The sequence below is a fragment of the Pseudomonas sp. TE3895 genome, assembly GCF_056278855.1.
On the sequence record NZ_JBWBQE010000001.1, the window covers coordinates 1,623,673 to 1,735,404 of the forward strand.

Consider the following 111,732-nt stretch of genomic DNA (forward strand, 5'->3'; position numbering starts at 1 on the left):
CTCACTTTGCTCTTGGCTCTCCCCGTCAGCTTCATCTTGAGTGCGTACCCAACTCCCGGAGAACATCGCAGAAACGCCGCAATACTCGCTTGGCATGGACGACGTAATTTCTGCTATTGACCTTTTAAACACGACATCAAAAGTTTCATCAGTGACTTTTTTATTTTCATCTACCACTCGCATCGTTGTGGATACCTCACCATTGGATTCGATTCTGGCTACAGTATTTTCCATAGCCCATACATCACATTCATGATGAGTGCTCGTATCTACGGTCTGAATGTGGACTGCGATGGGTTGTACTGGGGTGCCATGTGCAAATTCGTTTGCAACAAGCATTCTCCCGGCGTATCCACCTTCTTGGTATGAGAAGTAGGTGAACGGCTCGGAAAATGCCAGCGTAGAAAAACTTGAAATTGCCGCGATGGTAAGACATTTAAATAGTTTCACAGAGGTTCCTTTTTATAGATGCTGTATAGGTCGAATTTAAATTACTATAGGGATTTAAATGTCATTTTATGGCTTAGGTCAAAAATCAGTGGGTCAATGACTATGTTTCTTGTATTAGGGTCGCCGATGACTTGCCCTTTAGCTATAAAGTAAATGCCTTCTACCTTCACCCTTTTTCCATTCAGTGCTTTGAATGTTTCGGCCTCGTCACCGTCAACGCCAGCGACTTGTGCTATTCCGATGCCGTACTGTTCGCCTCGTCGTGCTTCCCATTCAAAATACAACCAGTCTTTCCAAGGTCCGACACCTATCTTTACTTGACCTATAAACCTTCCGTTCTCTCGTCGGTATTCCTCTGTGCCCGGTATCAAATATCCCGGGGTTGCGTTTATTACATAGTCAAAATTAGTTATTGGAAAATCTATGGCAACATCTTTCGCATACGCTATTGTTCTTTCTGAAACAGCATTGGCTTTGATGAATGCATCAGCGATAGCAGCATTCTTCAGGCCGTCAGCATATACAGTGAGATTTAGTTTTTGCGAGAATAAGATATTTGGCTTGCCCGCACTCCCACCAGATGGACCTCCGGATTTGAAATACGCATATAGAGTTTCGTCCAAACTATAGCCGGCTTTTGCGAAAGCTTTGTTCATATATTTAGCGTAAACATATGACTGTTCCGGTGTCGGGAATACGGATTGTGCTACTTTAGACATATCACGTTTAAAGTCTTCCTCATAATGAGCTCTGAATATGTTTGCCACTTCTTGCGCCCCAGAAATTGTCAAGGGAGCGGCTGGCAAAGCGGCATGGGTCAATGAACATAGCAGCGTGAAACAGAGCGTCAAACAGAGTCTGAGCATATCTAATTTCCTTATCAGTATTCAGTTAATGGTTTTTATAAGTGGTATTTTATTGCGAGTAAGTTCATGTTTGAATCGCCCCTGGTTTTCTAGGCACTCTCCAAGCTCAGAAAATGGCGTTTCTCCTACTCTGCTGGCGACAGCTGCATAGCGCTGCTGTGTCGGCGTTCAGGATTATAAAACATCTCGATGGAATCGAAAATATCACTACGGACTTCGGCACGTGTTGCGTAGATCTTTCGTCGGATCCGCTCCCGCTTCAAAAGCTGGAAAAGCTCTCGGCTACGGCACTATTATGGCAGTTTCCTCGGTGGCTCATGCTGCTGATCACATTGTTGGCCTTCAGGAAGCTTTGCCAATCTGAGTTACTGAGGTGTCTAGGAAACCAGGGGCGATTCATGAGTCGTTACGTGAAGTGTTAGGTCTGAATGCTAAAGCTCAGCAATCCGCTGACTTCCGGACTTGAGACCAGAAATAAGTGTGCTGATTAAAACTTATACGACTAAAGTTTAGTACAGCGAGCAGGCAAAAGGTCATTTTCTGGTCTATATGAGAGGACCCCATCATAGGAGCTTCATCATGAGCAAACCTCAAGACCGCACCATTTCCCAGCGCCCAGATGGAAAGTGGGAGAACAAGCGGAACGATTCTGACCGCGCTTCAAGCGTCCACGATACACAGGCCGAGGCTCAGCAGGCCGCACGAGAAATGCTACAAAACCAGGGTGGTGGTGAGATGACGACTAAAGGGCGCGACGGACAATTCCGAGCCAAGGACACCATCAAGCCGGGTAATGATCCACGTAATATCAAAGGCTGAGGTATTGGCCCCTAAGAGGTGGAGAGTCCAGCTACGTTGAAGTCGAAACCACGGCTGCTCTGGCAGATTAGCGAATAATCCTTAGCAGATTGCTATAGGCGCAGAAGTCGCTGGTTTTTACGGGTTGTCATCCAATTCGGCGCGATTCATACGTCATTCGTAGACGTTTCCTACAAGTTATCCTATTGCCCGACCAACCAATGTGAGGCTAAATCTCTCCGTCACGGTAAATCCCGTGACCGGGCGTAGGAACCCGTTGGTAAACTTGGCGCACGCACTAGGCGCCCCTGCACCACAGCTGGCGCTTTTTTTGCGTCTGCCGTGCTGTGTCATGGCGGCTGTGTGTGGGCAGGCTTCGGCCTGGCCGGGTTTCCAAGTTTCCCGGTATTCCTACCCCGCACACAGCTGCCACCCAATCCCGTAGGAAGGATCGTGGCAGCTCCAACTAAAACTTGGAGCCTCATGCATGCTTATCTCAAGTCCAAGCAGGATCCTCGCATCCGTTCTCCCCCGCCGTTCCGCTACGGCCCTCAGCTGCTTCACCCTCAACCAACTCCGCTTCGTCTCCACCCAACCGGAGGCCCGCCATGTCTGACCAAGAACGCCTCTCCACCATCCAAAGCTACGCCTGGACCCTAGAACTGCTAGGCGAGGCCCTGGTCCAGCACGACGAAGTGCTCGAGTGCGAACACAACCCGCGGCTGAGCTTTCGCAACACGGCCGGTATCCATCAGGCGATCCGGATCATCAGCCGGTTGGCCAGTGAGCAGTGTGGGAAGGTAATGGAACGAAGCGAGCAGGATCTGCAGCGTTAGGCCAGATCGTTGCTCGAGGGTGGGGCCAGATTGGGGCTGCTGCGCAGCCCCCGTTGACTCGAGTTCAACCTATGGTGATGGCCGCATTCAACATCAACACCACCATCAGCCCGACCACCGCCACAATGGATTGCACCACCGAGATGGTCTTGGTGGCTTCGCCCATGGTCATGCCAAAGGATTCTTTCACCATCCAGAAGCCTGCATGGTTCGCATAGTTGAAGAACAGCGAACCGCAGCCGATGGACAGGGCCAGCAAAGGCAGGTTGAGGCTGGGGTCTGCACCTGCCAGCGGTGCCAGCAAGCCGGCAGCCCCTACAATACCGACCGTGGCGGAACCGGTAGACACCGAGAGCAACATCGCGATCAGCCACCCCAGAATCAGGGGAGGGAAGGCAGATTGCTGGGTCAGGTGCACAATGGCATCGCCAACCTTGGCGCTGGTCAGCATTTCCTGAAAGGCACCGCCACCGGCAATGATCATGATGATCGAGGCAATCGGCTTGAGGCTTTTGCCCAGTGCATCGCGCAGCTGTTCGGCGTCGCCGCCGCGCGCAAGCACCAGGCTGGCGCCGGCGAACAGCACGCCCAGCAGCATGGCGATCAGCGGGTTGCCCAGGAAGCTGGCCATCTCCAGCAGCGTATTGCCTTTGGGCAGCAGCATCTCGGCGACGGCATGCACCAGCATCAGGATGGCCGGCAGCAATGCGGCCAGCATGCCGACCATTACCCCGGGGCGGGGTTGGCCATCGGCTTTTTCAGCCAGTGTGAACTGGTCCAGCAAGGCCTGATCGGGCCGCGTGGTCATGCGCGGTGAAATGAACATGCCGTACAGCGGGCCGCCCAGGATCATTGCCGGAATGGCGGCAAGGAAGCCATAGAGCATGGTGGGCCCGACCGAGGTCTTGAGCACGGCAATGGCGGTCAGGGGGCCTGGGTGCGGCGGTACCATGCCGTGCATGGCGGCAAGCGCCGAAATGACCGGCACACCTACATACACATACGCCGAGCCTTTGAAGCGCGCCTTGCTTTCCAGTTTGCGCGCCACGCTGAATATCAGCGGCAGCATGATCACCAGGCCGACTTCGAAAAACATGGGGATGCCAATGACGAAGGCAACCAGCATCATGGCCCAAGGGATCATGCGGTCGGAGGTGCGCTTGAGGATGACATCCGCGACCTGCTCCGTGACGCCTGCGTCTGCCAGGATCTTGCCGAGCATTGCACCCAGCGCAATCACCACCCCCACTGCGCCCAGTGTCTTGCCGGCACCGGTGAGCAGGTGAGCGACGATGCTGCCTGGCGCCATATGCGTCGCGAAGCCCACGCCAATGGACACCACCAGCAAGGCCAGCAGCGGGTGCATCTTCAGGCGCGAAACGATGAGCGCCACCAGCACCAGAACACTGGCCAATGCCGTCAGTAATAGCTGTATATCTAAGGGAGTCATTCAAGGAGTCTCGGTTGGGCTGGCGCTCGGCTGCACTCAGGGTTTGAAGGCGTGACGGGCGTTTCCACGGGGCATGCAGGTGGCTGCCGTTGGGGCTGCTGCTACGGTTTCGAGGAAGGGAACGCGGCTTTGCGCTAGCTGCCGCTCACAGGCGGCCGCCTGGTAACGGAAGACGGGCAGCAGGGGGGCGTGGCGCTAAGGCCGGTGGGCGGCGGTATGGCGACGGGGCACATGGGCAGCATGTTCATCGATTGATTCACCTTGTTGTATGGTCATCTATATGAATCTGGCCAAAGTATTTGCGCTGCCGTGGAATACTGTCAAGTGAAGGTCGTCGCATCATCTTGGGTGGCCATTTAGCCCCGGCAGGCAATACTTCTCTCTATACGCAGGCGTGTTCCTGGTGGCGCGCGCCGCTGGGAGGTGTCTGGTGAACAAATTAACGATTGTGGGTGCCGGCCTGGTCGGCGAGGCGGCGGCGCAGATCATCGCCCGGGATGAGTTGTGCCGTGAGCTGGTGTTGATGGACGTGCAGGGTGAACTGGCGCAGGGCAAGGCGCTGGACGTTTGGCAGGCGGCTGTGGATTCAGGTTCCGATACCCATGTTCACGGCGGGGCCAAGGCCGAGATGCTGGAGGGTTCCGAGCTGGTGGTGATCACGGCGGGCGTGCCGCGCAAGCCCGGCCAGTCGCGCCAGGATGTATTGAGTACCAACCTGCCAATCCTCGACAGCATCATGGCGGATATCAAGCACCACGCGCCGACAGCGACCGTGCTGGTGGTGTCCAACCCGGTCGATGTGCTCACCTATCGCGCCTGGAGCGTCAGCGGGCAGGGGCGCGACAAGGTGTTTGGGCAGGCGGGGGTGCTGGATACCGCGCGCATGAAGTGTTTTATCGCTGAGCAAACCGGGTTTTCTGCACGGGATATCACGGCGCTGGTGCTGGGCGGGCATGGCGACAGCATGGTGCCGCTGATGCGCTACTGCCAGATCGGCTCGGTGCCGCTGTCGCACTTCCTGTCCAGCGAGCAGATCGAACAGATTGTCGAGCGCACCCGTAAGGGCGGCGGCGAGATTCTGGGGCTCAAGAAGATGGGGAGCGCCTGCGATGCACCGGGCGTGGCCATTGCGCAGATGGTCGATGCGATCGCCAATGGGCGGAACCGTATTTTGCCGGCGGTGGCGATTCTCGAGGGCGAGTATGGGCGAACGGATATCGCCATGGGTGTGCCCTGCGTACTGGCAGAGAAGGGGCTTGCGCGGATTATCGAGTTGCCGCTGGATGCGCAGGAACAGGCGATGTTCGACCACTCTGCAGATCAGGTGGCGCGGGATATTGCAGAGATGAAGGCGTTGTAGGGCTTGAAGCGTCATGCATCGGGTGTGGCGGCTCGGGCAGTGGGGAACACTTTGCCTCCGTACCTGTCACACCCGTTCATTGGGGTTCAGACCCACCATTACCAAGGAGAGGTAGGCATGGCTTTCGACGCTTTCATCCAAATCGACGACATCGCTGGCGAAGCGCTGGATGAGCAGTACACCAATTGGATCGAGATCAATGGCCACAACTTCGGCGTCAATCAAAGCATGTCGGCAACCGCAAGCTCTTTCGGCGGTGCAACATAGGGACGTACCACCTTGACTAACTTCTCCTTCACCAAGTTTATCGACAGCGCGAGTTGCAAGCGGCTGGAAGCCAGCTGCTCGGACCCGCATCTCAATGAAGTATCGGAATGAATGAAGTTGAGCCTGGGCTAATTGCGATTTTGATTCTTGCCCCCATGATGCTGGCGATGGTCGTACAGTGTTTCATCGCACATAAATACACTGAGTACTACGAGTCGTTGCTAACGCGCTGTAGCTTCGTGACCGGCAATAAAATCACGTTTCAACATGCAGGCCTTCTGGGCAAGGTTATGCGTACGGGTTTGATCTCCATGGTGCTGGCTATACCGAGCCTCTTCGTGCGCAGGGGGTTGATTGACTTCGATGAAGTCAAACGTTTCCCCTCAAGCATGAGACGACTGCTGGTGAGCCTGTTGGTCATTCACATCCTGCTGGCCACCGCGCTGATTATTTTCACTTACGCGTAGCCTGGCCGCTCCTGCATGGGGCGCGGTCAGGCCTGTCGGTTTTGCACGAGCCGTGCAGCCCTCAGCGCTGATAAGCCTTGCCAAAATGCCGTTCCAGGCGTGCCTGCAGCAGTTCCAGCAGTATCGACAGCACCCAGTAGATCACGGCGGCGGTGGTCAGCATTTCCAGGTAGCGATAGCTCGAACGCCCATACGACTGCGCCAGAAACATCACCTCCCAAACCCCCATCACGGAAATCAGCGACGAGTCCTTGAGCATCGAAATGAACTGGTTGGCGGTGGGCGGAATGATCACCCGCATGGCCTGGGGCAGGATGATGTGGCAGAAGATCTGCGGCGTGCGCATGCCCAGCGCCAATGCTGCTTCACGTTGCCCACGGGCGACGCCGAGGATGCCGGCGCGGAAGATCTCGCTCAGGTAGGCACCGTAGTTCAGCGACAAGGCAATGATGCCGGCGCTGATGGCGCCGGGTACCAGGCCCACCTGCGGCAGCCCCAGGTAGATCAGCAGAATCTGGATCAGCAGCGGCGTGCCACGGAAGAACGAGGTGTAGAAGCTGGCCACACCCACCAACACCGCGCTGTTGGATAACCGTGCCAGCGCGGCGGCAAAGCCGAGCAGCACGGATACCACCATCGAGCACAGGCACAGGAACAGGGTCAGTGCGGCGCCTTGCAGAAAACCATTGGGCCCCAGCTTGAAACCGGCCAGGTTGGGAAACTTCTCCAGAATGATGGCGAACTTCAGGTCAAAGCTGAGGAAGAAGGCTACAAACAGCCCGAACAGCGCCAGCCAGGTCAGCAGTAACCGGGTGCGAAAGCCGAACAGGCCGGCGCCCGCAGGCTTAGCCACGGGCTTGGGGGAGGGAGGGAAGGTGCTCATTTGCTGATGTCGGCGCCAATCCATTTCTGCGACAGCTTGGCCAGGGTGCCATCAGCCTTCAGCTCGGCGAACACCTGGCGTACCTTGGCATCCCACTCGGGGTCGCCTTTTTCGATGGCCACCGCGTTGGGCTCTTCATACAGCGGCGCACCGGCCAGCTTGAAGCGCTTGTCTTGCTGCAGGCGCGGCTGCGCGGTCACCAGGTTGGTAATGATGGCGTCCAGGCGCACGCCAGTGCCCAGGCCCAGGTCCTGGAAGGCGACGTTTTCAGTGTCGTAGGGCGCAGCCTGCACGAAGTCGAACGGGTAATCGATCTTCTGGTCTTCCTTGCCTTCAATGACCAGGTTCTTGTTCAGGTAGCTTTCGTAGCTCGATGCACTGATCGAACCCACCTTGCGGCCTTCCAGGTCTTTGGCGCCATGGATGCGCTCATCCGAGGCATTGACCACGATCACGGCGGGCGATGCGTAGTACTCCACGGGGAAGTCGAACACTTCGGCGCGCGCCTTGCTCGGGGTCATCGAGCAAATGCAGATGTCGTAGCGCCCGCTCCAGCGGCCAGCGGCAATCACGTCCCAGGACGGTGTTTCCAGGCGCAGTTTGACGCCGAGCTTGTCGGCCACTGCCTTGGCCACGTCCACATCGTAACCGTCGAGCTGGTTGTGGTCATTGAGGAAGGAAAACGGCGGGTAGCTTTCCATCAGCACGTTGACCATTTCCTTGCGCGATTCAACCCGCTCCAACGTGGCGCCAGCAAAGGCTTGGGTGGCAGTTGCGAGCAGTACAAGGCCCGCACCCAGCAGAGAAGAAAATCGCATGTACATACCTGATATGTTGGGCAAATGGGTGATAGGGTATTTAATAGTTATAACCCTAATCCCCATAATGAATTTTATTCATAAGAACCTTCAGAGAAGTTATATGGCAGAGCGAACGATGGTAATTCTGGACGGTGGCATGGGCCGAGAGCTGCAGCGCAGCGGTGCACCGTTTCGCCAGCCCGAGTGGTCGGCGCTGGCGCTGAGCGAGGCGCCGGAGGCGGTCGTGGGCGTGCATGCAGCCTTCATCGATGCGGGTGCGCAGGTCATCACCAGCAACAGCTATGCAGTAGTGCCGTTCCACATCGGTGAAGAACGCTTTGCCGCCGAAGGGCGACAGCTGGCCCATATCGCAGGCCAGCTTGCGCGGCACGCGGCAGATAGCGGCGCGCACCCGGTCAGGGTGGCCGGTTCGCTACCGCCGCTGTTCGGGTCCTACCGCCCCGACCTGTTCCAGCCCGAGCGTGTGGCAGAGGTGCTGACCCCGTTGCTCCAGGGCCTGGCCCCGCATGTTGACCTGTGGCTGGCCGAAACCCAGAGTTCCGTGGCCGAAGTGCGGGCCATTCATAGCCATTTGCCGGCAGACGGCAGGCCGTTCTGGGTGTCCTTCACCCTGCAGGACGAGGACGTCGACGACGTTCCGCGCCTGCGCTCCGGTGAACCGGTGGCCGACGCCATCGAAGCCGCAGTCAGCCTGGGGGTGGCTGCGGTGTTGTTCAACTGTAGCCAGCCTGAGGTGATCGGCGCCGCCATTGATGTCGCGCGCTCGGTCATCGAGCGACACAACGCCGAGATTGCCATCGGTGCCTATGCCAACGCCTTCCCACCGCAGCCCAAAGAAGCCACTGCCAACGATGGCCTGGACGAACTGCGCGAAGACCTCGATCCGCCGGGTTACCTGGCATGGGCCAAGGACTGGCGTGCGCGGGGTGCCAGCATGGTCGGCGGTTGCTGTGGCATCGGCCCGGAGCATATCGCCGAGCTGAAGCGCAACCTGGCCTAAGCGCCCACGCGGCCGGGCGGCTTTTGCAGCGCCCGGCCCGCAGCCATTAAAAAAAACGCCAGTCAGACCCGGATTCCATCGTTTTTCAGGCCCCCGCCATCTCCCTATAGTCCGCTGAAGGCCGATGCTGCATCGGTGTACACAACTCAGCTGGGCGGGAACCGGATATGAACAACAACGAAAAATTCGAGGGCAATGCTGCGGCCGGTGTGGGGACGCGGGTCGTGTGGAGCGGGGAGCAGGTGCAGCACCCGTACAACGCCACGCAGACCCCGATCGTGGTCAGCGCCGCTTATGGCTACAACGATATCGATGCCTGGTACGACGTGGCGCAGGGCAAGCAGCCGGGCTTCATCTACAGCCGCATGAGCAACCCCACGGTCGCCACGCTGGAAGCAAAACTGGCCGAACTGGAGCAAGCCGAGTCGGCAGTCGCGTTCAGCAGCGGCATGGCGGCCATCAGTGCTGTGCTGCACACCTTCCTGTCCAACGGCAAACGCGTGGTGTCGACCCGCGACAGCTATGGCGGCACCAACAAGATCTTCGAAGAGTTCCTGCCGCGCATGGGCGTGCAAGTGTGCCTGTGCGATACCTTGGACACTGAAGCGCTGGAGCGCGAGATTGCCACCGGTTGCGACCTGCTTTACCTGGAAACCCCCACCAACCCGACGCTGAAGGTGCTGGACATTCGTCGGCTGAGCGCCGCTGCGCACAAGGTGGGGGCGCTGGTGGTGGCCGACAACACCTTTGCCACGCCACTGAACCAGAACCCGCTGGCGCTGGGCGTTGATGTGGTGGTGCACAGCGCAACCAAGTTTCTGTCCGGGCATGGTGACGTGCTGGGTGGGGTGGTGTGTGGCGCGGAGGCGTTGATGGCCCAGGTGCGGCACTACCGGGAAATCAACGGTGCGGCGCTGGACCCGTTCTCGGCCTACCTGATCATCCGCGGTATCAAGACCCTGGCAGTGCGCCTGCGCCAGCAGCAAGCCAGTGCCATGGCGTTGGCCCTTTACCTAAGCACTGAGCCGTTGGTTGAAGCGGTGAACTACCCAGGTTTGCCGGCGCATGCCGGGCATGCCATTGCCAAGGCGCAAATGCGCGGGTTTGGCGCCATTGTCAGCTTCGTGCTGAAGGGCGGCATGCCGACCGTGGCCCGTTTGCTGCCGCGGCTGAAGTATGCCCACCGGGCCGGCAACCTTGGCGCGGTAGAAACCATCTATGGCCCGGCGCGCACCACCAGCCATGTCGAGAACACTTTGGAAGAGCGCCTGGCGCTGGGCATTTCCGAAGGGCTGGTGCGCATTTCAGTGGGCATCGAGGAAACCGATGACCTGCTGGCGGACCTGGCACAGGCCTGTGCATCGGTGCGTGAGGAACTGGCCGTCGCAAAGGAATTGCACGCTGACGCAGACGCCTGCCAGCGCCCGGTGCAGGCCTGAGGCTGGCGCGTAGCACTCACCCGTGCGGTGGGTGCCACTTCATGAAGTCGAACAAAAACAATATGCAAGGCAACTCGATTCGCTCTGCCAAGACGAGGTCGTTGCTACGTCCTTGCCCGCCAACTTTCATGAGTAACCCACAATGTCCGTGCAGACAACCACAACTAGAAATGCCTCGGCGCATACCTTCAAGCAGGATATGCAAACCCGCCACATCGTCATGCTGGCACTGGGCGGTGTGATAGGCACCGGCCTGTTTCTCACGTCAGGCTACACCGTTAACCAGGCCGGCCCGTTGGGCGCGGTCATCGCCTACATACTCGGCGCAATCATGGTGTACCTGGTCATGATGTGCCTGGGCGAGCTGGCGGTACACATGCCGGAAGTCGGCTCGTTCAGCAGTTACGCCACGCGTTACCTCGGCCCGGGCACCGGTTACATGGTGGCCTGGATGTACTGGCTGACCTGGACGGTGGCCATCGGCTCCGAATTCACCGCCGCGGGCATCCTGATGGTGCGCTGGTTCCCCGACACGCCGGTATGGATGTGGAGTGCGCTGTTCGGCGCTGCGGTGTTCATCAGCAATATCATTTCGGTGCGATCGTTCGCCGAAACCGAATTCTGGTTGTCACTGGTCAAGGTGTTGGCCGTCATCGCCTTTCTGGTGGTGGGCGGCGGGGCCATTCTGGGTGGCTTCGAGATCCAGCAGGCGCACAGTGCAGGGCTGGGCAATTTCACCCGTGAAGGGTTGTTCCCCACCGGTTTCTGGTCAATTGCCATGACCCTGCTGGCAGTGGCCTTCGCGTTCTCGGGTACCGAGCTGATCGGCATCGCTGCCGGTGAAACCAAAGACCCGGAAAAGAACGTGCCCAAGGCCATTCGCACCACGGTCCTGCGCCTGGCGCTGTTCTTCATCGGCACCATCTTTGTACTGGCCACCTTGCTGCCGCGTGAACAGGCCGGGGTTATTGAAAGCCCGTTCGTGATGGTCTTTGCGATGATTGGTATCCCGTATGCGGCCGATATCATGAACTTCGTCATCATCACCGCGCTGCTGTCTGCCGCCAACTCAGGCCTCTACGCCGCTTCGCGCATGCTCTGGACCCTCAGCGATCAAGGCAACATGCCCCGCCGTTACGCCACGCTGTCGCGCCGCGGCACACCCTTCAATGCAATCGTGCTGAGCATGGCTGGCGGCATGGCTTCGCTGTTGAGCAGTGTGTTCGCCCCCGACACCATCTACCTGGCGCTGGTGTCGATTTCAGGGTTGGCCGTGGTAGTGGTGTGGATCAGCATCGCAGCCAGCCAAATGGCATTCCGCCGTCATTACATCGCCAGCGGCGGCAAGCTCGAGGACCTCAAGTTCCGGGTGCGTGGCTACCCGTTCGTACCACTGGGGGCCATTTTCTGCTGCGTACTGGCCTGCGTCGGCATTGCCTTCGACCCTGCTCAGCGTGTTGCCTTGTACTTCGGCTTGCCCTTCATTGCCTGGTGTTACCTGGCCTATTGGCTGACGTGCAAATACCGCAGCCGCCGTACGGCCCCGCTGGAAATCGTCGCCCCAGGTTCCGAGGCCGCCTGAGCAGGTGATACTAGGCCACCGGAACCTAGCCACGAGAAGCCGCCGATGACTCAGAAAACCCTGCCCCCCCTGAACTGGCTGAGAGCCTTCGAAGTGTCGGCGCGTTACTTGAACTTCACCCATGCGGCAGAAGAGCTGCACCTTACCCAAGGGGCCGTGAGCCAACAGATTCGTCACCTGGAAAGCCAATTGGGTGTGGCGCTGTTCAAGCGCCTGCCGCGCGGGCTGGGGCTGACCGAAGAAGGGCAGTCCTATCTGCCGGTGGTGCAGGACGCCATCAGCCGCCTTGCGGTCGGCACCAATGAAATCTTCGGGCAACGCCAACGTCGGCCCCTGAAAGTTCGGGGCAGCCTGTCGTTCCTGCACTTCTGGCTGGCCCCGCGGCTGGCCGACTTTCGGCGTTCGCACCCGCAGGTGGACATCCGCTACATCAGCAACCTGTGGGTCAAGGAGCTGGATGCCGAAGATGATCTGGAAATCCGCTGGGGCAGCGGGCAGTGGGCCGGGGTAGAGGCGCAGCGCCTGACCCGCGACATGCTGGTGCCGGTGTGCGCACCCGCGCTGCTGGCCGGTTGCCCGCTGCGCGACCCGCGCGACCTGGCCCGTGTGCCGTTGCTGCATGTGCTGGGTTACGAGGAGGGGTGGGGCTACTGGCTGGAGCGGGTCGGCGCCGATCAGGTCGACTCTTCCAGTGGCCTGCAGTTCGACACGCTGGTGTCGACCCTGCGCATGGCGGAGCTGGGGCTCGGGGTGGCGCTGGCACGCTCGTCGCTGGTCGAGGACCTGCTGCAGGAGGGGCGGCTGGTCGCTCCCTTTGCCCAGCGTATCGAGGCAAGCGAGTCGTTTTTCCTGGTACGCGGCCTGGGTGAAGCGTTGTCCCCCGATGCCCAGGCGTTCAGCCATTGGCTGGTGGCCATGGCGCATCGTTAATTTACGTAGCTATCTGGAGCACCGATGCAGTACACATCCACGCGCGGCAACGAGACACGGGTCGATTTCCGCACGGCATTGCTTTCCGGCCTGGCCGACGATGGCGGGCTTTATGTGCCCACCTCGGTGCCGGTGTTCAGCCCACAGGAAATTGCCAGCTGGTCGTGGTTGCCCTTCGACGAACTGGCCTGGCGGGGGTGATGGCACCGTTTGTCGGCGATACCCTCGACGAGCCTACCCTCAGGGCGCTGGTCAGCGACAGCTATCGCGGGTTCCGCCACCGCGGCATTGCGCCGTTGCAGCAGCTTGGCCATAACGAATGGATCCTGCAGCTTTTCCATGGGCCTACCCGGTCCTCCAAGGACTTTGCCGCGCAGTTGCAGGCGCGTTTTGTCCGGCACTTTCTGGGGGCGGAGTGCGAGCGGGTCATGCTGGTCGGTGCCAGCAACGGCGATACCGCAGTAGCGGCTATCGAAGCGTTGCGGCATTGCCCTGCAGCAGGCTTGCTGGCGCTATACCCCAGCGCAGGCACGCCCGCCGACCGCGCGGCAGTGATGCGCAGCGCCGCGTCCGACAGCGTGAGCTGCGTGGCCGTGGATGGCAGCTTTGACGATTGCCAGTCGCTGGTGTCGGCGCTGCTGCGTGACTGGCCATGCCCCGGGCTGATTCCGGTCAGCTTCAACTCCACCAACTGGGTCGGTGTGCTGGCGCAGATCGTGTTCTATTTCCATGCGGCGCTGCAGCTCGGTGGCGGGATACGCCCGGTCGGGTTCAGCATCCCCACGGCCAGTTTTGCCGAGATCTACGCGGGGTTCATTGCCCAGAAAATGGGCCTGCCGATCAACCAGATCATCGTCTCCACCAACCGCAACGATGCCCTGCACCGGTTCATCCACTGCAACCGCTACAGCCGTGGCTCAACCAGCCAGACCTTGTCACCGGTCATGGACTTTTCGCTGTTCTCCAACCTGGAGCGCTTCGTCTGGGAACTGTATGACCGCGATGGCGGGGCGACCCGGGCACTGATGGAGCACTTCGAGGCGTGTGGTGAGCTGAGCATCGGCAACCGCCAGTGGTTGCATGCGCGCATGCTGTTCGACTCCTATGCCGTGGACGACGCGCTGATTCGCGAAGAAATTGTCACGCTGTTCCACGAAACGGGCAGCGCAGTAGACCCTCATGCCGCGACAGGGGTATTCGCCGGGCGCCTGCACCGGCGCAACATCGGTGCGCCCATCGTCACGCTGGGGCAGTTTGCCCCCGAAAAGTCTGCCGGGCTGCTGGCGGAGCTGGGGGCCTGGCACGGTGAGGTGCCGGCTGGCGCGGTCGGCACAGCGGGTGATGGGCCGCTGTTGGCACCTGACGACCTGGCCGGTGTTCATGCCTTGTTAACCCGGTTGCAGGCTGGGCGATGAAGCGCATCCTCGACCCTCTGGACGAGCGCATTCTCGCCGAGCTCACCGCCAATGCGCGTATCGCCCACGCCGAATTGGGGTTGAAGGTGAACCTGTCGCGCAATGCGGTACGCCAGCGCATCGAGCGCCTGGAGCGCGACGGCGCCATTCAGGGTTATACCCTGCGCATCGGTGAGGGCAGACGGCCGGCGTCGTTGATCAATGCGGTGATCTTCGTCTACCGCTATGACCGCATGCGCGGTGAGGCGGTACTCGATGCGCTGCGCCAGATCCCCGAGGTAATCCAGTGTGAAGTGCTCAGCGGCGAGTTCGACCTGATGTTGCGCGTCGAGGCCTCCAGCCCGGAGCGGGTGCACCATGTGTGGAAGGAAATCGCTGCCATGCCCGGGGTGGAGAACACGGTGACTTCGTTCGTCCTGGCCGCGGTGGTCTGAAGCGCGTCTTTGCATTGGCTAGCACAACGCCGCCTGGGTTCGCGCCCAGGCGGCGTTGTGCGTTTTGCCCTGGCGCAGGTGCGCGCTTTGCACTGGCCAGATTGGCCAATAAATACAGCGGATTGCCATATTCAACTGGCAGTGCACGGCTCTTACGCTAGTCCTCATCGACCCACTGCCTGGACAGGACAGCAAACCATGACCGAATACAAAATTGCACTCGTTGGCTTTGGTGGCGTTAACCGCGCGCTTGCCCAACTGATCGCCGAACGCAATGCGCGCTGGCAGCACGAGTTGGGCTTTGGCCTGAAAATCGTTGGTGTCACCGACTTGTTCCTGGGGTCGGTGATCGACCGCGACGGCCTGGATGCCGCCATGCTGGCCGCGCTGCCGGCCCAGAAGGGTGCGCTGGCGCAAATCCCTCAAGGTTCGGCCGAGGCGTTCAATGAGGCGGTGATCAAGCAATCAGGCGCCGACATCATCGCCGAGGCCACATTCACCAACCCCAAGGACGGTGAGCCGGCAGCAACCTTCTGCCGCTGGGCGCTGGAGGCGGGCAAGCACGTGGTCACCACCAACAAGGGGCCGATTGCCTTGCATGCCCAGGCGCTCAAGGCCTTGGCCAAGGCCAACAATGTGTCGTTCGAATACGAAGGCGCCGTCATGAGCGGCACACCGGTGCTGCGCATGGCGCGCCAGACCCTGGCGGGCGCGGGCCTGGTAGGTTTCGAGGGCATTCTCAACGGTACCTCTAACTATGTGCTCACGCGCATGGAGGAAGGGCTTGGCTTCGACGAGGCGGTGGCCCAGGCACAAGCGCTGGGCTTTGCCGAGGCTGACCCGACCGCCGATGTGGAAGGCCATGACGTACGCCTGAAGGTGGTGATCCTCGCCAATGAGTTGCTCGGCGCCTGTCTGCAGGTGGGTGATGTGGCCTGCAGCGGTATCAGTGCCATCGACAGCGCAGCTATCGAGCGGGCACAGGCGGCGGGCGAGCGCTGGAAGCTGATCGGCAGTGCCCGCCGTGAAGCCGATGGTTCGGTGCGAGCCAGCGTCGAAGCGAAGCTGCTGCCTGGCCATCACCCCTTGGCAGGTATTTCAGGCGCCACCAATGCGCTGGCGTTCGACACCGAGTTGCTGGGGGCTGTAACCGTGTCCGGCCCGGGGGCGGGGCGCATTGAAACGGCTTTTGCCCTGCTGTCGGACATTGTCGCCATTCACACCGCCGGCCATTCGGCCTGAGGAGCAACGTTCATGAGCCTGACTTCCGTATCGCGGGCGCTTGTTCAGCAACCCGCCTTGATCGATGTGTACAACCCCTTCGATGGCAGCCTGGTTGGCAGCGTCGACAACCTCGGCGCAGAAGCGGTGCCTGCCTTGCTCGCCCGTGCCCATCAGGGGGTGCGTGAAAGTGCGGCGCTGCCCCGGCACCGCCGGGCCGCTATTCTGGAGCACGCCGCTCAGCTCATTGAACGGGATGCGGCAGACTTTGCCGGCCTGATCGTCGATGAAGCGGGCAAGACCCTGCGCCAGGCCGAAAAAGAGGTCAAACGCTGCATCAACACGCTCAAGCTGTCTGCCGAAGAGGCGCGGCGCAACGCCGGTGAGGTGGTGCCTTTCGATGCCTATGAAGGCTCCGAATCGCGTCAGGGCTGGTTCACCCGCGAGCCGTTGGGGTTGATCCTGGCCATTACCCCGTACAACGACCCGCTCAACCTGGTGGCGCACAAGCTGGGGCCAGCAGTTGCAGGGGGCAATGCGGTCATACTAAAACCGTCGGAGTTGGCCCCTCTTTCTGCCCTGAAACTGGTGCAGTACCTGGTGGAGGCAGGGTTGCCGGAGGCCGTCGTCACCGTAGCCACAGGGGGCGCCGAACTGGGCAAGGCGCTGGTGGCTGTGCGTGAGGTGCGCATGGTTTCCTTTACGGGCGGTTTCGCGACGGGCGAAAAGATTGCGCACGGGGCTGGCTTGAAAAAACTTGCCATGGACCTTGGCGGCAACGCCCCGGTGCTGGTGCTCAAGGACTGCGACCTTGAAGCCACTGTCGAGTCGTGTGTGTCGGGCGCGTTTTGGGCGGCCGGGCAGAACTGCATCGGCACCCAGCGCATTCTCGTGGATGCCTCGATCTACGAGGCGTTTCGTGAGCGCTTCGTGACATTGACCCAGGCGATGGTCTGGGGCGATCCGGGCCGGCGCGAAACCGATATGGGGCCGATGATCACCGAAGCGGCTGCACGGCAGATCGAAGCACGCGTCAACCAGGCGCTTGAGGGCGGTGCCCGCCTGCTCTGCGGCCACCAGCGTCAGGGGGCGGTCTATGCGCCGACAGTGCTCGAAAGCGTTGACCCCGTCAGCCGGCTGTGGCTTGAGGAGGTTTTTGCACCGGTGGTGATGCTGGCGCCCTTCGAGACTGTCGAGCAGGCGATAGCGCTGGCCAATGCCCCGGAGTACAGCTTGCATGCCGGTGTGTTTACCCGCGACCTGTCGCTGGCGTTGAGCCTGGCCCGGCGTATCGAGGCCGGCGGTGTAATGATCAACGACTCTTCCGACTACCGCTTCGATGCCATGCCATTTGGTGGTGCCAAGTATGGGAGTCTTGGGCGTGAGGGGGTGCGGTTCGCCTACGAGGACATGACCCAACCCAAAGTCGTCTGCTTCAACCAGATGGGTTGAGGGGGAGGGCACCTCAATGATCACTCGCTACGGATCAAGCGCGCGGATGTCACTGGCGGTCAGTTACAGGGGCCTGTTTGAAACGGCAGGCATCGTGGCGGATGACCTGCAACAGGATGTGCAGGGGCAGTTGCGTCAGGCGCTGAGCGTGATCGACGGCCTGATGGTGCAAGCCAACGTCGGCAAGGCGCAGCTGACGCGGGTTCAGATGTGGCTTGCCGACTACCGCCACTTCGACCTGGTCAACGAAGTGTACGACGCCTGGTTGCAAGGCTGTGCAAAACCGGTGCGGGCCTGCGTGGGCGCCGCCCTGGGGGATGGCTACCTGGTAGAGGTGCAGGTGTTCGCTGTGTGCCCTGGGTGCCCGGATTCACGGTGACCGCCAGGCTGAAAGCGCAGACCAGTTGCTTGATATGGGCAGGCCTCGACCTGATCGCAAAAACATCCCAGCCATGACCAAACCGGGCAGCGTTGCTTATCGCAATTGCCCGGCGTCATTCATCCACGCTACCATTGTGAATAATTCCTATTAGCATAATGGCCTGCCCCATGAATGCCTCTCCCAGTGCTCCAGCCCCTGGTTTCGACCTGGAGGAACTCTACCGTTCCCACCATGGCTGGATTCGCCACTGGCTCCAGCGCAAGCTCGGCAATGCCCATGATGCGGCGGAACTGGCCCAGGATGTGTTCGTGCGGCTGTTGTCCAAACCCCGTGTGTTCAATGACCACGAGCATGCCCGTGCGTATCTGGGACGTATGTCGCGCAATGCGTGTGTGGACTTCTGGCGACGGCGGCGGGTGGAGCAGGCTTATCTGGAAGTGCTGGCCGCCCAGCCCGAGCAACTTGCGCCTTCGCTGGAACATCAGGCCGTTATCCTCGAAACCCTCGAGCAACTGCAGGCAATGTTCGAGCGTATGCCCCAGCGCGTGGCCGAGGCATTTTCCATGGCGCAGTTGCAGGGCATGAAGCAACGCGAGATCGCCGAGCAGTTGGGCGTGAGCGAGCGCAGTGTGAACAGTTACCTGGCTCAGGCTATGTACCAATGCCTGCTGCTGGAAGCCGAACTGGATGGCTCGCTGGCATGAGCAGGGCGCCACTCGACCATGCCGTACTGCAAGCGGCTGCCGGTTGGTTCGCACGGCTGCACGCGGCGCACAATGACGCTGCGATCCAGGCGCAGTGGCATGCCTGGCTGAACGAGGATGCGCGGCATCGCCTGGCCTGGTCGTACGTAGAGAACATCAATCAGCGCTTTGGCGGCCTCAGCGGCCAGGCAGAACAGGCTCGGCAAGTGTTCGACAGCGTGCGCCGTGACCGGCATTCGCGCAGGGCCGTGCTCGGTAGCCTCTGTGTGGCGGGTGTGGCAGGTGTGTTGGGTTGGGGCGGATGGCAGCGCGGTTGGGTCGACTCGCCACGTGCCTGGTTCGCCACTTACCGCACCGGCCTGGGTGAGGTGCGGCCGGTCACCCTGGCCGATGGCAGCCAGCTGTGGCTGAACGGCGGGACGGCGCTGGATGTGCAGTTCGATGAGGGCTCAAGGCAATTGCGCCTGTATCGCGGAGAAATCCTGATCGAGTCCGGCAAGGACCCACGTCCACTTTCCGTGGTGACGAGGGCTGGGCGGGTGCAACCGCTCGGCACGCGCTTCAGTGTCCGGGACCAGGGGTTGCAGACCACCTTGAGCGTATTTGCCGGCGCCGTGCAGGCAACTTGCTCCGGCAGCGGCAGACAAACCACGTTGCAAGCCGGGCAAATGATGGTGTTCGACGCGCAGCAAGTCGGCGCCCCATCAACTGCACAACGCTTGCGCGAGGATTGGAGCCGCGGTGTGTTGGTGGCGGAGGACATGCCGCTGGTTCAGATGATCGACATTCTGCGCGATTACCGCCATGGCCACTTGGGCATCGACCCGGCGATTGGCAGCCTGCGTGCGGTCGGTACCTTCCCGTTGCTCGATACCGACCGTGCGTTGGCCATGCTCGAGCGTGCGTTGCCCATCCGGGTTGTGCGTACCTTGCCTTGGTGGGTCTCCATCGAGGCGGTCTGAAGTTTTTTCAAAATTCTTTTTCCGGTTTTGCGACGCTCATTCGCTTGGTGGGATGACGCTACTTCATCCTCTTTGCGAAAGGATTCTTCCATGCTGCTTCGCGACTCTGCTTCCGCGCACCGTCATCCGTTGGCCCTGGCCATTTTCCTAGCCCTTGGCGGCCACGTTGCCGTCGCCGAGGCCGACAGCAGTGCTGCAGCCCAACGCGTGGTATTCGACATTCCAGCCGGGCCATTGGCGCGCCAACTGAACCTGTTGGCCAGCCAGGCCGGGCTGTTGATCGGCGGTGATGCGGCGCTGACGGTCAACAAGCAGAGCCAGGCGGTGCACGCCTTGAGCGTAGAGGTGGCGCTGGCGCAGATGCTGGCCGGCACCGGTGTGGCGGCCGTGCGCACGGGTGAGCGGGAGTTCCAGCTGGTGAGCCAGGCCGAAGATGCGGCAGGCGCGGTGACCTTGGGCGCCACCACCGTCTCGGGCCAGGGCCTGGGTGCTGTGACGGAGGCTACAGGGGCTTATGCGACGGGCCGTTCGTCCACTGCCACCAAGCTGCCGATGAGCCTGCGTGAAACGCCCCAGTCGGTCACGGTGGTCACCCGTCAGCGTATGGACGACCAGAATATGAAGAACCTTGACGACGTAATGCGTAACGCCACCGGCGTCACCATCATCAAGAACGGCAGCGAGCGCTCGCTGTACCAGGCTCGCGGGCAGACGGTCGACAACCTGCAGATTGATGGCGTGCCGACCAACATTGGCAACCCGTATTCGATGGATACCATTTCCAAGCCCAACACCGACATCTACGACCGCGTGGAAGTGGTGCGGGGCGCCACCGGCCTGATGGAAGGCGCGGGTAATCCGTCGGCCTCCATCAACCTGGTCCGCAAGCGGCCCACGGCCGAGCGCCAGGCGTTGATCGAAACATCGGTCGGCTCCTGGGACGACTACAAGACCATGGTCGACCTGTCTGCGCCGCTGAACGAAGCAGGCACCCTGCGCGGCCGCTCGGTCATTACGTACAACAATGCCAACAGCTACCTGGACACTGCCCAGAAAGAGAACCAACTGTTCTATGGCATCATCGAGGCCGACCTGGCTGAGTCAACCCTGGCCACCTTCGGGTTTACCTACCAGAAGGAACGCAACTCCGGTTATGACTGGTCGGGCCTCCCCAGCAAGGAGAGCGGCGCGTTCTACCCGGTTTCGCGCTCTACCTCGCTGACCGGCGACTGGAACCACCTGGACAAGCGCAATACCACCGTGTTCGCCGACATCCAGCATACCTTTGCCAACGGCTGGAAGGGCGTGGTGGCCGTGAACCAGATGTGGGCCAAGTCGGACTTTCTCGGTAACTACACCTACCCGGGTGGCGGCCCCGACCTGTTCACCCTCAACCCGCGCCACTTTCACTTCGATGACACCCAGACCAGCATCGACGGCTATTTCACCGGCCCGTTCCAGCTGCTGGGCCGCCAGCATGAGCTGATCGTGGGTGGCAACTGGAACAAGGACGATTTCGACTATCACGGGGGGCGCGATGCCACCTACCGCTACATCGTCGACATGAACAACCTGGCAGCGTTCGATCCGCCCAAGCCGACAGCCCTCAACGTCAACCAGTGGCAATACAACCGCACTCAGGAGCAAAAGGGCGTGTACGTGGCCAGCCGGTTCAGCCTTACCGACAGCACCACGTTCATTCTGGGCAGCCGCCTGAGCTGGTACAGCCACGATTCGCTGGATGACACCAATGGCGTGCGTGAGCCCACAGACCATAAGCATTTTTCCAAGAGTGGCGAAGTCACACCTTATGCGGGCCTTGTGCAGGACCTGAACGAGAACTGGTCGGCATACGCCAGCTACACCGAAATCTTCAAGCCGCAGAGCGCGCAAGATGCGGAGGGCACCACGCTCCAGCCGATGACCGGCAGCAACTACGAAATCGGTTTGAAGGGTGAGTTTCTGGACAAGCGCTTGCAAACCGCCATCGCGCTGTTCCAGGCCGACCAGACCGGCCGGGCCGAGCGGGTGACCTGTGCGCAGACTTGGGCTTGCTATCGTGCCTCCGACAAGGTGCGCAACAAAGGTATCGAGCTGGAGCTGACCGGTGAGGTGCTGGCGAACTGGAATGTATCGGCGGGGTACACCTACACCCAGTCCAAGTACATCGGTGGCGAGCAGAAAGGTGAAGACTTCAACGGCGCCTCGCCGCGCCACCTGTTCAAGGTTGCGACCGACTACCGCCTGCCAGGCGTGCTCAACCAGCTGCGTGTGGGTGGCAGCTTCTATGCGCAGAGCAAGATGACCCAGACCGAGGTTGGCGAAGACTACAAGATCCAGCAGGACGCATACCACCTGACGAACCTGCATGCGATCTACGAGATCAACAAGCGTCTTGAAGTGCAGTACAACCTGGACAACGTGTTTGACAAAAAGTACTACCAGACCTTGGGTAACCCCAATTACTGGAACTTCTATGGCGAGCCGCGCAATTTCAACGTGGCGTTGCGGGCCAGGTTCTAGGGGCTGTATTAAGCCTTGAGACGAAGGTCAGGCTGTTTTCAACGCAGCATCACCGAACCTCAAGGCTTTTCATACAGAGCCTGACCGTCTGTCGCGATACCGGGCCCCTACAACTTATGCATGTGCTGATCGATCAGCGTACGAGGCGTGGAACTGCCCGTACATAGATCAGTTCACTCACCAGCTCTACCAAGGTTTGTGTGATCACCGCCGCTGCCGCCAACCCGCGCATCTCTTCTGGCAACGCCAGCGCCAGCGGCAGCACCACCAGTGAGTTGCGCGTGGCTGCGCTGAAGGTCACCGAGCGTGCCTCGCTGGCCGGCAGGCGCAGCAGGCGCGCACAGATGAAACCGAGCACCGGCGCCAGCAGCATGAAGCCGATGTATACCGGAACCACCGGCAGCAAACGGTCGAAATCACGCAGTACCACGGCAATCTGCGAAGCGATCACCACCATCAGCACCAAGGCCATCGCCGGCACCGGCAACCACGCCCAGGCGTCGTTCCAGGTCGCGACTGCGCGCGAGCGCCGGGCACCGGCGCTGGTGAGCACCGCGAGGGCCATCGGCAACACGATCAACAGCACGAAGGCTTCCACGAACGGGGTGATGGAGATTGCCACCTGGCTGCTGCCACCTAGCATCAGGGCCAGGTACACCGGCAGCAGCACCAGTTGCGCCAGCAATAACAGGGGGGTTGCGGCCAGGGTCAGGCGTGAGTCGCCTTTGCCAATGTGGGTGAACACCACCACGTAGTCGATGCAGGGCGTGAGCAGCACCAGCAAGGCCCCGACGAGGATCGCCGGGTGTTCCACCAGCCCGCGGGTGATGGCCCAGACAAGCAGCGGAACGAGAATGAAATTGGCCAGTAGCAGGGCCGTGATGAAGCGGCGGTTACCCAGGCCCTGGCGCAGGTCGAGGAAGGGTATTTGCAGGAACATCGCGTACATCAGCACGGCGATGGCGGGGGTGACCAGGGCTTCCAGATGCCGTGCGCTGTGGCTGGCCATCAAGCCGAAGGCAACGGCTGCGAGCACGGCAGCGAAGTAGATCGGGATCTGGTGGGTCTCGAGTTGTTCTCTGGTCAAGGTGTGGCCTGTGCGGTGATGAACTGGGAACGCGGTCTTTGTGGGAGCGGCCTTGCGTCGCGATAGGGCCGCAAAGCGGCCCCTGCAATCTATGCATGATGCCGCGATCCTGGGGCCGCTGCGCGGCCCTATCGCGACGCAAGGCCGCTCCCACAGGGATCGCGCCAGCTTTTACAAATTGAGCAAGACAGTTGCTCCTCCAAAGAGCAGCAGTGCGTGTGAAACAAACGAAATCAAACGAAAAAGCCCGGCACTGGGCCGGGCTTTTTCACTTCAGGCAAGCGCCAATCAGTTGCCGTAAACCGGCAGCTTCTTGCAGATGGCCTTGACCTTCTCACGGACGGCGTCGATCACCGCTTCGTTGTTCAGGTCGGCCAGGATGTCGCAGATCCAGCCGGCCAGTTCCTTGCACTCGGCTTCCTTGAAACCACGGGTGGTAACGGCTGGGGTGCCGAAACGCAGGCCCGAAGTGACGAACGGCGAACGCGGGTCGTTCGGTACCGAGTTCTTGTTGACGGTGATGAAGGCTTTGCCCAGTGCGGCGTCAGCGTCCTTACCGGAGATTTCCTGCTTGATCAGCGACAGCAGGAATAGGTGGTTCTGGGTGCCACCGGAAACCACGTCGAAACCGCGCTCGATGAACACGCTGGCCATGGCCTGGGCGTTCTTCACGACCTGCTGCTGGTAAGCCTTGAACTCTGGCTGCAGGGCTTCCTTGAAGCAGATGGCCTTGGCCGCGATGACGTGCTCCAGCGGGCCGCCCTGGGCGCCCGGGAAGACGGCGGAGTTCAGCTTCTTCTCGATGTCGGCGTTGGCACGGGCCAGGATCAGGCCGCCGCGCGGGCCGCGCAGGGTCTTGTGGGTGGTGGTGGTGACCACGTCGGCGAACGGAACAGGGTTCGGGTACACACCAGCGGCAACCAGGCCGGCAACGTGGGCCATGTCGACGAACAGGTAGGCACCGACCTTGTCGGCGATGGCGCGGAAGCGGGCGAAGTCCAGAACCTGCGAGTAGGCCGAGAAGCCGGCAACGATCATCTTGGGCTTGTGCTCGACAGCCAGGCGCTCGACTTCGTCGTAGTCGATCAGGCCATTGCCGTCGATGCCGTACTGGATGGCGTTGTACAGCTTGCCCGAGGAGCTTACCGAAGCACCGTGGGTCAGGTGGCCACCGTGGGCCAGGCTCATGCCCAGGATGGTGTCACCGGCCGACAGCAGGGCCAGGTAGACGGCAGCGTTGGCCTGGGAGCCAGCGTGCGGCTGTACGTTGGCGTAGTCGGCGCCGAACAGCTCCTTGGCACGGTCGATGGCCAGTTGCTCGACGACGTCGACGTACTCGCAACCGCCGTAGTAGCGCTTGCCTGGGTAGCCTTCGGCGTACTTGTTGGTCAGGACCGAGCCCTGGGCTTCCATGACTGCCGGGCTGGTGTAGTTTTCCGAAGCGATCAGCTCGATATGCTCTTCCTGGCGCAGAGCTTCTTGCTGCATGGCTTCGAAGAGCTCGGCGTCGTACTTGGCAATGGTCAAATCACGGCTGAACATGGCGGTCCTCAAGGATCGGGGTAATTTGGGTGTGCATTCTAACCGATTGATTCGCGGCTGGCATATGAAGTGGCGTCAAGTCGCAGACCAATGGGCTTCATCTTGCATCCCGCGCCGTTTCTGGGCTGGGCGGGGGCAGGAGTTGACCTGGAAGTCCGCTTTTTATGCAGGATTGTGTCGCGACACCGTACGTGTAGGAGCGGGTTTACCCGCGAAGAAGCCGGCGCGGTACATGGCAGCGGCTTCGCCGGTGTTCGCGGGTAAACCCGGTCCTACCGGGACCTTGTGAACAGGCAGCGTGCGGGTCAATGGAACATGAACAAGGTCTCGTTGGAGAATTGCGCCTCGAACTGATGCGCCGGCATCGGTCGCCCGAACAGATAGCCCTGCACCTCGTCGCAACCATGCTCGCGCAGGAACTCCAGCTGTTCGTGGGTTTCCACGCCCTCGGCGATGACTGCCAGGTTGAGGCTGTGGGCCATGGCGATGATCGCCCGGGCAATCTGGGCGTCCTGCTCGCCTTCGGGCAGGCCGTCGACGAAGGTCCGGTCGATCTTCAGGACGTCGATAGGGAACTGCTTGAGGTAGTTGAGCGACGAGTAGCCGGTGCCGAAGTCGTCTACCGCAATGCTCAGGCCGAGGTTCTTCAGGCCGGCAAGAATCTGCAGCGCCTCGTTCACCTCACGCATCAGGATACTTTCGGTCAACTCCAGTTCCAGGCACGCCGGCGGCAGGCCGCTTTCTTCCAGGATGTTGGCAATCCGCGTGCCCAGTTGGCCGTCGGAGAACTGCCGCGCCGAAATATTCACCGACACTTTCGGCACCCGCACCTTGGCCTTGTGCCAGGCCTTGAGCTGGCGGCTGGCCTCGCGCAGCACCCAGTCGCCCACGTCAACCACCAGGCCCAGTTCTTCGATCACCGGGATGAAGTCACCCGGCGGCACCAGGCCACGGGTCGGGTGACGCCAGCGCAGCAGCGCTTCGGCGCCCGTCAGGCGCTTGCCGTCGCCGCTGAACTGCGGCTGGTAGTAGAGGATGAACTCGTTCTGCTCCATGGCATGGCGCAGGTCGCTTTCCAGCTCCAGGCGCTCCAGGGCGCTGGCGTTCATTTCGGCCTGGTAGAACTGGAAGTTGTTCTTGCCGCGCTCCTTGGCGTGGTACATGGCGGTGTCGGCGTTCTTCATCAACTGGCTCAGCTCACTGCCATCCTGCGGGCTGAGGGCGATGCCGATGCTGGCGGTGACGAAGAACTCGCGGTTTTCCAGCACGAACGGCCGCACCAGGCTGCCGAGGATGTTCTCGGCCACGTGGATGGCGCGGTTCAGGGCCATTTCGCGGGTGGGGCGCGGTTGCAGCAGCAGGGTGAACTCGTCGCCGCCCATGCGTGCCACCGTGTCGTCGTCATCCACGCAGGCCAGCAGGCGCAGGGCCATGTCCTTGAGCATGCGGTCGCCGGCCGCATGGCCGAGGGAGTCGTTGATCGGTTTGAAGCGGTCGAGGTCGAGGAACATCAGCACCACCCAGGCCTTCTGCCGCTCGGCCTGCTGCAGGGCGTTGTACAAACGGTCCTGGAACAGTGTGCGGTTGGGCAGGTGGGTAAGGGCGTCGTAGTAGGCCAGGCGGTGGATGCGCTGTTCGCTGGCCTTGCGTTCGCTGATGTCGGTGAAGAAGCACACGTAGCTGGCCAGGTCGCCTTCGTCGTCCAGTACCGCGGTGATGCCGACCCAGGCCGGGTAGTGGTCGCCGTCACGGCGCTTGAGCCACACCTCACCTTCCCAGCTGCCGCGCTGGTGCAGTTGCTTGACCACATAGCGCAGGTGGCCTTCCTGCTGTTCGTCGACAGTGAGCATGCCCGGCAATTGGTCGAGCACTTCACTGACGGCGTAACCGCTGACGCGGCTGAACGCCTCGTTGGCCTGAACGATATAGCCGGCCGGGTCGGTGATGAGGATCGCCGACGTGGAATGTTCGAATACGGTCGCGGCCATGCGCAGGTCTTTTTCGGCACGACGTTGCTGGCTGATGTCGCGGCCCACCCCGAGTACGCCTTCGAAGCGCTGGTCATCGTCCCACACCAGCACCAGGCGCAGCTCGATCGGGATCTTGCGGCCATCGGCACGCAGGCAGTCGAACAGGAACAGCTGGGTGGGTAACTGGCTGCACAGTTGCGCCATCTGCGCCGGATCGCCCATGGCCTTGCTGACACGCTCCATCAGGCTGTAGATGCCAGTGAGCTGGGCCGGGTTGGCGACGATCGACTGCCAGCCGTTGGCGAAGATCCAGTCGGCCTGGTAGCCCAGCACGCTCTGTACCGAGGGGCTGACATAGTTGAGCTTGAGCTGGTTGTCGGTGGAAAAGATCACGTCGCTGATGCTTTCGGCGAGCATGCGGTAGCGTTGCTCGCTGTCACGTAGCGACTGGCTGGCCTCGATCTGAACGGTCACATCCTTGCCCACACCGATGATGCGCGTCACCAGGCCTTCGGCGTTGCGGGTCAGCACCTGCTCGCGGATGTCGTAGCAGCGCCAGCTTCCGTCGCGGTGGCGGAAGCGCAGCTGGCAGTGCAGCGGTTGGTCATGACCGCTGTCGCGCTGTTGCTGGCGCAGTGCCTGGTAGTGTGCGGCGTCCTCGGGGTGCAGCAGCAGCTCCCAGAAGCGGTCGCCCATCTGTGCCAGCTCGGTGCGGTCGTAGCCCAGGGTCTGGCCGAGGTGGCGGTTGCTGAAGATCATCCGCTGGCTCGGCACATCCTGCACATACAACTGGTCGGGTACGGTGCGTACCACGTCCGACCAGAAGCTTTCGCGTTCCAGTAGCGACAGCTCCACCTGTTTGCGGCTGGTGATATCGCTGATGCTGAGGATCACCGCCTGGTGATCACGACGCTGCAGCGGCAGGCGGGCCATCAGCCAAAGGTGCAGCTCGTCGCCCTGCGGTGTCGGCAAGCGCACTTCCAGCTCCAGCAGCGGGCGTTGTTCGATCAGTGCGTCGATCAGTTGCATGCCGACGCTGTCTCGGCTGTCGCCAGTGCCATTGATCAGCCGCTGCCAGGCACCTTCGTGGCAGTCGATGTTCAGCAGCTGGCGCGCCACTTGGTTGACCTCGGTGATCTTCAGCTCCAGCAGCAGCGAGCGGCGCAGGTTCGGGTCCAGCGCCAGGCTGTGCTTGAGTGCGGCCCGGTTACGCAGGTGGTAGCGATCGAGCTGGCCAGGCAGGCTGGACAGGTCGAGCACGCACAGGGCAACGCCGGTGCCTTCAAAAATTTCCTGATAACGCCGACGGTCTTCCTGCAGCGCCCGCTGGCGGCGACGCATGTTGATCAGCGCCAGCACCGGCAGCAGGGCGCAGAACAGCACCAGCAGGCACTTGCCTAACAGCGCCGGCAATAATTTTTGCTGGGCCAGTTTGGCGTCGAACAGACCGCGTAGCTGCCAGGTGCTGTTTTCGATAAAGGCCAGCATCACGCTTTGCAGCGGCTCGTCGCTGGTGTCGGTTGCGGTATGGCGCTGCAGCACCTCGCCGCTGCGGCTGTTTTCCAGCAGCCACTGCGGGTGGCCACTGCCCTCGAGGTGGAGGGTAAGCTCGCGGTAATAGTCCGGTGACAGGCGCAGTAGCCAGTAGCCGCTACCCTGTGAGGCATCCTGGCGCAGCAACAGGTACAGGATGTGGTTGTCGGCCGAATTGGTGAAGAAGTACGGGCGTCCCTGGCTCAGCACGAGCAACTCGTCAAGCGACTGGCGGTCGGGGCTGCCGGCCAGGCTGTCGGCGCGTAGCTGCCCTGTGTTGTTCAGCCAGGCCATGCTCTGCAGGGCGGGGAGGCGCTCGCGCAGGGTACCGAGCAGGCTGGGCAGGGCGGCAGGTGTTGGTGCATCAAGGTAGGGTTGCACCACGTTCACGGCCTGTTGCGCCTTGAGCGCCATGTTCAGGCTCAGGTGGTCGGCCAGTTCCGCGGAGGCGTCCAGGCTCTGTTTGCGCAATTCGGCCTGGGTATGATTGAACTGGGCGAACAGCTGCCACAGCAGCAGGCCCAGCAGGATCAGGGCCAGCAGCGCCAGCGCACCCTTGATCGACCCGCGCAGGATAGTTGCGGGTGCTTGTGGGGCGGAACGCAATGACGACGGATGAGTAAGGTTGGTCAAGCGTTGATCCTGCGATTGGGCTGGCGATGGCAGGGAATGATCGTGCACGGAGCGTGCCGGCGCCGGGCTTGCGCACCGCGGTGGCGCACTATAAGGCCGGACACCCGAAACCGGCTAGCATGCCTCGGATTATGGCGAAGTGCCAGCCATGTTGACCGGTGGTGGCTGCCCGGTGGTTCGGCAAGCCCCTGTAACCTGTGCGAGAATAGCGCCCGCTATACATGACAACGCATCGGAGATGTTCGGTTTTGGTTACTCACTTTTCCTCCAATGGCCTCGATTCCGCCTGCGGGCGCAGCAGTCAGACCCTTGTCAGCACTGCCGTGACCGAGGACGTATCCTGCAAGTCTTGCCAGCGTTCGCTGGGCAAACCCGAGGCGGCCGCTGCCGCCAAAAGCAAGGCCCCATCGCTGGCTGAACTGCGCAAGACCGCCAAGGTGGCAGCAGAGCCGGCTGTTGCAGTGGCGGCGGCCAAGCCGGCAGTCAAGGTGGTCAGTACTGCGCCTGCACCGGCCAAACCGGCCAAGGCGGCCGAGCCGCAACCTGCCCGCAGCGGCGGCTTCAGCGTGAAGTCCGCCTGGGCCGCGCGCCTGGCCGAGCAGGGCGACCGTTGCCGCCTGCCGCGGGGCAAGGCCAAACAGCGTCACGTCTGAGCCTCTTCGGCTGCTGTGCTGGCCCTTTCGCGGCTAAAGCCGCTCCTACAGGTACTGCATTGCCCTTGAAGGCAGTCAGATCCCTGTAGGAGCGGCTTTAGCCGCGAAGAGGCCGGTACAGGCAATAGATTCCCCCCAGGGATCACCCCGATCACACCCCACTATCGGCCCCTCCTATGCAACGCCGCGCGTTGGCGTAGAATGGTCGACTTTGTTCAATGACACCCCGTAAACACATCCCACTGGCCACCGCGTGCCGGGGCGATCGGCGATGTCTTTACCTATCTGATTAGAGGGCTTGGTTTTGGCTCAATACGTCTACACCATGCATCGGCTGAGCAAGGTCGTGCCGCCGAAGCGGGAAATTCTCAAGAACATTTCCCTGTCGTTCTTCCCAGGCGCCAAGATTGGCGTACTTGGCCTGAACGGCGCCGGTAAATCGACCCTGCTGCGGATCATGGCGGGCGTCGACAAGGAATTCGACGGCGAAGCCCGTCCGATGCCCGACATCAACGTGGGTTACCTGCCACAGGAACCGCAACTGGACCCAACCAAGACCGTGCGTGAAGTGGTCGAGGAAGCGGTCAGCGTAATCAAGGACGCCCAGGCCCGCCTGGACGAGGTCTACGCGGCCTACGCCGAGCCGGATGCCGACTTCGACAAGCTGGCCGCCGAGCAGGCCAAGCTGGAAGCCATCCTGCAGGCCGCCGATGGCCACAACCTGGAGCGCCAGCTGGACGTCGCTGCCGACGCCCTGCGCCTGCCGGCCTGGGATGCGCGCATCGAACACCTGTCCGGTGGTGAGAAACGCCGTGTGGCCCTGTGCCGCCTGCTGCTGTCGGCCCCCGACATGCTGCTGCTCGACGAACCCACCAACCACCTGGACGCCGACTCGGTGGCCTGGCTGGAGCGCTTCCTGCACGACTTCCCGGGTACCGTGGTAGCCATTACCCACGACCGTTACTTCCTCGACAACGTCGCCGGCTGGATCCTGGAGTTGGACCGCGGCGCCGGCATCCCGTACGAAGGCAACTACTCGGGCTGGCTGGAAGCCAAGTCGGAGCGTCTGGCGCAGGAATCCAAGCAGCAGAGCGCCCACGAGAAGGCCATGAAAGAGGAACTGGAGTGGGTGCGCAAAGGCGCCAAAGCGCGCCAGTCCAAATCCAAGGCCCGTCTGCAGCGCTTTGAAGAAATGCAGTCGCAGGAATTCCAGAAGCGCAGCGAAACCAACGAAATCTACATCCCGGCCGGCCCGCGCCTGGGTGACAAGGTTATCGAGTTCAAGAACGTCACCAAGGGCTACGGTGACCGTGTGCTGATCGACAACCTGTCGTTCGCCATGCCCAAAGGTGCCATCGTGGGCGTTATCGGTGGTAACGGTGCCGGTAAGTCGACCCTGTTCCGCATGTTGATGGGCAAGGAGCAGCCGGACTCGGGCAGCATCGAGATCGGTGAAACCGTGCAGTTGGCCTGTGTGGACCAGAGCCGCGAGGACCTGGACGGCGCCAAGACCGTGTTCCAGCAGATCTCCGACGGTTCCGACCAGATCCGCATCGGCAACTACGAGATCCCTTCGCGTACCTACGTTGGCCGCTTCAACTTCAAAGGTGGCGATCAGCAGAAGTTCGTCAAGGACCTGTCCGGTGGTGAGCGTGGCCGCCTGCACCTGGCCCTGACCCTGAAGGAAGGCGGTAACGTTCTGCTGCTCGACGAACCGTCCAACGACCTCGACGTCGAAACCTTGCGTTCGCTGGAAGAAGCCCTGCTGGACTTCCCGGGCGCCGCGATCGTGATTTCCCACGACCGTTGGTTCCTGGACCGTGTGGCTACTCACATCCTGGCGTACGAAGACGACTCGAATGTGGTGTTCTTCGAAGGTAACTACACCGAGTACGAAGCCGACCGCAAGAAGCGTCTGGGTGATGCTGCAGCCCAGCCGCACCGTGTACGGCACAAGAAACTGGCCCAGTAAGCCGGTTTTCTGATGCACAAGAATGGGGCCCCAAGTGGCCCCATTTTTGTGCCTGGCGGACCGCTATAAAGGGCGAGGCGAAGGTGTATTTTGTATACACTTACATAAAACGCACCAAATAATTTCAAAAAAACGACATTTCGCCCTATTCCGGTGCGATTGCTTCTTGGTACATTTCTGAAAAAAACCAATAAGTCCAATCCTCTTGGTGAGATGTCTACCATGATCGAATCTGTCGACAATTTCCTTGCACGCCTAAAGCAGCGTGACCCAGGCCAGCCGGAATTCCACCAGGCGGTGGAAGAGGTGCTGCGCACCCTGTGGCCATTCCTTGAAGCCAACCCCCACTACCTGCAGTCCGGCATCCTCGAGCGCATGGTCGAGCCCGAGCGCGCCGTACTGTTCCGCGTCTCCTGGGTCGACGACCAGGGCAAGGTGCAGGTCAACCGCGGTTACCGCATTCAGATGAGCAGTGCCATTGGCCCGTACAAGGGCGGGCTGCGCTTCCACCCGTCGGTGAACCTCAGCGTGCTGAAGTTCCTGGCGTTCGAACAGGTGTTCAAGAACTCGCTGACCTCGCTGCCCATGGGTGGCGGCAAGGGCGGCTCGGACTTTGACCCGAAAGGCAAGAGCGACGCCGAAGTGATGCGCTTCTGCCAGGCGTTCATGAGCGAGCTGTATCGACACATTGGCGCTGACTGCGACGTACCGGCCGGTGACATCGGCGTGGGTGCCCGCGAAATCGGCTTCATGTTCGGCCAGTACAAGCGCCTGGCCAACCAGTTCACCTCGGTGTTGACCGGCAAGGGCATGACCTATGGCGGCAGCCTGATCCGCCCGGAAGCCACCGGCTATGGCTGCGTTTACTTCGCCGAAGAAATGCTCAAGCGTCAGGACAAGCGTATCGACGGCCGCCGCGTGGCGGTGTCTGGTTCGGGCAACGTCGCCCAGTATGCTGCGCGTAAGGTCATGGACCTGGGCGGCAAGGTGATCTCGCTGTCTGACTCTGAAGGTACCTTGTATGCAGAAGCCGGGCTGACCGACGCCCAGTGGGACGCCTTGATGGAGCTGAAAAACGTCAAGCGTGGACGTATCAGCGAGCTGGCCGGGCAATTCGGCCTGGAGTTCCGCAAGGGCCAGACCCCGTGGAGCCTGCCGTGCGACATCGCCCTGCCATGCGCCACGCAGAACGAGCTGGGCGCCGAAGATGCCCGCACCTTGCTGCGTAACGGCTGTATCTGTGTGGCCGAAGGCGCCAACATGCCGACTACCCTCGAGGCTGTGGATATCTTCCTGGACGCCGGCATTCTGTACGCCCCGGGCAAGGCCTCCAATGCGGGCGGCGTAGCCGTGTCGGGCCTGGAAATGTCGCAGAACGCCATGCGCCTGCTGTGGACGGCCGGTGAAGTGGACAGCAAGCTGCACAACATCATGCAGTCGATTCACCATGCATGCGTGCACTACGGTGAAGAGGCTGATGGCCGTATCAACTACGTCAAGGGGGCGAACATCGCGGGCTTCGTGAAAGTGGCCGATGCGATGCTGGCTCAGGGCGTGGTCTGATCTGAGACCGTAGGGGGCCGCTTTGCGGCCCATCGCGACGCAAGGCCGCTCCCACAGGCTGGGCTGCCCCCCAAGAAGTTGGAAACCAATCCACCCCTTGGGGGCAGTCAAGGCCCTGTGGGAGCGGCCTTGCGTCGCGATGGGCTGCAAAGCAGCCCCAGGTTCCTCAACCCTCACCCAGAATCTCAACCACCTCTATCACCTGTTCCCCCACCGGCCGCCGCCAGACCACCTCATCCCCCGGCCCAGCCCCGAGCAAAGCCCGCCCCAATGGCGAACCCCAGTTGATCAAGCCACGCCCGGCATCCGCCTCATCCTCGCCCACCAGCTGCACCACCTGCTCCTGGTCCTGCGCGTCGACAAATCGCACCCGGCTACCAATCTGTACCTTGCTATGCGAAGTCGCCGCGGGTACCACCTGGGCGCTTTGCACCCGCGCGCTGAAGTAGCGCAGATCCCGCTCGGTATCGGCCAGCCGTTGCTTGTCACCCCGTTCGCCCTGCGTCTGCAGTTCGCTGCGCAAGGCATTCAGCTCGGCCACCCGCGTCTGCAGCTGGCGCAGGCCGCTGGCCGTCACATAGTTGGGCTGTTCGCTGATGCGCCGCTCGACCGGCTGGTCGGCCTGGTCGGCGGCTTGGTCTTCGTTGACGAATGCTCGGCTCATGTAGGGCCTCCTTGTGCATGAGACCATCATGGCAGGCCGCCGGTTTAAAGGAATGTCCGTTTGCGACTCAATTGTGGCGATAGGCCTTGGCAGCGCCGCGGTCCTTTTCCTGCTCCCACTCGCGGTCGCGCTGGTCCCAGAAGCGCTCGTGGTATTGGCGCTGTTCTTCGCTGTTCTGCATGGCGTGACACTGGCGGAAGCCATCGTCCCAGCCGGTTTCGTACTGACGCTCGTGCAGGTAGCGCGGTACGTTTTTGCGAAAGTTGCCCACCATCAGCCCGGCCGCCTGGCGGCCACTGCTGCAGCCGTCCTGGAAGCCATCCGCATAGGCGGGCGGGTAACCGTGGTTGACCATCTGCTCGTGGGTGGTTTCGCAACCTGACAGCAACACCGCAATGCACACGCCGAACCAGTACCGCGACATAGCCACAAAGCCCTCCAGTTGATGATGGGAAGTCTAGGTGGCGGTTTGTCGGGTAGGTGTCAAAACAGTGTCAAAGAGTCGGATGGCTCCCACAATTCACGTCAGTAGTGATACCACTTCAGCTCGAGCATCACCTCGTTCTGTGCCGTGGCCAGGTGGCTGAACTCACGCGAGGCGCTCAACCGAAGACCAAGGTTCTGGCTGATTTCCCACTGCTGGTTCAGGCTTACACTGCGCCGCACTTCGCCGTTGGTGAAGTAATCGCCCTTGGCCTCCAGCGTCATGTTGCCCAGCCCGTTGCGCCACAGCAGCCCGCCATTGAAGCCAGCTGCCGGGGCAATGAACTGAGCGAAGTCGTTGTGATGCTCGACCCGCACCGTGCCCAAGGCAAACCCCAGCAAACCGTCGGCCAGCTGCCAGGTGCCGCCAGCGCCGCCATTCACATGGCTCACCAGCACTTCGTCATCATGCTTGCCCGGCACCCGCTCCAGCCCGCCAGCCACTTGCCATGACCAAGGCTTGAGCAGCTCGTTACGGGGTGTCAATGAACGGATGGTGGCCAGGTCCAGGCGCTGCACCTGCCAATCGTTGCCTTCGTACTGGCGCAGCTTCAATTGCAGGATTTCGATCTGTGCACCCAGCGGGAAGCCATAGGCGTTGTCATTCAGGTCGTGGTAGGCCATGCGCAAGCCATATTCGGCGTAGGCGCGGTCTTCACGGGTGCCCACGCCCAGTTGCCAGGTGCGCGAGTCATGGCCATCTTCGGGCAGGCCGGGGCGCTCGATCTGCAGGGGCGGCGGCGGGTTGCTGTTGATCGCGCGCAGCAACTCGAAGCTGCGTTTGGCCTGCCCTGGGTCGCGTTCCTGGCCGTTGGCCCGATACCGCTCAAGGCGATACGCGGCATCTTGCACCAACGCTTGGCGTTCGCGAGGCAGGGCCTGGAATTCTGGGCTTTGCAATTGCGCAGTGTCGGCGCTTACAGCCAGCACCTGGCGCTTTTCGTTGTGGTCGAGTGGCTCTGCCCTGGCCAGCAATTCACGTTCGCGAGAGGGGCGGTAGGTTTCGCTGGCGACCAGGCCGGACTGCTTCACGGCTTTCACCGTGTCGGTGGGAATGGCGGTCAGCGGGAACTGAGACGTCAGGTCCAGGCTCGGCCGGGCCACTTGCAGCAGCTCCAGCAGGCGATACGAGCAGTTTTCGTCGAAGAAGAAGTAGTCGAACTGGATCTGCTTCAGCTCCCACACATGCTCGACCATACGTCCGGTTTCTTCGGGGGTCAGGTCCAGCTGGTATTCCCACAGGTCGCGGTTTTCCAGGCTGCGGTATTCGGACAGTTTTTCCTGGTAGGGCATCAGCGCGAACAGCCCCGGGTAGCCACCCATCAGGCCTTTCCAGGCGTACAGGATGCTGTTGTCGCTGCCTTCGATATAGGCACCGAAGTTGATGGCGTAGCTCAGCAGCGTGGTGTCGTCGCTGCGGGTGTTGGACTGGTCGATGCGCAGCAGGGTGTGCCCGAACATCGACGACGGGCTGTTCAGATAGGCTGCCGGGAAGATCAACGCGGCGCTGTGCGGGTCGATCGACTGGTACCAGGTCTTGAATTCCTGGCAGTCCGGTTGTGGCAAGTCTTGCAGGTCGAGCTGTTCGCGCAGCCAGCGGGTGCGCGCGGGGAATACGCACTGGGCGTGCTTGTCACCGAGGCTGGCCGGGGCATACAGCGCAGCGACCGTAGCCTTGAGTTCCTGGTCCGGATGGTGCGCGCCATCTTCGGCGAGGAAGAACGCATCATCGTCCACATAGCTGCGCCAGCCGCCGAGCTTGGCGGTTTCGTAATGTCCAATGGCGAGCCAGTAAGGGGTATTGGCCAATTGCTGGAGACGGCCTGGATCCAGCAGGGGGGCGGCATGAACAGGGGCGCAGGCACACAGCGCCAGGGCAGCGAGGCGTTTGAGCATATCGGGCAACTACTTCTTGACGATGCCGAAAAAGGCGAAACCCGCCCCGGGTGGGGCGGGAGCAGCTGTGCTTAGGCCTCGGTAGCGTATTTGGCCAGGCGGGGGTCGCTCTTCAGAACGGCCAGGGTGTTGCTGTGGACAGTTTCGGCAGTGACGTCGGCGCTGCTGAAGATCTGGTTGAAGTGCTGGTGGGTGACCGAGTTGAAGTAGCTGCGGTCCTCCGGTGCTACGCCGAGAACGACGGCATAGGTGGTCAGTGCTTCGCCCTGGCCCATGGCCATGTCTTCGGAAAGCTCGTTCATCATGCCGTTCATGGCGAACCAGGACTTGCCGCCGTAGGTCAGCGAAGCCTTGGTCGAGCAGCCGTTGGTGCCGGAGGTCATGCCGAAGGTGGCGTTACCGGAGGTGCCGTTGGTGGTAGAAGCCAGGAAGTGTGCCGGCGTGCCGCGCTGGCCTTCGAACAGCATGTTGCCCCAGCCGCAGTTCGGGCCGCCAGGCGCTTCGGCCATGGCGTTCAGCGAGACCACGGTGAACAGAGTACCCAGAAGAATCCGTTTCATAGCATTTGTTCTCTTTGTCTTAACCAAGGGTCAGGGTTTCTGGCAACTCGGTTGCCAGGTCGGGAAAGCGTTTCACCCACCCGCGCAGCTTGGAGTTTAGGCACGATCTAAAGGTTGCGTTGTTGATTGCGAAAAATTTGCTGTCACAAGACTGCACCGGCTGCGACATAAAGTCCTGTGGAGCCTTGCAAGGCGCGCGCGGGCAGCGCCAGAATGCTGCGTATCTGCCCGCCGAAGTAAGGAAACCCAATGCCCGATCCTGTCGCTGCGCGCCTGCGTCTTGCGCCTGAAGCCCTGACCCGGCGTTTCTCCCCCGAGCAGTTTGCTTTTACCCATACCGACGATCTGGAGCCGTTTCGCGGAGTTCTGGGCCAGGAACGTGCTGTCGAGGCCCTGCAGTTTGGCGTGGCCATGCCGCGTCCTGGTTACAATGTGTATGTGATGGGCGAGCCCGGCACCGGGCGCTTCTCGTTCGTCAAGCGCTACCTCAAGGCCGAGGGCAAGCGCCAGCAGACCCCGGCCGACTGGGTCTACGTCAACCACTTCGACGACACCCGTGAACCACGCGCACTGGAGCTGCCGTCCGGAAGCGCCGCCGAGTTCATCAGCGACATGGGCGGATTGATCGACAACCTGCTGTCGACGTTCCCGGCGGTGTTCGAACACCCGTCCTACCAGCAGAAGAAGGGCGCCATCGACCGCGCTTTCAACCAGCGTTATGACCGCGCTCTGGATGTGATCGAGCGCGCGTCGCTGGAAAAGGACGTGGCCTTGTACCGCGATGCCAGCAACGTCGCCTTCACGCCGATGGCGGATGGCAAGGCGCTGGATGAAGCTGAATTTGCCCAATTGCCGGAAGAGGTGCGCGAGCAGTTCCACGAGGACATTGCCCTGCTTGAGGAGCGCCTTAACGAAGAGCTGGCCAGCCTGCCGCAATGGAAGCGCGAATCGAACAACCAGCTGCGCCAGCTCAACGAAGAAACCATCACCCTGGCGCTGCAGCCGTTGCTGGCGCCGCTGTCGGAAAAGTACGCCGAAAACGCGGCGGTTTGCGCCTACCTGCAATCGGTGCAGTTGAACCTGTTGCGTACGTTGGTCGAGCAACTGGTCGATGACAGCAAGTCCGACGCCGTGGCCCGCAAGCTGCTCGAAGAGCAGTACGCGCCCAGCCTGGTGGTGGGCCATCACGCTGACGGTGGTGCGCCGGTAGTGTTCGAGCCGCACCCGACCTACGACAATCTGTTTGGCCGTATCGAATACAGCACCGACCAAGGTGCGCTGTATACCTCCTATCGCCAATTGCGCCCAGGCGCGCTGCACCGGGCCAACGGCGGCTTCCTGATTCTGGAAGCCGAGAAAATGCTGGGTGAGCCGTTCGTATGGGACGCGCTCAAGCGTGCGCTGCAGTCGCGCAAGCTGAAGATGGAGTCGCCGATCGGTGAGCTGGGCCGTGTTGCCACTGTCAGCCTGCAGCCGCAGGTGATTCCGCTGAACGTCAAGCTGGTGATCATCGGCTCGCGCCAGCTGTACTACGCACTGCAGGACCACGACCCGGACTTCCAGGAGATGTTCCGCGTGCTGGTGGACTTCGATGAAGACATGCCGATGGTCGACGAGAACCTGGAGCAGTTCGCCCAGCTGTTGCGCACCCGCACCAACGAAGAGGGCATGGCACCGCTGACCAGTGACGCGGTGGCGCGTCTGGCCACCTACAGTGCTCGTCTGGCCGAAAACCAGTCGCGCCTGTCGGCGCGTATCGGCGACCTGTTCCAGCTGGTCAGCGAGGCTGATTTCATTCGCCAGCTGGCCAGTGACGAAATGACCGACGCAGGCCACATCGAGCGTGCGCTCAAGGCCAAGGCCACCCGTACCGGCCGTGTGTCGCAACGGGTGCTGGACGACATGCTCGCCGGCATCATCCTGATTGACACAGAAGGCGCGGCCATCGGCAAGTGCAACGGGCTGACCGTGCTGGAAGTGGGTGACTCGGCGTTCGGCATGCCCGCGCGTATTTCGGCCACCGTCTACCCCGGCGGCAGCGGTATTGTCGATATCGAGCGTGAGGTCAACCTTGGCCAGCCGATCCACTCCAAAGGGGTGATGATCCTCACCGGTTACCTGGGCAGCCGCTATGCCCAGGAGTTCCCGCTGGCGATCTCTGCAAGCATCGCCCTGGAGCAGTCCTACGGCTACGTGGACGGCGACAGCGCCTCGCTGGGCGAAGCCTGCACGCTGATCTCGGCCTTGTCGCGTACGCCGCTCAAGCAGTGCTTCGCCATCACAGGTTCCATCAACCAGTTCGGTGAAGTGCAGGCGGTGGGTGGGGTGAACGAGAAGATCGAGGGCTTCTTCCGCCTCTGCGAGGCGCGTGGCCTGACCGGCGAGCAGGGGGTGATCATTCCGCGTGCCAACGTCGCCACCCTGATGCTTGACGAGCGCGTGTTGCAGGCGGTGGAGAACGGCATGTTCCACGTCTACGCGGTCAGCCAGGCTGATGAGGCGCTGAGCCTGCTGGTGGGCGAGGAGGCCGGGGTACTCGACGACAAGGGGCTGTTCACTGAGGGCAGCGTCAATGCCCGAGTGGTGGAGCGCCTGCGTGAAATTGCCGAGATGATCAGCGAGGAAGACATCGAGAAGGCAGAAAAGGAACGCCTGGAAGAGGTGATTGCCCAGGCCAAACCGGCCTGAGTCAATAAACTGGCGCTGGCGGCGATATGCTACCGTTCAGCGCCAGTTTTCCATCTTTCTGATCGGTTCCTCTATGCTGGAACTTAAGGACGGTACAGCGTTCAGGATGGAAACAGCCTGAGGGTTTCGGGCTGAACAAGGCTCATTGGAGGGGACGCGGCCATGCGCAACCTCAGCCTCACACGCCAGTGCCTGGGCCTGGTGACCCGTATCGAATGCAGCATCCGCCCGCTGGCCGGTGACAACGGCATGTGGACGTTGCTGTTCGCCGCCGGCATGGCCGGTGAACAACCCTCCGCGATCAAGGCGCAGGGCCCGTTTCATGGGCCACTGGTGGCCGAATCGGTGCTTAATGCCATCGTCGACAGCCTGACCCTGCATGGGTACCAAGTGGCCGAGGACCCGCAGATCTGGTGTCTGCATTTGCAGGCGCAGTTGCGGCGGATCAATGGTGAGCGGTGTCGCAACCTGGGGGATTACCAGTTTCATCCAGAGACCTAAAGAATGCCGGGGCCGCTTTGCGGCCCATCGCGACACAAGGCCGCTCCCACAGGTACAGCATCGGCTTGCTGTGGGAGTGTGGCCTTGTGTCGCGATCAGGCTGCGGAGCAGCCCCCGGGCTTTTGCTGTAACAGGTGGCTGGCTATACTCGCCGTCGCTTTTTTAGTCACCTGATGAGTCCTGAACTTCATGGAACGTATCCTCGAAAACGCGATGTATGCCTCGCGCTGGCTGCTCGCACCGATCTACTTCGGCTTGTCCCTCGGCCTGCTGGCCCTGGCGCTGAAATTCTTCCAGGAAGTGGTCCACGTCCTGCCCAACGTCTTTGCCCTCAGCGAAGCCGACCTGATCCTGGTGATCCTGTCGCTGATCGACATGTCGCTGGTCGGTGGCCTGCTGGTGATGGTGATGATTTCCGGTTACGAGAACTTCGTCTCGCAGCTGGACATCGATGAAAGCAAGGAAAAGCTCAACTGGCTGGGCAAGATGGACTCCTCGTCGCTGAAGATGAAGGTTGCCGCGTCGATCGTGGCGATTTCGTCCATTCACCTGCTGCGGGTGTTCATGGATGCGCAGAACATCTCCACCGATTACCTGATGTGGTACGTGATCATCCACATGACCTTCGTGGTCTCGGCGTTCTGCATGGGCTACCTGGACAAGCTGACCAAGCACTGAGTCCGCTTGCTGCTTACACCGCCCGGCCGTTGCCAAACGGACGGGCGGTGTCGTTTCTGGCTTGTGCTTTTAGCCGGTCTGTACAAAAAATGAGCTCTCATGCGTGGTTCCCATCGCGAGGTGCTCTCATGAACCTGCATCAGCTCAATACCGAGGCCAGGGCTGGCCATGTCGACGAACTGAACCTGATCGCCATCGAAGGCGGTGACTACCTGCTCGAGGCCCGGGTCAAAGGCCATCCTCACCCCCTGTCCGATACCCGTGGTGAACGCTTGCGCGTGCACTCGGTGGAGGATGCGCGCAAGTTGCTGCAAACCATCCCCATGGTCTCGATGAACCTGGTGCACTGGTCGGTGCAGGACGAAATGTGCGGCATGGGTACGCACCCGGAAGAAGACCTGAAGGTGCCGATTTCCCAGCGTTCGGCCTGGTAGCTGCTCGCAGCGCACCAGTGTGCTAGGCTGCTCGCCCTTTTTATCAAGGGCGCGGCTGCATTGCGCCCTGCAGTGGAGCACGACAATGTCCGAACTCAACCTGTCTACCGACGAAACGCGCGTCAGCTACGGTATCGGCCGTCAGCTGGGCGGCCAGCTGCGCGACAACCCGCCACCAGGCGTTAACCTGGAAGCCATCCTGGCCGGCCTGACCGACGCCTTCAACGGTGCCGACAGCCGCGTCAGCGAAGCCGACCTGTCGGCCAGCTTCAAGGTCATCCGCGAGGTGATGCAAGCCGAAGCTGCAGCCAAGGCCGAAGCCGCCGCTGCTGCTGGCAAGGAGTTCCTGGTCGAGAACGCCAAGCGTGAAGGCATCACCACGCTGGCTTCGGGCCTGCAGTTCGAAGTGCTGACCGCTGGCGAAGGCGCCAAGCCGACCCGCGAAGACAACGTGCGTACGCACTACCACGGCACCCTGATCGACGGCACCGTGTTCGACAGCTCCTACGAGCGTGGCCAGCCGGCTGAATTCCCGGTAGGCGGCGTGATCGCTGGCTGGACCGAAGCCCTGCAGCTGATGAACGCTGGCAGCAAATGGCGCCTGTACGTGCCAAGCGAGCTGGCTTACGGCGCCCAAGGCGTTGGCAGCATCCCGCCGCACAGCGTACTGGTGTTCGACGTCGAGTTGCTCGACGTTCTGTAATGCCCTAGAGGCCGGCCCTGCCGGCCTCAATTCCAGTCTGTCCCCCCAGGGCGCAACGCCCGCGCATAGCAGAACAGAAACAGATTCCGTACCAGTTCCTTGAGCACCCCCGGCTCACTCGAATTCAGCCCGCTCATGTCCAGGTCACCCTGGTCACGCAGTTCGTCGAGGGCTTCTTCTTCAAGCACCGCGCACACTTCGCCGGTTTCCCGATGAAGAATGCGCAGGTAGGGGTGAGGGCGTTCCAGCCAGGCGTCGATCAGGTAAGTCATGGCTATTCTCCTTGGACATCAATTCCAATGAGAATAATTCTTATTACCAGAATAGCAAGCGCCAATTGGCGTTTTTTTGCCTGATCAAACTTTGCGGACGAACTCGGACTTCAGCTTCATGGCGCCGATGCCGTCGATTTTGCAGTCGATGTCGTGGTCGCCGTCGCACAGGCGGATGTTCTTGACCTTGGTGCCAACCTTGACCACCAGGGACGAACCCTTGACCTTGAGGTCCTTGATCACGGTGACGGTGTCACCGTCTTGCAGGATGTTGCCGACCGAATCTTTCTTCACCACATCGTCGCTGGCCGCCTCGGCATCGCCGCTGGCCGACCACTCATGGGCGCATTCAGGGCAGATCAGCTGAGTGCCATCCTCATAGGTGTATTCGGAGTTGCATTTTGGGCAGGGTGGCAGAGTGCTCACTTCGGTTCCTCAAACAAACAGACGGGCGGTTAAAAGCCCACATTGTAAAAGGTAATTTCCCGGAAGTGATTATGTCCGGACAAAAAGCATCGCGGGCAAGCCGGCTCCCACAAATGGTGTAGGAGCGGGCTTGCCCGCGAATGAAGGCGACTCGGTCTGTCAGTGCGTACGCGCGACCGCAAACTCGCTCAGTTCAACCAGCGCATCCCGGTATTCACTGGCAGGCAGCACTTCGAGGCAGGCGATGGCGCGTTTCACGTAATCGCGCGCCAGCTCGGCGGTGTACTGCAGCGCGCCCGACTCTTCGACCGCGACGCGAATCTGTTCCAGATCTTCCAGGCCACCCTTCTGGATCGCCTGGCGTACCAGTGCCGCCTGTTCGGCAGTGCCTTCGCGCATGGTGTAGATCAGTGGCAGGGTAGGTTTGCCCTCTGCCAGGTCGTCACCGACGTTCTTGCCCAGGGTCTGCGAGTCACCCTTGTAGTCCAGCAGGTCGTCGACCAGTTGGAAGGCCACGCCCAGATGGTCGCCAAAGGTACGCAGGGCTTCGCGCTGCTCGTCGGTGGCCTGGGCCAGTGCCGCAGCACTGTGGGTAGACGCTTCGAACAGCATCGCCGTCTTGCCGCGAATGACCTCCATGTAGACTTCCTCGGTGGTGCTGGCGTCGCGTACGCGCGACAGTTGCAGCACTTCACCTTCGGCAATCACCCGGGTGGCCTTGGACAGAATCTGCATGACCGGCATCGAGCCCAGTTCGACCATCATTTCGAACGAGCGCGAATAAAGGAAGTCGCCCACCAGCACGCTCGGCGCGTTGCCCCACAGGGCATTGGCAGTAGAGCGGCCACGGCGCATGCCGGACATGTCGACCACGTCGTCGTGCAGCAGGGTGGCGGTGTGCAGGAACTCGATGGTGGCGGCCAGCAGGCGCAGGTCGTCGCCTTCGCGGCCCAGGGCCTTGCCACACAGCAGTACCAGCAGGGGACGCAGGCGCTTGCCACCGGCGGACGTGATATAGTCGCCGATCTTCGATACCAGCGGCACGCGCGAGGTCAGCTGCTTCTTGATGATCTCGTCGACGGCGCTGAAATCATCAGCCACCGCGCGGTAGAAGGTTTGGGGTTGCATCGGCTGCTCCAGTGAGGTTGCGCGGCATGCTAGGTCGCAGGTCCCGGTGTGTCAAGGCGCGGTGCCCGCAGGCCGGGGGCGGCACTTGCAAGCAAAACCGCGGTTGCGTACAATCGCGCACCCTAACTTCCTGGGCAGCACCTGCCTTACGCAATTGCGCCGGGCCGTTCCAGCCCTGTGCAGCCATGCCAGCCAATACTCATCATATAAAGCGCTGGGGTGAGCAGGATTATCGGAGAAATACCATGTCTTACGCAGTAATCGTTACCGGCGGCAAGCAGTACAAAGTCGCTGAAGGTGAATTCCTCAAGATCGAAAAACTGGAAGTCGCCACTGGCGAATCCGTGACCTTCGATCGCGTTCTGCTGGTCGCCAACGGTGAAGAAGTCACCATCGGTGCTCCAGTTGTTGCTGGCGCTAAAGTAGTGGCCGAAGTCGTTTCGCAAGGCCGCCACGACAAGGTTCGCATCATCAAGTTCCGTCGTCGTAAGCACCACATGAAGCGTATGGGCCACCGCCAGTGGTTCACCGAGATCAAAATCACCGGCATCCAGGCTTAATCCCCTAGATCCCCTGAATTTATTTGGAGAATTGAACCATGGCTCACAAGAAGGCTGGTGGTAGTACTCGTAACGGTCGCGACTCAGAATCTAAACGCCTTGGCGTGAAGATGTATGGCGGCCAGGTTATCAAGCCAGGCAACATCATCGTCCGTCAGCGCGGTACCGAATTCCACGCTGGCTACGGCGTTGGCATGGGCAAGGACCACACCTTGTTCGCCAAGATCGAAGGCGTGATCAAGTTCGAGAAGAAAGGCGAGTTCATGCGCCGTTACGTGAGCATCGTCGCCGCTTAATCGCGACGTCGCTCCAGAAGCCCCGTCATGCGACGGGGCTTTTTCGTTTGTGGTGAGCCTCTTGCAAAGCTGTTTGTCTGGGTTGCCGGCGTTGGTTTCTACGGTCGTACGGGGCCGCCGCGCTCATTTTTGCAAGAGCCTCATGTTTTTGAGTCATTCAGCTCGTCTACCGACGAGAGGCGGTTTTAATGAAGTTTGTTGACGAAGTATCCATTCGGGTCAAGGCCGGTGACGGTGGCAACGGTTGCATGAGCTTCCGTCGCGAGAAGTTCATCGAGAACGGCGGCCCTAACGGCGGTGACGGCGGTGACGGTGGCTCGGTGTACATGATTGCCGACGAAAACCTGAACACCCTGGTCGACTACCGCTACACCCGTCACCATGAAGCCCAGCGTGGCTCCAACGGCGGTAGCACCGACTGCACCGGCAAGAAGGGTGAAGACCTGTTCCTGCGCGTGCCGGTCGGCACCACCGTGATCGATGCTTCCACACAGGAAGTGATCGGTGACCTGGTCACCCCCGGCCAGAAGCTGATGGTCGCGCAAGGTGGCTGGCACGGGCTGGGCAACACCCGTTTCAAGTCGAGCACCAACCGTGCACCGCGCCAGACCACCCCAGGCAAACCGGGTGAGCAGCGTGACCTGAAGATGGAAATGAAGGTGTTGGCCGACGTCGGCCTGCTGGGCTTGCCGAACGCTGGCAAGAGTACCTTCATCCGTTCGGTCTCGGCCGCCAAGCCGAAAGTCGCCGACTACCCGTTCACTACCCTGGTGCCAAACCTGGGCGTGGTCAGCGTCGACCGCTGGAAGAGCTTCGTCATCGCCGACATCCCCGGCCTGATCGAAGGCGCTTCCGAAGGTGCCGGCCTGGGTATCCGCTTCCTCAAGCACCTGGCGCGTACGCGCGTGCTGCTGCACCTGGTGGACATCGCGCCGCTGGACGAAAGCAGCCCGGCCGATGCCGCCGAAGTCATCGTCAACGAGCTGACCCGCTTCAGCCCGTCGCTGGCCGAGCGTGAGCGCTGGCTGGTGCTGAACAAGGCCGATATGGTCATGGACGACGAGCGCGACGAGCGTGTGCAGGAAGTGATCGACCGTCTGGAGTGGGAAGGCCCGGTCTACGTGATCTCGGCTATTTCCAAGCAGGGCACCGACAAGCTCAGCCACGACCTGATGCGCTACCTCGAAGACCGCGCCGACCGCCTGGCCAACGACCCGGCCTACGCCGAAGAGCTGGCTGACCTTGACCAGCGCATCGAAGACGAAGCCCGTGCCCAGCTGCAGGCCCTGGACGACGCTCGTACCCTGCGCCGTACCGGCGTCAAGAGCGTGCACGACATCGGCGACGATGACGGTTGGGACGATGATTTCGAGGACGACGAAGACGGTCCGGAAATCATTTACGTGCGCGACTGATCGGTTGCAGTACACTAAACGCCGCTCTCTGGAGCGGCGTTTTTGTATCCACGGTATCTACAGATTCGACATAGGTTGGAAGAAGATGCGAAGCAAGGTGACGGGCGCCAAGCGCTGGGTCGTTAAGATTGGCAGTGCTCTGCTGACCGCCGATGGCAAGGGCCTCGACCGCGGTGCAATGGCCGTTTGGGTCGAGCAGATGGTCGCGCTGCGTGAGGCAGGCGTGGAGTTGGTACTGGTCTCCTCCGGGGCCGTGGCTGCCGGCATGAGCCAGCTGGGCTGGACCAAGCGACCGAGTGCGATGAACGAGCTGCAGGCGGCTGCCTCGCTCGGCCAGATGCGCCTGGTGCAGGCCTGGGAGTCGAGCTTCGGGGAGCACGGGAAGCACACCGCGCAGATCCTGCTGACCCATGACGACCTGTCCGACCGCAAGCGTTACCTGAATGCCCGCAGCACCCTGCGCACCTTGGTCGATCTGGGCGTGGTGCCGGTGATCAACGAAAACGACACCGTGGTCACCGACGAGATCCGCTTCGGCGACAACGACACCCTGGCGGCGCTGGTGGCCAACCTGGTCGAGGCCGACCTGCTGGTGATCCTCACCGACCGCGATGGTATGTTCGATGCCGACCCGCGCAACAACCCCGAAGCGCAGTTGATCTACGAAGCCCGTGCCGACGACCCCTCGCTGGATGCCGTGGCCGGTGGTACCGGTGGTGCCCTGGGCCGTGGCGGCATGCAGACCAAGCTGCGTGCGGCGCGCCTGGCTGCCCGTTCCGGTGCCCACACCATCATTATCGGTGGCCGCATCGAGCGCGTGCTGGACCGCCTGAAGGCGGGCGAGCGCCTGGGCACCTTGCTGTCGCCCGAGCGCGGCATGCTCGCGGCGCGCAAGCAGTGGTTGGCCGGTCACCTGCAAACCCGTGGCACCCTGGTGCTGGATGCCGGTGCCGTGCAAGCGCTGCGTCAGGCCAACAAGAGCTTGCTGCCGGTTGGCGTGAAGACAGTGCAGGGCAGCTTCCGTCGTGGCGAAATGGTGGTGTGCGTCGGCCCGGACGGTGTTGAAGTGGCTCGCGGCCTGGCCAACTACAGCGCCCTGGAGGCGCAGAAGATCATTGGTCAGTCGTCCGAAGCCATCGAGTCGATCCTTGGCTATAGCGCCGAGCCGGAACTTGTACACCGCGACAACCTGGTGCTGGTATGAGCCTGCTGAAGAGCGTAATCGCGGTGGCAGCGTGCGTGCTGCCGATGTTGGCTGGCGCCGAAGAGGTCGGCCAGGTGTCCACCGTGTTCAAGTTCCTCGGGCCGAACGATCGCATTGTGGTCGAGGCGTTCGATGACCCTAAGGTTGAGGGCGTGACGTGCTACCTGTCACGTGCCAAGACTGGCGGAGTGAAGGGGGGCTTGGGGCTGGCCGAGGACCGGGCGGAGGCATCGATTGCCTGTCGTCAGGTCGGGCCGATCAACTTCAAGGGTGAGCTCAAAGATGGCGAGGAAGTGTTCAAGGAGCGCACCTCGCTGGTGTTCAAGACCATGCAGGTGGTGCGTTTTCTCGACAAGAAGCGCAACACGCTGGTGTACCTGGTGTACAGCGACCGCATGATCGAAGGCAGCCCGCAGAATGCGGTGACTGCCATTCCGATCCTGCCTTGGGCTCATTGATAGCCCGCTCCTACATACGCTCGGTGGTTGGACACAGGCCGTCGTACGCATCGGTGGTTGGGCGCAGGCCGGCGTAGGAGCGGGTTCACCCGCGAAAGGGCCGCAACGCGGCCCCGGCTATCTCAGGCCAGCTCCTCGGCCTGATCCTCACGCACAACCGCCTTCACTTCATCCAGCCGGCTGATGAACTTCCAGTCCGCCTCGTCGATGTAGATGCCGTTCGGCCCGCTGCCACCTTCCAGGTCGATCGCAACGTGCGCCGAGACCTGTGGTTTCACACTCGCCAGGATCGGCACGAAGCCCAGTTGCTGGCTGGTCTCCAGCAGTGCCGCCTGGTTGCGTTCGTCGATGTCTGCCGCTTCGTCCAGGTAGTACGGCAGGCGAATGCGCCCGGCCAGGTCACGGTCCATCAGGTGCAGCAACAGGTACATGTTGGTCAGCGCCTTGATGGTCATGGTGGTGCCGTTGGACGCCGCACCGTCGATGTCGGCGTGGATGATCGGCTGGCCATTGACCTTGGTGATCTCGAACGCCAGCTCGAACAGGTCCTTCAGGCCCAGCTGGTTGTGGTTGGCCGCCACCAGCCGTGCCAGGTACTCCTTGGCCTCTTCGTTCTTGTTGTCCTGATCGGCACTCTGGGTCAGATCGAAGACCGACAGGGTTTCGCCTTCTTCGTACTGGCCGGCACTGTGGATAATCTGGTCGATGTGCTTGAGCGCTTCCTTGTTCGGCGCCAGTACCACGCGGAAGCTTTCCAGGTTGGACACCTGGCGCTTGTTGATCTCGCGGTTGAACAGGGCCAGCTGGTGCTCAAGGCTGTCGTAGTCGCTGCGGATGTTGCGCAGGGTTCGGGCGATGTCGGTGACCGCAGCGCGGCGTGCCTTGGCCAAGGTCAGGGCTTCGTCGGTACGGTGCGCGTAGGCGTTCACCAGCAGTTGCAGGCGGCGTTCCATGTCGTCTTCGCTGTCGAACTTGGCCACGCCTTTGAGGCGCACCTGGGCGTACAGCGCCTCGATCTGGTTGTCCACCCGCTGCAGGCCTTGCCAGCTGTCCTGGTAGTCATTGAGCAGCGGCAGCAGGTTGTCCATCGAGTCGTCGATGGCTTCCATGTATGGCGTGCCGTAGGGCAGGTCGGCCGGCAGCAGCTGGCGACGGCGCAGGGCGTCTTCCAGGGTGCGCTGCTTGGACTCGAGGTCGCCGAGCTGACGGCCGACCAGTTGCAACTTGGCTGACAGCTGCTGGACGCGCTCGGTGAAGGCGTCGCTGGAGCGCTTGAGTTCGTCCTGGGCCGCTTCCAGCTGCGAGAGCTGTTCCAGCTTCTCGGGCTCTTCGGCGGTGAGGGTTTGGCTACGGCGGAAGTCTTCCAGCGCCTTCTGCGCGTCCAGCACTTCCTGGTACAGGGTTTCGGTCTGCGCTTTGGACGCGGAGCGGTCGGCGGCCACGGCCTGCTGGGTCTTGAGCTGCTTGAGTTCTTTTTCCAGGCGCTCTTTCTGGTCGCGCAGTGCGGCGCGGTCGGCCAGGGCCTGCAGGGCCGGTGGGTCGATGTGGGTCAGGTCAATGGCCAGGCCCGGGGCCTCGAAGCGCTCGCCCTTGAAGCCGTCGAGCACCGCTTCCAGCGATTTTACCCACAGGTCGCTGTCGTCCAGCTCGATACCGCGGTCGCCCAGCGGCAGGCTGAACAGCGCGCCGTTGAACAGGCGCATCAAGCGGTCGACGTCCTGCTGCGAGAACTCTTCGCGCAGGCGGGCATAGCTGTTGTTGTCAGCGTGATCCAGCTGCTGCTTGACCTGCTTCAGGCGTTTTTCCAGGTCGCGTACGCGCTCGTCGAGGTCTTCGGCACTGAACTGCCGTGACTGGGCCAGCGCGCCGGCCAGCTCGTCGTGGGCATCTTTGGCTGCCAGCAGTTGCTGCTCCAGTACCTTGACGTCATCGACCAGCGCAAAGCGGTGCTTGAGCACCGACAGCTCGCCTAGCCAGCGCTGGATACCGGTAATTTCACGCTCCAGGCGCATCAGCTCCTGGGTGCCGCCGCGCTGGTCGTTCTGCAGGCGGTCCTGCTCGCCACGGTAGTGCTCGGACTGGATGACCAGCTCTTCCTTGCGCGCCATGGCGTATTCCTGCCAGGTGCCCAGCAGGGTGTCGAGCACAGGCGAAATGCGGTGCAGCTTGCCACGCAGGATGTCGCGCTGGGCCACGCCACCGGCCAGGGCCTCGACCAACGGGCCGGCAGCCACCAGGGCGTTGTAGTCCTGCTCCATGCGGCGTACGTCGCGGAAGGCTTCCTCGCACGCAGCGATGTAGTCGACGCTGCCCGAGCGCAGGCTGTGCTCGAAGGCGTCGAGGAACAGCTGCTTGAGCTTGGCGGCGGTGATCTCACGCATGTGCAGCAGGTTGATGAACAGCGCGCGGAAGGTTTTCAGGCTTTGCTCGCTGGTGGAGCGCAGCGGGATCATGGTCAGGTCCAGCGGCACCGAAGTGTGTCCGCCCACCAGCAGCCGGCGCAGTTCGTCCGGCTTCAGTTCGTAAGCCTTGATCCCCAGGCGTTCAAGGTTGGTGAACAGCTCTTTCTGACGCAGGCAGGTGTCGTTCTTCTGGTAGTGGGCCAGGTCCAGTTCGCCCTTGTAGGCGAAGAACTGGTGGCCGAAACCGCCACCCGGGCCGCGCCCGACCACACCAATCACGTGCGTGCCGTGGGGCAGGCTCAGTTCGCAAAGAATGTACGACGTGTCGCTGGCGAAGTAGAAGCGGCGCGATTGCTCAAGGCTGTACTTGCCGAAACTCATGTCCGACATACGTGCCAAGATCGGGAACTGCAGGGCATTGATCGAAGCCGATTTACCCAGGTTGTTGGCGCCGTATACCGACAGCGGGTGCTCCAGCGGGAACAGGCCAAGGCTGTAGCCGGCGGTGTTGAGCAATGCGAAGCGGCGGATGCCGTAGCGTTCCTGGCTCATGCGTCAATCTCCTGTTGCTCTTCGCGGATGGCCCGGGCCAAGGCGTCCTCTTCGCTTTCCTCGCCCTGGAAAGGCGTGAGGTCGAGCGGGTCGTCGGTACGGTTGAGTTCTTCGGCGCTTTCTTCCTCGACCAGTACCGGGGTCGGCAGCGGCAGGGCGCTGTGCAGGGTGGCGGCCAGGTCGCGGTCCTGCTGCACCGAAAGGCACACATCGAGGAAGCGATGCATGGGCGGCAGGAAGCGGTAGATGCCGCCTTCCTCATGGGCGAAGCCGAGTTGGGTCATGCGGCGCAGGATTTTTTCTTCCAGCTCGTCCACGGTCTGCACTTCGGCCTGCAGGAACAGGTCGCGGTACTTGTCCAGCAGCGAGGGCAGTTCGTCGCGACCGATGCTGCCGCCATCGAGCACGGCCATCGGGTCGCGGCCCTGGTCAGCAAGGTGCTCGACCAGGATGAAGGTGAACAGCGACAGGCGCTGCGCGGTCTTGTTGACCTGCGCGGCGGTCATGTCGGGCACGAAGTAATAGAAGCCACGGGTATCGCACACCAGCTCGAAGCCCAGGGCCTTGAACAGGGTGCGGTACTGGTCCTGGAAGTTCGACAGCTGGGCGTACAGCTCAGGGTCGCGCCGGCTGACGTGGAAGCCTTTGAACAGCTCGCGGAAGATCGGCGCGAGCTGGGACAGTTCGGAAAGATCAAGATGCATGGGCTGGGCTCGCGTTGGGTTCGGTAGGCGCGCTAGGGGCGTCTTCGCGGCTGGAGGTCAGGGCGAACGAATGCAGGCTGACCAAATGTTCCTGAGTGGTGTATTCGCGGCGGTCGAGGCGTTCGCGCTTGAAGCGCTTTTCCCGCGACAGGCGCGAGAACCAGTACAGCAGCTCGTCGGTGGCGCCTTCGGGCTCCTGCTCCAGCAGCCAGACCATCAAGTCGGGCAGTGGCAGGGCCTGTTCGCAGCGTTCGGCCATTTCCTTGACCGTGCGCGGGGCACGGGGCAAGGCGCCGGACTGGGTCTTGTGGGCTTTGGGGAAGCGCGCCGGTTTGGGCTCGAAGCGGGCCAGTGCGTAAACGTAGGCCTCGACCTGGCTGGCACTGCCAAGGAAGGTGCTTTGCGGGCGGGTGAACATCGGCATGGCCGCCTGCGGCACGGCATCGATGCCCTTGCGCCGGATCACCGACAGGGCCAGTGCAGCGCCGCGGGTCACGGCGTTGTGGCGGCGGGCTTCTTCGCGCAGCGGCAGCAGCAGTTCGCGGGCGTGGCGCAGGGTCAACTGGGCGCTGGTCTGCATTTCCAGAATGCGCGCGTGGGTGCGCAGCAGCATGTCGTCGTCGACCAGGTGGCCCAGGCGCGCCTGTTCGCCCAGCAGTTTCAGCAGCACGGTCTCGACCTTGCGTACACCCTGCTCGAAGGCGCCGTCGGCGTTGACCAGCTGGATCATCGGCTCGACGTATTCATCCCAGGTGGCCAGCACTTCGGCATAACGCTGGCGCAGCGGGATCTGGCGGTTGCTGGTCTTGGCCCGTTCGGCCACGGCCACCAGTGCCTGCTCGTCGTTGTCGAGCTTTTTCAGCACATCGCGCACACGCATGTCGAGCAGGCGCAACTGGCGTGCCAGGTCGTCGCTGTCGCGGTTGTCGAAGGCATCCTGGATGTGCCCGGCCAGGCGCTCCAGGTGGCGCAAGTAGGCTTCGATCTCCAGGCACAGGCCCAGCCGGTGTTCGCGGCGCAGGTAGGCGAGGAAGTCGTGGATCTGCGCGTTGAGCTCGAAACGGTTCGGGCTCTTGGCCACCGGGACCAGGATATCCAGGCGGATCCAGACGTCGAGTAGCTGGGTGATGTCCTGCGGGGTGCTTTCGAGCTGCTGGCGGGCCACATGCTGGCGCAGTTCGACCAGGCTCAGGGTGCCCTGGTCGAAACGCTCGCACAGCGGCTCGATCAGGGCCCAGTGTTCGGCTAGGGCGCGCAGGACGCGCTTGGGTTCGATCATTGGCTTCGACTCGTTGCCAAGAAAAAGGGGGGATTGTACTGCATTCGCGGGGGTGGTTTTTACCCCTTGGTCTGTAATGAGAGATAACCATGGGATGTGCAGGTGTAAGGCGTTGTTCATGTGACGGCGCTCGGTCTGATAGGCGCTGCAAAAACCACGGCGTACACGTTAGAATGCCCAATTGCCTTCACCCCCTCGGATATCCGCCCCTTGCTGACCGAACCCCGTCGCCGCGCCTACCTTTCCGCCATGCAAGTGGTGCACTGGCTGCCGCGCGCCGAGCTGCCGTTCGCCGCACCGTCGCGGCCCGAGCTGCTGCTGCCGGTTGCGCCGGTCGAGGACATCGATTTCGAGGTCAGGCCGGCATCGGCCGCCAACGAAACGCCCGTCACCCCCCAGGCTCGCTCCGGCGAGCGGCCGAAAATCGAGATCCCGCGCCCGGGCAGTGTGCCTAAACCCGCCGTCAAGCCTGTCGAGGCACAAGAGCAGCCCGCTGCTCCGCGCCCGGCGCCGGTGCCGCCACCGCGCTTCTCGCTGCAGTTGTTGCGCGCCGGCAGTTGCCTGCTGCTGGTTGAACTGGCCACCGGTCAGCCGTTCCAGAGCCGCGATCCCTCCTATCTGCTGCTCAAGGACATGCTGCGCGCCGCTGGCCTGCCCGACGCCCCGCAGATCATCGGCGAGCCGGTGCGCTGGCCACTGCTGGTGCGCGGCAACATGGACCAGGGGCCGGAGGCTGCGCGCGATTTCGTCCAGGGCTTCGTTCAGGCGCGCCTGGAAGACGCCCCGTGTACCTGTCTGTGGCTGGTCGGCCTGCCGGCACTGCGTTTTGCCGCCAATGTCGACGCCGACGCCTATTACCAAACCCTGACGCTCGACAGCCTGGGCGACGCCTGGGCATTGCCGGGCCTTGAACTGTTGATGGACGAGCCGCAACGCAAGGCGGACGTCTGGAAAGCCATGCGCCAGCTGATGGCGCGCTGGAAGAGCGTTGAATGAGTGACTCGATCAGCTTCCGCCCAATGACCGAGGCGGATCTGGATGCCGTACTTAAGATCGAATATGCCGCATTCAGTCACCCCTGGACCCGTGGAATCTTTCAGGATGCGCTCAAGTCGTACGAAGTCTGGCTGATGTTCGATGGCCAGCAGCAAGTGGGCCATGGGGTGATCAACGTGATCATCGACGAAGCGCACCTGCTCAACATCACCGTAAAACCGGAAAACCAAGGCTGCGGCCTGGGCCTGCGCCTACTCGAGCACCTGATGGCCCGGGCCTATCAGCTCAATGGCCGCGAATGCTTTCTGGAAGTGCGCGCCAGCAACCAGTCGGCCTATCGTTTATACGAGCGTTACGGTTTCAACGAAATTGGCCGCCGCCGCGACTATTATCCGATTGCCGGCGGCCGTGAAGACGCCCTGGTGATGGCCTGTACCCTGTTCGAAGACTGACTTTGCAGGGGCGTACCCGGGCGCGCAGGCTTTGTTCTCGGCAGGGACGGATAAAGAATGAGACAACTGCTTTTGGCAGCGAGCCTGTGTATCGCAAGCGCTGCTCACGCTGACGAGCGCGACGTGTGGATGTTCGCCCAGTGGGCGGGTGATCATCAAACCCGCCCTTTCCGTGAAATGCTGGTAGATGCCCGGCTTTACGGTGTAGTGCCAATTCACCAGTTGCTGCGCTCGGCATCGGACTGGAAACTGTGCCACGCATCGCCTTTCGCCGTACCACCCCCCGGCAATTGGGCCGCTGTTCGCTCGACCCTCGCGTTGATCAAGGCACTCGACGATCAAGGCATCCTGCGCCAGTTCGAGGTGGTTTCGGCTTACCGTGAGCCGCGCCTGAATGCCTGTGCGGGCGGGGCGGCCAACAGTGCGCATACCCGCGCTTTCGCCGTCGATATACTGCTGCCGGCCTGGGCCGACCCCAATCCGCTGTGCCGTTTCTGGCAGCAACACGGCCAAGCCTGGAACATGGGGCTGGGCCGCTACCCATCAGGCCGCATTCATGTGGATACCGCCGGCTATCGCACCTGGGGTGGTGATGGCGGTGCAGGGTCGTCGTTTTGCGTCAAACCCAAATGAGCCAGGCAACCCCGGCATTCGTCCATTAGCCACTCTGCGAAGCGCTGGCACTTGCTGCTGTCGGCCAGAGGCTGTGGGCTAAGCAGGTGGTAGGCCGAGCCATCGCGCACAAAACCGTACGGCGCCTGCAACTGCCCGCTGTCGAGTTCGTCGCACACCATCAGGGCTGAGGCCATGGCCAGGCCCAGGCCGGCGTTGGCGGCCTGGATCGACAGGTAGAAATGCTCGTAGTCGCTGCGTTCGCAGTGCCGCGCCTGTTGGCCGCTCAGGCGCAGCCAGGTGGGCCAGGCAGCAGGGCGTGTGGTGCTGTGCAGCAGCCGTTGGCCATCGAGTCTGGCGCTGGCGGCGGGGTGGCACACCGGGCCGATCCATTCATCGCAGACCTTCTGGTTGAACAGCTGGTTATTCCAGTGGAAGTCGTCACGGCGGATGGCCATGTCGACCCCACTGCGGGCGAAGTCCAGCGGCCCGCCGGCAGCCACCAAGTGTAACTGCAGGTCGGGATGGGTGGCATGGAAGCGCGGCAGGCGCGGGATCAGCCAGCGCATGGCGATGGTCGGTTCGCAGGACAGCACAAGCACATTGTCGCGGACCTGGTGCTGCAAACGCTGCACGGCGCCTTCCAGCTGCTCGAAGATCGCCTGGGTGGTGCCATGCAGGGCGCGGCCGGCAGGGGTGAGGAAAATGGCCCTGTTGCGGCGTTCGAACAGTTCCACGCCAAGGCTTTCTTCCAGCAGGCGTATTTGGCGGCTGACCGCGCCGTGAGTGACGTGCAAGTGCTCGGCGGCGCGCACGAAGCTCTCGGTCTGGGCGGCAATGTCGAAGTAGCGGAAGGCGTTGAGTGGCGGCAGTTTCATGATATCCCTGTTCAGCTGTGCCGGCCTGTTCGCGGGTAAACCCGCTCCTACATGGTCACATATTTCCCTGGAGACGGGTTTACCCGCGAAGAGGCCAAGGCAAGCTGTACATATCTGTGAGCAAAACTATCAGATTCATCTCAGCATAAATCGATTTTTCCGCATCTGTAAGCGCTCGATAATCGGCGGTCTGTGCATTTCCATCGCCTATCGAGAGCCCTCAGCATGACCGAACTCATCGCCGTCGCCCTGTTCACCTTGCTCGCCGTCATCAGCCCTGGCGCCGATTTTGCCATGGTCACTCGCAGCAGTTATGCGCAGGGCCGCAAGGCCGGGCTGGCTGCCGCCATAGGTATCGCCCTGGGGGTGCAGGTGCATGTGTTGTACACGGTGTTGGGCATTGCCGTAATCATCAGCCAGAGCCCGACGCTGTTCTTCGTCATGAAAGTGCTGGGTGCGGGCTACCTGATTTACCTCGGGTACAAGTCATTGACCAACACCCGACGCATCAGCCTGGACGGGGTTGGCCAGTCTGCTGCCAGCGTACTGCAAGCGCTGCGCACCGGCTTTTTGACCAATGCCCTCAACCCCAAAACCATGTTGTTTGTCATCAGTGCCTTCACCCAGGTGGTGCAGCCTGGCAGCCCGCTGGCGTTGAACTTCGCCTACGGTGCGTTCATGTCCGTTGCCCATTGGCTATGGTTCAGCCTGGTGGCGGTATTTTTCTCCAGTACGGCATTGCGCAGGGCGATGATCGAGCGGCAAGTGCTGGTGGACCGGGCCATTGGTCTGGCATTGATCGGGCTTGGCCTGGCTGTGGCGGTGACCGGAATACGTTGAGGCGACGATAGCAGCGCCGAAACCTGTGATTCGGCAGCCCGGCTGCTGCTGGATGGGTTAGCGCGGGCACCAGCAACTTTTTCGCAGGCAAAGAAAAAGGGCTTACCTTGCGGTAAGCCCTTCGTCTTGTTTGGTGGCTACACAGGGACTTGAACCCCGGACCCCAGCATTATGAATGCTATGCTCTAACCAACTGAGCTATGTAGCCGATGGCGCGCATTATTCTCTTGAACGCCCCCTCTGTCAACACTCATTTCAAAAAAAATTTGCACGCTTTCAAAAACTTAGCGGCCAGCCCCGGTTTCAGCGCACCACAAGCCAGTGCCCGAGCACGCCCAGCAACTGCAACTGCTGGGCTGCAGCCAGGGATTGCAGGCTTTGGCCAGGCTGGTCGAGGTTGAAGTCGCCGCTTACACGGCGATGAGCCACTTGTTCATCCATCATCCACAGACGCTGCCCTTGGTAACCGGCAAGGCGCTCCAGCACCTGCCTCAATGGCATGTCTGTGGCTTTCAGGCGGCCATTGCGCCAACTGTCAGCGGTTTTCAGATCAGTCCTACGCACCGGGTCGATGCGCGTGTCATCGAAGGTTACCCGCTCACCCGCCGAGACCATCCGCTGCTCACCCCCCTGGGTGACCATGGCCTTGCCACTGAATACCACGAGTTCGTCGCGCCCTGCATGGCGGGCTATCTGCAAGCGAGTGCCGTATACCTGGATGCGTGCGTTGCCCACTTCCACGTCCATGGCGCGCCCGTCGAGCACGACTTCCAGATGCACCTGGCCCTGCACCAGGTGCAGTTGGCGGGTGCGGCCGCGCAGGTCGACGTTCATCGCGCTGGCGCTGTCCAGGTTCAATGTCGTGCCATCCGCCAAGCGTATGTTGCGGCGCTCTCCCACATCGGTGTGCAGCTCGCTGGCCAGACGCTGCATCAGCGGCCAGTACAGGTAAGCAGCAGCACCCAACCCTAGCAAAAACGCAAGCGCCAACCCTTTACCCAGGTGACTGCGACGGACAGTGACATGCCGTGGGCGAGGGCGGGCAGGTGTGGGTTGCAGCTGTTGCCAGAACGTCTCCAGCTCGGCGTAGGCGTGGGCGTTCTCTTGTACCTGGCACCAGGCTGCAAATGCCTGGCGCTGCGTTTCGTCGCAACCGGGCTGGCGCAACAACGAAAACCACGCCAGCGCTTCCTGTTGTGGATCGGGCTGCAGCTGCTTGGCGGACATCGGGCTCATGGGGGCGGTCTGCTCACGATAGGGGCCGTTTGGCCTAACGATGACAGGAGTCATTGGCAGAGGATGCTAATTATATTGAGAACCATTTTCAAGTACGTGGCGACAGGGGGATAAAAAAGGTAGCTATGTATCTATTTGATTCCTGATAATCGGATCCCAAACCAGAGGACGGAGATTCAGGCAAATGGCCACCAGTAGTGCCTCCACCGCATCCACCCCGGCAGCGGCAAGCCAAGCCTCGCCGATGGTGATGCGTATCATCGGTTTCTGCGCCTTGGCGCACTTGATCAACGACCTGATCCAGTCGGTGCTGCCAGCGATCTACCCGATGCTCAAGGCCAACTACGACCTGAGCTTCGCCCAGATCGGCATGATCACGCTCACGTTCCAGATCACCGCCTCGCTGTTGCAGCCTTGGGTCGGCTTCTTCACCGACCGCCGGCCCACGCCAAATCTGTTGCCGCTAGGCACCCTGTGCACGTTGGTGGGGATCGTGATGCTGGCCTTCGTTGGCAGTTTCCCGATGATCCTGCTGGCGTCGGCGCTGGTGGGCATTGGCTCGTCGACCTTCCACCCGGAAACCTCGCGTATTGCACGGCTGGCCTCGGGCGGGCGCTTCGGCCTGGCCCAATCGACCTTCCAGGTCGGTGGCAACACCGGCTCTGCTCTGGGCCCGCTGCTGGCAGCGGCCATCATCATTCCGTTCGGCCAGACCCATGTGGCCTGGTTCGGCCTGGCCGGGCTGTTCTTCCTCGGCGTTACCCTGATGTTGCGCGGCTGGTACAAGGAACACCTCAATCAGGCCAAGGCGCGCAAGGCGGTGCAGGCCACCCACGGCATTTCGCGCAATCGGGTAATCGCGGCGCTGATCGTGCTGGGCTTGCTGGTGTTCTCCAAGTACTTCTACATGGCCAGCTTCACCAGCTACTTTACCTTCTACCTGATCGAGAAGTTCGGTGTGTCGGTGGCCAGCTCGCAGCTGCACCTGTTCCTGTTCCTCGGCGCGGTGGCGGCGGGCACCTTCTTTGGCGGGCCGATCGGTGACCGTATCGGGCGCAAGGCTGTGATCTGGTTTTCGATACTGGGCGTGGCGCCGTTCACGCTGGCGCTGCCCTATGCCGACTTGTTCTGGACCACAGTGCTGAGCGTGGTGATCGGCTTTATCCTGGCTTCGGCGTTTTCCGCGATCGTGGTGTATGCGCAGGAGCTGGTGCCGGGCAGCGTGGGCATGATTGCCGGGATCTTCTTCGGCCTGATGTTCGGTTTTGGCGGCATTGGCGCTGCGCTGTTGGGGTACGTAGCGGACCTGCGTGGTATCGAATACGTGTATGGGTTGTGCTCGTTCCTGCCATTGTTCGGGTTGTTGGCGGTGTTCCTGCCAAATACAGGTAAACGCTGAACGCGCCGGGGGCCTGGCAGAGGCCCCTGGGCAATTGACGAGCCCCCCGGAGGTGGCTAGAGTGCCGCCTCTTTTTTCAATCACCTGCGTAGTAGCCAAAGCAATGCGCCGTACCCAGTCCCTCCCACACGCCCGCCAGCCTGCCTTCCAGGCACTGCGTCGTGCATGGCCGAGTGACACAGTGCTCAAGCGCCGCCGCAGCGTGCTGTTTGCCTTCACCTTCTCGCCACACCTCGCCTGAACTGATCTGCGCTTTCGCGTCGCTCGCCGTTCTGGCGTGCGCGCCTGTTTCTGCACGTCTTTTCGGTTTGCCAGGAGTGGTACATGAACATGCGTTTGTTGGCGGGCTTATTGTTCGCTGTTTCTGTCGTGGGTTTCAGTTTGGGGGCCAGCTTGCCGCTGGTGTCGTTGCGCCTGCATGAAGCGGGGGCGAGCACACTGGAAATCGGCATCATCTCGGCCATCCCTGCCGCCGGCATGATGCTCTCGGCTTTTCTGGTCGACGTCTGCTGCCGCCATCTCACCCGGCGCACTATCTATCTGCTGTGCTTCAGCCTGTGCACGGTCAGCATCGCCTTGCTCGAGTCCGCGTTCGGCTCGTTGTGGCTGCTGGCGTTGCTGCGCCTGGGCCTGGGGCTTGGCATGGGGATCGCCATCATCCTCGGCGAGTCGTGGGTCAACGAACTGTGCCCCGAACATAACCGCGGCAAGATCATGGCCTTGTACGCCACCAGCTTTACGGGCTTTCAGGTGCTTGGCCCGGCCATGCTGGCAGTGTTGGGCGCCGATAGCCCGTGGATCACGGGTGTCGTCACGGTCTGTTATGGGCTGGCGTTGCTGTGCATCGTGCTGACGGTGCCAAACGACCATGTCGAGCACGAAGAGGGCGAAAAAAGCTTCGGCCTGGCCGGGTTCTTCCGTGTGGCACCGGCGTTGTGCATGGCGGTGCTGTTCTTCTCGTTCTTCGATGCCGTGGTGCTGTCGCTGCTGCCGGTGTACGCCACCAGCCATGGCTTTGCCGTTGGCGTGGCGGCGTTGATGGTGACGGTGGTGTTTGCCGGCGACATGCTGTTCCAGCTGCCGCTGGGCTGGTTGGCCGATCGGGTTGAGCGCACAGGGCTACACCTGGCGTGCGGGCTGGTGGCGATGGTGATCGGCATCGGTTTGCCTTGGCTGCTGAATCTGACCTGGCTGCTGTGGCCGCTGCTGGTGGTGCTGGGCGCGGTGGCGGGGGGGATCTATACCTTGGCGCTGGTCTTGATCGGGCAGCGCTTCAAGGGCCAGGACCTGGTCACTGCCAACGCCAGTGTGGGCTTGCTCTGGGGTGTAGGCAGCCTGGTCGGGCCGCTGGTCAGTGGGGCGGCCATGAATGTCGCGCCGCATGGTTTGCCCATGGCGCTGGCACTGATGGCCGGGCTGTTCGTGTGCTTTGCCAGGCAGTCATACCGGCGCCGTGGGCGGATGCGGGCTGTGGCGCAGTGATATCCTTTTACGCCGCGCCGATGCTTACCCAATAGCGCGTCCTGTACTCGACCCGCACGGGCAGGCTGCGGGTGAGCAGTTGCAGGATTTGCCCGGTGTCAGCCAACTGATAGGTGCCGGAAACCTTCAAGCCCGCCACTTCTGGAGCGCAGCGCAACAGGCCCGGTCGGTAGCGGCCGAGTTCGCTGGCAAACTCGGCAAGCGGCATCTGCTGCACGCTGAGTACACCTTCGGTCCAACCCCAGGGGTCGTTGTGCAGTGTTCTGGCCTGAATGCTGCCGTCGGCTCTGACTTGCAAGGTTTCACCGGGCAGCACCTGCCTCGCTGAGGCTGAGGCAGGGAACAGCGTGACTTCACCACGCCGCACCGACAGCAGCAGGCCCTGGCTGTTTTCGCGCAGCAACAGCTGGCCATCGAAGGTGGTCAGCGGGCCGACAGGGGTGGCGACGTGGAATGGGCGGTTGTCGTTGGGGTTGCTGTCCAGGCTGACCTCGCCATGGATCAGTTTCAGCTGGCGTTGGTCCGCACTGTAGTGCAAGTCGATGGCACTGGCAGTGTTGAGCTGGATGCGGCTGCCGTCACTGCCTTGCCATTGGCGCCGTTCACCGGTGGCGGTGCTGGTGTCGGCCAGCAGTTGTGGCAGGCCTAGCGGTTCGCGCGCGGCCCAGCCCAGGCTGCCGCCCACGGCCAACAGCCCCAGTAACTTCAGGTGGTCCCTGCGGCTGGCTTTGGGGTGCTGGCTAGCGTCCAGGGTGCGCCGGCTCAGGTCCTTGGGCAGCCCGGCCAGTTCATCGCCCAGATGACTGACCCGCTGCCAGGCCAGGCGGTTGTGTGGGTGGCTGGCCAGCCAGTGTTGAAACTGCTGCTCGGTGCGCGGGCTGGGGGTGTCGAAACGCAGCTTTACCAGCCAGTCGATCGCCTGATCGACTTGCGTTTGAGCGGGCGTACCATCAGGCATCGGCATAGCGCAACCGGTAGCAGACGCCCAGGGCCTTGGCCAGATCGCGCTCAACGGTGGCCCTGGACACCTCCAGACGTTGGGCAACCTGCACGATGCTCAAACCGTCTAGCTGGGCCAGCAGGAACGCTTGGCGGACGCGCGGTTTCAACTGGTGCAAGGCGCGGTCGAGGCGTTCCAGGCTATCGAGGATGACAAGCTTATCCTCTTCGCTGGGCACTTCTGCTTCGGGCAGGTGAGCCAGGCTCTCCTGGTAGGCCCGCTCCAGCGCGCGGCGGCGGAACTGGTCGATCATCAAGCCACGGGCGATGCTGCTGAGGTAGGCGCGCGGTTCTTTGAGCGGCGACACGTGGCGGGCGCGCAACAACCGCACGAAGGTATCCTGGGCCAGGTCTGCGGCATGTTCACTGCAACCGACCCGGCTGCGTAACCAGCCACGCAACCAGGCATGGTGAGACTGGTAGAGCAGAGCGACCTCGGTGGGCTTGAGCGTGTCGTTGATCTGCATCGTAGAGAAGGCCCAGTCCAGTGATGTGTGCGATTGTGAATAGTTCTCAATTCTATGCGGGGAAGATGGCGCCGAGCAATGGCATGCCAAAGATTAGCTACGCAAGAACCGGCGTTTGCCCGATGAACGGCTGCGCTAAGCTGGACCTGCAATCGACTTGATGGAGGTGCCATGATGCTGGCCGACCTTTCGCCTGAGGCCTATCACGAGGCCACGCAACACCTGGCGGCACTTGACCCGGACTGGTCGCGGCATATCGCAGCGATCGGGCCCTGCCTGCACCAGGCTACGCCGGGACGTGAGCCTTATGAGGCATTGGTGCGGGCGATTGCCTACCAGCAACTGCACGCCCGCGCCGCCGAGGCGATCCTGGGGCGTTTGCTGGCGCTGTTCCCGGCAGATGATTTTCCGCAGCCAGAGCAGTTGCTGGCGGTATCCCCGGAAACCCTGCGTGCCTGCGGCTTTTCGGCGAGCAAGCTGGTGACGGTCCAGGGCATTGCTCAAGCCACCCTGGAGGGCTTGGTACCGACGCGGGAGCAGGCGTTAACCATGGCTGACGAGGCGTTGATCGAACGCCTGGTGGCGCTGCGTGGGGTAGGGCGGTGGACGGTGGAGATGCTGCTGATCTATAGCCTGGGGCGTTCTGACATTCTGCCGGTGGACGATTTTGGCGTGCGCGAGGGGTATCGGCGGCTCAAAGGGCTGGAGACGGCGCCGACACCGGCGCAAATGCGTTCGCTGGGCGGCGCTTGGCGGCCGTTTCGTACCGTGGCGGCCTGGTACCTGTGGCGGGCCTGAGGTTTTTGCATCGCCCGTACAGGCAACAACATATCCGGGAAACAAAGATGAACCTCTACACCACCCCTGATCAACGCTGGCAAGCCGTAGAGAGCCGCGACGCTGCCGCCACGGGCCACTTTGTCTACGCTGTACGTACCACTGGCGTCTACTGCCACCCCGGCTGCAAATCACGCCAGGCCAAGCGCATGAACGTCGAGTTCTACGACACTGCCGCGGCTGCCGAGGCTGCCGGCTACCGTGCTTGCAAACGCTGTATCAGCAAGGCCAGCGCCACCCGCCATAGCCAGCTGGTTACCCACGCCTGCCGCTTGATCGAAACCAGCGACCCCGCGCCAAGCCTCGGCCAACTCAGTGCACGGCTGGCCGTCAGCCCCTTCCACCTGCATCGGCTGTTCAAGGCCGAAACCGGAGTTACCCCCAAAGCCTACGCCACGGCCTTCCGGGCCCGGCGCCTGCGTGCGCACCTGGAAGGCGGCCAGCACTCGGTCACCGATGCTATTTACAACGCCGGCTACAACTCCAACAGCCGCTTCTACGAAAGCGCCGACCAGCGCTTGGGCATGCGCCCCCGGCAATACCGCGCCGGCGGTGCCGGGGCAAGCATTCACTTCGCCCTTGGGCAGTGCTCGCTGGGTGCAATATTGGTCGCCCAGAGCGACAAGGGTATCTGCGCGATTCTGCTGGGCGACGACCCCGAGGGCTTGTTGCACGAGCTGCAGGATCAGTTCCCCAAGGCCCACCTGATTGGCGGCGACAGCGCCTACGAACAGAGGGTGGCCGAAGTGATCGGTTTCGTCGAAGCGCCCGCCTTGGGCCTGGCCCTGCCGCTGGATGTACAAGGCACCGCGTTTCAGGAGCGGGTGTGGCAGGCGCTGCGTGAGGTGCCGGCCGGCAGCCGGGTCAGCTATACCGACATCGCCGAGCGCATTGGCGCCCCCAAGGCCGTGCGGGCGGTAGCCATGGCCTGCGCGGCCAACCGTATTGCCGTGGCCATCCCTTGCCACCGCGTAGTGCGCCGGGATGGCGACATCAGCGGTTACCGCTGGGGCGTGGAGCGCAAACAGCAATTGCTGAAGCGAGAAACGGCACTCTCCTGACGGCCCGAAGCCGCGTAGAATCCCCCGCCAAATCGAATTGCAAAGAGGAATATTCGATGAGGCGTGTCAGCCTTGCCCGTTATTGCCCAGGTCTGATTGCCCTGCTGGCCCTGATGCTGTTGCTTGTCAGCCCGGCCTGGTCGGCCCCGGCCACGCCATTGTCCAACTTGGCGGCTGCCGAAGCGCCCGCACTGGACGAAAACGCCAGCCTCGAACAGCTGAGTGACCGCTTGGACCTGATCCGCCAAGGCGTCACCAGCGAGGCCAACGACGACGTGCTGTCGCAACTGCGCCTGGGCGCGATGCAGGTTCAGCGTCAAGCTGATGCACTGAGTACACAGCGCACTGCCGATGTGGGAAAACTCGACGACCAGCTGAAGGTCATCGGCCCGGCCCAGCCGGACGAGGCCGCTACCCTGACGCAGCAGCGCAAAGCGCTGGAGGCCGAGAAAAAGGCGCTGGTAGCCCAGCAGGATCAGGCCACCAAGCTGACCCAGTCGGCCCGTGACCTGTCCACGCAAATCGTCAACCTGCGCCGCAGCCAGTTCAACTCGCAAATCACCAGCCGTGCAGCCTCGCCGCTGAGCCCGGCGTTCTGGCAGAGCATCATCCGCCCCACCCAGGACGACGTGGCGCGCCTGCGTGACCTGCGCGGCGAGGCGGCCGATGCCATCAGCAGCGCCTTCAGCGCCGAAAACCGCTGGCTGTTCGTTGCCAGCCTGGTGGCGGCGATTCTGGTGTGGACGTTGGTAAGGCGCGTGCTTGAACGCTTGCTGGCCAGTGCCATGATCCGTTGGTTGCCGGAGGGCCGCCTGCGCCGCAGCGCCTTGGCTCTGGGCGTTAGCCTGGCAACCCTGGGCACCATCGCCGGCTCGGTGTCGTTGCTGCGCTGGGGGCTGGAAAGCAATGCACGATTGGGTTCGGATATCGCCAGCCTGACCAATCACATTCTCACCCTGGTGGTGTTCAGTGCCTTCATCACAGGCCTGGGCCGCGCCATGCTGATGCTGCAGCGTCCGTCCTGGCGGTTGCCGGCGATCCACGACGAAGTCGCCAGTGCGCTGGGCTGGTTCCCGAAGGTGCTGGCATTGGCACTGATGGTCATGATGACCATGGAGCGCATGAACAGCGTGATCGGCGCCAGCCTGGCGCTGACGGTGGCCGTCAACGGGCTGACCGCGCTGGTGGTGGCGCTCACCTTTGCAGGCGCGCTGCTGTGTTACCGCCGCACCCTGCGCAAGCATGACCTGGAGCGCCCGACGGGCCTGGCCGGGCTGATCCCGTTCGTGATGGTCATCTGGCTGACGTTGATCCTGCTGGCACTGCTCACCGGCTACCTGACACTCGCCTATTTCCTCACCGCCAAGCTGTTGTGGGTCAGCCTGGTGATCACCTGTGCCTACTTGCTGACCACCTTCTTCGGCGACCTGTGCGAAACCCTGCTGTCACCCCGCCAGCCCGGTGGCCTGGCACTGGCGTCGACCCTGGGCCTGGCGCCTCGCCACCAGGCCCAGGCCAGTACCATACTGGCCGGCATTGGCCGCACGGTCGTGCTGTTCCTGGCACTGTTGCTGGTGTTGATGCCGTCGGGCACCAGCCCTAGCGAATTGCTGTTGAGTCTGGGTGACTGGGATGGGACCGGCGGCAAGCTGCTCGGTAACCTGAACATCGTGCCGCAGGACATCCTGCTGGCCTTGGCCATCTTCCTCGGCGGCCTGTTCGCCATCCGTGTGGTCAAGCGCTGGCTGAGCGACCGCCTGCTGCCGGAAACCGAGATGGACGCCGGCATGCGGGCCTCGCTGGTAACCCTGGTGGGTTACCTGGGTTTCCTGTTCCTGGCCATGCTGGTGATGTCGACCTTGCGTATCAACCTCACCAGCCTGACCTGGGTGGTCAGTGCCCTGTCGGTCGGTATCGGTTTCGGTTTGCAGCAGATCGTGCAGAACTTCATTTCCGGCCTGATCCTGCTGACCGAGCGCCCGGTGAAGGTCGGCGACTGGGTCAGCCTGGCGGGTGTCGAGGGTGATATCCGCCGCATCAACGTGCGCGCCACGGAGATCCAGATGTCTGACCGTTCCACGGTGATCGTGCCCAATTCGCAGTTCATCTCGCAGAACGTGCGCAACGTGACCATGGGCAACGCGCTGGGCGTGGTCAGCATTACCCTGACACTGCCGCTGGAGACCGATGCCAACCGTGTGCGTGAGCTGCTGCTGGCGGCTTACCATGAGCATGAGGCGATTCTGGATGCGCCAGCTACCTCGGTGTCGTTCAAGGACCTGACGGCCAGCGGCATGGTGATTGGTGTGAGTGGCTATGTGGCCGGGCCGCGGCAGGTATCGGGAGCCCGCAGCGACCTGCTGTTCACCATTCTTGGCCGGTTGCGTGATGAAGGCATTCCACTGTCTTCGCCGCAGAGCATGGTGCTGGTGCAGGAAGGTACGCGGCCGGCTGACGAGTCGGTGTAGGCATCGGGGGGCAAGGCACCCCCAACTCAATGTTGTTTGGCCTGCCTGATACGCAGCAGTATCACCAGCAGCACCAGCAGTACTGGCGGCGCCATGGCCATCAAGCCATCGCGCGCCGTCAGTCCCAACCCCAGTACATTCAGCCCGCCATACAAAAGCTTGAACAGATTCAGCAGGTAATAGGTGATGGCGATGATCGACAGCCCCTCCACCGCTCGCTGGATTTTCACCTGGGCATCTGCCCGGGCATTGAGGCTGCGCAAGATCTCGGCGTTCTGCTCCTCCATCTCAACTTGCACCCGCGCCTGCAGCAAATCGCCCAGGTTGGCCACGTTCTTCGCCAACTGCTCCAGCCGTTGCTCGGTAGCTGCGCAGTAACGCACGGTCGGCTTGAACCGGCGCTCGATGAATACCCCAAGGCGCTGGCAGTCGCCCACATGGCTTTCCCGCAACTCCCCCAGGCGTTCGAACACCAGCTGTGCGTAGGCCTGGGTGGCGCCAAAGCGGTGACGGGTTTTTACCGTGCGGCTTACAACCTGACGTGACAGGTGGGCAATGGCTTCCAGCAGCCCCTTGGAATCATGGCCATCGACCCCGGCACTGCGCCCGGAGAGGCAGACCAGGGTCTTGTCGAAGGTATCCAGTTCCTGGCTCAGTTGCTTGGCCGTGCTCAGGGTCAGCGAAGCCATCATGCGGTACGTCTCGATTTCCAGCAGGCGGCGGATCATGCGGCCCTGGCGGTAGGCATTGAGGCGCCTGTTGATGAACAGGAAGCGGTTGGTGCCATCCTCGGTCAGGCGGAAGTCGCTCCACACCACCGCATCGCCACCACCCACGCACGAGCCGCACGGGTCTTTGAAGCCGTAATCGGCCAGGTTCAGGTCCTGTTCGTGACGTACCAGCACCTGCACTGCATTGATCACCTGCGCCACCTGCGGCGCAATCGCCTCGGCCAGCACCGGCGGCAGGGTTTGCCATGTGGTATCGGCTGTGGTGCATGGCACAACCAGCGTCAACGTGAAGAACTCGGTGTGCCGCTCCCATTTGAACGGGTGGCCATCCATGGCAGTGATGCCTTGTGCGGCACCGGTGTCCGAAACATCAGGGCAGCAGCGCTGCAGCAATGCTGTACAGGCAGCATCGCCGCCGAGCAAGGCCAGGTGGAAGACATGCGCCGGGCCGTCGAAATAAAGTGACGGACGGGCGTGCAGTTCATTGTGCAAGGCGGTGCGTTGAGGGTGCATGGGTGGTCCGGCCTGGTGTTGTGATTATGGGGGTACCAGGAAGTGGGACTTTGCGGGCAATGGAGAAAGTCACGCGGGGGAATGTTTGTATGACCTGTACCGGCCTCTTCGCGGGTGAAACTGCTCGTGGGCGCTCAACATTTTAAAAGCCTTCGCGGTGGCCTGTAGGAGCGGGTTCACCCGCGAAAGGGCCGGCCCTGCTGGCCAATTTCCACCCGCCGCTCACCGTCGCAGCCGCCACCGTATTCGCGGGTAAACCCGCTCCTACACACAGCACAGGCCGTTGTAGGAGCGGGTTCACCCGCGAACACCGGCAAAGCCGGTGCCATCCACCGCGTTGGTTTTCTTCGCGGGCATGCCCGCTCCCACAAGATGACCACAGGGCTGAGGTGTTGTGGATTACCTGTGGGGGCTTACCCGCGAGGAGGCCGGAAAACCATAGATTTCGCCTTGCCCCACGGTTTGATGATTAATCACCTCGATTTCAAAGCCTTTCCAGGCATTGCCGCCGTTGAAGCTGCAGGTTGCTGCCTGTCGACTGACACCGGTGAAAAGCTTCAACCCGGCCCCTTGCGGTATCAGCCCAGACAGCGGGTTACATGCTTGACCGACTGATAGGCTGACAACCCCCAAGGCCCCAGCTCACGGCCGATCCCGCTGCCCTTGGTGCCCCCCCAGGACGTCTCGACGAACACCGCCTGCACCGAGTTGATCCACACATGGCCAACCTCCAGCGCATCGGCCACGCGCTCGGCGCGTTCCAGGTCGGCAGAGCATACTGTAGCCACCAGCCCGAAGCGGCTGTCATTGGCTTCGGCAATGGCCTGTTCCTCGCTGGCAAAGCGCCGTGCGCAGAGCACCGGGCCGAAGATTTCCTCGGTCCACAGGCGGCTGTCTTTCGGCACATCGGTATACAGCGTCGGGCTGACGAACCAGCCTTCACGGTCCAGTGCATGGCCGCCAGCCAGGCACTGCAAACCTTCTTCCCGTGCCGTGGCAAAGTAGCTGGCCACCTTCAGCCATTGCGCCTGGCTGGTCAGCGGGCCCATGTCGACCTCTTCGGTCAAAGGATTACCCACCCGCAGGTTTTCCAGTGCCGCCTGCAAGCGCGGCAGCAGTGCATCGGCAATGCCGTCCTGCACCAGCAGCCGCGATGTGGCCGAACACATCTGGCCGGCGTTCCAGCTGATGCCGGCAACAATCCACTCCACCGCTTGATCGACATCGCAATCATCGAACACCACGATGGCCGACTTGCCGCCCAGTTCCAGCGTCACCGGCCGGCACTGCGCCGAAGCGCTGCGCATCACCTGGCTGCCGACGCTGTTGCTACCGGTGAAGGACAACTTGTCCAGGCCGTTGTGGTTGCTCAGTGCGGCGCCGGTCTCGGCCTTGCCGTTGACGATGTTCAGCACCCCGGCGGGCAGGCCCAGGGCGTCGGCGATCTGGCCGTAGGCCTGCTCGATCAGCGGAGTGACCTCTGAAGGCTTGAGCACCACGGTGCAACCGGCGGCCAGGGCCGGGGCAAGTTTCCAGGCGCTGGTTACCAACGGGAAGTTCCACGGCACGATCAGGCCGACCACGCCCACCGGTTCAAGGCGGGTGCGGGCGGTGAAACCCGGCGCAGCCAGCGGCACTGTGCGGTTTTTCGATGGCAGTTGCTCGGCCAGCTCGGCGTAATAGCCAAAGGTGGCGATGGCGTCATCCAGGTCAATTTCCGCTTCGTGACGCGGTTTGCCGTTATTGCGCATCTGCAGGGTGACAAGCGCTTCACGGCGCTGCCCGAGCTGTTCGGCAACACCACGCAGGAAGGCGGCACGTTCACTGGCGCAGGTGCTTTTCCAGGCGGGCAGGGCGCTGCGGGCAGCGGCGACGGCCTGGTCGACCTGGCTCACGCTGGCGGCCATCAGCTCGGCGAACGGTTGCCCCAGCGCAGGGTCGTTGACGCTGATGCAGTCGCTGCCTTGGCCTTCGACCCAATGGCCGGCGATATAGTGGGAAGTGGTCATGGTCGGTTTCCAGTCAGGCCATTTCGGCGGTGGTCACAGGCGTATGCGCGGTGCTTTTGCAACGCACCCATCGCGGGCCCAGGGGGCCATAAACGCCAGCAGGTTCAGGGAACAGGTTGAGCAACAGCAGGTACAGCACGCCAGCCAGCCCCAGCGTGACCGGCAGGCTCAGGTCGATGCCGCCAGCCAGGTCACCCAGTGGGCCGACGAACTGCCCCGGCAGGTTGACGAAGCACAGGCCAACCGCCGCGCTGGGGATCCACGCCCCCATGCCGCGCCAGTTCCAGCCGTGCAGGAACCAGTAGTGGCCACCACGCTGGCCGCGGGTGAATACCTGCAGGTCGTCGGCGTGGTAGAAGCCGCGGCGGGTAATCAGGCCAAGGATCATGATCACCATCCACGGGCTGGTGCAGGTAATGATCAGCACGGCAAAGGTCGATACGCTCTGCACGAGGTTGAAGGTGAAGCGGCCAATGAAGATGAAGCCAATCGCCAGCACGCCGATCAGCAGCGTAGCGCCAGCACGGCTGAGCAGGCGCGGGAACACGCTGGACATGTCCAGGCCGGTGCCATACAGCGCGGTGGTGCCGGTGGACATGCCGCCGATCACCGCAATCAGGCACACCGGCAGGAAGAACCAGCTAGGGGCAACTGCCAGCAGGCCGCCGACATAGTTGTTGGCGGCAATGTAGTCCGGCGCCTGGGTGGCGACCAGGGTGGCCGTACACAGGCCGAACAGGAACGGAATCAGCGTCGCCCCCTGTGCCGCGATCACTGCCAGCATGATGCGTGCCTTGGGGGTTTCGCGTGGAATGTAGCGCGACCAGTCGCCCAGGAAGGCGCCAAATGATACCGGGTTGCTCATGGCCAGGATCGCCGCGCCGACGAACGCAGCCCAGAAGCCTGCCTGGCCAAGGTTTACGCTGCCTGCGTAGCCGGCATCGAAGGGCCCGGCAAAGGCGACGATGCCCAGCAGGAACAGCAGGCTCGAGGCCCAAACGGCAATCTTGTTGACCCACAGCATGAAGCGGAAGCCAAAGATGCATACCACCAGGACCAGCACCGCGAACAAACCATAGGCCAGACCGAGGGTCAGGTCGGTCTCTGGCAGGCCGGCCAGGCGCTTGGCACCACCGACCAACGCATCGCCCGAGCTCCACACCGAGAGCGAGAAAAACGCCACCGCCGTAAGCAGCGACAGGAACGAGCCGACGATGCGCCCGTGTACGCCAAAGTGCGCGCCCGATGAAACAGCGTTGTTGGTGCCGTTAAGCGCGCCAAACAGCCCCATCGGTGCAAGGATCAGCGCGCCGATGCCAACGCCAAGCAGAATCGCCCACACACCCGCCTGGAATGACAACCCGAAAAGCACCGGGAAGCTGCCCAGTACGGCGGTAGCGAAGGTATTGGCACCGCCGAAGATCAGGCGGAACAGGTCTAGCGGGGAGGCGTCGCGTTGATCGGCGGGGATCTGTTCGACGCCGTTGGTCTCGATACCGGTCGAGTGGCTCATGGTGGTGCTCCAGCGCGGTTGTTGTAGCCCGCGCAGTGCGCGGGCCTTCTTGTGGGTGCGATGGCAGGGCGGCAGCGCCGCGTAAAGGGTGATCAGGCCGGCGTTACGACCGACAGGTGCTCGTGGCAGGCCAGCCACTGGTCACCATGGCGACGGAAGACGATGGTCTCGCGCTCGCTCAACGGGTGCTCTTCACCGCCGATGCGGATACGCGTGGCCACATCGTGCATGAAAACAGCCACGTCGCCTTGCAGGCTTACATGGGCGTTGCCCGATTCGCAGGCAAGCACGGTAAAGCCCTCGGCCTGCCACTGGGCCCAGAGCTCTTCATAGGCGCGACGCGACAGCAGCGGATACGGCAAGGTGTGGAACAGAAAGGTGGCGTCTTCGCTGAAGCAAGCGAAATAGCGGGCGGTGTCGTTGCTGGCGAACGCCGCGACGAGGTCGGCGGCGGCTTGCCGCACTTGAAGTGTCTGGTCCACGGGAGTGGCCTCACGGTTTTTTTGTGATTGTGGTGAAGCGATTCTGGTGGCGGTGGGCGAGGGGAAAAATCGCTGGCGGCAAATAATCAGTTCAGAAATTTGTGAACTGATGGGGCACATGGCAGTACAGGCAAGCCGACTGACGGTCTCTCCCACCCTCCATCCTTGCCTACGCTGATACTCCCAACCCGCTGAAGCAAGGAGATCCACTGTGGCCTTCCAATACAAGCGTCTGGACAAGAACAACGCAGCCGTACTGCTGGTCGACCACCAGACCGGCTTGCTCTCGCTGGTAAGGGACATCGACCCCGACCGCTTCAAGAACAACGTCTTGGCCCTGTCTGACCTGGCCAAGTACTTCAAGCTGCCGACCATCCTTACCACCAGTTTCGAGACGGGGCCCAACGGCCCACTGGTGCCGGAACTGAAAGAGCAGTTCCCTGATGCCCCCTACATTGCACGCCCGGGCAACATCAACGCCTGGGACAACGAAGATTTCGTCAAAGCGGTAAAAGCCACCGGCAAGAAGCAGCTGCTGATTGCTGGTGTGGTTACTGAAGTATGCGTGGCCTTCCCGGCCCTGTCGGCATTGGAGGAGGGCTTCGAGGTATTCGTCGTCACCGACGCCTCTGGCACGTTCAACGAACTGACCCGTGACTCGGCCTGGCGACGCATGGAGGCTGCCGGGGCGCAACTGATGACCTGGTTCGGCGTGGCCTGCGAACTGCACCGTGACTGGCGCAACGACATCGAAGGGCTGGGTACTCTGTTTTCCAACCATATCCCGGACTACCGCAACCTGATGACCAGTTACAACAAGCTGGCCAAATAGTGCCTTCTGGGGGCTGCACGACAGCCCCCACATCAATCTGCAAGCGAAGCGGCAAACTGGCATTAATCGACCATACTCACTCTTCATTCGCCTTCAGGAGCGTGTCATGTCGAAGCCGTCCAGGAAGCCCCCCAAAAAACAGCCAGAAAAGCTGGGCGGTAAGGCGTACGAAAAAGCGCTCAAGAACCTGCATGTAGAGTTGGTGAAGCTACAGGAGTGGGTGGTCGCCAAGGGCCTGAAGGTATGCATTGTCTTCGAAGGCCGCGATGGCGCCGGCAAGGGTGGCACCATCAAGGCCATTACCGAGCGTGTCAGCCCGCGGGTGTTTCGTGTAGTGGCGCTGCCCGCACCGACCGAGCGGGAAAAGACCCAGATGTACGTGCAGCGTTACCTGGGCCATCTGCCTGCGGCGGGTGAAGTGGTGATCTTCGATCGCAGCTGGTACAACCGTGCGGGCGTTGAGCGGGTAATGGGCTTTTGCTCTGGCGAGCAAGTGGACAAGTTTCTGACCGGAGTACCCGGGTTCGAAAGGGTCATGGTCGATTCAGGGATCATCCTCATCAAGTACTGGCTTGAAGTCAGCGCCGATGAGCAGACACGGCGCCTGCAGGATCGCATCAACGACGGCCGCAAGCTGTGGAAGTTGTCGCCGATGGACCTCAAGTCGTATAGCCGCTGGGATGAATACACCCAAGCGCGTGACGAAATGTTCCAGGCGTCGGATACCGCTTGGGCACCGTGGTTCATGGCCAATTCCAACGACAAACGTCGCGCCCGGCTGAATATCATCAGCCACCTGCTCAGCCGTATTCCCTACAAGGACATAACCCGCGACCAGCAGGTGAAGCTGCCCAAACGCGGCAAGATCGGCAAGTACAAGGCTGTCGCCTACCCGTTCAAGTTCGTCGAAGAACGCTTCTGAACCCCTCCCAGCAGGGAGCTGCGAAGGTACGAGCTCATGCCACATGACGGCAGCCTGTTGCAGGCGACGGTGGTATTCCTTCTGGCTGTGGTGCTTCTGGTACCGCTGGCGCAGCGTCTGAAAATGGGCGCAGTACCGGGATACCTCTTGGCGGGTATCCTGATTGGTCCGTCGGTGTTTGGCCTGCTCGGCAACCCGGACAACGTGGCGCGGTTGTCGGAAATGGGCGTGGTCATGCTGTTGTTCGTGATTGGCCTGGAGTTGTCCCCAAGGCGCCTGTGGACCATGCGCCGGGCGCTATTTGGCGTCGGCAGTTTGCAAGTGGGGCTGACCGCCGTGCTGCTTGGGCTACTGGCATTCTGGCTGTTCGACCAATCGAAACCAGCCGCCATCGTGCTGGGGCTGGGCCTGGCGCTGTCGTCCACCGCCTTTGGCTTGCAGGTACTGGCCGAGCGCAAGGACCTGGGCAAACCTCATGGCCGCCTGGCCGTTGCCATCCTGCTGTTCCAGGACATTGCCGCCATTCCCTTGATTGCCGTGGTGCCGCTGCTCGGTGGCGATGTCAGCACTGCTGACGAAGGTGCCTGGCCCTTGCTGGCTGTGGTTGTCGGCATTGGTGTGCTGATTGTTTTTGGCCGTTATCTGCTGACCCCGATATTCAAGTGGACGGTGGGTTCGGGCCTGCCTGAACTGTCGACCGCCACGGCCTTGCTGGTCGTGCTGGGCACCGCTTGGTTGATGGAGCATGTGGGTGTGTCGATGGCGCTGGGTGCGTTTCTGGCCGGTGTGCTGATGGCCGAGTCGCCGTTTCGCCACGAACTGGAAACCCAGATCGAGCCGATCAAAGGCCTGCTGCTGGGATTGTTCTTCGTTGGCGTAGGTATGAGTGCCGACCTGCGCCTGCTGTTCGGCATGCCGCTGATGGTGCTGGGCCTGACCGTGCTGCTGGTGGCGATCAAGCTGCCCTTGCTATATGGCCTGGGGCATACGGTCGGTGGGCTCAACCAGGCCCAGGCGCTATGCCTGGGCGTGGTGCTGGCTTCGGGTGGCGAGTTTGCCTTCGTGGTGTTCAAGCTGGCGCTGGAGCACCAGGTACTCACCCAGCAGGTACACGACCTGCTGGTGCTGTCCATCACTTTGTCTATGGCGGTGGTACCCCTGGTAATGATGGCCTTGGCGCGACAACTGCGAGACGACAGCCTTACGCAGGCAAGCTCTGAGACGGATCAGTGAACTGCGCCTTGCTGGCGCATTGAATGTTCGGAGGTGAAGCATGCAGCCGGGTATCAAGCTGGACAGCGCCCTGTCGCGGGGCCTGCTCGATGTGCTCATCAAGGCAGGGCTGGTGGCCGTCTTGGTGACCTTCGCCTTTCAGGTATTCCAGCCGTTCCTGGAGTTGATGCTCTGGGCGGTGATTCTGGCGGTCACCCTGTACCCGTTGCATTGCCGCATCCAGCGCCGCACCGGGCTCAAGCAAGGTTATGCGGCGACGCTGGTGGTGCTGTTGGTACTGGTGGTGCTGCTGGTGCCGATTTACCTGGTGGTAATGTCCATCGGCGAATCGGTAGACAGCCTGGTGACGTTGCTCAAGAGCGGGGCCTGGAGCGTGCCGGCACCCCCTGACTCCGTGGCGGCCTGGCCACTGATCGGGCCTAAGGTACATGCGCTATGGTTGGCGGCCTCCGAGAACATGGCCAGTGTGCTGAACCAGTGGATGCCCCAGATCAAGAGCGCCGGGCGCACGGCGTTAGGCGCTGCGGCCAGCGTTGGAGGCGCTTTCCTGTTGTTCATCGGGGCGGTCATCATTTGCGGGGTCATCATGGCCTTCGGTGATCGCGGTGAAATCGCCGCCCAGCGTATCGCCATACGGGTGTCAGGCGAAGAACGCGGTAAACCCTTGGCCAAGCTGTGCACCGCCACCATTCGCGCGGTGGCGCAAGGGGTAATCGGCATTGCCTTCATCCAGATGTTGCTGATCGGTGTCGGCTTTGTCGTCAAAGGGGTTCCCGGTGCCGGGATGCTGGCCATCGTCATCCTCATACTGGGCATTGCACAGGCCCCGGCGACGCTGGTGACCTTGCCGGTGATCATTTATGTGTTCAACGCCGAAGGCTTCACGGTGGCGACCATCATTTTTGCCATTTACACCTTCGTCGCCGGCCTTGCCGACAACGTGCTCAAGCCGCTGCTGCTGGGGCGCGGGGTTGATGTACCGATGCCGGTGGTACTGATCGGGGCATTGGGCGGCATGGTGGTCAAAGGCATCATCGGCTTGTTCATCGGCCCGGTAATCCTCGGCGTGACGTACGTGCTGTTCTGGCAATGGGTTGCGCTGCAGGTGCCGGAGCAACCGGCACCCCCTGCCGCCTGAGCCATGCCCAACCGCTGCTATGGCCTGGGGCTGCTGATGGTGCTGGCCGGTTGCACTCAGGTTGGTCCGGATTTCGAGAAGCCCCAAGCGCCGTGGCTGGACGGCTGGAGCACGCCCATGATCGAGCAGGCAGGGCGCAGCGCGGCGGCGCCCGACCTGCGTCAGTGGTGGGCGGTGTTTGCCGACTCGACCCTGGACGCGCTGATAGCCGAGGCCGATGCCAACAACACCAACCTGCGCGTGGCTGGCCTGCGTATCGCTGAAGCTCGTGCCCAGTTGGCCATCGTGCAGACCGGGCGTTATCCGCAGCTGCAGCAACTGAGTGCGCAGAGCCTGTACCTGAAGCAGAATCAGTCTGGTACGCCTTCGGCCCGTGATTCGGTGTTCTGGCAATCCAGCGTGGGCTTCGACATCGGCTGGGAAATTGACTTCTGGGGCCGCTTCAGTCGCGCCATCGAAAGCGCCGATGCCGTCTACTTCGCCTCCCAGGCCAACTACGCCGATGCCATGCTGCTGCTGCGTGCGCAAGTGGCCGACACCTACTTTGCCCTGCGTACCGCCGAGGCGCGGCTGGCGATCGCACAAGAGAACGCCAAGCGCCAGGCGCGTAGCCTGGAGATCACCGAGCGGTTGTTCCGCCACGGTGAAAATGACGAACTCGACTGGCAGCAGGCGCGTACTCAATACCTGGCGACCCAGGCCACCATTCCCGAGTTCGAGAACCAGCTCAATGCCCTGCGCAATGTGCTGTGTTCGCTGCTCGGCCGCCCGCCTGGGCCGCTGCCGCAGCTGGCGGCCGGCCATGGCCAACTGCCCTTGCCAGACCGGGCAGTGTTGCAGGATGTACCGGCCAGCCTGCTGCAGCGCCGCCCGGACATCCGTGCCGCCGAGCAGGCAGTGGCGGCGCAGTCGGCGCTGGTCGGGGTGGCCGAGGCCGATCTTTATCCACAGCTGAGCTTGCTTGGCAGTATCGGCTGGACCTTTTTATCGGCCAATCATCTGCCCGACACCTTCGACCTGGCGGCTGGCCCAAGCCTGATCTGGAACCCGTTCGACTATGGCCGGCGCAAGAACACCGTACGCGTGGAAGATGCCCGCTTGCAGCAACTGATCGAGTTGTACCACCAGGGCGTGCGCGAAGCCGCCCGTGAGGCCGACGATGCTGCCAGCGGGCTGGTGCGTTCGCTGCAGAGTGCAACCATTCGCGACCAGGCCTCTCAGGCTGCGCAGCGCTCGCTGAATCTGGCCAGCTCGCAATACCGCGAAGGCTTCGCTGATTTTCAACGGGTGCTCGATGCTCAGCAACTGCTGTTGCAGCAACAGGACGGTTACCTGGTCAGCCGTGGCAACGCGGTCAGCAGCCTGGTGATTTTGTACAAGGCCCTGGGTGGTGGTTGGGACGCCAGCCGCGCGCCGCTCGACCCGGCCACCCGTCAGCAAATGCAGCAACGCACCGACTGGGGCGAATTGCTCGACGAGCCAGCCCCCTCCGCGCATGCACAAGGTGAAACCGAATGAGTGACGCCACGCCCACGCCGCCCCCGTCAGCCCCGGATCGCGGCATGCGCTGGGTGCTGCTGCTGATTGCCGTCAGCCTGCTCTGGTACTTGCTGGCTGACCGCTATACGCCGTACACCCAGCAAGCTCGCCTGCAGGCTTACGTGGTCCCGGTGGCCGCCGAAGTGGCCGGGCAGATCAAGCGTGTGGCCGTAGGCAACAACCAGGAGGTGCGCCAGGGCGATGTGCTGTTCGAACTCGATCAGGAGCAGTACCGCATTGCCTTGGCCCGCGCCGAAGCCGACCTCGATACCGTGCGCCGGCAGATCGGCGCCAGTACCGCCGGCATCGATTCGGCGCAGGCAGCGCTGGTGGCAGCCCAGGCCAACGAACGCAAGGCGCGGCAGGACGCCGAGCGCCTCAAACGGCTGATTGACGAGGACCCCGGTACGGTGTCGGTGCGCCGCCTGGAAGGCGCCCAGGCCACCCGCGACCAGGCCATCAGCCAAGTGGCGGCAGCCCGCGCAGAGGTAGAGCGCGCCCGTGAGCAGCAGGGCGGGGCACAGGAAGACAACGCCCAGCTGCGCAGTGCTGCGGCCAATGTGGAAAAGGCCCGCCTGGACCTTGCCCGTACCGTGGTGCGTGCCGACGCGAACGGTTTGATCACCGACCTGCGCACAGACGTTGGCCACTATGTCGGGGCGGGCAGCCCGATGATGACCCTGATCAGTATCCATGATGTGTGGATAAGTGCCGACATGACCGAGAACAACCTCGGTCGCTTGCGCCCTGAAACCCCGGTGCTGGTGGTGCTCGATGCGCTGCCGGGCACCGTGTTGAAAGGGCGTATCCGCAGCATTGGCTATGGCGTGAGCGTGGGCCAGAGCACGCCGCCGGGTACGCTGCCGACCGTGCAGAATAGCCGCGAGTGGCTGCGTTCGGCGCAGCGCTTTCCGGTGATTGTCCAGCTGGAGCGCGACCAGCTTCAGGACAAGACCGTGCTGCGGGTCGGTGGTCAGGCCGAGGTCATGGCCCTGCCCAGCGAAGGCAACCCACTGAACCTGCTGGGCCGGTTGTTCATGTGGCTGATGAGCTGGCTGTCGTATGCCTATTGAATGGCGCCGCTTGCGGGCGCTGCGCCTGGCCTGGGGTGTGGCGTTGTGCCTGGCGGTGAGCTTTGGTATCGGCTTGCCGGTGCCGATCCTGGCGCCGGTGTTTGCGGTGCTGTTACTGGCCATGCGCAGTCAGCCATTGCCGCTGCGTGCGGCACCGGCCCTGGCGTTACTGGTGCTGCTCGCTTGCGGCAGCGGGTTGCTGCTGATTCCGCTGTTGCGCCATGCTCCGTTGGCCGGGGTGTTACTGGTCGGGGTGGGTGTTTTCCTGACCTTGCGCTATGCACTGAAGGGCGGCAACGGCCTGCTAGCCAACCTGCTGGTGGTCGGCCTGACCATGATCGCCGCTGCCGGCACCAGTGACTTCACCCTGGCATTGTCGGTGGTCGAAGCGCTGGCCAAAGGCATGCTGCTGGCAGTGCTGGGCACGTCAGTGGCGCACAGGTTGTTCCCCGAACCTGCCAATGCGCCAGCACCGCCGGTGCCGCCGCTGCTGGGCAGCGAGCATGTCAGCTGGGTGGCGCTGCGTGCCACGTTGATCGTGATGCCGGCCTTTCTGCTGGCATTGATCGCTCCTGACCAGTACATGCCGTTGATCATGAAGGCCGTGAGTGTGGGGCAACAAGCAGGCGAAACCCGCGCGCGGCACGCCAGCCGGGAGCTGATCGGTTCAACCTTGCTTGCCGGGGTGTTGGCGATAGCGCTGTGGGTAGCGCTGAGCCTGTTCGTTCACCTGTGGATGTTCTTCTTGTGGGTACTGCTGTTCGCCCTTTGGCAGGCTCGGCGCCTGTACCAGGCGGTGCCGAGCCGGCAGAGCCCGGCGTACTGGGTCAGTTGCCTGACGACCCTGTTGATCTTGCTGGGGCAGTCGGTGCAGGACAGTGCAGGTGGGCAGGATGTGTACAAGGCATTTGCGGTGCGTATGGCGCTGTTTCTGGCGGTGTCGGTGTATGCCAGCGCCATGTTGATCTGGATTGACCGGCTTCGGAGTCGGCGCGGGCTTCTTCGCAGTTAAGCCCGCTCCCCCAGGCCATTCAGGGCTGCCAATCAACCCCACTCTCTTCCAGATAGGCATCCACCGCTGCGCCCACCGTTGGATGAAAGGCCTTCTCCCCCATATGCTCGAACAACTCGAACTGCCGCATCTTGTCCTTCACCGGGTCCTTCATTTCGGCGAACTGCAACTCCACCCCCCGCGCCTCCAATGCCCGGTCCAGCTCGGCCAGCATGTCCGCCGAAGTGATATCGATACTGGTCACAGGCTCAGCGGCAATTACCACCCGCTGTACCGGCGTTGGCGACGCGTCTACCGCCGCCATCACTGTGTTCTGGAACTGCTCGGCGTTGGCAAAGAACAACGGCGCGTCCCAGCGCAGCAGCACCAGCCCTGGAATACGCCGGGCCTGTGGATAACGCTGCATGTCATGGTAACCGCGCAGCCCATCCGCCCGGCCAAGCACCGCGTGGTGCGGCCGCCAGCCGTCCCACAGGAACTCGATCACCGACACCACCACGGCAATGCAGATACCGGGAATGGCGCCGAACACTGCCACGCCGACAAAGCAGGTGAACGACAGCCAGAACTCCCACTGCTGCATGCGGAAGATACGCTTGAGGTCGGCAAACTCGAACAGCCCCAGTGCAGCGGCAATCACCACCGCAGCCAAAGCGCTGTTGGGCAGGTGCTGCATCAGATTGGGCGCTACCAGCAGCAACAGGGTTACCGCCAGGGCGCCGATGATGCCGGTGAGCTGGGTCTGCGAGCCGGCAGCTTCGGCCACTGGGGTGCGCGACGAACTGCTGCTGATCGGTATGCCCTGGAACAGCCCCGAGGCCAGGTTGGCCACGCCCAGGCCGAACATTTCCTGGTTGGGGTTTACCCGCATCTTGAGGCGCGCGGCATAGGAGCGTGACAGTACACTGGTGTCGGCGAACGACACCAGCGCCACTGCGATCCCGCCCAGTAGCACCTCGACCAGGTCAATGTCGCTGACCCAGGGGAAGACGAAGCCGGGCAGGCCCTGGGGCAATTGCCCGAGTACCTTGACGCCCATCTGATCGAGGTTGAACACGCTCACTGCCAGCGTCGCCAGTACCACGGCGATCAGGATGCCCGGCAGGCGCTTGAACGGTTTGAGCAGCAGAATCAGCGCCAGGCTACCGGCACCCACGACAAAGCTTGGCCAGTGCCCTTGGCCGGCGTATAGCGCCTGGCCCAAGTACCAAAGGTCGCGCAAGGGCCCTTCGCTGTCGACTTTGATGCCGAACAGCTTGGGCAACTGGCTGATCAATACGGTCAGGGCGATGCCGTTCATGTACCCATAGCGGATGGGCTTGGACAGCAACTCGGTGATAAAGCCCAGGCGCAGCAGCCCGGCAATCACACAGAACGCCCCGGCGACCAGGGCCATCATGCTGGCGATGGCGATCGCCCGCTGCGGGTCGCTGGCCGCGTATTGCACCACCACCGCCAGGATAGGCGCGGCCAGCGCCGAGTCCGGGCCCAGCACCAGGATACGGCTGGGACCGAACAGGGCATAGGCCAGCAGAGGGATGATGGTGGCGTACAGGCCATAGATGCCGGGGACGCCGGAAGCCTCGGCGTAGGCGATGCCCACAGGCACCAGCATGGTGGTGAGCACCAGGCCGGCGGCGATGTCCTTGGGTAGCCAGGCTGCCTTGTAGTGGAGCAGGGTGACCAGGCCGGGTAACCAGCGTTGCCAGTCGAAACGAGTGGGGTGGGGCATGGTGTCGGCTCTGGGCGAGAAGGGCGCTGAACCTCAGCTTAGATGCTGGGATCGAGTGCCGCTTTGCGGCCCGTTGTCATCAAAGAATCGATCAATGCCCTGCTGGCCCCCGACAGCTGGCGATGTGGCGGATAGATGACCGAGAAGGGCCGTCGGGCCCCCTCGTAATCCTCCAGCAAGCGCACCAACCGGCCCCGCTGCAGGCGTTCTGCGACTATGAACTCGTAGGTCTGGCAGATCCCGACACCTTGCTCGGCCAGTGAGATGCACCCCAGCACATCGTCCGCCACCACCGGATTTCCCTGCGGAACGAAGAGCAGTTCCTCCTCTCCTTGACGGAACTGCCAAACGCCTGGCCTGCCATTGCTGGGCATGATGAAAGGCAGGCAGTTGTGTCCGGCCAGTTCCGCCAGTGATTGCGGCCTGCCGGCACGCGCGAGGTAAGCTGGCGCGGCCACCAGGCATAGTCGAGCCTCCTCTAGCCGACGCGCCACCAGGCTACTGTCCGGCAGGTCGCCAAGGCGAATAGCCAGGTCATACCCTTCGGCCACCAGGTCGACATTACGATTGGTGATGTTCAATTCGACCTGCACTTTCGGATAGCGCAGGGCGAAGGCTGCCAGCATGGCCGGCAATCGGTGATGCCCATAAGTGGTCGGCGCGCTCAGGCGCACACGGCCCTGTACTTCGCCATGGCCGCTCAGGGCTTGCTCTGCGCTGGCGATCTGCTGGAACGCAGCGCGCGCCTGCTCGACGTATTCCAGGCCACTGTCGGTGAGGCTCAAGCGACGCGTGGTGCGGCGTAGTAACTGCACCCCCAGGTGCAACTCAAGCCGCGAAATGGCCCGACTAACCACCGACGGGGTGGTGGCCAAGGCCACTGCTGCCGCACTGAGCGAGCCACGTTCGACCACTTCCAGCAGCGCCTCGACATCCCCCAGGTGACCAAACCGTCGCGCCATTTTGTTCTCCAAAGCAAAAATGCTTTTCTACAGGCCCAATTTATCGCTTGTCTGATCGCCAATAAAGTGTCGGTCAGTGCACGGCATCCCGCCTGTGCCTGAATGGAGGGAATGCTATGCGCACTTACCAACGACTGACCCTGGCTGCTGTCATAGGCAGCGCGAGTCTGGGCGCTCATGCGGCGAACGTCCTTGTGGTGCTGTCTGACGAGAGCCATCTGGAGCTACGCGACGGCAAGGCATTTGCAACCGGTTTCTACCTCAACGAACTGCTGGAACCAACCAAAACGCTGCTGGACGCAGGCCATCACGTAACCTTCGCTACTCCCCTCGGTCGCGCGCCGACGTTGGACCGCAGCTCGGCCGCGGCCCAGTACTTCGGCAACGATCCGAAGCAACTGGAGCAATATCAGGCGCTGCTGGATCAGCTGCAGCTTACTTCTGCGAAGCATTCGCCAGTGATCAGCCTGTCCCGCGTGGAGCAGATTGGTTATGGCAACTTCGATGCAGTCTATGTGCCTGGCGGCCACGCCCCGATGCAAGACCTGCTCGCCGACCCGGCGCTGGGGCGTCTGCTTCGCGCTTTCCACGCCGAGGGTAAAACCACCGCGCTGGTTTGCCACGGTCCCATTGCTCTGCTCTCGGCGCTGGAACGGCCGCAGAAGCTGATCCAGGCACTGGAGAGCGGGAACCGGACAGCAACGCCCGAAGACTGGATTTATGCCGGCTATCGCATGACAGTCATCAGCAATCAGGAAGAAGAACAGGCCAAGGGCCTGCTCGGCGGAGGGCAGATGAAGTTCTATCCGCAGACCGCCCTGGAGCGCGCCGGCGGGCAGTATCAGAGCAACCCATCGCCGTGGGCGCCTAATGTTGTCATCGACCGCGAATTGATCACTGGGCAGAACCCGGCGTCAGCGGCCCAGGTGGGCCAAGCCATATTGCATCGTCTGCAGAAACACTAACGGTAGAGACATACCATGACGCAACGTACTTTTCTTGTTACAGGAGCCAGCAAAGGCATCGGCCGGGCAATCTCCGAGCAACTGGTGGAGGAGGGCCATCAAGTCGTTGGTATCGCCCGCCAGGCTGCGGATGCCAGCTTCCCCGGCGAACTGATCGCCACCGACTTGAGCGACTCAGAGCGTTTGATTGCGACACTGGCCGACTTGACCAACCGCTATGCATTCGACGGCTTGGTAAACAATGTGGGCCTGGTCCGTCCCCAGCCACTGGGCGAAATTGACCTGGCAAGCTTCGACGAAGTAATGCGGGTCAACCTGCATCCCGCGCTGCAGGCGACCCAAGCGCTGCTGCCAGGGATGCGCGAGCGCTGCTGGGGCCGCGTGGTGAATATCTCCAGCCTGACCGTGCTCGGCATTCGCCAGCGCACTGCTTACGCCGCTGCAAAGGCAGCGCTGGTCAGCTTCACTCGCAGTTGGGCGCTGGAACTGGCCCAGACAGGAATCACGGTTAATGCAGTTGCTCCAGGGCCGATCGAGACCGAACTGTTCCGCAGTGGTAACCCGGTAGGCAGTGCAGGCGAAGCCGCCTATATCGACGGCGTGCCGATGGGGCGGCTCGGGCAGCCACACGAGGTCGCTTCGGCAGTGACCTTCCTGCTCGGGGATCGCAGTGCTTTCATTACCGGGCAGACAATCTACGTAGATGGTGGCGCCTCTATCGGTCGCAGCGGTCTTTGATGACTGGGGGCAGGCGGCTACCCATGGGAATACGGTAGAACGAATGTTCCCACCCTGCATCCCAGAAAAACAAAACCCCTGAGGTGCAGACCTCAAGGGTTTGTAGTTACAGCAGGCTAACGCTTAGACGTTGAAGCGGAAGTGCATCACGTCGCCGTCTTTGACGATGTAATCCTTGCCTTCCAGACGCCACTTACCGGCTTCCTTGGCACCCGCTTCACCCTTGAACTGGATGAAGTCGTCATAGGCCACCACTTCAGCGCGGATGAAGCCTTTTTCGAAGTCGGTGTGGATAACGCCGGCTGCCTGCGGGGCAGTGGCTCCGACGCGAACGGTCCAGGCGCGTACTTCCTGCACGCCGGCAGTGAAGTAGGTCTGCAGGTTCAGCAGCTCGTAACCGGCGCGGATCACGCGGTTCAGGCCAGGCTCTTCCAGGCCCAGGGCCTCGAGGAACATGTCCTTCTCTTCACCGTCTTCCAGCTCGGCGATTTCTGCTTCGATCTTGTTGCACACCGGCACCACGACCGCGCCTTCTTCCTCGGCAATGGCCTTGACCACGTCCAGGTGCGGGTTGTTGTCGAAGCCGTCTTCGGCCACGTTGGCGATGTACATCACCGGTTTGCTGGTCAGCAAGTGGAAGCCACGGATGACGGCCTTTTCGTCGTCAGCCATGTGCTTCATCAGGCTGCGCGCAGGCTTGCCTTCGGTAAAGTGCGGGATCAGCTTTTCCAGAATGGCCTTTTGCGCCAAGGCATCCTTGTCGCCGCCCTTGGCGTTGCGCGCTACCTTCTGCAGTTGCTTTTCGCAGCTGTCGAGGTCGGCGAAGATCAGTTCGAGGTCGATGATCTCGATGTCACGCTTGGGGTCGACGCTGTTGGAAACGTGGATCACGTTCTCGTCTTCGAAGCAGCGCACCACGTGGGCAATGGCGTCGGTCTCGCGGATGTTGGCGAGGAACTTGTTGCCCAGGCCTTCGCCTTTCGAGGCACCGGCAACCAGGCCGGCGATGTCGACGAATTCCATGGTGGTCGGCAGGATGCGGTTTGGCTTGACGATTTCAGCCAGCGCAGCCAGGCGAGCGTCGGGCATAGGCACGATGCCGCTGTTCGGCTCGATGGTGCAGAAAGGGAAATTCTCCGCCGCGATGCCAGACTTGGTCAGGGCGTTGAACAGGGTGGACTTGCCGACGTTGGGCAGGCCGACGATGCCGCAATTGAAACCCATGGGTATTCCCCTCTCTAAAGGAAATCAGGCCTTCTGGCTGTGCAGCTCGCGCATCGCCTTGGCGAAATCGCCGGCAAGCACGTCCGGCAGCACGCCGAGGGCAAAATCGATGCTGGCGTCGAGCTTCTCCTGCTCGGCGCGCGGCGCGCGGCCCAGGACGAAGTTGGATACCAGTTTGGCGTCACCCGGGTGGCCGATGCCAAGCCGCAGGCGGTGGAAGTCGTTCTGGTTGCCGAGCTGCGCGATGATGTCGCGCAGGCCGTTGTGCCCACCATGGCCGCCGCCGCGCTTGAGCTTGGCAACGCCCGGGGGCAGATCGAGTTCGTCGTGTGCCACCAGTATCGCTTCCGGCTTGATGCGGAAGAAATTGGCCAAGGCCGCTACGGACTGGCCGCTGCGGTTCATGTAGGTGGTGGGGATCAACAAACGAACGTCGTTGCCCTGATGGCTGAATTTAGCCGTCAGGCCGAAATACTTTTTGTCAGCGGTCAGCGAAACACGCTGGGCGCTGGCAAGGCGTTCAACGAAAAGAGCCCCTGCGTTATGCCGGGTCTGTTCGTATTCGGGGCCGGGGTTACCCAGGCCAACGATCAACTGGATGGCGGTCACGTCAGGGGCTCTTCCTTGGAGTTGGTGGGTTACAGTGCGCGCGGCACTGTAACCCGATCAACGCCGGCGTGCGAGTGGATTACTCGGCAGCGCCTTCTGCTTCTGGAGCAACGCGTGGAGCGTGAACGTTGGCAACAGCTTTGTCATCACCGTGGGCCAGAGCAACGAACTCTACGCCTTTCGGAGCTTTCAGGTCCGACAGGTGGATGATGGTGCCGATTTCGGCGTTGCCCAGGTCAACTTCGATGAACTCAGGCAGGTCTTTGGCTTCGCAGGAAACTTCGATCTCGGACTCAACGTGGGAGATCTCGCCGCCTTTCTTGACCGGGGCTTCTTCGTTGATGAAGTGAACCGGAACCTTGGCGGTCAGCTTCTGGCCAGCAACGACGCGAACGAAGTCAGCGTGCATGATGAACTGCTTGGCTGGGTGGCGCTGCATGGCCTTGATGATGACGTTCTGCTTAACACCGTCAACGTTCAGTTCGATAACGTGGCTGAAGGCAGCTTCGTTTTCGAACAGCTTGGTGATTTCCTTGGCCAGGATGGTCAGGGATTGAGCTTCTTTATCACCACCGTAGACAACGGCTGGGATGCTCAGCGAGTGACGCAGGCGGCGGCTCGCACCTTTCCCCAGGTCAGTACGCGCTTGGGCGTTCAGAATAAAATCAGTCATTTTGTTTCTCCAAAATAGCCCCCCGAGGGCGTTTGCGACCAGCGCCAACGGGGATGGCAAAAAAGCCCCGCCCCAACACAGGTTGGGGCGGGGCGCTTCACATCAACACGTGTCCCGCTTAGCGGAACATCGCGCTGATCGATTCTTCGTTGCTGATGCGGCGTACCGCTTCAGCGACAACCGGTGCGATATCCAGCTGGCGGATACGATCACAGGCTTGAGCAGCGGCGGACAGCGGAACGGTGTTGGTCACCACCAGCTCGTCCAGTACCGACTTCTCGATGTTCTCGATGGCGCGGCCCGACAGGACAGGGTGCGTGCAGTAGGCGTAAACCTTGGCAGCGCCGTGTTCTTTCAGGGCTTTGGCCGCGTGGCACAGGGTGCCGGCGGTGTCGACCATGTCGTCTACCAGGATGCAGGTGCGCCCTTCGACGTCGCCGATGATGTGCATAACCTCGGAGTGGTTAGCCTTTTCGCGGCGTTTGTCGATGATACCCAGATCGACGCCCAGGGACTTGGCGACAGCGCGTGCGCGCACGACACCACCGATGTCCGGGGAGACGATCATCAGGTTCTCGAAACGCTGGTCTTCGATATCGTCAACCAGTACGGGCGAGCCGTAGATGTTGTCGACGGGGATATCGAAGAAGCCTTGGATCTGGTCAGCGTGCAGGTCGACGGTGAGTACACGGTCGATACCTACGACAGTGAGCATGTCAGCAACAACTTTGGCGCTGATGGCTACACGTGCCGAACGCGGACGGCGGTCCTGGCGGGCATATCCGAAGTAGGGAATCACGGCGGTGATTCGGGATGCTGAGGAGCGGCGGAAGGCGTCGGCCATCACTACCAGTTCCATCAGGTTATCGTTGGTCGGGGCGCAGGTCGGCTGAATAATGAAAACGTCTTTACCGCGAACATTTTCATTGATCTCAGTACTGATCTCGCCGTCGGAGAATTTACCGACAGAGACGTCACCGAGAGGGATATGCAGCTGACGTACGACACGCCGAGCCAGATCGGGGTTAGCGTTCCCCGTAAAGACCATCATCTTGGACACGCGCAGTACCTGAAGGCTGAGGGTATACCTGGATGAGTATAAGGAAAATGGCAGGGGCGGCTGGATTCGAACCAACGCATGGCAGGATCAAAACCTGCTGCCTTACCGCTTGGCGACGCCCCTGTATCTGTTGCTGCGAACGCTCATGCGCTCGACTTCTTGACCAGACTTTGCAGCTTGCGATGCAACATCGAAATATTGCTTCCTTTCGCCACAAACCCTGTTTGGGTCGCTGAAAGAAGGGCCAGAACTTTATCAGCTTCGGCTTTGCTTGGGAAGGCCCCAAACACACAACTTCCAGTGCCGGTTAGTCGAGCCTCAGTGAATTTCCCTAGTGAATTCAACGCATTGCGAACTTCAGGGTAATTCTGCTCTACCACCGGTTGGCAGTCATTTCGACTGTTTCCCTCGGGAACGGGGCGCATCTTAAGGGGGAGAGAATCACGTGTCAACTGTGGATGTGAAAAAATTTCTACTGTACTGACAGACACTTGCGGCACCAGCACGACATACCAGGGTTCGATCGGGTCGACCGGGGTCAGTTGTTCGCCTACGCCTTGCGCGAATGCTGCGTGGCCGCGTACGAACACCGGCACATCGGCGCCCAGGCTCAGGCCCAGTGCGGCCAGGCGGTCTTCGTCCCAGTCCAGTTGCCACAGGTGGGCCAGGGCCAGCAGGGTGGTCGCGGCGTCTGAGCTGCCACCGCCGATACCTCCGCCCATGGGCAGTACCTTGGTCAGCCAGATGTCGGCGCCAAGCGTGGTGCCCGATTGTGCTTGCAACATGCGCGCGGCCCGTACGATCAGGTTGCTGTCGTGGGGGACGGCCTCGATCTCGGTGTGCAAGCGGATCACGCCATCGTCACGCAGGGCAAAACTCAGTTCGTCGCCATGGTCTAGAAACTGAAACACCGTTTCCAGTTCGTGGTAACCGTCTGCGCGGCGGCCGATGATGTGCAGCCACAGGTTGAGCTTGGCCGGGGCGGGCAGGGTGAGCTTTTGCATGCGATCAATGCCCCAGCTGGCGCGGCTGCCAGTCCTTGACCACCAGGGTCACGTCCAGGTCTTTGCCGTGCAGCTTCAGGCGCTCGGGCAACCAGTAGCCGTTCTGTTCGGTGTAGCTCAGGTACTGCACCTGCCAGCCATCCTGGTCGAGGCTGGCCAGGCGGCTGTCGCCATCCAGGGTCAGCTTGCTCTTGCTGTCGGGGGCGGGCAGGCCGCGCACCCACCAGACCAGGTGCGAAACCGGCAGTTGCCAGCCCAGTTGCTCTTCCAGCAGCGCTTCTGGGCTGGTGGCTTCGTAGCGGCCCTGGTTGGCCACTTCCAGCACCACGCCACCCGGGCGGCCGGTAAGGCGTGCGGCGCCACGGCCCAGCGGGCCGGCCAGGCGAATGTCGTAATAGTCCTGACGTTGCAGCCAGAACAGCGTGCCGCTGCCGGAATCGCGCGGGGCACGGATACCGACCTTGCCGTTGATCTGCCAGCCATCGAGGCTGCTCAGCTGCGCTTTGTGGGCGCGCCACTGCTGCGGGTCGCCGTGGCCCTGCAGGGCCTCGCGGCTACCGAAGCCGGCACAGCCGGCCAGCAGGGCGATCATGGTAAAGGTGATGCAATGGCGCAGGAACATGGCGTTAAAGAGTCTCGGATCCGGTCAGGCGCAAAAGGGTCTTGCGCAGGATAGGGCTGTCGGCCTGGGCCTCGAAGCCCTTGGCCCATACATGGCGAGCTTCGCGGCGCTTGCCGTTGGCCCACAGTACTTCGCCCAGGTGGGCGGCCACTTCGTGGTCGGGGAAGTTGGCAAAGGCCTGGCGCAGGTAGGTTTCAGCGACGTCGAGGTTGCCCAGGCGATAGTTGACCCAACCCAGGCTGTCGAGCACTGCCGGGTCATCGGGGGTCAATTGGTGGGCCTTGTCGATCAGTGCCTTGGCTTCGGCATAGCGGGTGGTGCGGTCGGCCAGGGTGTAGCCCAGGGCGTTCAGGGCCATGGCGTTTTCTGGCTCGCGGGCGATGATGGCGCGCAGGTCTTTTTCCATCTGCGTCAAATCGTTGCGCTTCTCGGCCAGCATGGCGCGGGTGTAAAGCAGGTTGAGGTCGTCCGGGTAGCGCTGGATGGCTTGCTGCAGCACCTGATTGGCCTGGGCGTCCTTGTTGTTGTTGCTGTAGCTTTCCGATTCGATCAGGAATAGCTGGATGGCGTAGTCTGGCTGGGCTTCGCGTGCTTCGGCCAGCAGGCGCGAGGCATCGCTGCCGCGACCGTTGGCGATCAGGATGTCGGCCTGACGCAGCTGTGCCGGCAGGTAGTCTGGGCCTGGGCCGACCAGGGCGTATTCATCCAGAGCGCCAGCAGGGTCGTGGCGCTCCTCGTGGATGCGGCCCAGGTTCAGGTGCGCGGCGTCAACGTAGCTGTCGCGCTCGATCAGCTCCTGCAAGTAGCCTTCGGCTTCATCCCAGTCTTTGTTCTCCAGGCACACCAGCGCCAGCGAGTAGCGCAATTCGTCGTCATCGGGGTATTGCTGGACCAGACTGATGAACTCGCCTTTGGCATCGGCGATACGGTCCTGTTCGACCAGGGTGCGAGCGTAGGTGAGGCGCAGGCGTTTGTCGTCCGGGTTGTCGCGAATCGCCCCGCGCAGCAGTGGCAGGGCCTCTGGACCACGGTCCAGGGCCTGCAGCAGACGGGCGCGCAGCAGGATCGGGGCGACTTCGCCGTTTTGTGCCGGGTGCGACTCAAGCAGTTCCAGGGCTTCTTCGGTCTTGCCGTCCTGGTTCAGCAGCAGGGCCTTGCCGAATATCAGCTGGCCGTTGTCGGGGTATTTCACCAGCAGGCGTTCGAAACTTTGCAGCAGGCCGTCGCGGGTGCTCTGGTCGGTTTCGGCTGCGGACAGGGCGAGGAAGTCGAAGTGGGTGTCGCCCTGGCCCTGCAGTACCTTTTCCATGTAGGCCATGGACTCGTCATAGCGGCCGGCGCGGGCCAGCTGGATGGCGGCGGCGCGCTGGGCGTCGAGGTTCTGCGGGTCGTTGCGCGCCCAGACCAGTGCATTCTCCAGTGACGGCTCGTCGGCGCCGAGGTACTCGGCAATGCGGTAGGCGCGCTCGGAAACTGCTGGGTCCTGGGTTTTTGCCGCCTGATCGGTGTAGTTGGCCAGGGCGATGTCGAAACGGTTGCGCTGGCCGGCCAGCTCTGCCACCAACAGGCTATAGAGTGTGTCCTGCTTGAACGAACCATACACCACGGGCTTTTCCGCCTCTGCCTTGCCAGCTTCGGCGACGGGAGGCTCGGCCTTTTGCGGGGCCAGGCTCTGGCAGCCCTGGAGCAGGGCGAAGGCAAGCAGCAATGCGTATGGTTTGTTCATAGAAAGGCTTATTAGGAGGACTCACCGGCGGTCGGAGCATGATGACACAAGCGCGGAGGCAAACCCACCTGCGAAGGTCGTGGTTTACAGGCTGGGTGGTGCTGAGTAGGACAGCGGGGTGGGGGAGAGGTTCGAGGGGGCTTCTGACGCAATGACCCAGCCCCTGCCTTTATATTTTACGTCCGTGGAAGCAGGAAATGGGAGAGCACAAGCGCCATGAGAAGCGTAATGTGCGGAGTTAGGGGCTGTTCCCGTTTCACATGGGTAGCCAAAGAAAGGCGCAGGCCATGGCCACTGCGCTTTCATAATTCCGCTTGAGCTTGTCGAAGCGCGATGCGGCCGCCCGCTAGTGCTTCAACCGGGCTAAGGCGTTTTCAACCAGGTGCAGCCTGAAAAACCTTGAGCCATTTACCCGCCGCGATCCTCGAATCTACCGTCAGGGTTAGTCGCACCGACAATTTTGTCGAGATCACCGGTCAGGATAGATCCGCTCGTATAGTGCCACGTCGCTGGGGCAGTCAATTTCTCCCCAGGGAGCGTGCGTCGCCACGCCGGCGACTGGAAAACCTTCGCTGACTAGTGTCCCTAAAAGCGATGTCATGTCAGCTTGGTCGCGTGCCTGAGGCGTGAGCCCTTGCAATTGCTTTTTCAACGCCTGCCAACCCGCTGGCGTGACTTTGAACAAGCCCATGTACTGGCCCTGAATGATTTCAAGACTGGTAGCGGTCTGTCCAATAGCGCTCACCCATCCATCGACTAAGCGGAAGTTCTCCAGATCTGGTAGCGGATCGTTGAAGCGTTGCTGCCAGAGACGCACAGCAGCGGGATCGTAGCCCAGGACAATATCGGCTGGATGGTTAATTAGCTCGGATACTAGGGTGCTGTCGTAGAAGATGTCTCCGTAGCTAACAAGGCAAGGCTCTGCGCTCAACCAATCGCTGGCGCAATTTAGAGAGCTGAAAATACCGGAGCTGTGCCAGCGGTGGTTGTGAAACAAAGTGTCGGCGAATGGTGCAAGCATTTCGCTTCGATAGCCTGCAACGATGCCAACCTCGCTGACATCGCATCGACGGAGCGTTTCAATCGCGCGCTGTAGCAGTGGCACACCGTTAAAGGGTACCAAGGCCTTGGGGCGTTCATCGGTCAGGGCTTGTAAGCGGCTCCCGCGACCAGCAGCAAGAATGACGGCTTTCATGAAAAAGCTCCGAAGGCATGTCGCACGCGTTGAATATCCAATGGATCGGCAGGTAGTTCTCGCTCGGGGTGCCACATGATCCCGGTATGCCGACGGTGGTCGTCATACACAGCCTCGATCACGCCGTCGTCGGCCAGGGCTAGTACGCGGTAGCCGTCGGGCGCCTCGCGAAAGCCGTATTCATGATAGGAATTCACTCGCCGCCGTTGTTCTTGCATGTTGATCATGTGCTCACCTACATGGCCGGCCAAGCGTTCCAAAGTGCCACCAGCTCGCGTCAACATTACCTGCATGCCGCGGCATACACCGAGCACCGGAAGCCGTAGATTTTCCGCAAGATCAAGCAAGACCCTCTCAGTGACGTCGCGTGTGTCGGCTGTCCCACTCAGGGCCTGGCAACTCCCTCCACCGGTAAGCAGGAGGCCCTGAGGGCGCAATGATTGGACTAACGCCATGCTGACTCTTGGATCGTTTGGAAGGTACAGCGGGGTCAGCCCACATTGGTCTAAGAATTCAACCCAGCGCTGGTCGAGCGCGTCCCGCCATTCCTGGCGTTCGGCGTTGAACTGCCTGAGCATGGTCAGCCCAACCAAAATCATGCCAGCACCTGTATACGCCGCTCGGCGCAGTCGAGCAGCAGGCTTGTCGCCGCCAATAGGGTTTTGAATCGAGTATCGCCCACGCCGATAGCTGCGGGAATGGCGAACTCTCGGGCTCGGATCGACATATGCGAGTTCTCGCCTCCGTAGGCGGTGATGAAACCAGCAATGCGGTGGGTAAAAATCCAATCAAAACCCGGATCAGCGTTTTCGATTAAGACAATGCAACCCTCTATGTCCGGTGCCAATTGCCCTGGAAGCACATGGGCCACCCGCGCATGAGTGGCACTTCGAGTGATGAAGTTGGGATTGCACCAGTGCACTCGATGGCCGAATAGATCTTGCGGCTGACAGATGATGCTTGGCGTACGGACTAACTGCGTTTCATACCAGCGGCTGCGGTTGTGGGCAATCGCTTGGTGCAAACGTTTGCGATCAATGTCGACGTAACCGCGGGTAAAGTCGGTGATTTGCGCAAAGCTGAGTTGGTCGCGGTCAAGACCATGTACCTCACCCCAATCGCATAGTGAGCGCAAAACATCCGAAACAAACGCTGCATAGAGGTATTTGAGCTTCTCGCGCGATGCAATAGCGGCTTGAGCAAATTGGAGGAACTGCTCGGCGGAAACGTTAAGACCGCACTGGTCGAAAGCTTGCTGCATGGCGTTGACCTGGGCCCGAGATACAGTTAGGCCGTTCGTAGATTTTGGGGGGCGTTGTAATGGGCGCTGCCAGTCAAAATAACTCTCCGGAGTCTCGTCGTAGCGCGCCACACGTATATCGTAGGTACCCGGCCGGACATGACCGTGGAGCTTTAGGAAATCGTCCTTATGCAACGTCTGGAAATCGCTGGCCATCTCGCGACCGATACTATTGACCCCTCCGGTCACATGATCGATGAAACCGGCAGATACTACCCCCGCTGTTTCCAGCGATTTAATTATTGCGGTACCTACGAACGCTGCACGGGCAGCGCCAGCGAATACTTCAGCGACAACGTTGGCCGCCGATAGAGCATTCCTCATACGTTGCAAGGACTCGCCCCGAGGTTGCCTCGCCATTAAACTCTGCACCTTGTCAGTAATACTCGGTAGACGTGTCAGGTCGGAGAAGAACGGGCCGCTGGGGGAAATAATGTGCTCGGTCAACTGGCGTAGCTCGTTCAAGTAGCATTCGTGCTGCTTGGTACTAAGAGTCCGGAGCGCCGGCAGCGCGGCAGCGGCATCGGGGCTAGTAAGCTCTGGCGTGAAGCAAGTAGGAATGATCGCGAACTCGATCTTGTCATGCAGATGAGGATGCATGGCCAAGTACTCGCCGCACTGTTCGACTACGCGCTCGGCAACATCTTGAGGTACCGAGGCCGGGATGAATGACTCGATGCTGTGGGCAATGCAGATGAAAGGAGAGCCACCCACCTGGTACATCAGCGGTTTGCGCCGCAGATCCCGGTAGCCGTATCGGAATCTGGCAGAGGCCCAATTAAGGTCAGTGATCAGCTCCTTATATAGCGAGTAGGCTAGCGCCCGCGGCTTGGTACCGATCATTTCCGCCGGGTTCCAGTCCGGCATAAGGCCAAGGAAGGCGGTCGACGTAGGACGCAGATGGTGTTGCTTGCAGATCAGCTCTTCGAGCTGGGAAACCTCGTGCTCCAAAACTTTGCGTAGTTGGGCGTCGGCAAGTGCGCTGGCATTACGGGGCCCATCTGCGGTCATGGGACGTACTTGGAATAGCAGAGGGCCATCGCCAGTGATCGCGAACTCTATGTCCAAGGCATCGCGCCCGGTTAGAACTTGTACCTCTTCGAGCAAAGCAAACAGCCCTGGTAATTCCGCAGGCTCGCTTGCCGCTTCGCTGCCAAGGGAGACGAAAGCATGCACAGTCTCGTTGCCGGTAGTGACACCGTCAGTACTGGCACCTGGTACATAGTCAACTACGTAATATGGCAAACCCGTCTCTGGATCACGGGTCATCGCCACTCCGCTGGCCAATACTCCTCTCGCCATCTGCTGCACCAGCACCTCATCGCGCTCGCGAGCTAGGCCGTAGGAGGCGATCACCGTCTTGATGGCTTCGCCGAGTGCCTGGCCGCCACACACATCTAGAACTGACGCGTACATTCCTGCACCGGAATGGCCGTCGCGGTCTTCGGCTAGGCAGCTGGATCGTACAATCAGCGGCTCATCGCCAAAGAACGCCTGACAGTGCGCGATCACTGCCTGCCAGTCCTCCCGCCACTGTGCCACGGTGAATCGATGAAGGGGCAACACTTGCCCGGTGCTCAGAAGTGGTGCCAGTTGCTGCAGGGTATCGGCCTTGCCGGAAAAAGCGAACACGGGAGAAGGATTTACTGAGTGCATATGTCTTCCCTAATCAGTCGAATCAGTCCGTTGCAGGGGGCTGTCAGTTCATGTCAGGTTTAAGCCAATTCGGCGCCGGTATAAGTCGCGAGTTCAAGGCCGTAAAGTGAGGACAGCTCGCGTAGGAAGCGATTGCCCTTTTTCGCCGCAGAGTGGGGGCAGTCGTCCTCAACGATGACGTGGCCAATTGTGCCGATGTTGCCGCTATAGACGTTTACCGCCTGGCCAGGCGCAACGTGGGCGGTGCAAAACCGGATGGCGTACTTGTCCAGTAATGGCTGTAGGGTGTCGGGGTCGTAGTCGTGGGCGATATGACCGCCATTGCGGGAGGCGACAGTTACGACGCTACCTGCGCGCTGAAGCACTGAGTCGTCAATTAGAATGGGCTCGCCCAGGTGCAGACGGACTAGCAGTTCGAACGGGTCGATGCCGGTCAGCATCCGGTACATCTGCGGCGCTACGCTACCCATCATGCGTGCGTTGATCTCCACTAGACAGGGCCCTTTGGCATCGCGCAACAGTTCAACATGATAAAGGCCAACATCCAGCCCCAGAGCGCTGAACACTGCCTGCACATATGCTTTGATCTCGTCGCGCTGTGCTGCGTCAAGGCCTGACGGCATGGTCGCGGTCATTTCTAATATTTCGCTATGGTCGGCGCGGAAACGGATGGTGGTCGCAAAGCAGGAGACCTTGGTGTCCTGGACGATGACTTCCGCTGAATGCAATGTACCGTCGATGTATTGCTCGACCAGATAGTCGCGGCTTACCAAGTGGTCGATCATAGGATCAGCACCCTTGCGACTCTGGCGCAGCTCGGCGAGAAAGGCGTCAAAGTCGGTCTGGCTATGGCAAATGGCGGAAAACTGCTTGGCGAATCCTCGGGTCGGCTTGACAACGAATGGCAGCGACAAACTCGGAACGACCCCATTGATCAGTTGCTCCTCGCTTAGTACTTCAAAATCAGGAGAGCGTAGTCCGTGTGCCCGCAGCGTTTCGCGCAGTCGACTCTTGTATACCGCCCCGCACAGAGCTTCGTACCTCGGGTAGAGGGTGCCGATGCGCTGGGCCTCCCGCGCCACCGGTACTATGGCTGCTTCAGAGGTAGAGATCAGGGCGTCAATAGGGCGCTCTGCGTGCAGGTTGGCCAACAACCGGCTGAATTCGCCGCCTTCCAGATTATCGATACGCAAATAAGCATCCACATATCGCAGGTAAGGCTCGAGACGAGAGGTGTCGTCCTTGATCGAGATCGTCAGGAACGAGGCGTCGCGCTGATGAATGAAGGTGACGTGGCAGCCAAGCCGTTTGGCTGCCTCAAAAGCCAGCAGGCCGCTTACGGTGCTGTCGACGAAAACCACGTGTTTCATTGGAACCTCGGATTACCAGGGATGAAAGTAAATAGTGCTGAGCCCGAACAGCATTGCGAAGCAAGCGACCGTCGAAGGTGCGCCATACTTGGGAATTCTCAAGCTGGTGACCTGGAGGATGCCGACCAGGGCCATTAGGCCGACGATCACACCGGCACCGTAATGCCCGGCCGATAACCCCATCAGGGCCAGCGCAAAGACAAATCCTGAATATGTGGTGGGTAGCCCCTGATATCCCCCGCCAGCCGATGTGCCGGGCATGCCAAACAGCGATAGCCGCAAAATGGCCGTGAAAACCAGAGTTACTGCGGCCAGCGTGGCCGAAAGAGACTGGTCGAGGATTAGGATGACAAGGGCTGGCGTGATGCTGAAATTGAGCAAGTCGGCAAAACTGTCTAGATGCTTGCCGAAGGCCCGTTGCGCGCTGTTCGCAGCCAGGTAGCGCCGGGCTATGTGGCCGTCAAGGAAATCGAGCATCGCGGCCAGGCAAATCACCGTCGCCGCCAGAACAAACCGTCTTTGCAACGCAAAATAAACAGTACCGAAGGCCAGGCCGATATTGAACATTGTTAATATGTTCGCCAAATCCAAAAGACGGACGAACGGAAATACACGCGCCAATGTGGGCATATTGTTCTCCTTGAAGAAATTATTTAGACAGGTTGTTTTCCCTTGATCGAAACTGTCGTTCGCAGGACGTTGGATGCGAAGAAATAGAAAGCAACGAAGATAATGCTCGTGCTGAACAGGCCAACATACTTAACCAGTATTGAGCCGGCGAAGATGGTGATTATCATGCCTAAGTAGACCCCCGCATACTGGACAGATGCCATCAACGGCATGGCGCTGGTAGGTGTGCTCCTGACAAGATCGGCTTGCAACTTGAAAAATGCCAGTTCGAAAAAAAATATGTAGAGAAAATACGCGATGTAACTGGACTGAATATCATGGCCGAACGCTGCGAGCATCATGAACAGGCCGCTGACTACAGCCATCGGCATAGGTGGCGGTTGCACATTACACTTGCCCAAGCGATAGAACAGTACTGCGCCCACCAAAGCTGCCACACTATTGACGGCCTGCAACAAACCGACATACACCTCTCCCAAGCCCAGCACATGGGCCGGTAACAGCACCCTGGACACATTGAAGAAGCCCTGAAAAAGGCTGACGAAGACGATGAACTGATAGAGGCTGAGGCGTAGCGCGGGATACTCCTGCAAAAGCGAACCAAGGGCAGTCAATAGTCTTGGTGCGACCTGCACGGTGATCGGAGGCTTTGTTGGCGCAGGTAGTAGATAGGCCGCCAAAGCCGCGATGGAAAAAAGACTGACAGTAATGAGCAGGGCTAACCCAGGCGTCATGTTGGCTTTGAACAGTAGCAAACTGATGCCTGCCAGGCCTCCGGCAATGAATTGTGCGGTGAGTGTCAGAGGCACTGAGCTGGCGATTTGCGCACCCGGGAAATAACACTTGATGGCAACAATACGGCCTACCCGTTGCAGCGCATCCAGGGTGCCAATGACTACCGCGCCTAACACGGCGACTTCCACATAATGTGGCAGGATCTTGTAGGTGACCGCCGCGCAGCCCAGCGACAGCAAGTTGGCACTCCACAGCAAGGTGCGTGGCGCTAGATAGTCAGCCAGTCGGTAAATTGGAACGACAAGAATTACCGGCAGAACCATTGGTGCAAACAGCACCACTTGGGAAAGTATTAGGCTAGCAGTATGAGCATAAATATAGTAGGAAAAATAAATATAGCTCAGCGTAGAGGCCGAAATAGCACACAAGTTAACGCCCCAAAGAAGCACTGAGTGCCTACGAGATACTGCAAATTCTTTCATTGCTCGCGCCTATTATATAGCTTCCTGCCATGCACGAAGCATACCCTACATTGGAAATCATTTTTAAGGTAAGCTTAACAAAACTGAAATATAAAAATGCTTGTTGTTGATGTGTTACCAAGTAAGCGTGCATTATTCCAGTTCGTCATTACCGCTACTAATCCTCGTCAACAAAAAATTCTAATCATCGGCAAAATAAATAGATAGAAATAAACCGACTGACTGATAGCTCGATGCTATCCAACTCGTATCGCTGTCTCAGTGAGGAATATCGATGTAGCGGCGTCAAGACTAGGTCCGGAAGGAGGGTAGGGCAACAGCTGGGCATGTATTTGGGAAATGGACTACAAGACTGTGGATAAATCTTTGGAAATATGGCAAAAGTCTTCTCGACCCGGTCGGCGTAGTTGGCTAGGGCGATGTCGAGCCGATGGCTCTGGCTTTTGCTCTTACTGTCGCTTCTAAGCGCGCGGTTGATCAGGCGCTGCAGATTGCGACTTCAGGAGGCCGAGCGTAGGGCTTGCTCCCGGGAGGACCGCGCTGCAGGCCCCATCCTGGGGCGCAGCGCTTGACGGGCATCCATGCCCGTCACCTCCCTGCGCAAGGCCTGCGTTCGGCCTCCTGAAGTCGCGAAGATCAAGATCAGGATCAAAAGCCAGATCAAAAGCCGGCAAGACCTGAAAACACCGCTAGGGCAGGCTACGAAAAGGCGATAGCCGCAGGACTATCAGCACAATAGCGAACGGTGGTTGTCCTGAAACCTGCGAAAGAGGACAATTATCGGCTTCCCGTCACAACCAGCGACCTTGCATGGCCTTTCTTGCACTTGGTATCAACCATAAGACTGCCTCGGTAGACGTACGCGAGCGCGTGGCGTTTACCCCAGAGCAGCTGGTAGACGCCCTGCAGCAGCTCTGCAGACTGACGTCCAGCCGCGAGGCGGCGATCCTGTCGACCTGCAACCGCAGTGAGCTCTATATAGAGCAGGACCACCTGTCCGCCGACGCCGTGCTGCAGTGGCTGGCCGACTATCACCGCCTCAGCCTCGACGAGTTGCGCGCCAGCGCCTACGTGCATGAAGAGCACGAGGCCGTGAAGCACATGATGCGCGTGGCCTCGGGCCTGGACTCGCTGGTTCTCGGCGAGCCTCAGATCCTGGGCCAGATGAAGTCCGCCTACGCCGTGGCCCGCGAAGCCGGTACCGTCGGGCCGTTGCTTGGGCGCCTGTTCCAGGCCACCTTCAGCGCCGCCAAGCAGGTGCGTACCGATACGGCCATCGGTGAAAACCCGGTTTCGGTTGCGTTCGCCGCGGTCAGCCTGGCCAAGCAGATTTTCGCCGACCTGGGCCGCAGCCAGGCCCTGCTGATCGGTGCCGGCGAAACCATCACCCTGGTCGCCCGCCATCTGCACGAGCAGGGCGTACGCCGTATCGTGGTGGCCAACCGCACCCTGGAGCGCGCCAGCATCCTGGCCGAGCAGTTCGGCGCGCATGCCGTGCTGCTGGCAGACATCCCACAGGAACTGGCCAACAGTGACATCGTGATCAGTTCCACCGCCAGCCAGTTGCCGATCCTTGGCAAGGGCGCGGTCGAGAGCGCACTGAAACAGCGCCGACACAAGCCGATCTTCATGGTCGACATCGCTGTCCCTCGCGATATTGAAACCGAAGTCGGCGAGCTGGATGATGTCTACCTGTACACCGTCGACGACCTGCACGATGTAGTGGCAGAAAACCTCAAGAGCCGCCAGGGCGCGGCCCAGGCGGCCGAAGAGCTGGTATCCGTGGGCGCCGAAGACTTCATGCTGCGCCTGCGCGAACTGGCTGCGGTGGACGTGCTCAGGGCCTATCGCCAGCAAAGTGAGCGCCTTCGCGACGAAGAACTGCAAAAGGCCCTGCGCCTGCTGGCCAATGGCGGCAACCCCGAAGACGTGCTGGCCCAGCTGGCCCGGGGCCTGACCAACAAACTCCTGCATGCGCCCAGCGTGCAGCTGAAAAAGCTCTCGGCCGAGGGCCGCCTTGATGCGCTGGCCATGGCCCAGGAACTCTTTGCCCTCAACGAGGGCTCCACGGACAAATCCCCGCAATGAAAGCGTCGCTGCTGAACAAACTGGAAATCCTCCAGGACCGTTTCGAAGAACTCACCGCCCTGCTCGGTGACGCCGAGGTTATTTCCGACCAGACGCGTTTTCGCGCCTACTCCCGCGAGTATGCCGAGGTAGAGCCGGTCTACGCTGCTTATAAAGAGTGGCGCAAAGTCCAGGACGACCTCGAAGGCGCCCAGGCGCTGCTCAAGGACAGTGACCCGGACCTGCGTGAAATGGCCGTGGAAGAGGTGCGTGAAGCCAAGGAGCAACTGCTGACGCTGGAGGCGCAGCTGCAGCGCATGCTGCTGCCCAAAGACCCCAACGACGGTCGCAACGTGTTTCTCGAAATCCGCGCCGGTACGGGTGGCGACGAGGCAGCCATCTTCTCTGGTGACCTGTTCCGCATGTATTCGCGCTACGCCGAAAAGCGCGGCTGGCGCCTGGAGATCTTGTCCGAGAACGAAGGCGAGCACGGCGGCTACAAGGAAATCATTGCCCGCGTCGAGGGCGAGAATGTCTACGGCAAGCTCAAGTTCGAGTCCGGTGCACACCGGGTTCAGCGTGTGCCCGAGACCGAGTCCCAAGGCCGTGTCCACACTTCCGCGTGCACGGTGGCGGTGCTCCCCGAGCCGGACGAGCAGGCCGCCATCGAAATCAACCCGGCCGACTTGCGCGTGGATACCTACCGTGCCTCCGGTGCCGGCGGCCAGCACGTCAACAAGACCGATTCGGCGATCCGTATCACCCACTTGCCCACCGGTATCGTGGTCGAATGCCAGGAGGAGCGCTCGCAGCACAAGAACCGTGCTCGCGCCATGTCCTGGCTGTCGGCCAAGCTGAACGACATGCAGACCAGTGCCGCGCAGAACGCCATTGCCAGTGAGCGCAAGCTGCTGGTGGGGTCCGGTGACCGCTCCGAGCGCATCCGCACCTACAATTATCCACAGGGGCGGGTGACCGATCACCGCATCAACCTGACCTTGTATTCGTTGGACGACATCCTCAGCGGTGGCGTAGACGCGGTGATCGAACCGCTGCTGGCCGAATACCAGGCCGATCAACTGGCCGCCTTGGGGGACTGATGACTGTCATCGCCAGCCTGTTGCGCAACGCGCAGTTGCCTGAATCGCCCACTGAGCGCCTGGATGCCGAACTGCTGCTGGCTGCGGCCATCGGTAAATCGCGCAGCTACTTGCATACCTGGCCCGAGCGTATCGTCAGCAGCGAAGATGCCGAGACCTATGCCGGCTACCTGCAGCGCCGCCGTGGCGGCGAGCCAGTGGCCTATATCCTTGGGCTGCAGGGCTTCTGGAAGATCGACCTGGAGGTTGCGCCGCATACCCTGATCCCGCGGCCGGATACCGAGCTGCTGGTCGAGACGGCGCTTGAACTGCAACCCGCTTCGCCAGCCAAGGTTCTCGACCTGGGTACCGGTACGGGGGCTATCGCTCTGGCGCTGGCCAGCGAGCGCCCGGCCTGGCAGGTGACAGCGGTTGACCGGGTGGAGGAGGCTGCTGCCCTCGCCGAGCGCAACCGCCAGCGGTTAGGCCTGGCCAACGCTCGGGTAAGGCTAAGCCACTGGTTCGACAGCCTGGCCGGGGAGCGTTTTGACCTCATTGTCAGCAACCCGCCCTACATCGCCGCTGAAGACCCGCACCTTGTGGCCGGCGACGTGCGCTTCGAACCCAGCAGTGCCCTGGTGGCCGGTGCCGATGGCCTGGACGATCTTCGCGTGATCGCCGCCCAAGCCCCCGCGCACTTGTTGCCAGGTGGTTGGCTACTGCTGGAACATGGCTACGATCAGGCGGCAGCGGTACGTGCTCTGCTGGCTGAACATGGCTTTATCGAGGTGGCCAGCCGCACGGACCTGGGCGGCCATGAGCGCATTACCCTGGGGCGACTGCCATGCTGAGTGATCAGGAACTGCTGCGTTACAGCCGCCAGGTGCTGCTGGCCCAGATCGACATCGATGGCCAACTGCGGCTCAAGCAGAGCAAAGCGCTGATCATCGGGCTGGGTGGCCTGGGCTCGCCAGTCGCCCTGTACCTGGCCGCCGCTGGCGTGGGTGAGCTGCACCTGGCCGACTTCGACACCGTCGACCTGACCAACCTGCAACGCCAGGTTATCCACGACAGTGCCAGCGTCGGCATGAGCAAGGTCGACTCGGCCTTGCAGCGCTTGCAGGCAATCAACCCGGAAGTCAGCCTGGTTGCTCACCGCCAGGCACTGGACGAGGACTCGCTGGCGGCTGCGGTGTCGGCAGTCGACCTGGTATTGGACTGCTCCGACAATTTCTCTACCCGCGAGGCGGTCAACGCTGCCTGTGTCGCCGCCGGCAAGCCGCTGGTCAGCGGAGCGGCAATCCGTCTGGAAGGCCAACTGTCGGTGTTCGACCCGCGGCGTGACTACAGCCCGTGCTACCACTGCCTGTACGGGCATGGTAGCGAAGCCGAACTGACCTGCAGCGAAGCTGGCGTCATTGGCCCGCTGGTGGGGCTGGTGGGTAGCCTGCAGGCGCTGGAGGCGATGAAGTTGCTGGCTGGCTTCGGTGAGCCGTTGGTCGGCCGCTTGCTGTTGATCGATGCCCTCGGCACCCGTATCCGCGAGCTTCGTGTCAAGCGTGACCCGGCTTGCACGGTCTGTGGTAAGCGCGATGGCTGAGCGCTCGGCGCCGATCGGCGTCATGGACTCGGGGGTTGGCGGTTTGTCGGTGCTGGCCGAGATCCAGCGCCTGCTGCCCAACGAAACGTTGCTGTATGTGGGCGATTGCGGGCACATACCCTACGGTGAGAAGTCGCCGGACTATATCCGCGAGCGCTGCCGGCACATTGCCGGGTTCTTCCATGAACAAGGCGCAAAGGCCATGGTGTTGGCCTGCAACACTGCCACGGTGGCGGCAGTGGCTGACCTGCGTGAGTTGTATCCGACCTGGCCGTTGGTGGGCATGGAACCGGCCGTCAAGCCTGCAGCGGCAGCCACCCGCTCGGGCGTGGTCGGTGTGCTGGCCACCACCGGTACCCTGCAGAGTGCCAAGTTCGCAGCCTTGCTCGACCGCTTCGCCAACAACGTACAGGTTATTACCCAGCCTTGCCCGGGGCTGGTCGAGCTGATCGAAGCCGGTGACCTTGTAAGCCCAGCGGTGCGCCAGCTGCTGCAAGGTTATGTGCAGCCGCTACTGGCTGCAGGTTGCGATACGCTGATCCTCGGCTGCACCCATTACCCTTTCCTTCGCCCATTGCTGGCCGGCATGGTGCCGAATGACGTGGCCATCATCGACACCGGCGCGGCCGTGGCGCGTCAGTTGCGACGGCTGCTGGGTGCCAATGATCTATTGGCCGAAGGCCCGGCCGGCGCTGCACGCTTCTGGACAAGCGCTGACCCAGAAGCCTTAAGAAAAATCCTACCTGTGCTGTGGCATAAGTCTGACGATGTGCAAAGCTTTGCGTTGTGAAAAAAACGTGAAAAAAGGCTGAACTATCGTTCCACTTCTGCTTTCTACCGCTTTGCCTGAGATGAGGCGGACACTAACAACAGCATCAGAAAGAAGGATGTTTCTTATGAGGAAACTGCTCGGCTTGGCAGCGGCTGCTGCCTTTGTTTTGGGGCAAGCGATGTCGGCACAAGCTGCCGATGTTTCGTTTTCGGTGGGGCAGACCGGCGATTCGACAATGGTTTACCGGCTAGGGCTGCAATCGAATTGGGATGCGAGTTGGTGGCAGACCAGCGTTGGTCGGCTGACCGGCTATTGGGATGGGGCCTACACCTACTGGGATGGCGACGAGACCGCAAGCAATCACAGCCTGTCCTTCGCGCCCGTGTTCGTCTATGAATTTGCCGGGGAGTCGGTGAAGCCTTACATCGAAGCCGGGATAGGGGTAGCGGCGTTCTCCAGCACCGAGCTGGAAAGCAACGAGCTGGGTTCGGCTTTCCAGTTTGAGGACCGCATCGGCTTTGGTTTGCGCTTTGCCGGCGGGCATGAGATTGGGGTGCGGGCGATTCACTATTCCAACGCGGGCATCAAAGAGCCCAATGATGGTGTAGAAAGCTACAGCCTGCATTACAGAATGGCGCTCTGAGTTCGCCTGCATTCGCCACTTCGCGGGCAATGCCCGCTCGTGCCGGCATACCACAGCACTCAAGGTCTGGGTAATTTGCAGGAGCGGGCTTGCCCGCGAAGACGGTAATGCTGATTTCAGGTGTTAACGCGCCAGCGGCCACAGGCTACTGAGGTCCAGCGTCTCCAGGATCAGTTCGGGTTCTCTCTGAGGCCAACGCCGCAGCAACTCCTCTGCGGCACTGCCGGGCGTCCACTCCTCCGGTATCGCCTGTGCCGACGTTAGCGTAACCTTCAACGATTGTGGCCCTACAATGGTCAGTGCTACCCCTTGGTCCTCAAGGGCCTTGCGTTGCTCACGCATCCATTGCGGCAAATTGTTCCAGCCCGCAGTCACCTGTGTCGGTGCAAACAGCTGCAACGCCGAATAGCGGTTGAAAAGCGCCATCACCTGCGGCGACTGACCCTTTTCCAGCAACGGCAGCGCTTTGCTCAGGCAATGCTCTGCGGCCAGCTGGTTGGTAGTGACGATCGCTTCGATCAGCTCACTGTCACTGGCATTGTCTGGCAGGTAATCGGTGGTGCCGGTGTTGAGGATCAGCCCGTCCAGCGAACACCAGGCATGGCAAATTTGTTGGCACGCATGGCTGACGTGTTGTTCTTCATGCAACTGCCACGGCAACCGCAACAATTGGCTGCCGTAGCGTGCCCCCAAAGCATCCAGTGCGTCGCTATTCTTGCCACTCGCGGCAACGCGATGTCCTTCATCGAGCATCCGCTCCACCAAAGCCAAGCCAAGTCCGTTGCTTGCGCCCGTAACCCAGAAACTGCGTGAGTTAATCAAGACGTTATCCCCTAATTCTGCCGGCGTGGCAGCCCTTTGAACGCTTCCAGGGCCCGCTGGCGACTGCTGCTGAGATCTACGATTGGACTTAGGTAAGAAGTATTACCGAAAAGGTCCGTCGATTTAATGGGCTGATGGATGGCTTTTTCATCGAGTGCTTGTAGTTCTGGTACCCAGTGGCGAATGAAATGCCCCTGAGGATCGAAGCGCTGCGACTGCGAAACCGGGTTGAAGATACGGAAATAGGGCACCGCATCGGTGCCGGTGGACGCACTCCACTGCCAACCCCCGTTGTTGGCGGCCAGATCGCCGTCTATCAGGTTTCGCATGAAGTGTCGCTCGCCCTTGCGCCAGTCAATCAGCAGGTTCTTGCTGAGGAACATGGCCACGATCATGCGCAAGCGGTTGTGCATCCACCCGGTGTGCAGCAACTGGCGCATGGCGGCATCGATGATCGGGAAGCCGGTGCGGCCCTGCTCCCAGGCCTCCAGGTCTGCCGGGGCGTCACGCCAGGGCAAGGCTTCGGTTTGGGCGCGGAAGGCGCGGTGGCGCGAGACCTGTGGATAACCGCTCAGGATGTGCTTGTAGAACTCCCGCCAGAGTAGCTCGTTTATCCAGGTCTGCACGCCCGTGCTGCCACTGTCGAACTCGCCCCGGTTGCCGGCCAGTGCACCGTGCAAGCATTGGCGGGGCGAAATCACGCCAGCGGCCAGGTAGGGGGAAAGCTGGCTGGTACCGGGCTTGGCAGGCAAGTCGCGCAAGTGGTGGTAGTCGTCGATGGTTTCGTCGAGGAAGCATGACAGGCGGGATTGTGCCTCAGCTTCACCGGCTGGCCAGTGGTCGCGCAGTGCGTGCGTGGTTGTTCCGAAGCCCTCGACATGTTGCGGGATCGGGTCGCTGCCGATGTTCAGCGGGGCTTGGCGCTTCACCCGCCGTGCCAGGGCTGGCAGGCTGCGGTGCAGATGCTCCAGGCAGGTTTTCTTGAACTGGCTGAACACCTGGAAGTAATCGCCACTGCGAGTCAGTAGAGTGCCTGGACGGAAGAACAGCTGGTCGAGGTAGCTGTGCGCCTGGATGGCCGACTTTTCCAACAGTGCGCGGGTGGCATCATCCCGGCGCTGCTCATTGATGCCGTACTCCTCGTTCCAGTGCACGCTTTGCACCTGATGTTGGCGGCAGACATCGAGCACTGCCTGTGGCGCCTGGTCCCAGGTATCGATTGTGCGGATCAGCAGGGGTATGTTCAGCTTTTCCAGTGATTGGCGCAGGTCATGCAGGTTACGCAGCCAGAAGTCGACTTTGCAGTCGGCATCGTCATGGGCTTGCCATTGTCCGGGGCTGACCAGCCACAGGGCGATGGTCGGGCCGCGTTCGGTGGAGGCGCTGAGTGCAGTGTTGTCATCGATACGCAGGTCGCTGCGCAGCCAGGTCAGGTGCATGGGGGATTGATCTCTACAGGCTGTCGATCATGGGCTTGAAGCACGCGCAATGCCGCCTGCGGGGTGTCGAACAGGAAAAGGTCGGGCAGCTCAAAAGCCTTCAAGCGGGCTTCATGCAGCGCCAGCGTGGCACCACCCAACAGCTTGGGGATCGGCAAGCCTTGCAGGGTGCGCAGCAACGCCTTGTCGTCGATGCGTGGGCCCAAATGCAGGAGTAAGGCGCGTGGTTTGAGCGCGTTGACGGCGCTTAGCAATTGCGGGCCTGCAACGGGCTGCTCGAGCACCTCGACCGGGAAGCCATTGCTGGTGAGCAGCCAGGCGCACAACCATAAGTCTGGGCTGAAGGTGCGTTCGCTGTCTTCGGCCAGCAACACGGCAGGCCCTTGCAGCAGCTGGTTGTCGTGGTACACGCGGGCACCGAGCTTGCTGCGCATCCAGCTGTGGAAAAACACCTGCTCCAGCCGAGCGTTGAAGTAGTTGCGCCAGCGCTGGTCGAGCATGTCGAGGAGCGGCAGCAGCAGTTGTTCGCACAGGGTGACTGCCGGGTACAGCGCCATGGCCTGATTAAGTTGCTGGTCGAGGGCGCGCTGTGAAAGGCCGGCGATGGCTTCGATCAGCTGGAATTGCCTGGCTTGCCAGTCCCCCTTCGGTGGGGTGCTGGCGGGTTTGTCGAGCAACTCGCGGACTTGGCCGACCGACGCGCCACGCTGCAGCCAGGCCAGAACGGCTTCGACGCGTTCGACCTGCTCAAGTGGGTACAGGCGATGCCCCTTGGCGGTGCGCTGTGGCTTGAGCAACCCATACCGGCGCTCCCAGGCGCGCAGGGTGACCGGGTTTACGCCGGTGCGACGGGCAAGTTCGCCGATGGGCAGCAAGTCCTCAGACCGCATTGCGCAAACCCAGGCTCTCGGGGTGCGGCTGCAGGTAGGCTTGTTGCTGCAGGTAGGGGTCTGGGTGCTTGCGCAAATGGTGTTTGAGCAAGGTCAGTGGCACTACCAGTGGTACCACGCCTTGTTGGTATTGGCCGATGACTGCCTGCAACTCGGCCTTGTCCTGCTGCGTCAGGGCATCCTTGAAGTAACCGCTCAGGTGCTGCAGCACGTTACTGTGGGTGCCGCGGCTCGCGCAGCGGCGCAGGGCTTGCATCAGCTGGCTGAAATAGCGCGGGCCGATGCTCTGTGGTTCATCAGCCTTGCTCATGCTGCCAAGCAGGCGGCCGAGGGTGCGATAGGCCTGGGGGTTATTGGCCATCAGCAAATACTTGTAGCGCGAATGAAAGCGTACCAGCGCGCCACGGTTCAGGCCCTCGGCCAGCAGGTGCTGCCAGTCGGCGTAGGCGTAAACGCGGCTTATGAAGTTCTCGCGCAGCACGGGGTCATGCAGGCGGCCTTCTTCTTCTACTGGCAGGTCCGGGCGCAATGCGCAGAAAGCCTGGGCATAGACGCCGCGGCCACCATGCACGGCCGGGTGGCCGTTGTCCTGATAAACCTTTACCCGTTCCAGGCCGCATGAAGGTGACTTCTGCATGAAGATGTAGCCGCAGATGTCGTCAAGCTCGTTGGCCATCTGCTCGCCATAGGTGCGCAGCGGGTCGGTCAGGTCCTTGCCGGGGTCGCGGGTGCCTACCACTTCGGGTTGCTCGGGGTTGCCGACCAGGCGAATCGGGTCGCGCGGGACACCCAGGCCGATTGCCACTTCCGGACACACGGGTAGCCAGTCGAAGTGCTGTTCCAGCTGTTTACGGCACAGGTCGGAGGCCTTGTGGCCGCCGTTGTAGCGCACGCTGTGCCCGGTCAGGCAGGCGCTGATGGCGATACGCGGCTTGCTGTGGGCGGAAGGGTCGTGCATGGCTGCCTCCGAAAATAAACCTGTACGTGACTCGAAACTTGTACAGGTTTATTTCAGCACAGCGCTGAAGTTATGCAAACTAGTATTTTTGTATAGTTCGGCATCACTCAAGGTGTTCGAGCAAGCGCCGCGCTGCTTCCTGGCCACTGAGCCATGCGCCCTCGACGCGGCCGGACAGGCACCAGTCCCCACAGGCGTACAAGCCCTGGTCAGCATCGGCCAGTGCGCCCCACTCATGATTGCTACTGGGGCGGGCATAGAGCCAGCGGTGGGCGAGGGCGAAGGTGGGCGGGGGGACCACGCAGCCGACCAGTTCGGCGAATTCGCCCCACAGCTGCTCGATTACTTCATCCTTTGGCAGGTCGATGTGTTGCCGGCTCCAGTCTGATGTTGCGTGCAGTACCCAGGTGTCCAGGTGCTCGTCGCGGCCAGGCTTGCTGCGATTGCGGGCCAGCCAGTCCAGCGGGTTGTCCTGCACGAAGCAGCCTTGCATTGGCGTATCCAGCGGTGCCTGGAAGGCGAGGGCGACGGCCCAGGTAGGTTCCATTTGCACGCCAGCGGCCACGGCCGCGAGCTTCGGTGTGGCGGCCAGAAGTGGCGTGGCCTGCGGTGCCGGGACGGCGATGACCACACGGCTGTAGGGGCCGTGGCTGCAACCTTCGGTATCTTGCAGGTGCCAGTACTGCTTGCCGCGAAACACTTCCGCTATGCGGCAGCCGAAGTTGACGGTGACGTCCTTGAGCAAGCCGCGGGTAATGGCGCTCATGCGTGGCACGCCCACCCAACGCGTCTGCTCGTCGGGGGAGGGGGTAAGTTCGCCATCACGGTAGTTGTACAGTTGAGGCTTCCACTGCTCGGCCCAGCCGGCGGCCACCCATTGCTGCACCTGATCGACGAAGCGTCGGTCACGGGCAGTGAAGTACTGTGCCCCCAGGTCGAGCGCGCCGGCTTCGCTGCGCTTGCTGGCCATGCGCCCGCCACTGCCGTGGCCTTTGTCGAACAAGTGCACGGATTGCCCGGCCTTCTGCAAGGCCTGGGCGGCTGACAAACCGGCGATGCCGGCCCCGATGATGGCGATAGGTACTGTCATGATGGCCTCTTCAAACCTTGCTGTGAGCAGACTACGCTGTCAGGCAAACCTGTACAATGCCAAAATTATGTATAAGGTTATTCCGTGTTGGCGGCAGGTTGGCCTATGTTTATCCGAGAGCGTCGGGTCAAAAAAGTGCCTTGCTGTTAAAAATAGACCACCGACGCATTCTGCGAGGACACAGCCATGCATATATTGCTGACAGGTGGCACCGGTTTGATTGGCAAGCATCTGTGCCAGTACTGGCTGGGCCAAGGGCATCGGCTTACGGTTTGGAGCAGGCGTCCTGAACAGGTAGCAAAAATCTGTGGTAGCGGGGTGCGTGGTATCGCGCGCCTGGAGCAGCTGGAGGCCGACGATCATCTTGATGCGGTGGTCAACCTTGCTGGTGCGCCGATTGCCGACAGGCCCTGGACGGCCGCCCGGCGCAACGTGCTGTGGGCCAGCCGTGTCACCCTTACCGAGCAATTGCTGGCGTGGTTGGGCACCCGTGAGCAGCGCCCGGAGGTGCTGATCTCCGGCTCTGCGGTAGGTTGGTACGGAGACGGTGGCGAACGCGAACTGACCGAGGCTTCACCCCCGGTGCGTGAAGATTTCGCCAGCCAGTTGTGCATTGCCTGGGAAGAGACCGCCCAGCGTTCGCAAGCCCAGGGGATCCGCGTGGTACTGGTCCGTACTGGCCTGGTGCTGGCCAGTGATGGCGGCTTTTTGTCGCGCCTGCGCATGCCCTTCAAACTGGGGCTGGGCGGGCCTTTGGGCGACGGGCGGCAGTGGATGCCCTGGGTTCATATAGACGACCAGGTCGCCCTGATTGATTTTCTCTTGCAGCGCAAGGATGCCAGCGGTCCTTATAATGCCTGCGCGCCGGAGCCTGTACGCAACCGTGAGTTTGCCAGGCGACTGGGCCGAGCCCTGCATCGGCCGGCGCTGTTGCCAGTGCCGGCACTGCTGCTCAAGGCCGGGCTTGGCGAGATGTCCACCTTGCTGCTGGGAGGCCAGCGGGCGCGCCCGGTACGCTTGCTGGAAGCAGGCTTCACCTTCCGTTTCAACGATCTGCAATCGGCGCTGGACAACCTGTCCAGTGGCCTCTGACATAGGACGCTGCATGACCGATCACGCCCTGCTGCTGGTCAACCTGGGTTCCCCGGCCTCCACCTCGGTGGCCGATGTGCGCCGTTACCTCAACCAGTTCCTCATGGACCCGTACGTGGTCGACCTACCGTGGCCGGTGCGGCGCTTGCTGGTATCGCTGATCCTGATCAAGCGCCCAGAGCAGTCGGCACACGCCTACGCTTCGATCTGGTGGGAGGAGGGCTCGCCTCTGGTTGTGCTGACCCGTCGCCTGCAGGCAGCGATGGTCGAGCACTGGCCCCATGGCCCAGTGGAAATTGCCATGCGCTACGGCCAGCCAGCGTTGCCTGATGTGTTGGAGCGGTTGGCCGCCCAAGGTGTGCGCAAGGTGACTTTGGCGCCGCTTTATCCACAGTTCGCCGACAGCACGGTGACCACGGTGGTCGAGCTGGCAAAACAGACCGTCAGCGAGCGCCAGTTGCCGTTGCAGATGCGTGTGCTGCAGCCGTTCTACGAGCATCCGGCGTACATCGAGGCACTGGCTGCCAGTGCCCGGCCGTACCTTGAGACGGGTTACGACCACCTGCTGCTGAGCTTCCATGGTTTGCCGGAACGGCACCTGAAGAAACTGTTTCCGAAGGGGGTCAAGCACGACCTGCGCGCTGCCGATTGCTGCCACGGTGCAACCGCCGAAGTACGTTCGGTTTGCTATCGCGGGCAATGCCTGGCTACGGCCAAAGCCTTTGCGCAGAAAATGGGCATACCTGATGGCAAATGGTCGGTATCGTTCCAGTCGCGGCTGGGCCGGGACAAGTGGATCGAACCCTACACCGAGACGCGGCTGGATGAGCTGGCCAAGGCCGGTGTGAAGAAGCTGCTGGTGATGTGCCCGGCGTTTGTGGCGGATTGCATCGAGACGCTGGAAGAGATAGGCATGCGTGGCAGCGAGCAGTTTGTCGAGGCGGGTGGCCGGGAGCTGGTGCTGGTGCCGTGCCTGAATGATCACCCGGAGTGGGTGAGGGTGTTGGCTGATATGAGTGAAAAGGCCTGAATCGAAGGGGCCGCCTTGCGGCCCCTACCGACCGTTTATACATCCAGCTTCTTGTGCTTCCAGCTGTCATTGCCCGGCAGAATCAGGTTCAGCGCAATAGCCACAATGGCGCACAGGGCAATACCCTTCAGGCCCCAGTCATCCGGGCCGTCACCGCTGCCGATCAGCACGCCGCCGATACCGAACACCAGTGTCACCGAGACGATCACCAGGTTGCGTGCTTCGCCCAGGTCAATCTTGTGGCGGATCATGGTGTTCATGCCCACCGCTGCAATCGAGCCGAACAGCAGGCACAGAATGCCGCCCATCACCGGCACCGGGATGCTCTGCAGCAGCGCGCCGAAC

103 protein-coding genes, 2 tRNA genes and 4 pseudogenes (2 of these 109 cut by a window edge) are annotated in these 111,732 nt (G+C 61.6%); 57 read left to right on the forward strand and 52 right to left on the reverse strand.

The features are described 5' to 3' along the window. The 3 genes and pseudogenes from ACZ889_RS07320 to ACZ889_RS07330 all read right to left on the reverse strand — a co-directional run. Window positions 1–450, reverse strand: partial view of a hypothetical protein gene (locus ACZ889_RS07320; RefSeq protein ID WP_156747531.1) — the 5' portion only. The gene continues 15 nt to the left of window position 1, outside the view; 450 of the gene's 465 nt are visible here — the first part of the coding sequence; the start codon lies at window positions 448–450; its stop codon lies off the left edge, out of view. A gap of 44 nt (window positions 451–494) precedes the next feature. Next, window positions 495–1,316, reverse strand: a complete 822-nt coding sequence (locus ACZ889_RS07325; protein ID WP_180688880.1) for a hypothetical protein — start codon at window positions 1,314–1,316, stop codon at window positions 495–497. A 125-nt stretch (window positions 1,317–1,441) separates the two neighbouring features. After that, window positions 1,442–1,686 (reverse strand): annotated as a pseudogene (locus tag ACZ889_RS07330) (IS3 family transposase); the annotation flags it as partial. Between the two features lie 209 nt (window positions 1,687–1,895). Between ACZ889_RS07330 and ACZ889_RS07335 the strand changes: the two are divergent. Beyond that, window positions 1,896–2,135, forward strand: a complete 240-nt coding sequence (locus ACZ889_RS07335; RefSeq protein ID WP_064615052.1) for a DUF2188 domain-containing protein — start codon at window positions 1,896–1,898, stop codon at window positions 2,133–2,135. 587 nt (window positions 2,136–2,722) lie between these two features. Next, complete coding sequence (locus ACZ889_RS07340) at window positions 2,723–2,950, forward strand: hypothetical protein (RefSeq protein WP_180688879.1); 228 nt, start codon at window positions 2,723–2,725, stop codon at window positions 2,948–2,950. A 64-nt stretch (window positions 2,951–3,014) separates the two neighbouring features. On the opposite strand, the gene ACZ889_RS07345 is transcribed toward ACZ889_RS07340, so the two are convergent. Further along, window positions 3,015–4,400, reverse strand: coding sequence for a GntP family permease (locus ACZ889_RS07345; RefSeq protein ID WP_076402542.1), 1,386 nt, complete (start codon window positions 4,398–4,400; stop codon window positions 3,015–3,017). A 430-nt stretch (window positions 4,401–4,830) separates the two neighbouring features. Between ACZ889_RS07345 and ACZ889_RS07350 the strand changes: the two genes are divergently transcribed. From ACZ889_RS07350 to ACZ889_RS07360, 3 genes and pseudogenes are all read left to right on the forward strand, one after another. Further along, window positions 4,831–5,760, forward strand: coding sequence for a malate dehydrogenase (locus ACZ889_RS07350; RefSeq protein WP_180688878.1), 930 nt, complete (start codon window positions 4,831–4,833; stop codon window positions 5,758–5,760). A gap of 117 nt (window positions 5,761–5,877) precedes the next feature. Next, a pseudogene (locus tag ACZ889_RS07355) lies at window positions 5,878–6,129 on the forward strand (Hcp family type VI secretion system effector); the annotation flags it as partial. A 5-nt stretch (window positions 6,130–6,134) separates the two neighbouring features. Then, window positions 6,135–6,494 carry a hypothetical protein gene (locus tag ACZ889_RS07360; RefSeq protein ID WP_020191670.1) on the forward strand — a complete coding sequence of 120 codons (360 nt, stop codon included), beginning with the start codon at window positions 6,135–6,137 and terminating at the stop codon, window positions 6,492–6,494. Window positions 6,495–6,555: 61 nt separating this feature from the next. Here ACZ889_RS07360 and ACZ889_RS07365 read toward each other — a convergent pair whose 3' ends face one another. Together ACZ889_RS07365 and ACZ889_RS07370 are read right to left on the reverse strand one after the other, a co-directional pair. Next, entirely contained in the window at window positions 6,556–7,377 is an 822-nt protein-coding gene (locus tag ACZ889_RS07365; protein ID WP_003247513.1) for an amino acid ABC transporter permease, read from the reverse strand. Further along, window positions 7,374–8,195, reverse strand: coding sequence for an ABC transporter substrate-binding protein (locus ACZ889_RS07370; protein WP_003247511.1), 822 nt, complete (start codon window positions 8,193–8,195; stop codon window positions 7,374–7,376). Before ACZ889_RS07370 ends, ACZ889_RS07365 begins: the two co-directional genes overlap by 4 nt. A gap of 118 nt (window positions 8,196–8,313) precedes the next feature. On the opposite strand from ACZ889_RS07370, the gene ACZ889_RS07375 reads away from it, so the two are divergent. From ACZ889_RS07375 to ACZ889_RS07430, 12 genes and pseudogenes are all read left to right on the forward strand, one after another. Next, window positions 8,314–9,198 (forward strand): homocysteine S-methyltransferase family protein, encoded by an 885-nt coding sequence (locus ACZ889_RS07375; protein ID WP_177342687.1) that lies wholly within the window; start codon window positions 8,314–8,316, stop codon window positions 9,196–9,198. A 167-nt stretch (window positions 9,199–9,365) separates the two neighbouring features. Next, entirely contained in the window at window positions 9,366–10,637 is a 1,272-nt protein-coding gene (locus ACZ889_RS07380) for a cystathionine gamma-synthase family protein (RefSeq protein WP_180688877.1), read from the forward strand. 142 nt (window positions 10,638–10,779) lie between these two features. Next, a complete protein-coding gene (locus ACZ889_RS07385; protein WP_476257275.1) occupies window positions 10,780–12,219 on the forward strand; it encodes an amino acid permease in 1,440 nt (479 codons plus the stop codon). 45 nt (window positions 12,220–12,264) lie between these two features. After that, entirely contained in the window at window positions 12,265–13,149 is an 885-nt protein-coding gene (locus ACZ889_RS07390) for a LysR substrate-binding domain-containing protein (protein WP_014859427.1), read from the forward strand. 24 nt (window positions 13,150–13,173) lie between these two features. Then, window positions 13,174–14,564, forward strand: a pseudogene (locus tag ACZ889_RS07395) (threonine synthase). Next, window positions 14,561–14,998 carry an Lrp/AsnC family transcriptional regulator gene (locus tag ACZ889_RS07400; protein WP_010951921.1) on the forward strand — a complete coding sequence of 146 codons (438 nt, stop codon included), beginning with the start codon at window positions 14,561–14,563 and terminating at the stop codon, window positions 14,996–14,998. Before ACZ889_RS07395 ends, ACZ889_RS07400 begins: the two are co-directional and overlap by 4 nt. A 198-nt stretch (window positions 14,999–15,196) precedes the next feature. Beyond that, window positions 15,197–16,240, forward strand: a complete 1,044-nt coding sequence (locus tag ACZ889_RS07405) for a homoserine dehydrogenase (protein ID WP_012051145.1) — start codon at window positions 15,197–15,199, stop codon at window positions 16,238–16,240. 12 nt (window positions 16,241–16,252) lie between these two features. Next, window positions 16,253–17,671, forward strand: coding sequence for an aldehyde dehydrogenase family protein (locus tag ACZ889_RS07410; protein ID WP_476257276.1), 1,419 nt, complete (start codon window positions 16,253–16,255; stop codon window positions 17,669–17,671). A 16-nt stretch (window positions 17,672–17,687) separates the two neighbouring features. Continuing rightward, window positions 17,688–18,050 carry a RidA family protein gene (locus tag ACZ889_RS07415; protein ID WP_256873179.1) on the forward strand — a complete coding sequence of 121 codons (363 nt, stop codon included), beginning with the start codon at window positions 17,688–17,690 and terminating at the stop codon, window positions 18,048–18,050. Window positions 18,051–18,220: 170 nt separating this feature from the next. Next, window positions 18,221–18,757, forward strand: coding sequence for a sigma-70 family RNA polymerase sigma factor (locus tag ACZ889_RS07420; protein WP_180688873.1), 537 nt, complete (start codon window positions 18,221–18,223; stop codon window positions 18,755–18,757). After that, a complete protein-coding gene (locus ACZ889_RS07425) occupies window positions 18,754–19,719 on the forward strand; it encodes a FecR domain-containing protein (protein WP_476257277.1) in 966 nt (321 codons plus the stop codon). The genes ACZ889_RS07420 and ACZ889_RS07425 overlap by 4 nt, the downstream gene beginning before the upstream one ends. 90 nt (window positions 19,720–19,809) lie before the next feature. Then, window positions 19,810–22,242: a TonB-dependent siderophore receptor gene (locus tag ACZ889_RS07430; RefSeq protein WP_476257278.1), complete on the forward strand. Its 2,433-nt coding sequence runs from the start codon at window positions 19,810–19,812 to the stop codon at window positions 22,240–22,242. A gap of 133 nt (window positions 22,243–22,375) precedes the next feature. Here ACZ889_RS07430 and ACZ889_RS07435 read toward each other — a convergent pair whose 3' ends face one another. The 3 genes from ACZ889_RS07435 to ACZ889_RS07445 form a co-directional block, all read right to left on the reverse strand. Continuing rightward, a complete protein-coding gene (locus ACZ889_RS07435; RefSeq protein WP_180688871.1) occupies window positions 22,376–23,329 on the reverse strand; it encodes an arsenic resistance protein in 954 nt (317 codons plus the stop codon). Window positions 23,330–23,617: 288 nt separating this feature from the next. Beyond that, on the reverse strand, window positions 23,618–24,871 hold the full coding sequence (gene glyA / locus ACZ889_RS07440; RefSeq protein ID WP_003247505.1) for a serine hydroxymethyltransferase: 1,254 nt from the start codon (window positions 24,869–24,871) through the stop codon (window positions 23,618–23,620). A 305-nt stretch (window positions 24,872–25,176) separates the two neighbouring features. Then, the gene (locus ACZ889_RS07445; RefSeq protein WP_476257279.1) at window positions 25,177–29,007 is read right to left on the reverse strand and encodes a sensor domain-containing protein; all 3,831 of its coding nucleotides are present in this window, start codon (window positions 29,005–29,007) and stop codon (window positions 25,177–25,179) included. A gap of 248 nt (window positions 29,008–29,255) precedes the next feature. On the opposite strand from ACZ889_RS07445, the gene ACZ889_RS07450 reads away from it, so the two are divergent. The 3 genes from ACZ889_RS07450 (at window position 29,256) to gdhA (ending at window position 33,195) form a co-directional block, all read left to right on the forward strand. Beyond that, complete coding sequence (locus tag ACZ889_RS07450) at window positions 29,256–29,660, forward strand: hypothetical protein (RefSeq protein WP_180688869.1); 405 nt, start codon at window positions 29,256–29,258, stop codon at window positions 29,658–29,660. 304 nt (window positions 29,661–29,964) lie between these two features. After that, the gene (ettA, locus tag ACZ889_RS07455) at window positions 29,965–31,632 is read left to right on the forward strand and encodes an energy-dependent translational throttle protein EttA (RefSeq protein ID WP_003247499.1); all 1,668 of its coding nucleotides are present in this window, start codon (window positions 29,965–29,967) and stop codon (window positions 31,630–31,632) included. Window positions 31,633–31,854: 222 nt separating this feature from the next. Then, entirely contained in the window at window positions 31,855–33,195 is a 1,341-nt protein-coding gene (gene gdhA / locus ACZ889_RS07460; RefSeq protein ID WP_003247498.1) for an NADP-specific glutamate dehydrogenase, read from the forward strand. Window positions 33,196–33,361: 166 nt separating this feature from the next. Here the strand turns inward: gdhA and ACZ889_RS07465 are convergent, their stop codons facing one another. The 4 genes from ACZ889_RS07465 to ACZ889_RS07480 all read right to left on the reverse strand — a co-directional run bounded on the left by ACZ889_RS07465 (window position 33,362) and on the right by ACZ889_RS07480 (window position 36,798). Then, a complete protein-coding gene (locus ACZ889_RS07465) occupies window positions 33,362–33,859 on the reverse strand; it encodes a GreA/GreB family elongation factor (RefSeq protein ID WP_143999542.1) in 498 nt (165 codons plus the stop codon). A gap of 67 nt (window positions 33,860–33,926) precedes the next feature. Further along, a complete protein-coding gene (locus ACZ889_RS07470) occupies window positions 33,927–34,283 on the reverse strand; it encodes a hypothetical protein (RefSeq protein WP_004575712.1) in 357 nt (118 codons plus the stop codon). Window positions 34,284–34,384: 101 nt separating this feature from the next. Then, window positions 34,385–36,238: an Lnb N-terminal periplasmic domain-containing protein gene (locus ACZ889_RS07475; RefSeq protein ID WP_180688868.1), complete on the reverse strand. Its 1,854-nt coding sequence runs from the start codon at window positions 36,236–36,238 to the stop codon at window positions 34,385–34,387. Window positions 36,239–36,309: 71 nt separating this feature from the next. Next, on the reverse strand, window positions 36,310–36,798 hold the full coding sequence (locus ACZ889_RS07480; RefSeq protein WP_003247492.1) for a DUF3015 domain-containing protein: 489 nt from the start codon (window positions 36,796–36,798) through the stop codon (window positions 36,310–36,312). A 249-nt stretch (window positions 36,799–37,047) separates the two neighbouring features. Here ACZ889_RS07480 and ACZ889_RS07485 point away from each other — a divergent pair, with 249 nt between their 5' ends. The 5 genes from ACZ889_RS07485 to ACZ889_RS07505 all read left to right on the forward strand — a co-directional run bounded on the left by ACZ889_RS07485 (window position 37,048) and on the right by ACZ889_RS07505 (window position 41,802). Continuing rightward, the gene (locus tag ACZ889_RS07485) at window positions 37,048–39,486 is read left to right on the forward strand and encodes a Lon protease family protein (RefSeq protein WP_004575710.1); all 2,439 of its coding nucleotides are present in this window, start codon (window positions 37,048–37,050) and stop codon (window positions 39,484–39,486) included. A 162-nt stretch (window positions 39,487–39,648) separates the two neighbouring features. Further along, on the forward strand, window positions 39,649–39,987 hold the full coding sequence (locus ACZ889_RS07490; RefSeq protein ID WP_003247487.1) for a PA4575 family protein: 339 nt from the start codon (window positions 39,649–39,651) through the stop codon (window positions 39,985–39,987). Between the two features lie 189 nt (window positions 39,988–40,176). Further along, window positions 40,177–40,665: a TIGR00645 family protein gene (locus tag ACZ889_RS07495; RefSeq protein ID WP_003247486.1), complete on the forward strand. Its 489-nt coding sequence runs from the start codon at window positions 40,177–40,179 to the stop codon at window positions 40,663–40,665. 128 nt (window positions 40,666–40,793) lie between these two features. Further along, window positions 40,794–41,099, forward strand: coding sequence for a DUF6482 family protein (locus tag ACZ889_RS07500; RefSeq protein WP_014589631.1), 306 nt, complete (start codon window positions 40,794–40,796; stop codon window positions 41,097–41,099). Window positions 41,100–41,184: 85 nt separating this feature from the next. Further along, window positions 41,185–41,802, forward strand: coding sequence for an FKBP-type peptidyl-prolyl cis-trans isomerase (locus ACZ889_RS07505; RefSeq protein ID WP_180688866.1), 618 nt, complete (start codon window positions 41,185–41,187; stop codon window positions 41,800–41,802). A 26-nt stretch (window positions 41,803–41,828) separates the two neighbouring features. On the opposite strand, the gene ACZ889_RS07510 is transcribed toward ACZ889_RS07505, so the two are convergent. From ACZ889_RS07510 to ACZ889_RS07520, 3 genes are all read right to left on the reverse strand, one after another. Beyond that, on the reverse strand, window positions 41,829–42,074 hold the full coding sequence (locus ACZ889_RS07510; protein WP_010951938.1) for a PA4570 family protein: 246 nt from the start codon (window positions 42,072–42,074) through the stop codon (window positions 41,829–41,831). Window positions 42,075–42,158: 84 nt separating this feature from the next. After that, a complete protein-coding gene (locus tag ACZ889_RS07515) occupies window positions 42,159–42,500 on the reverse strand; it encodes a zinc ribbon domain-containing protein YjdM (RefSeq protein WP_010951939.1) in 342 nt (113 codons plus the stop codon). 159 nt (window positions 42,501–42,659) lie between these two features. Beyond that, window positions 42,660–43,628 carry a polyprenyl synthetase family protein gene (locus ACZ889_RS07520; RefSeq protein WP_003247469.1) on the reverse strand — a complete coding sequence of 323 codons (969 nt, stop codon included), beginning with the start codon at window positions 43,626–43,628 and terminating at the stop codon, window positions 42,660–42,662. 245 nt (window positions 43,629–43,873) lie between these two features. Between ACZ889_RS07520 and rplU the strand changes: the two genes are divergently transcribed. From rplU to ACZ889_RS07545, 5 genes are all read left to right on the forward strand, one after another. After that, window positions 43,874–44,188, forward strand: coding sequence for a 50S ribosomal protein L21 (gene rplU, locus ACZ889_RS07525; protein WP_003247466.1), 315 nt, complete (start codon window positions 43,874–43,876; stop codon window positions 44,186–44,188). 38 nt (window positions 44,189–44,226) lie between these two features. Continuing rightward, entirely contained in the window at window positions 44,227–44,484 is a 258-nt protein-coding gene (gene rpmA / locus ACZ889_RS07530) for a 50S ribosomal protein L27 (RefSeq protein ID WP_003247464.1), read from the forward strand. A gap of 188 nt (window positions 44,485–44,672) precedes the next feature. Next, on the forward strand, window positions 44,673–45,899 hold the full coding sequence (gene cgtA / locus ACZ889_RS07535) for an Obg family GTPase CgtA (RefSeq protein ID WP_003247460.1): 1,227 nt from the start codon (window positions 44,673–44,675) through the stop codon (window positions 45,897–45,899). 85 nt (window positions 45,900–45,984) lie between these two features. Beyond that, window positions 45,985–47,103 (forward strand): glutamate 5-kinase, encoded by a 1,119-nt coding sequence (gene proB, locus ACZ889_RS07540; protein ID WP_003247458.1) that lies wholly within the window; start codon window positions 45,985–45,987, stop codon window positions 47,101–47,103. Beyond that, entirely contained in the window at window positions 47,100–47,561 is a 462-nt protein-coding gene (locus tag ACZ889_RS07545) for a CreA family protein (protein ID WP_476257280.1), read from the forward strand. The genes proB and ACZ889_RS07545 overlap by 4 nt, the downstream gene beginning before the upstream one ends. 122 nt (window positions 47,562–47,683) lie before the next feature. On the opposite strand, the gene mksF is transcribed toward ACZ889_RS07545, so the two are convergent. The 3 genes from mksF to mksB are packed head-to-tail and all read right to left on the reverse strand — an operon-like array spanning window position 47,684 to window position 52,498. Next, window positions 47,684–50,515 (reverse strand): Mks condensin complex protein MksF, encoded by a 2,832-nt coding sequence (gene mksF, locus ACZ889_RS07550; RefSeq protein WP_003247454.1) that lies wholly within the window; start codon window positions 50,513–50,515, stop codon window positions 47,684–47,686. Beyond that, entirely contained in the window at window positions 50,512–51,219 is a 708-nt protein-coding gene (gene mksE / locus ACZ889_RS07555) for an Mks condensin complex protein MksE (protein ID WP_003247452.1), read from the reverse strand. The genes mksF and mksE overlap by 4 nt, the downstream gene beginning before the upstream one ends. Next, window positions 51,209–52,498: an Mks condensin complex protein MksB gene (gene mksB / locus ACZ889_RS07560; protein WP_003247449.1), complete on the reverse strand. Its 1,290-nt coding sequence runs from the start codon at window positions 52,496–52,498 to the stop codon at window positions 51,209–51,211. Before mksB ends, mksE begins: the two co-directional genes overlap by 11 nt. Before the next feature lie 210 nt (window positions 52,499–52,708). Between mksB and ACZ889_RS07565 the strand changes: the two genes are divergently transcribed. From ACZ889_RS07565 to ACZ889_RS07575, 3 genes are read left to right on the forward strand one after another with little or no spacing between them, the layout of a single operon-like run. Further along, window positions 52,709–53,494, forward strand: coding sequence for an energy transducer TonB (locus ACZ889_RS07565; RefSeq protein ID WP_180688865.1), 786 nt, complete (start codon window positions 52,709–52,711; stop codon window positions 53,492–53,494). Then, a complete protein-coding gene (gene rimI / locus ACZ889_RS07570) occupies window positions 53,491–53,946 on the forward strand; it encodes a ribosomal protein S18-alanine N-acetyltransferase (protein ID WP_004575708.1) in 456 nt (151 codons plus the stop codon). The genes ACZ889_RS07565 and rimI overlap by 4 nt, the downstream gene beginning before the upstream one ends. A 57-nt stretch (window positions 53,947–54,003) precedes the next feature. Continuing rightward, the gene (locus tag ACZ889_RS07575; RefSeq protein WP_180688864.1) at window positions 54,004–54,579 is read left to right on the forward strand and encodes a D-Ala-D-Ala carboxypeptidase family metallohydrolase; all 576 of its coding nucleotides are present in this window, start codon (window positions 54,004–54,006) and stop codon (window positions 54,577–54,579) included. Here ACZ889_RS07575 and ACZ889_RS07580 read toward each other — a convergent pair. Beyond that, on the reverse strand, window positions 54,519–55,436 hold the full coding sequence (locus tag ACZ889_RS07580) for a LysR substrate-binding domain-containing protein (protein WP_108190734.1): 918 nt from the start codon (window positions 55,434–55,436) through the stop codon (window positions 54,519–54,521). The genes ACZ889_RS07575 and ACZ889_RS07580 overlap by 61 nt on opposite strands. A 225-nt stretch (window positions 55,437–55,661) precedes the next feature. Between ACZ889_RS07580 and ACZ889_RS07585 the strand changes: the two genes are divergently transcribed. Then, window positions 55,662–56,276, forward strand: coding sequence for a LysE family translocator (locus ACZ889_RS07585; protein ID WP_409313126.1), 615 nt, complete (start codon window positions 55,662–55,664; stop codon window positions 56,274–56,276). A gap of 131 nt (window positions 56,277–56,407) precedes the next feature. Here ACZ889_RS07585 and ACZ889_RS07590 read toward each other — a convergent pair. Together ACZ889_RS07590 and ACZ889_RS07595 are read right to left on the reverse strand one after the other, a co-directional pair. Continuing rightward, a tRNA-Met gene (locus ACZ889_RS07590) sits at window positions 56,408–56,484 on the reverse strand. Between the two features lie 95 nt (window positions 56,485–56,579). Beyond that, window positions 56,580–57,503, reverse strand: a complete 924-nt coding sequence (locus ACZ889_RS07595; protein WP_476258013.1) for a FecR family protein — start codon at window positions 57,501–57,503, stop codon at window positions 56,580–56,582. Between the two features lie 193 nt (window positions 57,504–57,696). On the opposite strand from ACZ889_RS07595, the gene ACZ889_RS07600 reads away from it, so the two are divergent. The 3 genes from ACZ889_RS07600 to ACZ889_RS07610 all read left to right on the forward strand — a co-directional run bounded on the left by ACZ889_RS07600 (window position 57,697) and on the right by ACZ889_RS07610 (window position 60,393). Further along, on the forward strand, window positions 57,697–58,911 hold the full coding sequence (locus tag ACZ889_RS07600) for an MFS transporter (protein WP_180688862.1): 1,215 nt from the start codon (window positions 57,697–57,699) through the stop codon (window positions 58,909–58,911). A gap of 103 nt (window positions 58,912–59,014) precedes the next feature. Beyond that, window positions 59,015–59,152, forward strand: coding sequence for a hypothetical protein (locus ACZ889_RS07605; RefSeq protein WP_003247435.1), 138 nt, complete (start codon window positions 59,015–59,017; stop codon window positions 59,150–59,152). Window positions 59,153–59,235: 83 nt separating this feature from the next. After that, entirely contained in the window at window positions 59,236–60,393 is a 1,158-nt protein-coding gene (locus ACZ889_RS07610) for an MFS transporter (RefSeq protein WP_014589641.1), read from the forward strand. A gap of 7 nt (window positions 60,394–60,400) precedes the next feature. On the opposite strand, the gene ACZ889_RS07615 is transcribed toward ACZ889_RS07610, so the two are convergent. Both ACZ889_RS07615 and ACZ889_RS07620 read right to left on the reverse strand, forming a co-directional pair. Continuing rightward, complete coding sequence (locus ACZ889_RS07615; protein WP_476257281.1) at window positions 60,401–61,357, reverse strand: FecR domain-containing protein; 957 nt, start codon at window positions 61,355–61,357, stop codon at window positions 60,401–60,403. Next, complete coding sequence (locus tag ACZ889_RS07620) at window positions 61,344–61,859, reverse strand: sigma-70 family RNA polymerase sigma factor (protein WP_003247432.1); 516 nt, start codon at window positions 61,857–61,859, stop codon at window positions 61,344–61,346. Before ACZ889_RS07620 ends, ACZ889_RS07615 begins: the two co-directional genes overlap by 14 nt. Before the next feature lie 171 nt (window positions 61,860–62,030). Between ACZ889_RS07620 and ACZ889_RS07625 the strand changes: the two genes are divergently transcribed. The 3 genes from ACZ889_RS07625 to ACZ889_RS07635 are packed head-to-tail and all read left to right on the forward strand — an operon-like array spanning window position 62,031 to window position 66,225. Beyond that, window positions 62,031–62,657 carry a DNA-3-methyladenine glycosylase family protein gene (locus ACZ889_RS07625; protein WP_004575701.1) on the forward strand — a complete coding sequence of 209 codons (627 nt, stop codon included), beginning with the start codon at window positions 62,031–62,033 and terminating at the stop codon, window positions 62,655–62,657. A gap of 47 nt (window positions 62,658–62,704) precedes the next feature. After that, window positions 62,705–63,757, forward strand: coding sequence for a bifunctional DNA-binding transcriptional regulator/O6-methylguanine-DNA methyltransferase Ada (ada, locus tag ACZ889_RS07630; RefSeq protein WP_180688860.1), 1,053 nt, complete (start codon window positions 62,705–62,707; stop codon window positions 63,755–63,757). Window positions 63,758–63,813: 56 nt separating this feature from the next. After that, on the forward strand, window positions 63,814–66,225 hold the full coding sequence (locus tag ACZ889_RS07635; protein ID WP_180688859.1) for a DUF3772 domain-containing protein: 2,412 nt from the start codon (window positions 63,814–63,816) through the stop codon (window positions 66,223–66,225). Between the two features lie 26 nt (window positions 66,226–66,251). Here the strand turns inward: ACZ889_RS07635 and ACZ889_RS07640 are convergent, their stop codons facing one another. From ACZ889_RS07640 to ACZ889_RS07660, 5 genes are all read right to left on the reverse strand, one after another. Next, a complete protein-coding gene (locus tag ACZ889_RS07640; protein ID WP_476257282.1) occupies window positions 66,252–67,469 on the reverse strand; it encodes a DUF3422 domain-containing protein in 1,218 nt (405 codons plus the stop codon). A gap of 399 nt (window positions 67,470–67,868) precedes the next feature. Then, window positions 67,869–68,030, reverse strand: a complete 162-nt coding sequence (locus ACZ889_RS07645; RefSeq protein ID WP_158249204.1) for a hypothetical protein — start codon at window positions 68,028–68,030, stop codon at window positions 67,869–67,871. A 17-nt stretch (window positions 68,031–68,047) separates the two neighbouring features. Further along, a complete protein-coding gene (locus tag ACZ889_RS07650; RefSeq protein WP_088513498.1) occupies window positions 68,048–69,478 on the reverse strand; it encodes an aldehyde dehydrogenase family protein in 1,431 nt (476 codons plus the stop codon). A 13-nt stretch (window positions 69,479–69,491) separates the two neighbouring features. Continuing rightward, the gene (locus ACZ889_RS07655; protein WP_010951957.1) at window positions 69,492–70,991 is read right to left on the reverse strand and encodes a purine-cytosine permease family protein; all 1,500 of its coding nucleotides are present in this window, start codon (window positions 70,989–70,991) and stop codon (window positions 69,492–69,494) included. Window positions 70,992–71,083: 92 nt separating this feature from the next. After that, window positions 71,084–71,473 carry a YybH family protein gene (locus tag ACZ889_RS07660; protein WP_004575697.1) on the reverse strand — a complete coding sequence of 130 codons (390 nt, stop codon included), beginning with the start codon at window positions 71,471–71,473 and terminating at the stop codon, window positions 71,084–71,086. A gap of 211 nt (window positions 71,474–71,684) precedes the next feature. On the opposite strand from ACZ889_RS07660, the gene ycaC reads away from it, so the two are divergent. From ycaC to ACZ889_RS07695, 7 genes are all read left to right on the forward strand, one after another. Beyond that, window positions 71,685–72,305: an isochorismate family cysteine hydrolase YcaC gene (gene ycaC, locus ACZ889_RS07665; RefSeq protein ID WP_010951959.1), complete on the forward strand. Its 621-nt coding sequence runs from the start codon at window positions 71,685–71,687 to the stop codon at window positions 72,303–72,305. Between the two features lie 106 nt (window positions 72,306–72,411). Continuing rightward, window positions 72,412–73,227 carry a polyphosphate kinase 2 gene (gene ppk2, locus ACZ889_RS07670; protein WP_010951960.1) on the forward strand — a complete coding sequence of 272 codons (816 nt, stop codon included), beginning with the start codon at window positions 72,412–72,414 and terminating at the stop codon, window positions 73,225–73,227. Window positions 73,228–73,263: 36 nt separating this feature from the next. Further along, the gene (locus ACZ889_RS07675) at window positions 73,264–74,460 is read left to right on the forward strand and encodes a monovalent cation:proton antiporter-2 (CPA2) family protein (protein ID WP_180688855.1); all 1,197 of its coding nucleotides are present in this window, start codon (window positions 73,264–73,266) and stop codon (window positions 74,458–74,460) included. Between the two features lie 40 nt (window positions 74,461–74,500). Beyond that, a complete protein-coding gene (locus ACZ889_RS07680) occupies window positions 74,501–75,598 on the forward strand; it encodes an AI-2E family transporter (RefSeq protein WP_180688854.1) in 1,098 nt (365 codons plus the stop codon). Between the two features lie 3 nt (window positions 75,599–75,601). After that, a complete protein-coding gene (locus ACZ889_RS07685; protein WP_180688853.1) occupies window positions 75,602–77,116 on the forward strand; it encodes an efflux transporter outer membrane subunit in 1,515 nt (504 codons plus the stop codon). Further along, window positions 77,113–78,210, forward strand: a complete 1,098-nt coding sequence (locus tag ACZ889_RS07690; RefSeq protein WP_003247419.1) for an HlyD family secretion protein — start codon at window positions 77,113–77,115, stop codon at window positions 78,208–78,210. The genes ACZ889_RS07685 and ACZ889_RS07690 overlap by 4 nt, the downstream gene beginning before the upstream one ends. Continuing rightward, entirely contained in the window at window positions 78,200–79,222 is a 1,023-nt protein-coding gene (locus ACZ889_RS07695) for a DUF2955 domain-containing protein (RefSeq protein ID WP_070096306.1), read from the forward strand. Before ACZ889_RS07690 ends, ACZ889_RS07695 begins: the two co-directional genes overlap by 11 nt. Before the next feature lie 19 nt (window positions 79,223–79,241). Here ACZ889_RS07695 and ACZ889_RS07700 read toward each other — a convergent pair whose 3' ends face one another. Both ACZ889_RS07700 and ACZ889_RS07705 read right to left on the reverse strand, forming a co-directional pair. Further along, window positions 79,242–80,954: a SulP family inorganic anion transporter gene (locus ACZ889_RS07700; protein ID WP_180688852.1), complete on the reverse strand. Its 1,713-nt coding sequence runs from the start codon at window positions 80,952–80,954 to the stop codon at window positions 79,242–79,244. 38 nt (window positions 80,955–80,992) lie between these two features. Next, the gene (locus ACZ889_RS07705; RefSeq protein ID WP_004575690.1) at window positions 80,993–81,916 is read right to left on the reverse strand and encodes a LysR family transcriptional regulator; all 924 of its coding nucleotides are present in this window, start codon (window positions 81,914–81,916) and stop codon (window positions 80,993–80,995) included. 116 nt (window positions 81,917–82,032) lie between these two features. Here ACZ889_RS07705 and ACZ889_RS07710 point away from each other — a divergent pair, with 116 nt between their 5' ends. Together ACZ889_RS07710 and ACZ889_RS07715 are read left to right on the forward strand one after the other, a co-directional pair. Then, a complete protein-coding gene (locus ACZ889_RS07710; RefSeq protein WP_476257283.1) occupies window positions 82,033–82,881 on the forward strand; it encodes a type 1 glutamine amidotransferase domain-containing protein in 849 nt (282 codons plus the stop codon). 15 nt (window positions 82,882–82,896) lie between these two features. Then, window positions 82,897–83,619 (forward strand): SDR family oxidoreductase, encoded by a 723-nt coding sequence (locus ACZ889_RS07715; protein WP_121782850.1) that lies wholly within the window; start codon window positions 82,897–82,899, stop codon window positions 83,617–83,619. A 123-nt stretch (window positions 83,620–83,742) separates the two neighbouring features. On the opposite strand, the gene ychF is transcribed toward ACZ889_RS07715, so the two are convergent. The 15 genes and pseudogenes from ychF to ACZ889_RS07790 form a co-directional block, all read right to left on the reverse strand. Continuing rightward, window positions 83,743–84,843, reverse strand: a complete 1,101-nt coding sequence (ychF, locus tag ACZ889_RS07720; RefSeq protein ID WP_003247414.1) for a redox-regulated ATPase YchF — start codon at window positions 84,841–84,843, stop codon at window positions 83,743–83,745. Between the two features lie 24 nt (window positions 84,844–84,867). Then, the gene (gene pth, locus ACZ889_RS07725; protein WP_003247413.1) at window positions 84,868–85,452 is read right to left on the reverse strand and encodes an aminoacyl-tRNA hydrolase; all 585 of its coding nucleotides are present in this window, start codon (window positions 85,450–85,452) and stop codon (window positions 84,868–84,870) included. A gap of 79 nt (window positions 85,453–85,531) precedes the next feature. Then, window positions 85,532–86,125 carry a 50S ribosomal protein L25/general stress protein Ctc gene (locus ACZ889_RS07730; protein ID WP_003247411.1) on the reverse strand — a complete coding sequence of 198 codons (594 nt, stop codon included), beginning with the start codon at window positions 86,123–86,125 and terminating at the stop codon, window positions 85,532–85,534. Between the two features lie 118 nt (window positions 86,126–86,243). Beyond that, the gene (locus ACZ889_RS07735; protein WP_003247410.1) at window positions 86,244–87,185 is read right to left on the reverse strand and encodes a ribose-phosphate pyrophosphokinase; all 942 of its coding nucleotides are present in this window, start codon (window positions 87,183–87,185) and stop codon (window positions 86,244–86,246) included. 48 nt (window positions 87,186–87,233) lie between these two features. After that, window positions 87,234–87,308, reverse strand: a tRNA-Gln gene (locus tag ACZ889_RS07740). Between the two features lie 20 nt (window positions 87,309–87,328). After that, complete coding sequence (ispE, locus tag ACZ889_RS07745; RefSeq protein WP_019750445.1) at window positions 87,329–88,189, reverse strand: 4-(cytidine 5'-diphospho)-2-C-methyl-D-erythritol kinase; 861 nt, start codon at window positions 88,187–88,189, stop codon at window positions 87,329–87,331. 4 nt (window positions 88,190–88,193) lie between these two features. Beyond that, window positions 88,194–88,811, reverse strand: a complete 618-nt coding sequence (gene lolB, locus ACZ889_RS07750; protein ID WP_003247402.1) for a lipoprotein insertase outer membrane protein LolB — start codon at window positions 88,809–88,811, stop codon at window positions 88,194–88,196. A 4-nt stretch (window positions 88,812–88,815) separates the two neighbouring features. Further along, window positions 88,816–90,537 (reverse strand): tetratricopeptide repeat protein, encoded by a 1,722-nt coding sequence (locus ACZ889_RS07755; protein ID WP_003247399.1) that lies wholly within the window; start codon window positions 90,535–90,537, stop codon window positions 88,816–88,818. 256 nt (window positions 90,538–90,793) lie between these two features. Further along, a pseudogene (locus tag ACZ889_RS07760) lies at window positions 90,794–90,925 on the reverse strand (IS5/IS1182 family transposase); the annotation flags it as partial. An 81-nt stretch (window positions 90,926–91,006) separates the two neighbouring features. Beyond that, on the reverse strand, window positions 91,007–91,732 hold the full coding sequence (locus ACZ889_RS07765; protein WP_060545806.1) for a phosphocholine cytidylyltransferase family protein: 726 nt from the start codon (window positions 91,730–91,732) through the stop codon (window positions 91,007–91,009). Continuing rightward, complete coding sequence (locus tag ACZ889_RS07770; protein WP_060545808.1) at window positions 91,729–92,331, reverse strand: type 1 glutamine amidotransferase; 603 nt, start codon at window positions 92,329–92,331, stop codon at window positions 91,729–91,731. Before ACZ889_RS07770 ends, ACZ889_RS07765 begins: the two co-directional genes overlap by 4 nt. Further along, window positions 92,328–94,688: a PEP/pyruvate-binding domain-containing protein gene (locus ACZ889_RS07775; RefSeq protein ID WP_476257284.1), complete on the reverse strand. Its 2,361-nt coding sequence runs from the start codon at window positions 94,686–94,688 to the stop codon at window positions 92,328–92,330. The genes ACZ889_RS07770 and ACZ889_RS07775 overlap by 4 nt, the downstream gene beginning before the upstream one ends. A 59-nt stretch (window positions 94,689–94,747) precedes the next feature. Further along, window positions 94,748–96,058 carry an ATP-grasp domain-containing protein gene (locus ACZ889_RS07780; RefSeq protein WP_010951975.1) on the reverse strand — a complete coding sequence of 437 codons (1,311 nt, stop codon included), beginning with the start codon at window positions 96,056–96,058 and terminating at the stop codon, window positions 94,748–94,750. A 12-nt stretch (window positions 96,059–96,070) separates the two neighbouring features. Next, window positions 96,071–96,688 carry a CDP-alcohol phosphatidyltransferase family protein gene (locus ACZ889_RS07785; protein WP_064490923.1) on the reverse strand — a complete coding sequence of 206 codons (618 nt, stop codon included), beginning with the start codon at window positions 96,686–96,688 and terminating at the stop codon, window positions 96,071–96,073. Window positions 96,689–96,711: 23 nt separating this feature from the next. Beyond that, window positions 96,712–97,905 carry an MFS transporter gene (locus tag ACZ889_RS07790; protein ID WP_257645129.1) on the reverse strand — a complete coding sequence of 398 codons (1,194 nt, stop codon included), beginning with the start codon at window positions 97,903–97,905 and terminating at the stop codon, window positions 96,712–96,714. Window positions 97,906–98,715: 810 nt separating this feature from the next. Here ACZ889_RS07790 and hemA point away from each other — a divergent pair. The 6 genes from hemA to ACZ889_RS07820 all read left to right on the forward strand — a co-directional run bounded on the left by hemA (window position 98,716) and on the right by ACZ889_RS07820 (window position 104,066). Beyond that, window positions 98,716–99,993 (forward strand): glutamyl-tRNA reductase, encoded by a 1,278-nt coding sequence (hemA, locus tag ACZ889_RS07795; protein ID WP_003247394.1) that lies wholly within the window; start codon window positions 98,716–98,718, stop codon window positions 99,991–99,993. Continuing rightward, complete coding sequence (gene prfA / locus ACZ889_RS07800; RefSeq protein ID WP_003247392.1) at window positions 99,990–101,072, forward strand: peptide chain release factor 1; 1,083 nt, start codon at window positions 99,990–99,992, stop codon at window positions 101,070–101,072. The genes hemA and prfA overlap by 4 nt, the downstream gene beginning before the upstream one ends. After that, window positions 101,072–101,902 carry a peptide chain release factor N(5)-glutamine methyltransferase gene (gene prmC / locus ACZ889_RS07805; protein WP_004575885.1) on the forward strand — a complete coding sequence of 277 codons (831 nt, stop codon included), beginning with the start codon at window positions 101,072–101,074 and terminating at the stop codon, window positions 101,900–101,902. The genes prfA and prmC overlap by 1 nt, the downstream gene beginning before the upstream one ends. Next, window positions 101,896–102,651 (forward strand): molybdopterin-synthase adenylyltransferase MoeB, encoded by a 756-nt coding sequence (locus tag ACZ889_RS07810; RefSeq protein ID WP_014859519.1) that lies wholly within the window; start codon window positions 101,896–101,898, stop codon window positions 102,649–102,651. The genes prmC and ACZ889_RS07810 overlap by 7 nt, the downstream gene beginning before the upstream one ends. Beyond that, on the forward strand, window positions 102,644–103,441 hold the full coding sequence (gene murI / locus ACZ889_RS07815) for a glutamate racemase (protein WP_476257285.1): 798 nt from the start codon (window positions 102,644–102,646) through the stop codon (window positions 103,439–103,441). The genes ACZ889_RS07810 and murI overlap by 8 nt, the downstream gene beginning before the upstream one ends. A gap of 106 nt (window positions 103,442–103,547) precedes the next feature. After that, a complete protein-coding gene (locus ACZ889_RS07820; protein ID WP_003247385.1) occupies window positions 103,548–104,066 on the forward strand; it encodes an acyloxyacyl hydrolase in 519 nt (172 codons plus the stop codon). 123 nt (window positions 104,067–104,189) lie between these two features. Here the strand turns inward: ACZ889_RS07820 and ACZ889_RS07825 are convergent, their stop codons facing one another. The 5 genes from ACZ889_RS07825 to ACZ889_RS07845 all read right to left on the reverse strand — a co-directional run bounded on the left by ACZ889_RS07825 (window position 104,190) and on the right by ACZ889_RS07845 (window position 109,265). Continuing rightward, the gene (locus ACZ889_RS07825) at window positions 104,190–104,888 is read right to left on the reverse strand and encodes an SDR family oxidoreductase (RefSeq protein ID WP_121782854.1); all 699 of its coding nucleotides are present in this window, start codon (window positions 104,886–104,888) and stop codon (window positions 104,190–104,192) included. Window positions 104,889–104,899: 11 nt separating this feature from the next. Further along, a complete protein-coding gene (gene phrB / locus ACZ889_RS07830) occupies window positions 104,900–106,327 on the reverse strand; it encodes a deoxyribodipyrimidine photo-lyase (RefSeq protein ID WP_476257286.1) in 1,428 nt (475 codons plus the stop codon). Beyond that, window positions 106,318–107,217: a MerR family transcriptional regulator gene (locus tag ACZ889_RS07835; RefSeq protein WP_476257287.1), complete on the reverse strand. Its 900-nt coding sequence runs from the start codon at window positions 107,215–107,217 to the stop codon at window positions 106,318–106,320. The genes phrB and ACZ889_RS07835 overlap by 10 nt, the downstream gene beginning before the upstream one ends. Beyond that, on the reverse strand, window positions 107,207–108,175 hold the full coding sequence (locus tag ACZ889_RS07840) for a YbgA family protein (protein WP_265979504.1): 969 nt from the start codon (window positions 108,173–108,175) through the stop codon (window positions 107,207–107,209). The genes ACZ889_RS07835 and ACZ889_RS07840 overlap by 11 nt, the downstream gene beginning before the upstream one ends. A gap of 103 nt (window positions 108,176–108,278) precedes the next feature. Continuing rightward, window positions 108,279–109,265 (reverse strand): NAD(P)/FAD-dependent oxidoreductase, encoded by a 987-nt coding sequence (locus tag ACZ889_RS07845; RefSeq protein ID WP_476257288.1) that lies wholly within the window; start codon window positions 109,263–109,265, stop codon window positions 108,279–108,281. Window positions 109,266–109,451: 186 nt separating this feature from the next. Between ACZ889_RS07845 and ACZ889_RS07850 the strand changes: the two genes are divergently transcribed. Both ACZ889_RS07850 and hemH read left to right on the forward strand, forming a co-directional pair. Then, window positions 109,452–110,357 (forward strand): TIGR01777 family oxidoreductase, encoded by a 906-nt coding sequence (locus ACZ889_RS07850; protein ID WP_003247373.1) that lies wholly within the window; start codon window positions 109,452–109,454, stop codon window positions 110,355–110,357. A 13-nt stretch (window positions 110,358–110,370) separates the two neighbouring features. Then, the gene (hemH, locus tag ACZ889_RS07855; RefSeq protein WP_003247370.1) at window positions 110,371–111,387 is read left to right on the forward strand and encodes a ferrochelatase; all 1,017 of its coding nucleotides are present in this window, start codon (window positions 110,371–110,373) and stop codon (window positions 111,385–111,387) included. Window positions 111,388–111,422: 35 nt separating this feature from the next. Here the strand turns inward: hemH and ACZ889_RS07860 are convergent, their stop codons facing one another. Then, on the reverse strand, window positions 111,423–111,732 hold the 3' portion of the coding sequence (locus tag ACZ889_RS07860; RefSeq protein WP_003247369.1) for a uracil-xanthine permease family protein. The gene runs 956 nt beyond the window's last position; only the last 310 of its 1,266 coding nucleotides appear in the window; its start codon lies off the right edge, out of view; it ends in the stop codon at window positions 111,423–111,425.

What these genes read in the sequence shown, in the direction of transcription:
- ACZ889_RS07680 (WP_180688854.1), top strand. Translation starts at nt 74,501, where the DNA reads ATGCAGCCGGGTATCAAGCTGGACAGCGCCCTGTCGCGGGGCCTGCTC.
- ychF (WP_003247414.1), bottom strand. Translation starts at nt 84,843, where the DNA reads ATGGGTTTCAATTGCGGCATCGTCGGCCTGCCCAACGTCGGCAAGTCC.
- ACZ889_RS07380 (WP_180688877.1), top strand. Translation starts at nt 9,366, where the DNA reads ATGAACAACAACGAAAAATTCGAGGGCAATGCTGCGGCCGGTGTGGGG.
- ACZ889_RS07790 (WP_257645129.1), bottom strand. Translation starts at nt 97,905, where the DNA reads ATGAAAGAATTTGCAGTATCTCGTAGGCACTCAGTGCTTCTTTGGGGC.
- prfA (WP_003247392.1), top strand. Translation starts at nt 99,990, where the DNA reads ATGAAAGCGTCGCTGCTGAACAAACTGGAAATCCTCCAGGACCGTTTC.
- ACZ889_RS07360 (WP_020191670.1), top strand. Translation starts at nt 6,135, where the DNA reads ATGAATGAAGTTGAGCCTGGGCTAATTGCGATTTTGATTCTTGCCCCC.
- ispE (WP_019750445.1), bottom strand. Translation starts at nt 88,189, where the DNA reads ATGCAAAAGCTCACCCTGCCCGCCCCGGCCAAGCTCAACCTGTGGCTG.
- ACZ889_RS07370 (WP_003247511.1), bottom strand. Translation starts at nt 8,195, where the DNA reads ATGCGATTTTCTTCTCTGCTGGGTGCGGGCCTTGTACTGCTCGCAACT.
- ACZ889_RS07840 (WP_265979504.1), bottom strand. Translation starts at nt 108,175, where the DNA reads ATGCACGACCCTTCCGCCCACAGCAAGCCGCGTATCGCCATCAGCGCC.
- ACZ889_RS07700 (WP_180688852.1), bottom strand. Translation starts at nt 80,954, where the DNA reads ATGCCCCACCCCACTCGTTTCGACTGGCAACGCTGGTTACCCGGCCTG.
- ACZ889_RS07810 (WP_014859519.1), top strand. Translation starts at nt 101,896, where the DNA reads ATGCTGAGTGATCAGGAACTGCTGCGTTACAGCCGCCAGGTGCTGCTG.
- ACZ889_RS07780 (WP_010951975.1), bottom strand. Translation starts at nt 96,058, where the DNA reads ATGAAACACGTGGTTTTCGTCGACAGCACCGTAAGCGGCCTGCTGGCT.
- ACZ889_RS07510 (WP_010951938.1), bottom strand. Translation starts at nt 42,074, where the DNA reads ATGACTTACCTGATCGACGCCTGGCTGGAACGCCCTCACCCCTACCTG.
- ACZ889_RS07770 (WP_060545808.1), bottom strand. Translation starts at nt 92,331, where the DNA reads ATGATTTTGGTTGGGCTGACCATGCTCAGGCAGTTCAACGCCGAACGC.
- ACZ889_RS07495 (WP_003247486.1), top strand. Translation starts at nt 40,177, where the DNA reads ATGGAACGTATCCTCGAAAACGCGATGTATGCCTCGCGCTGGCTGCTC.
- ACZ889_RS07545 (WP_476257280.1), top strand. Translation starts at nt 47,100, where the DNA reads ATGAGCCTGCTGAAGAGCGTAATCGCGGTGGCAGCGTGCGTGCTGCCG.
- ACZ889_RS07415 (WP_256873179.1), top strand. Translation starts at nt 17,688, where the DNA reads ATGATCACTCGCTACGGATCAAGCGCGCGGATGTCACTGGCGGTCAGT.
- ACZ889_RS07505 (WP_180688866.1), top strand. Translation starts at nt 41,185, where the DNA reads ATGTCCGAACTCAACCTGTCTACCGACGAAACGCGCGTCAGCTACGGT.
- ACZ889_RS07730 (WP_003247411.1), bottom strand. Translation starts at nt 86,125, where the DNA reads ATGACTGATTTTATTCTGAACGCCCAAGCGCGTACTGACCTGGGGAAA.
- ACZ889_RS07480 (WP_003247492.1), bottom strand. Translation starts at nt 36,798, where the DNA reads ATGAAACGGATTCTTCTGGGTACTCTGTTCACCGTGGTCTCGCTGAAC.
- glyA (WP_003247505.1), bottom strand. Translation starts at nt 24,871, where the DNA reads ATGTTCAGCCGTGATTTGACCATTGCCAAGTACGACGCCGAGCTCTTC.
- ACZ889_RS07465 (WP_143999542.1), bottom strand. Translation starts at nt 33,859, where the DNA reads ATGAGCCGAGCATTCGTCAACGAAGACCAAGCCGCCGACCAGGCCGAC.
- ACZ889_RS07850 (WP_003247373.1), top strand. Translation starts at nt 109,452, where the DNA reads ATGCATATATTGCTGACAGGTGGCACCGGTTTGATTGGCAAGCATCTG.
- rimI (WP_004575708.1), top strand. Translation starts at nt 53,491, where the DNA reads ATGAGTGACTCGATCAGCTTCCGCCCAATGACCGAGGCGGATCTGGAT.
- cgtA (WP_003247460.1), top strand. Translation starts at nt 44,673, where the DNA reads ATGAAGTTTGTTGACGAAGTATCCATTCGGGTCAAGGCCGGTGACGGT.
- ACZ889_RS07345 (WP_076402542.1), bottom strand. Translation starts at nt 4,400, where the DNA reads ATGACTCCCTTAGATATACAGCTATTACTGACGGCATTGGCCAGTGTT.
- ACZ889_RS07845 (WP_476257288.1), bottom strand. Translation starts at nt 109,265, where the DNA reads ATGACAGTACCTATCGCCATCATCGGGGCCGGCATCGCCGGTTTGTCA.
- ACZ889_RS07475 (WP_180688868.1), bottom strand. Translation starts at nt 36,238, where the DNA reads ATGCTCAAACGCCTCGCTGCCCTGGCGCTGTGTGCCTGCGCCCCTGTT.
- ACZ889_RS07430 (WP_476257278.1), top strand. Translation starts at nt 19,810, where the DNA reads ATGCTGCTTCGCGACTCTGCTTCCGCGCACCGTCATCCGTTGGCCCTG.
- ACZ889_RS07820 (WP_003247385.1), top strand. Translation starts at nt 103,548, where the DNA reads ATGAGGAAACTGCTCGGCTTGGCAGCGGCTGCTGCCTTTGTTTTGGGG.
- ACZ889_RS07690 (WP_003247419.1), top strand. Translation starts at nt 77,113, where the DNA reads ATGAGTGACGCCACGCCCACGCCGCCCCCGTCAGCCCCGGATCGCGGC.
- ACZ889_RS07400 (WP_010951921.1), top strand. Translation starts at nt 14,561, where the DNA reads ATGAAGCGCATCCTCGACCCTCTGGACGAGCGCATTCTCGCCGAGCTC.
- ACZ889_RS07325 (WP_180688880.1), bottom strand. Translation starts at nt 1,316, where the DNA reads ATGCTCAGACTCTGTTTGACGCTCTGTTTCACGCTGCTATGTTCATTG.
- ppk2 (WP_010951960.1), top strand. Translation starts at nt 72,412, where the DNA reads ATGTCGAAGCCGTCCAGGAAGCCCCCCAAAAAACAGCCAGAAAAGCTG.
- rpmA (WP_003247464.1), top strand. Translation starts at nt 44,227, where the DNA reads ATGGCTCACAAGAAGGCTGGTGGTAGTACTCGTAACGGTCGCGACTCA.
- ACZ889_RS07765 (WP_060545806.1), bottom strand. Translation starts at nt 91,732, where the DNA reads ATGAAAGCCGTCATTCTTGCTGCTGGTCGCGGGAGCCGCTTACAAGCC.
- ACZ889_RS07615 (WP_476257281.1), bottom strand. Translation starts at nt 61,357, where the DNA reads ATGCCGATGCCTGATGGTACGCCCGCTCAAACGCAAGTCGATCAGGCG.
- ACZ889_RS07485 (WP_004575710.1), top strand. Translation starts at nt 37,048, where the DNA reads ATGCCCGATCCTGTCGCTGCGCGCCTGCGTCTTGCGCCTGAAGCCCTG.
- ACZ889_RS07835 (WP_476257287.1), bottom strand. Translation starts at nt 107,217, where the DNA reads ATGCGGTCTGAGGACTTGCTGCCCATCGGCGAACTTGCCCGTCGCACC.
- ACZ889_RS07655 (WP_010951957.1), bottom strand. Translation starts at nt 70,991, where the DNA reads ATGAGCCACTCGACCGGTATCGAGACCAACGGCGTCGAACAGATCCCC.
- ACZ889_RS07385 (WP_476257275.1), top strand. Translation starts at nt 10,780, where the DNA reads ATGTCCGTGCAGACAACCACAACTAGAAATGCCTCGGCGCATACCTTC.
- ACZ889_RS07390 (WP_014859427.1), top strand. Translation starts at nt 12,265, where the DNA reads ATGACTCAGAAAACCCTGCCCCCCCTGAACTGGCTGAGAGCCTTCGAA.
- ACZ889_RS07605 (WP_003247435.1), top strand. Translation starts at nt 59,015, where the DNA reads ATGCGCCGTACCCAGTCCCTCCCACACGCCCGCCAGCCTGCCTTCCAG.
- hemA (WP_003247394.1), top strand. Translation starts at nt 98,716, where the DNA reads ATGGCCTTTCTTGCACTTGGTATCAACCATAAGACTGCCTCGGTAGAC.
- hemH (WP_003247370.1), top strand. Translation starts at nt 110,371, where the DNA reads ATGACCGATCACGCCCTGCTGCTGGTCAACCTGGGTTCCCCGGCCTCC.
- mksF (WP_003247454.1), bottom strand. Translation starts at nt 50,515, where the DNA reads ATGAGCCAGGAACGCTACGGCATCCGCCGCTTCGCATTGCTCAACACC.
- lolB (WP_003247402.1), bottom strand. Translation starts at nt 88,811, where the DNA reads ATGTTCCTGCGCCATTGCATCACCTTTACCATGATCGCCCTGCTGGCC.
- ACZ889_RS07620 (WP_003247432.1), bottom strand. Translation starts at nt 61,859, where the DNA reads ATGCAGATCAACGACACGCTCAAGCCCACCGAGGTCGCTCTGCTCTAC.
- prmC (WP_004575885.1), top strand. Translation starts at nt 101,072, where the DNA reads ATGACTGTCATCGCCAGCCTGTTGCGCAACGCGCAGTTGCCTGAATCG.
- ACZ889_RS07685 (WP_180688853.1), top strand. Translation starts at nt 75,602, where the DNA reads ATGCCCAACCGCTGCTATGGCCTGGGGCTGCTGATGGTGCTGGCCGGT.
- ACZ889_RS07755 (WP_003247399.1), bottom strand. Translation starts at nt 90,537, where the DNA reads ATGAACAAACCATACGCATTGCTGCTTGCCTTCGCCCTGCTCCAGGGC.
- ACZ889_RS07365 (WP_003247513.1), bottom strand. Translation starts at nt 7,377, where the DNA reads ATGAGCACCTTCCCTCCCTCCCCCAAGCCCGTGGCTAAGCCTGCGGGC.
- ACZ889_RS07600 (WP_180688862.1), top strand. Translation starts at nt 57,697, where the DNA reads ATGGCCACCAGTAGTGCCTCCACCGCATCCACCCCGGCAGCGGCAAGC.
- rplU (WP_003247466.1), top strand. Translation starts at nt 43,874, where the DNA reads ATGTCTTACGCAGTAATCGTTACCGGCGGCAAGCAGTACAAAGTCGCT.
- ACZ889_RS07695 (WP_070096306.1), top strand. Translation starts at nt 78,200, where the DNA reads ATGCCTATTGAATGGCGCCGCTTGCGGGCGCTGCGCCTGGCCTGGGGT.
- ACZ889_RS07405 (WP_012051145.1), top strand. Translation starts at nt 15,197, where the DNA reads ATGACCGAATACAAAATTGCACTCGTTGGCTTTGGTGGCGTTAACCGC.
- ACZ889_RS07710 (WP_476257283.1), top strand. Translation starts at nt 82,033, where the DNA reads ATGCGCACTTACCAACGACTGACCCTGGCTGCTGTCATAGGCAGCGCG.
- proB (WP_003247458.1), top strand. Translation starts at nt 45,985, where the DNA reads ATGCGAAGCAAGGTGACGGGCGCCAAGCGCTGGGTCGTTAAGATTGGC.
- ACZ889_RS07340 (WP_180688879.1), top strand. Translation starts at nt 2,723, where the DNA reads ATGTCTGACCAAGAACGCCTCTCCACCATCCAAAGCTACGCCTGGACC.
- ACZ889_RS07425 (WP_476257277.1), top strand. Translation starts at nt 18,754, where the DNA reads ATGAGCAGGGCGCCACTCGACCATGCCGTACTGCAAGCGGCTGCCGGT.
- ACZ889_RS07500 (WP_014589631.1), top strand. Translation starts at nt 40,794, where the DNA reads ATGAACCTGCATCAGCTCAATACCGAGGCCAGGGCTGGCCATGTCGAC.
- ACZ889_RS07595 (WP_476258013.1), bottom strand. Translation starts at nt 57,503, where the DNA reads ATGTCCGCCAAGCAGCTGCAGCCCGATCCACAACAGGAAGCGCTGGCG.
- ACZ889_RS07675 (WP_180688855.1), top strand. Translation starts at nt 73,264, where the DNA reads ATGCCACATGACGGCAGCCTGTTGCAGGCGACGGTGGTATTCCTTCTG.
- gdhA (WP_003247498.1), top strand. Translation starts at nt 31,855, where the DNA reads ATGATCGAATCTGTCGACAATTTCCTTGCACGCCTAAAGCAGCGTGAC.
- murI (WP_476257285.1), top strand. Translation starts at nt 102,644, where the DNA reads ATGGCTGAGCGCTCGGCGCCGATCGGCGTCATGGACTCGGGGGTTGGC.
- phrB (WP_476257286.1), bottom strand. Translation starts at nt 106,327, where the DNA reads ATGCACCTGACCTGGCTGCGCAGCGACCTGCGTATCGATGACAACACT.
- ACZ889_RS07410 (WP_476257276.1), top strand. Translation starts at nt 16,253, where the DNA reads ATGAGCCTGACTTCCGTATCGCGGGCGCTTGTTCAGCAACCCGCCTTG.
- ACZ889_RS07490 (WP_003247487.1), top strand. Translation starts at nt 39,649, where the DNA reads ATGCGCAACCTCAGCCTCACACGCCAGTGCCTGGGCCTGGTGACCCGT.
- ACZ889_RS07580 (WP_108190734.1), bottom strand. Translation starts at nt 55,436, where the DNA reads ATGAAACTGCCGCCACTCAACGCCTTCCGCTACTTCGACATTGCCGCC.
- ACZ889_RS07775 (WP_476257284.1), bottom strand. Translation starts at nt 94,688, where the DNA reads ATGCACTCAGTAAATCCTTCTCCCGTGTTCGCTTTTTCCGGCAAGGCC.
- ACZ889_RS07635 (WP_180688859.1), top strand. Translation starts at nt 63,814, where the DNA reads ATGAGGCGTGTCAGCCTTGCCCGTTATTGCCCAGGTCTGATTGCCCTG.
- ada (WP_180688860.1), top strand. Translation starts at nt 62,705, where the DNA reads ATGAACCTCTACACCACCCCTGATCAACGCTGGCAAGCCGTAGAGAGC.
- ACZ889_RS07335 (WP_064615052.1), top strand. Translation starts at nt 1,896, where the DNA reads ATGAGCAAACCTCAAGACCGCACCATTTCCCAGCGCCCAGATGGAAAG.
- ACZ889_RS07625 (WP_004575701.1), top strand. Translation starts at nt 62,031, where the DNA reads ATGATGCTGGCCGACCTTTCGCCTGAGGCCTATCACGAGGCCACGCAA.
- ACZ889_RS07715 (WP_121782850.1), top strand. Translation starts at nt 82,897, where the DNA reads ATGACGCAACGTACTTTTCTTGTTACAGGAGCCAGCAAAGGCATCGGC.
- ACZ889_RS07705 (WP_004575690.1), bottom strand. Translation starts at nt 81,916, where the DNA reads ATGGCGCGACGGTTTGGTCACCTGGGGGATGTCGAGGCGCTGCTGGAA.
- ACZ889_RS07420 (WP_180688873.1), top strand. Translation starts at nt 18,221, where the DNA reads ATGAATGCCTCTCCCAGTGCTCCAGCCCCTGGTTTCGACCTGGAGGAA.
- ACZ889_RS07375 (WP_177342687.1), top strand. Translation starts at nt 8,314, where the DNA reads ATGGTAATTCTGGACGGTGGCATGGGCCGAGAGCTGCAGCGCAGCGGT.
- ACZ889_RS07585 (WP_409313126.1), top strand. Translation starts at nt 55,662, where the DNA reads ATGACCGAACTCATCGCCGTCGCCCTGTTCACCTTGCTCGCCGTCATC.
- ACZ889_RS07575 (WP_180688864.1), top strand. Translation starts at nt 54,004, where the DNA reads ATGAGACAACTGCTTTTGGCAGCGAGCCTGTGTATCGCAAGCGCTGCT.
- ACZ889_RS07610 (WP_014589641.1), top strand. Translation starts at nt 59,236, where the DNA reads ATGAACATGCGTTTGTTGGCGGGCTTATTGTTCGCTGTTTCTGTCGTG.
- ACZ889_RS07785 (WP_064490923.1), bottom strand. Translation starts at nt 96,688, where the DNA reads ATGCCCACATTGGCGCGTGTATTTCCGTTCGTCCGTCTTTTGGATTTG.
- ACZ889_RS07520 (WP_003247469.1), bottom strand. Translation starts at nt 43,628, where the DNA reads ATGCAACCCCAAACCTTCTACCGCGCGGTGGCTGATGATTTCAGCGCC.
- ACZ889_RS07470 (WP_004575712.1), bottom strand. Translation starts at nt 34,283, where the DNA reads ATGTCGCGGTACTGGTTCGGCGTGTGCATTGCGGTGTTGCTGTCAGGT.
- mksB (WP_003247449.1), bottom strand. Translation starts at nt 52,498, where the DNA reads ATGATCGAACCCAAGCGCGTCCTGCGCGCCCTAGCCGAACACTGGGCC.
- ACZ889_RS07640 (WP_476257282.1), bottom strand. Translation starts at nt 67,469, where the DNA reads ATGCACCCTCAACGCACCGCCTTGCACAATGAACTGCACGCCCGTCCG.
- ACZ889_RS07650 (WP_088513498.1), bottom strand. Translation starts at nt 69,478, where the DNA reads ATGACCACTTCCCACTATATCGCCGGCCATTGGGTCGAAGGCCAAGGC.
- mksE (WP_003247452.1), bottom strand. Translation starts at nt 51,219, where the DNA reads ATGCATCTTGATCTTTCCGAACTGTCCCAGCTCGCGCCGATCTTCCGC.